The sequence below is a fragment of the Oceanibium sediminis genome, assembly GCF_003265325.1.
GTDB lineage: Bacteria > Pseudomonadota > Alphaproteobacteria > Rhodobacterales > Rhodobacteraceae > Halovulum > Halovulum sediminis.
On record NZ_QGNX01000010.1, the window covers coordinates 1 to 96,790 of the forward strand.

General features: G+C 65.8%; 86 protein-coding genes, 2 tRNA genes and 1 pseudogene. 50 read left to right on the forward strand and 39 right to left on the reverse strand.

Annotation, left to right across the window (positions count from 1 at the left end):
- Nucleotides 1-404 precede the first annotated feature (404 nt).
- A complete protein-coding gene (locus tag DJ029_RS18595; protein ID WP_112323998.1) occupies nucleotides 405-1,091 on the reverse strand; it encodes an HhH-GPD family protein in 687 nt (228 codons plus the stop codon).
- A gap of 196 nt (nucleotides 1,092-1,287) precedes the next feature.
- On the opposite strand from DJ029_RS18595, the gene DJ029_RS18600 reads away from it, so the two are divergent.
- Nucleotides 1,288-2,811 carry a DNA cytosine methyltransferase gene (locus DJ029_RS18600; RefSeq protein ID WP_112323999.1) on the forward strand — a complete coding sequence of 508 codons (1,524 nt, stop codon included), beginning with the start codon at nucleotides 1,288-1,290 and terminating at the stop codon, nucleotides 2,809-2,811.
- 13 nt (nucleotides 2,812-2,824) lie between these two features.
- Here DJ029_RS18600 and DJ029_RS18605 read toward each other — a convergent pair whose 3' ends face one another.
- The 8 genes from DJ029_RS18605 to hisA all read right to left on the reverse strand — a co-directional run bounded on the left by DJ029_RS18605 (nucleotide 2,825) and on the right by hisA (nucleotide 14,869).
- On the reverse strand, nucleotides 2,825-8,425 hold the full coding sequence (locus tag DJ029_RS18605; RefSeq protein WP_112324000.1) for an ATP-binding protein: 5,601 nt from the start codon (nucleotides 8,423-8,425) through the stop codon (nucleotides 2,825-2,827).
- A gap of 3 nt (nucleotides 8,426-8,428) precedes the next feature.
- Nucleotides 8,429-9,898, reverse strand: a complete 1,470-nt coding sequence (locus tag DJ029_RS18610) for a hypothetical protein (protein WP_112324001.1) — start codon at nucleotides 9,896-9,898, stop codon at nucleotides 8,429-8,431.
- 11 nt (nucleotides 9,899-9,909) lie between these two features.
- Nucleotides 9,910-11,922, reverse strand: coding sequence for a hypothetical protein (locus DJ029_RS21820; RefSeq protein WP_157966445.1), 2,013 nt, complete (start codon nucleotides 11,920-11,922; stop codon nucleotides 9,910-9,912).
- 446 nt (nucleotides 11,923-12,368) lie between these two features.
- Nucleotides 12,369-12,445 (reverse strand) — tRNA-Arg (locus DJ029_RS18625).
- A 59-nt stretch (nucleotides 12,446-12,504) separates the two neighbouring features.
- On the reverse strand, nucleotides 12,505-12,822 hold the full coding sequence (locus tag DJ029_RS18630) for a phosphoribosyl-ATP diphosphatase (RefSeq protein ID WP_112324004.1): 318 nt from the start codon (nucleotides 12,820-12,822) through the stop codon (nucleotides 12,505-12,507).
- Nucleotides 12,819-13,580, reverse strand: a complete 762-nt coding sequence (hisF, locus tag DJ029_RS18635; RefSeq protein ID WP_112324005.1) for an imidazole glycerol phosphate synthase subunit HisF — start codon at nucleotides 13,578-13,580, stop codon at nucleotides 12,819-12,821. The genes DJ029_RS18630 and hisF overlap by 4 nt, the downstream gene beginning before the upstream one ends.
- Nucleotides 13,581-13,640: 60 nt before the next feature.
- Nucleotides 13,641-14,003 carry a hypothetical protein gene (locus DJ029_RS18640; RefSeq protein WP_112324006.1) on the reverse strand — a complete coding sequence of 121 codons (363 nt, stop codon included), beginning with the start codon at nucleotides 14,001-14,003 and terminating at the stop codon, nucleotides 13,641-13,643.
- A gap of 143 nt (nucleotides 14,004-14,146) precedes the next feature.
- Nucleotides 14,147-14,869 carry a 1-(5-phosphoribosyl)-5-[(5-phosphoribosylamino)methylideneamino]imidazole-4-carboxamide isomerase gene (gene hisA, locus DJ029_RS18645; RefSeq protein ID WP_112324007.1) on the reverse strand — a complete coding sequence of 241 codons (723 nt, stop codon included), beginning with the start codon at nucleotides 14,867-14,869 and terminating at the stop codon, nucleotides 14,147-14,149.
- 128 nt (nucleotides 14,870-14,997) lie between these two features.
- Here hisA and DJ029_RS18650 point away from each other — a divergent pair, with 128 nt between their 5' ends.
- Nucleotides 14,998-15,384 (forward strand): DUF2147 domain-containing protein, encoded by a 387-nt coding sequence (locus tag DJ029_RS18650; RefSeq protein ID WP_112324008.1) that lies wholly within the window; start codon nucleotides 14,998-15,000, stop codon nucleotides 15,382-15,384.
- Between the two features lie 140 nt (nucleotides 15,385-15,524).
- Here the strand turns inward: DJ029_RS18650 and hisH are convergent, their stop codons facing one another.
- Nucleotides 15,525-16,163 carry an imidazole glycerol phosphate synthase subunit HisH gene (gene hisH, locus DJ029_RS18655; protein ID WP_112324009.1) on the reverse strand — a complete coding sequence of 213 codons (639 nt, stop codon included), beginning with the start codon at nucleotides 16,161-16,163 and terminating at the stop codon, nucleotides 15,525-15,527.
- Nucleotides 16,160-16,753, reverse strand: coding sequence for an imidazoleglycerol-phosphate dehydratase HisB (gene hisB, locus DJ029_RS18660; RefSeq protein ID WP_112324010.1), 594 nt, complete (start codon nucleotides 16,751-16,753; stop codon nucleotides 16,160-16,162). Before hisB ends, hisH begins: the two co-directional genes overlap by 4 nt.
- A gap of 78 nt (nucleotides 16,754-16,831) precedes the next feature.
- Between hisB and DJ029_RS18665 the strand changes: the two genes are divergently transcribed.
- The 8 genes from DJ029_RS18665 to DJ029_RS18700 all read left to right on the forward strand — a co-directional run bounded on the left by DJ029_RS18665 (nucleotide 16,832) and on the right by DJ029_RS18700 (nucleotide 25,440).
- Entirely contained in the window at nucleotides 16,832-17,368 is a 537-nt protein-coding gene (locus tag DJ029_RS18665; RefSeq protein WP_112324075.1) for a lipocalin family protein, read from the forward strand.
- A 53-nt stretch (nucleotides 17,369-17,421) separates the two neighbouring features.
- On the forward strand, nucleotides 17,422-18,585 hold the full coding sequence (locus tag DJ029_RS18670; protein WP_112324011.1) for an isovaleryl-CoA dehydrogenase: 1,164 nt from the start codon (nucleotides 17,422-17,424) through the stop codon (nucleotides 18,583-18,585).
- A 15-nt stretch (nucleotides 18,586-18,600) separates the two neighbouring features.
- The gene (locus DJ029_RS18675) at nucleotides 18,601-19,362 is read left to right on the forward strand and encodes a flavodoxin family protein (RefSeq protein WP_112324012.1); all 762 of its coding nucleotides are present in this window, start codon (nucleotides 18,601-18,603) and stop codon (nucleotides 19,360-19,362) included.
- A 29-nt stretch (nucleotides 19,363-19,391) separates the two neighbouring features.
- On the forward strand, nucleotides 19,392-20,195 hold the full coding sequence (locus DJ029_RS18680; RefSeq protein WP_157966446.1) for an EcsC family protein: 804 nt from the start codon (nucleotides 19,392-19,394) through the stop codon (nucleotides 20,193-20,195).
- 1 nt (nucleotide 20,196) lies between these two features.
- Entirely contained in the window at nucleotides 20,197-21,771 is a 1,575-nt protein-coding gene (locus DJ029_RS18685; RefSeq protein ID WP_112324014.1) for a carboxyl transferase domain-containing protein, read from the forward strand.
- Nucleotides 21,772-21,843: 72 nt separating this feature from the next.
- Complete coding sequence (locus DJ029_RS18690; RefSeq protein ID WP_112324015.1) at nucleotides 21,844-23,796, forward strand: acetyl/propionyl/methylcrotonyl-CoA carboxylase subunit alpha; 1,953 nt, start codon at nucleotides 21,844-21,846, stop codon at nucleotides 23,794-23,796.
- Complete coding sequence (locus DJ029_RS18695; protein ID WP_112324016.1) at nucleotides 23,789-24,655, forward strand: hydroxymethylglutaryl-CoA lyase; 867 nt, start codon at nucleotides 23,789-23,791, stop codon at nucleotides 24,653-24,655. Before DJ029_RS18690 ends, DJ029_RS18695 begins: the two co-directional genes overlap by 8 nt.
- Nucleotides 24,652-25,440, forward strand: a complete 789-nt coding sequence (locus DJ029_RS18700) for a crotonase/enoyl-CoA hydratase family protein (protein ID WP_112324017.1) — start codon at nucleotides 24,652-24,654, stop codon at nucleotides 25,438-25,440. The genes DJ029_RS18695 and DJ029_RS18700 overlap by 4 nt, the downstream gene beginning before the upstream one ends.
- Nucleotides 25,441-25,471: 31 nt before the next feature.
- Here DJ029_RS18700 and DJ029_RS18705 read toward each other — a convergent pair whose 3' ends face one another.
- From DJ029_RS18705 to DJ029_RS18725, 5 genes are all read right to left on the reverse strand, one after another.
- Nucleotides 25,472-25,849, reverse strand: a complete 378-nt coding sequence (locus DJ029_RS18705; RefSeq protein WP_112324018.1) for a DUF2237 family protein — start codon at nucleotides 25,847-25,849, stop codon at nucleotides 25,472-25,474.
- 16 nt (nucleotides 25,850-25,865) lie between these two features.
- Nucleotides 25,866-26,930, reverse strand: a complete 1,065-nt coding sequence (locus tag DJ029_RS18710) for a lipocalin-like domain-containing protein (RefSeq protein WP_198671194.1) — start codon at nucleotides 26,928-26,930, stop codon at nucleotides 25,866-25,868.
- A complete protein-coding gene (locus DJ029_RS18715) occupies nucleotides 26,920-29,319 on the reverse strand; it encodes an ABC transporter permease (RefSeq protein ID WP_112324019.1) in 2,400 nt (799 codons plus the stop codon). Before DJ029_RS18715 ends, DJ029_RS18710 begins: the two co-directional genes overlap by 11 nt.
- Complete coding sequence (locus DJ029_RS18720) at nucleotides 29,316-29,957, reverse strand: ABC transporter ATP-binding protein (protein ID WP_112324020.1); 642 nt, start codon at nucleotides 29,955-29,957, stop codon at nucleotides 29,316-29,318. The genes DJ029_RS18715 and DJ029_RS18720 overlap by 4 nt, the downstream gene beginning before the upstream one ends.
- Nucleotides 29,958-30,044: 87 nt before the next feature.
- Nucleotides 30,045-30,866 carry a cobalamin B12-binding domain-containing protein gene (locus DJ029_RS18725; protein WP_112324021.1) on the reverse strand — a complete coding sequence of 274 codons (822 nt, stop codon included), beginning with the start codon at nucleotides 30,864-30,866 and terminating at the stop codon, nucleotides 30,045-30,047.
- Between the two features lie 234 nt (nucleotides 30,867-31,100).
- Between DJ029_RS18725 and DJ029_RS18730 the strand changes: the two genes are divergently transcribed.
- A complete protein-coding gene (locus DJ029_RS18730; RefSeq protein ID WP_112324022.1) occupies nucleotides 31,101-36,545 on the forward strand; it encodes an alpha-2-macroglobulin family protein in 5,445 nt (1,814 codons plus the stop codon).
- Nucleotides 36,542-38,533 carry a penicillin-binding protein 1C gene (gene pbpC, locus DJ029_RS18735; protein ID WP_112324023.1) on the forward strand — a complete coding sequence of 664 codons (1,992 nt, stop codon included), beginning with the start codon at nucleotides 36,542-36,544 and terminating at the stop codon, nucleotides 38,531-38,533. The genes DJ029_RS18730 and pbpC overlap by 4 nt, the downstream gene beginning before the upstream one ends.
- 750 nt (nucleotides 38,534-39,283) lie before the next feature.
- On the opposite strand, the gene DJ029_RS18740 is transcribed toward pbpC, so the two are convergent.
- The 3 genes from DJ029_RS18740 to DJ029_RS18750 are packed head-to-tail and all read right to left on the reverse strand — an operon-like array spanning nucleotide 39,284 to nucleotide 41,148.
- A complete protein-coding gene (locus DJ029_RS18740) occupies nucleotides 39,284-39,874 on the reverse strand; it encodes a hypothetical protein (RefSeq protein ID WP_157966447.1) in 591 nt (196 codons plus the stop codon).
- A gap of 11 nt (nucleotides 39,875-39,885) precedes the next feature.
- Nucleotides 39,886-40,521, reverse strand: coding sequence for a GNAT family N-acetyltransferase (locus tag DJ029_RS18745; RefSeq protein WP_112324025.1), 636 nt, complete (start codon nucleotides 40,519-40,521; stop codon nucleotides 39,886-39,888).
- 36 nt (nucleotides 40,522-40,557) lie between these two features.
- Nucleotides 40,558-41,148 (reverse strand): hypothetical protein, encoded by a 591-nt coding sequence (locus DJ029_RS18750; protein WP_198671195.1) that lies wholly within the window; start codon nucleotides 41,146-41,148, stop codon nucleotides 40,558-40,560.
- Nucleotides 41,149-41,292: 144 nt separating this feature from the next.
- Here DJ029_RS18750 and DJ029_RS22530 point away from each other — a divergent pair.
- The 3 genes and pseudogenes from DJ029_RS22530 to DJ029_RS18760 form a co-directional block, all read left to right on the forward strand.
- Nucleotides 41,293-41,484, forward strand: a pseudogene (locus tag DJ029_RS22530) (helix-turn-helix domain-containing protein); the annotation flags it as partial.
- Nucleotides 41,485-41,505: 21 nt separating this feature from the next.
- Nucleotides 41,506-42,306, forward strand: coding sequence for a LysR substrate-binding domain-containing protein (locus DJ029_RS18755; protein ID WP_232823136.1), 801 nt, complete (start codon nucleotides 41,506-41,508; stop codon nucleotides 42,304-42,306).
- A gap of 9 nt (nucleotides 42,307-42,315) precedes the next feature.
- Nucleotides 42,316-43,539, forward strand: a complete 1,224-nt coding sequence (locus tag DJ029_RS18760) for a multidrug effflux MFS transporter (protein WP_112324028.1) — start codon at nucleotides 42,316-42,318, stop codon at nucleotides 43,537-43,539.
- On the opposite strand, the gene DJ029_RS18765 is transcribed toward DJ029_RS18760, so the two are convergent.
- The 6 genes from DJ029_RS18765 to DJ029_RS18790 form a co-directional block, all read right to left on the reverse strand.
- A complete protein-coding gene (locus DJ029_RS18765) occupies nucleotides 43,493-44,797 on the reverse strand; it encodes a branched-chain amino acid ABC transporter permease (protein ID WP_112324029.1) in 1,305 nt (434 codons plus the stop codon). The two genes, DJ029_RS18760 and DJ029_RS18765, sit on opposite strands and share 47 nt — an antisense overlap.
- Nucleotides 44,794-45,798, reverse strand: a complete 1,005-nt coding sequence (locus tag DJ029_RS18770; RefSeq protein WP_112324030.1) for a branched-chain amino acid ABC transporter permease — start codon at nucleotides 45,796-45,798, stop codon at nucleotides 44,794-44,796. The genes DJ029_RS18765 and DJ029_RS18770 overlap by 4 nt, the downstream gene beginning before the upstream one ends.
- Nucleotides 45,795-46,271 (reverse strand): hypothetical protein, encoded by a 477-nt coding sequence (locus tag DJ029_RS18775; protein WP_157966448.1) that lies wholly within the window; start codon nucleotides 46,269-46,271, stop codon nucleotides 45,795-45,797. Before DJ029_RS18775 ends, DJ029_RS18770 begins: the two co-directional genes overlap by 4 nt.
- The gene (locus DJ029_RS18780; protein ID WP_112324032.1) at nucleotides 46,264-46,974 is read right to left on the reverse strand and encodes an ABC transporter ATP-binding protein; all 711 of its coding nucleotides are present in this window, start codon (nucleotides 46,972-46,974) and stop codon (nucleotides 46,264-46,266) included. Before DJ029_RS18780 ends, DJ029_RS18775 begins: the two co-directional genes overlap by 8 nt.
- Nucleotides 46,974-47,753, reverse strand: a complete 780-nt coding sequence (locus DJ029_RS18785) for an ABC transporter ATP-binding protein (protein ID WP_112324033.1) — start codon at nucleotides 47,751-47,753, stop codon at nucleotides 46,974-46,976. The genes DJ029_RS18780 and DJ029_RS18785 overlap by 1 nt, the downstream gene beginning before the upstream one ends.
- Before the next feature lie 78 nt (nucleotides 47,754-47,831).
- The gene (locus DJ029_RS18790; protein WP_112324034.1) at nucleotides 47,832-49,022 is read right to left on the reverse strand and encodes an ABC transporter substrate-binding protein; all 1,191 of its coding nucleotides are present in this window, start codon (nucleotides 49,020-49,022) and stop codon (nucleotides 47,832-47,834) included.
- Nucleotides 49,023-49,222: 200 nt separating this feature from the next.
- On the opposite strand from DJ029_RS18790, the gene DJ029_RS18795 reads away from it, so the two are divergent.
- From DJ029_RS18795 to DJ029_RS18805, 3 genes are read left to right on the forward strand one after another with little or no spacing between them, the layout of a single operon-like run.
- Complete coding sequence (locus DJ029_RS18795) at nucleotides 49,223-49,918, forward strand: ABC transporter permease (RefSeq protein ID WP_112324035.1); 696 nt, start codon at nucleotides 49,223-49,225, stop codon at nucleotides 49,916-49,918.
- Nucleotides 49,915-50,619, forward strand: a complete 705-nt coding sequence (locus DJ029_RS18800; protein ID WP_112324036.1) for an ATP-binding cassette domain-containing protein — start codon at nucleotides 49,915-49,917, stop codon at nucleotides 50,617-50,619. The genes DJ029_RS18795 and DJ029_RS18800 overlap by 4 nt, the downstream gene beginning before the upstream one ends.
- Nucleotides 50,616-51,467 carry an ABC transporter substrate-binding protein gene (locus tag DJ029_RS18805; RefSeq protein ID WP_112324037.1) on the forward strand — a complete coding sequence of 284 codons (852 nt, stop codon included), beginning with the start codon at nucleotides 50,616-50,618 and terminating at the stop codon, nucleotides 51,465-51,467. The genes DJ029_RS18800 and DJ029_RS18805 overlap by 4 nt, the downstream gene beginning before the upstream one ends.
- Here the strand turns inward: DJ029_RS18805 and DJ029_RS18810 are convergent.
- Complete coding sequence (locus DJ029_RS18810; protein WP_157966449.1) at nucleotides 51,408-52,613, reverse strand: MFS transporter; 1,206 nt, start codon at nucleotides 52,611-52,613, stop codon at nucleotides 51,408-51,410. The two genes, DJ029_RS18805 and DJ029_RS18810, sit on opposite strands and share 60 nt — an antisense overlap.
- A 232-nt stretch (nucleotides 52,614-52,845) precedes the next feature.
- Between DJ029_RS18810 and DJ029_RS22535 the strand changes: the two genes are divergently transcribed.
- Nucleotides 52,846-53,004, forward strand: a complete 159-nt coding sequence (locus DJ029_RS22535) for a YjiS-like domain-containing protein (protein ID WP_368854696.1) — start codon at nucleotides 52,846-52,848, stop codon at nucleotides 53,002-53,004.
- Nucleotides 53,005-53,047: 43 nt separating this feature from the next.
- On the forward strand, nucleotides 53,048-53,269 hold the full coding sequence (locus DJ029_RS18815; RefSeq protein WP_112324039.1) for a DUF1127 domain-containing protein: 222 nt from the start codon (nucleotides 53,048-53,050) through the stop codon (nucleotides 53,267-53,269).
- 180 nt (nucleotides 53,270-53,449) lie between these two features.
- Here DJ029_RS18815 and DJ029_RS18820 read toward each other — a convergent pair whose 3' ends face one another.
- Entirely contained in the window at nucleotides 53,450-55,837 is a 2,388-nt protein-coding gene (locus DJ029_RS18820; RefSeq protein WP_112324040.1) for an ATP-dependent helicase, read from the reverse strand.
- Between the two features lie 159 nt (nucleotides 55,838-55,996).
- Between DJ029_RS18820 and DJ029_RS18825 the strand changes: the two genes are divergently transcribed.
- From DJ029_RS18825 to DJ029_RS18860, 8 genes are all read left to right on the forward strand, one after another.
- Complete coding sequence (locus tag DJ029_RS18825; RefSeq protein ID WP_112324041.1) at nucleotides 55,997-56,416, forward strand: VOC family protein; 420 nt, start codon at nucleotides 55,997-55,999, stop codon at nucleotides 56,414-56,416.
- A gap of 152 nt (nucleotides 56,417-56,568) precedes the next feature.
- Nucleotides 56,569-57,189 (forward strand): NAD(P)H-dependent oxidoreductase, encoded by a 621-nt coding sequence (locus DJ029_RS18830; RefSeq protein ID WP_112324042.1) that lies wholly within the window; start codon nucleotides 56,569-56,571, stop codon nucleotides 57,187-57,189.
- A gap of 3 nt (nucleotides 57,190-57,192) precedes the next feature.
- Nucleotides 57,193-59,112 carry a monovalent cation:proton antiporter-2 (CPA2) family protein gene (locus tag DJ029_RS18835; RefSeq protein WP_112324043.1) on the forward strand — a complete coding sequence of 640 codons (1,920 nt, stop codon included), beginning with the start codon at nucleotides 57,193-57,195 and terminating at the stop codon, nucleotides 59,110-59,112.
- A gap of 230 nt (nucleotides 59,113-59,342) precedes the next feature.
- Nucleotides 59,343-62,789 carry a pyruvate carboxylase gene (locus DJ029_RS18840; protein WP_112324044.1) on the forward strand — a complete coding sequence of 1,149 codons (3,447 nt, stop codon included), beginning with the start codon at nucleotides 59,343-59,345 and terminating at the stop codon, nucleotides 62,787-62,789.
- A 21-nt stretch (nucleotides 62,790-62,810) separates the two neighbouring features.
- On the forward strand, nucleotides 62,811-64,193 hold the full coding sequence (locus DJ029_RS18845; RefSeq protein WP_112324077.1) for an MFS transporter: 1,383 nt from the start codon (nucleotides 62,811-62,813) through the stop codon (nucleotides 64,191-64,193).
- A gap of 54 nt (nucleotides 64,194-64,247) precedes the next feature.
- Nucleotides 64,248-64,322, forward strand: a tRNA-Gly gene (locus tag DJ029_RS18850).
- 500 nt (nucleotides 64,323-64,822) lie between these two features.
- Nucleotides 64,823-65,545, forward strand: a complete 723-nt coding sequence (locus DJ029_RS18855; protein WP_112324045.1) for a GntR family transcriptional regulator — start codon at nucleotides 64,823-64,825, stop codon at nucleotides 65,543-65,545.
- Nucleotides 65,545-66,459, forward strand: coding sequence for an ornithine cyclodeaminase family protein (locus DJ029_RS18860; RefSeq protein WP_112324046.1), 915 nt, complete (start codon nucleotides 65,545-65,547; stop codon nucleotides 66,457-66,459). The genes DJ029_RS18855 and DJ029_RS18860 overlap by 1 nt, the downstream gene beginning before the upstream one ends.
- Before the next feature lies 1 nt (nucleotide 66,460).
- On the opposite strand, the gene DJ029_RS18865 is transcribed toward DJ029_RS18860, so the two are convergent.
- On the reverse strand, nucleotides 66,461-66,760 hold the full coding sequence (locus DJ029_RS18865) for a ferredoxin (RefSeq protein WP_112324047.1): 300 nt from the start codon (nucleotides 66,758-66,760) through the stop codon (nucleotides 66,461-66,463).
- Between the two features lie 231 nt (nucleotides 66,761-66,991).
- Between DJ029_RS18865 and DJ029_RS18870 the strand changes: the two genes are divergently transcribed.
- The 15 genes from DJ029_RS18870 (at nucleotide 66,992) to DJ029_RS18940 (ending at nucleotide 81,594) form a co-directional block, all read left to right on the forward strand.
- Nucleotides 66,992-67,729, forward strand: coding sequence for an iron-containing redox enzyme family protein (locus DJ029_RS18870; protein WP_112324048.1), 738 nt, complete (start codon nucleotides 66,992-66,994; stop codon nucleotides 67,727-67,729).
- A 69-nt stretch (nucleotides 67,730-67,798) separates the two neighbouring features.
- A complete protein-coding gene (locus DJ029_RS18875; protein WP_112324049.1) occupies nucleotides 67,799-68,113 on the forward strand; it encodes a 2Fe-2S iron-sulfur cluster-binding protein in 315 nt (104 codons plus the stop codon).
- Between the two features lie 139 nt (nucleotides 68,114-68,252).
- Entirely contained in the window at nucleotides 68,253-69,713 is a 1,461-nt protein-coding gene (locus DJ029_RS18880; RefSeq protein ID WP_112324050.1) for an aldehyde dehydrogenase family protein, read from the forward strand.
- Between the two features lie 10 nt (nucleotides 69,714-69,723).
- Nucleotides 69,724-70,203 carry a GlcG/HbpS family heme-binding protein gene (locus DJ029_RS18885; protein WP_112324051.1) on the forward strand — a complete coding sequence of 160 codons (480 nt, stop codon included), beginning with the start codon at nucleotides 69,724-69,726 and terminating at the stop codon, nucleotides 70,201-70,203.
- A gap of 8 nt (nucleotides 70,204-70,211) precedes the next feature.
- Complete coding sequence (locus DJ029_RS18890) at nucleotides 70,212-70,556, forward strand: 2Fe-2S iron-sulfur cluster-binding protein (RefSeq protein ID WP_232823137.1); 345 nt, start codon at nucleotides 70,212-70,214, stop codon at nucleotides 70,554-70,556.
- A 619-nt stretch (nucleotides 70,557-71,175) separates the two neighbouring features.
- Nucleotides 71,176-72,648: an ABC transporter substrate-binding protein gene (locus DJ029_RS18895; protein ID WP_198671197.1), complete on the forward strand. Its 1,473-nt coding sequence runs from the start codon at nucleotides 71,176-71,178 to the stop codon at nucleotides 72,646-72,648.
- 103 nt (nucleotides 72,649-72,751) lie between these two features.
- On the forward strand, nucleotides 72,752-73,672 hold the full coding sequence (locus DJ029_RS18900; protein ID WP_112324052.1) for an ABC transporter permease: 921 nt from the start codon (nucleotides 72,752-72,754) through the stop codon (nucleotides 73,670-73,672).
- A 4-nt stretch (nucleotides 73,673-73,676) separates the two neighbouring features.
- The gene (locus DJ029_RS18905) at nucleotides 73,677-74,702 is read left to right on the forward strand and encodes an ABC transporter permease (RefSeq protein WP_112324053.1); all 1,026 of its coding nucleotides are present in this window, start codon (nucleotides 73,677-73,679) and stop codon (nucleotides 74,700-74,702) included.
- Complete coding sequence (locus tag DJ029_RS18910; protein ID WP_112324054.1) at nucleotides 74,699-75,715, forward strand: ABC transporter ATP-binding protein; 1,017 nt, start codon at nucleotides 74,699-74,701, stop codon at nucleotides 75,713-75,715. Before DJ029_RS18905 ends, DJ029_RS18910 begins: the two co-directional genes overlap by 4 nt.
- Nucleotides 75,702-76,706 (forward strand): ABC transporter ATP-binding protein, encoded by a 1,005-nt coding sequence (locus tag DJ029_RS18915; RefSeq protein WP_232823138.1) that lies wholly within the window; start codon nucleotides 75,702-75,704, stop codon nucleotides 76,704-76,706. Before DJ029_RS18910 ends, DJ029_RS18915 begins: the two co-directional genes overlap by 14 nt.
- A 4-nt stretch (nucleotides 76,707-76,710) precedes the next feature.
- The gene (locus DJ029_RS18920; RefSeq protein WP_112324055.1) at nucleotides 76,711-77,655 is read left to right on the forward strand and encodes a dihydrodipicolinate synthase family protein; all 945 of its coding nucleotides are present in this window, start codon (nucleotides 76,711-76,713) and stop codon (nucleotides 77,653-77,655) included.
- Nucleotides 77,652-78,404 (forward strand): SDR family NAD(P)-dependent oxidoreductase, encoded by a 753-nt coding sequence (locus DJ029_RS18925; protein ID WP_112324056.1) that lies wholly within the window; start codon nucleotides 77,652-77,654, stop codon nucleotides 78,402-78,404. Before DJ029_RS18920 ends, DJ029_RS18925 begins: the two co-directional genes overlap by 4 nt.
- A 19-nt stretch (nucleotides 78,405-78,423) precedes the next feature.
- Entirely contained in the window at nucleotides 78,424-80,022 is a 1,599-nt protein-coding gene (locus DJ029_RS18930; protein ID WP_112324081.1) for a gamma-glutamyltransferase family protein, read from the forward strand.
- A gap of 20 nt (nucleotides 80,023-80,042) precedes the next feature.
- Nucleotides 80,043-80,360 carry a 2Fe-2S iron-sulfur cluster-binding protein gene (locus tag DJ029_RS18935; protein ID WP_112324057.1) on the forward strand — a complete coding sequence of 106 codons (318 nt, stop codon included), beginning with the start codon at nucleotides 80,043-80,045 and terminating at the stop codon, nucleotides 80,358-80,360.
- 4 nt (nucleotides 80,361-80,364) lie between these two features.
- Nucleotides 80,365-81,594: an NAD(P)/FAD-dependent oxidoreductase gene (locus DJ029_RS18940; RefSeq protein ID WP_112324058.1), complete on the forward strand. Its 1,230-nt coding sequence runs from the start codon at nucleotides 80,365-80,367 to the stop codon at nucleotides 81,592-81,594.
- A 10-nt stretch (nucleotides 81,595-81,604) separates the two neighbouring features.
- On the opposite strand, the gene DJ029_RS18945 is transcribed toward DJ029_RS18940, so the two are convergent.
- The 5 genes from DJ029_RS18945 to DJ029_RS18965 form a co-directional block, all read right to left on the reverse strand.
- Nucleotides 81,605-82,366, reverse strand: a complete 762-nt coding sequence (locus DJ029_RS18945) for an ABC transporter permease (RefSeq protein ID WP_112324059.1) — start codon at nucleotides 82,364-82,366, stop codon at nucleotides 81,605-81,607.
- A complete protein-coding gene (locus DJ029_RS18950; protein WP_112324060.1) occupies nucleotides 82,363-83,289 on the reverse strand; it encodes an ABC transporter ATP-binding protein in 927 nt (308 codons plus the stop codon). The genes DJ029_RS18945 and DJ029_RS18950 overlap by 4 nt, the downstream gene beginning before the upstream one ends.
- A 133-nt stretch (nucleotides 83,290-83,422) precedes the next feature.
- Nucleotides 83,423-85,309: an alpha-amylase family glycosyl hydrolase gene (locus DJ029_RS18955; RefSeq protein ID WP_112324061.1), complete on the reverse strand. Its 1,887-nt coding sequence runs from the start codon at nucleotides 85,307-85,309 to the stop codon at nucleotides 83,423-83,425.
- Between the two features lie 106 nt (nucleotides 85,310-85,415).
- Complete coding sequence (locus DJ029_RS18960; RefSeq protein WP_112324062.1) at nucleotides 85,416-86,972, reverse strand: trimethylamine methyltransferase family protein; 1,557 nt, start codon at nucleotides 86,970-86,972, stop codon at nucleotides 85,416-85,418.
- 55 nt (nucleotides 86,973-87,027) lie between these two features.
- The gene (locus DJ029_RS18965; protein WP_112324063.1) at nucleotides 87,028-87,747 is read right to left on the reverse strand and encodes an HAD family hydrolase; all 720 of its coding nucleotides are present in this window, start codon (nucleotides 87,745-87,747) and stop codon (nucleotides 87,028-87,030) included.
- Between the two features lie 105 nt (nucleotides 87,748-87,852).
- Here DJ029_RS18965 and DJ029_RS18970 point away from each other — a divergent pair, with 105 nt between their 5' ends.
- Nucleotides 87,853-88,239 carry an acyl-CoA thioesterase gene (locus tag DJ029_RS18970; RefSeq protein ID WP_232823139.1) on the forward strand — a complete coding sequence of 129 codons (387 nt, stop codon included), beginning with the start codon at nucleotides 87,853-87,855 and terminating at the stop codon, nucleotides 88,237-88,239.
- A gap of 7 nt (nucleotides 88,240-88,246) precedes the next feature.
- Here DJ029_RS18970 and DJ029_RS18975 read toward each other — a convergent pair whose 3' ends face one another.
- Nucleotides 88,247-88,534, reverse strand: coding sequence for a DUF3572 domain-containing protein (locus DJ029_RS18975; RefSeq protein ID WP_112324065.1), 288 nt, complete (start codon nucleotides 88,532-88,534; stop codon nucleotides 88,247-88,249).
- A gap of 143 nt (nucleotides 88,535-88,677) precedes the next feature.
- On the opposite strand from DJ029_RS18975, the gene DJ029_RS18980 reads away from it, so the two are divergent.
- Entirely contained in the window at nucleotides 88,678-90,150 is a 1,473-nt protein-coding gene (locus tag DJ029_RS18980; RefSeq protein WP_112324066.1) for a diguanylate cyclase, read from the forward strand.
- A gap of 99 nt (nucleotides 90,151-90,249) precedes the next feature.
- Here DJ029_RS18980 and DJ029_RS18985 read toward each other — a convergent pair whose 3' ends face one another.
- Genes DJ029_RS18985 through DJ029_RS18995 form a run of 3 tightly spaced genes read right to left on the reverse strand, consistent with a single transcriptional unit; the run spans nucleotide 90,250 to nucleotide 91,746 of the window.
- Nucleotides 90,250-90,762: a periplasmic heavy metal sensor gene (locus DJ029_RS18985; RefSeq protein WP_112324067.1), complete on the reverse strand. Its 513-nt coding sequence runs from the start codon at nucleotides 90,760-90,762 to the stop codon at nucleotides 90,250-90,252.
- On the reverse strand, nucleotides 90,759-91,163 hold the full coding sequence (locus DJ029_RS18990) for a hypothetical protein (RefSeq protein ID WP_112324068.1): 405 nt from the start codon (nucleotides 91,161-91,163) through the stop codon (nucleotides 90,759-90,761). Before DJ029_RS18990 ends, DJ029_RS18985 begins: the two co-directional genes overlap by 4 nt.
- 1 nt (nucleotide 91,164) lies before the next feature.
- Nucleotides 91,165-91,746: a sigma-70 family RNA polymerase sigma factor gene (locus DJ029_RS18995; protein ID WP_112324069.1), complete on the reverse strand. Its 582-nt coding sequence runs from the start codon at nucleotides 91,744-91,746 to the stop codon at nucleotides 91,165-91,167.
- Between the two features lie 253 nt (nucleotides 91,747-91,999).
- Between DJ029_RS18995 and DJ029_RS19000 the strand changes: the two genes are divergently transcribed.
- The 5 genes from DJ029_RS19000 (at nucleotide 92,000) to DJ029_RS19020 (ending at nucleotide 94,562) form a co-directional block, all read left to right on the forward strand.
- Nucleotides 92,000-92,404: a DUF983 domain-containing protein gene (locus DJ029_RS19000; protein WP_112324070.1), complete on the forward strand. Its 405-nt coding sequence runs from the start codon at nucleotides 92,000-92,002 to the stop codon at nucleotides 92,402-92,404.
- A 78-nt stretch (nucleotides 92,405-92,482) separates the two neighbouring features.
- Complete coding sequence (locus DJ029_RS19005; RefSeq protein ID WP_112324071.1) at nucleotides 92,483-93,157, forward strand: NUDIX hydrolase; 675 nt, start codon at nucleotides 92,483-92,485, stop codon at nucleotides 93,155-93,157.
- A 114-nt stretch (nucleotides 93,158-93,271) separates the two neighbouring features.
- Nucleotides 93,272-93,439 carry a 50S ribosomal protein L33 gene (rpmG, locus tag DJ029_RS19010; protein ID WP_008188192.1) on the forward strand — a complete coding sequence of 56 codons (168 nt, stop codon included), beginning with the start codon at nucleotides 93,272-93,274 and terminating at the stop codon, nucleotides 93,437-93,439.
- Nucleotides 93,440-93,529: 90 nt separating this feature from the next.
- Nucleotides 93,530-94,039, forward strand: a complete 510-nt coding sequence (locus DJ029_RS19015; RefSeq protein ID WP_112324072.1) for a GNAT family N-acetyltransferase — start codon at nucleotides 93,530-93,532, stop codon at nucleotides 94,037-94,039.
- A gap of 331 nt (nucleotides 94,040-94,370) precedes the next feature.
- A complete protein-coding gene (locus DJ029_RS19020; RefSeq protein ID WP_112324073.1) occupies nucleotides 94,371-94,562 on the forward strand; it encodes a hypothetical protein in 192 nt (63 codons plus the stop codon).
- 68 nt (nucleotides 94,563-94,630) lie between these two features.
- On the opposite strand, the gene DJ029_RS19025 is transcribed toward DJ029_RS19020, so the two are convergent.
- Entirely contained in the window at nucleotides 94,631-95,371 is a 741-nt protein-coding gene (locus tag DJ029_RS19025; protein WP_112324074.1) for a Bax inhibitor-1/YccA family protein, read from the reverse strand.
- A gap of 206 nt (nucleotides 95,372-95,577) precedes the next feature.
- Nucleotides 95,578-96,790: ABC transporter permease (locus DJ029_RS19030; RefSeq protein ID WP_308861198.1), on the reverse strand; the 1,213-nt coding region annotated here is incomplete at its 5' end.

Here is a 96,790-nt window from a genome sequence, read left to right on the forward strand (position 1 = left end):
CGCCAGCCGTGGTCTATTGGCAGAGAAATGATATCAACCAACCCGATCAGCAGGTGCAACGAGTAGCTTAATTTACGCCAGATCCTGTCCAACGGATGGGGAGTAGCTCAAACCTCGGCACGGGCAACATCAACGTCTGCAACGCGGGCGCCAGCATGCACTGGACGACCAGTCACGACGGTTTTTCGGCGCATAAAGAATATTAAATAGGTTCCTTGTGGCAAGTACCAAGGGAGTGCATAGCTTATTGCAAGCTTGCTTTATCTTATAACGAACTCTTGCGGCGCAGGAATTCAGAGCAAGCGCTGCGTCAATCCAGGACGGTGAACGAGCATTAAAGGTGCGCGTGCCCCGGATAAAACTGAGGTGCCACGCCTAGCATGAATAGGGGGCAGGGAGCGCCTTTACAGGTCCATGGGACGTCCCCTTGCCCAGTTGCAAGATGATCTCAATGGGCACTTTTCGCAGTATGGCTTTCTTGGCTTGCAGACTAAAGCAGCGTGATCCAGCACAGCCCAGTTCAACTCTTTCGGCGACGAACTCCTAGCCAACCAAGCGGCTGCGTCTTGAAGCCACGGATCGTAGCGAATGTCGGCCAGCACGCGTGGGCGCTCGTACCGCTCCAAGAAGCGGGCCATGTTGACATCCAGCAGTGGTTTCCTTTGCCCATGCTGGAAAAGGAGTATCGCGTTGGAGACGTATTGGCCCACGCCCGGGATTTTGGCATGTTCAGATGCCGCCGACGGAAAAATGCCGTTGCGGGCCGCCGCGTAGGCTGCCAGGCCCTGTAGGGAAATGGCCCGCCTTTGCCACAAGCCAACTGGCTTCAAGTATCGCTCGAGGTCGGAGCGCGGCGTTGCTGCAATCGCTGCCCAGCTGGGAAAACGCTCGAAGAACGGGTGGTAGATACCTGCGACCGTTTCGGCCCGGGTTCTCTGTAGGAGGACTTCAACGCAGATCTTGTGGTAAGTCGATGCTGCCTCACCTCGCCATGGGAGGATACGACCATGCACCTCGAACCAAGAAAGCAAACGTCCTCGCGCGCGGGAGAGGCGCACCTTTTCACTTTTCGAGAGCTGTCTCCCTAACATCACATGCCTCAATTCCCTTGAAAGTCTCGCCCTGGGCGCCTTTGCTCGGATATCAAGCACCAGTTTCGACCTTGCGCAGGTTCCGTCAACTTTTTGGCGGCGCCACCCCTTGTCGTTGACGGGCCTGGCGTGGTCGACTAGACCAGGATACCGCCTTGAGCAACCTAGGGCGACCTAGCCAACACCGGGACGACCCATGACCGCTTATACCTGCGTAGACTTATTCTGTGGCTGTGGGGGGCTCTCCCTTGGCCTTCGGTCGGCAGGCTACGATGTTAAGCTCTCGGTCGAGAAGTCCGACATGGCGGCGGAGACGTACTTTCACAACTTCATCGAAGCCTGTCCCGCGGATAGCGCCGCGGCGGCGGCCTGGCAGGAAAGGTACGCCAGCTTTACGAAGTCGGACCTCTCTTTGCAGGTGAGGTCGGGCCTCGTGGTCAATGAGCTTGGCAAGCTCATAGCACGAAAAGAGTTGATTGCCCCCCTCTGCGGCGAACAAGGCATTGACCTCGTGGCAGGCGGACCGCCCTGCCAAGGCTTCTCCATGGCCGGCCGACGGAACCCGAACGACGAGCGGAACAAGCTGCCGAACCAGTTTCTGGAATTCGTCGAAATCACCCGGCCCAAGGCGGTGATCATCGAGAACGTGTCCGGGATGCGCAGTCACTTCAACAAGCACAACGTCGCGTCCCCTTTCGAAGAACTCTGCAAGGCGCTGGCGAAGACCGGCCCTGGCTACGCCGTACAGCCGCTGCTGCTTAACGCGCGCCACTTTGGCGTCCCTCAAAACAGGCCGCGCCTGTTCGTCGTTGGCGTGCAAGAGGAAATCGCAAGGAGCCTCGGCATCCACACCGAGGAGTTCTGGAACTCGGCTTCGGACGGCTTCCCCTCGACGCACAGGCCCGCGCTCGCGCCCAGGCGAACGCATTTCCCGGCCGGTTCTGAAGGGCTAAACGCGGGCGGACAAGCCGAAAGGGTTGTCGGGGATGCGCTGGCAGAACACCGCGGCGATGATCAACCTTACGCGGCGAACGCCGAGTACGCGGCGGCGCTCCAGGAGCTGGCGCAATGGACCAAGAGTCAGAACTTAGACCCGAGCGCCAACCACAAGTTTCGCAAGCATAGCAAGTTGGTGCAGCGGCGTTTCGCCTTCTACCAGGTGGCTTCCAGGCTCGGTATCGATAAGCACGTGCTTGCCGTGCCGACGCGAGAGGATCTCACGGAGGTCCAGAAGCGGGAAGTGATCGCGAGCGCGTTCAAGGGTCTTAACGCCAATGGAAACCTGGTGGCGGAACACCCTGCCCTTGAGAGCCTCGAGATCTTCATAGACTTCGTTCGTGGCCACAAGACCAAGAAGCACAGCCAGCGCGCCCTCAAGCTGGACAACCCCGCACCGACGGTTGTCAGCTTGCCGGACGACTTTATCCACCCGAGGGAACACCGTGTCCCCACGGTACGCGAGCTTGCGCGCTTCCAGTCCTTCCCTGACAACTTCCAGTTCCGCTCGAAGGAGACGACGGGCGCCCATCGCCGCAAGGTCGAGGTGCCGCAATACACGCAGGTTGGAAACGCGGTGCCGCCGCTGCTTGCAAAAGCCCTAGGCGATCACTTGAAGGGAATCCTTGACGCCTACGCGGAGCAGAAACGCGAGCAACTCCCACGCGGAAATGCTCCTCGGGCCACGAAGAAAGCAGCCAAGGGGGCAGTCGCCGCAGAGTGAGCCGGAACGCGGCCTACCTTTGCAGGGAGAAGAAGGGCTGCCCCTTCATCAAGATCCCCTCATTGTAACCGTGCATGCAGCGATAGAATGCCCAATGGGTTTCCAGCTGCGTGACCTTCTCGACCATGCCGGCCACGTTAGAGCGGAAACCGATCCGTTCGAATTGTTGTTTCGTGGCATTGCGCACGTTGTGGACCACCCAGGTCGACAGGGCCTCTGCCCAGTTGTGCCCGCTGGTCTCGAAATGAGATAGGTACTGCGATGACAGGATCACGCCCATGCCAAACTCTCGCCCTTCGAGCATGAGTTTCATCAACACCTCGAAGTCACGGCCCATCGCGTGGTGCGCCTCGTCTATCAGGACAAACGAGTCGATCTGCCGCCGGCTCTTACCGTCTGCTCCTGCGAGGAACGGGGCTTTCACGCGCGTCTTCATGTAGTCGGTGTAGAGGTTATCCAGGAACATCGTTGCGACGATGTCGACGATGTCCTGCCCAGCGCCCGAGATGCCAGACAAGCTCAGAACCGTGTTTCGATCGAATATCTCGACGAACGACAGTGTCTTCGTGGGATCGCTTTCAAAGATCCTCAGGTCGGTCAGCATGCGCAACACCGATACCACGCTATCGTTCTTCCCCAGCTCCTTGTATTGCTCGAACACGACGTCGATTGTCGGGTACTCGCCCTCGGGAGCGGCGTCGTAAGCCTTCATTACGCTGTCGTAGAGGTCATTCCTTTGCACGACGCCAATGCGCGAAATGCGCCTCAGCAGGTCACAGAAGAAATTCGCTCGGCGCACGCGCTCCATTTGCAAACCGGTGTCGAGACGCTCCACGTCAATCGCGAAGAAGTTGATCGGAAGAGGCGCTTTCGCGGGATCGAGAACCTGCGCGCCCAGTGCCGACGGGTAGTCTCCCTCGGAGTAGTCACGCTTGTAATCGAACACGAAGACCTTCGGCGCCACGCCACGGTTAGATTTCGCCGCGTTGGCCACTTGGTAGACCAAGGACTTAAGGAACTGGGTTTTGCCAGTCCCAAGGTCCCCCACTACGCCGATATTCAGCTGGCTCAGGGCTGTTTCGCTAAGCTTAAGCTGAACCAGGCTCATTCGGCTTCCCTGAGCTTGGTGGCCCACCAGGACCTCCACGCCTTCGTCTTGTTCATGCGAGAAGGGCTGACCACCCCCGGACCGCGCCTGTGACATGCTGCCAGACTGGCTTTCCTCCACGGGAGACTTCACGGCGTTAGGTTCATCTTTCGGGCTTTGCGAACCGGTGCCCGACGTTGCTTCGGGGGCGGGCCTAATGGCACCTTGGGCTCGGTTCGCAGGTTCGAGATCGACCTGGGCTTCGCTGCTAGGCTCGGGCGGAGCGGCGGTTTCGCAGCTTGCACGTGCCGACACTGCCGTCGCGTCTGCCGAGTCAACGATTGCCGTGATCGCATCCTTTACCTGCCCTGCAATCGAACTGCTGAACGCGGCCGGTTCGACGAGAACCCCCCCGGGCTCTCGTCCTTCGGGAAGGAAGCCTTGGTACGGCAAACCATCATCGCTTTCGCCCCCGACTTGGAGCCAGAGCAGGGTGCCACGTTCCGCGTGCACCGCGACGTCCGAGGTTGCCAGTCCCGCCAGCAGGCGCGCCTCGAGCGCCGGGTCACTCGGCGCGCTCGCTGGGCGCAACGAGAAGGCTGCCTCGACCAGGCTTGCCAGCGCCGCCTTCACCGCGACGACAACCTGGGCGTCGGAAATGTTCTTCGCGCCTTGTTCTAGCACCTTGAAAGTACTGTCGAGTTGCTCGAACGGGTCGCTTAGTTTCTCGCGGGGTGGGAACGTCTTCCCACTCTTGGAGCGCATCTTAATCTCAACTGGGTGCAGGCGGAGGTGGCAACCACCTTCTTCGTCCATTCTCAAGCTGAGCAACAGTAGATCTGCGCGGCGTTGATCATCCGGAGTCCGGGCACCTTCGCCGAGGAGGTCAATGAGCGGGTAGACGGAGTCCATCGGCACGATGCATCGCACTTCGCGATCAGACACGGCTTCCTCCCACGTTGCCAGCCCTTGGAATGCCAAGTCAAAGCCAAGCGCGCCAAGGCTTTGCGTGTGTCCCATCGTCAAGAGAGACGAAAGGCCAACCCCGCGTACGCCAAGGTTAGCGATGACCTTCCGTACATCTTCATCTGCGTCAGCCATGCCGCAATCCCCGAGAACCTTCTTGATCTCGGACTTCAGCACTTCTGATGGCTTGGCCAATACGGTGTAAGGGTGCGTCGAAGAGATCGCGGAAATTGCGCTCTTCTGCGTTTGTCTAGCAAGGAAAGCAGGGCGCCATTCCCAGAGGGCGACATTTCCACGGACGTTGCTTAGCTGCGTGGAAAGGACAGCTGGGCTTAGGTTGCGATTTCCAGAGATTGTCCAGTTGGCGTGCGTACCCAGCAACTGTGCTGCTAGCTGCATTCTTGCCTCGACGTTCACCGTGCGGCGGCCCAGTTGCAGGCTTTCGAAACGCGTTAGGGCCGTGTCGAAGTTCTTCAATCCAATAAAGGATGTATCGGCAAGACCCACCGCGAAGGTCGAGACGCTATTGACGGCTTGGCTCAGTTGCCAGGAGCGGAAACGATTGACAGGCAAGGCTGGCCCAGCCGTTCCAACAGCGCTAGTCGGCTGGTCCACGGCATCCGTGCGGAGCGTTACGACACTATCCTCGATGAACTGAAGGTCCACTGCATGGGGTGCGCCCCCGGACTTAGCTGTCGTCCACTCGAACGAGGGGAGAGCTTCTCCACGCAGGTTTTCCGAACCTGCTTGCAAGCGCGTTAGAACATGGGCTGCACTGGGAGGCTTACCCCCCCTTGTCCCCGCATCGACGATGCGAACCCCCCCAGGAAGCGCATCGTCTCTCTGCGAAAGCAAGTTGGCGGCCGCCGCGATGATAGCATCATCTGTCTCGGCGAACCTTTTTCCTCCGCTTGGGGCAGCCAAGCCGATACGGAGCTGTTGCGACGCTGGGTAGATCCTAAGGTAGTCACGAAGCGCAGAGGAAACACCGCCCTGGTCGAGCCCGGACGGCGTTCCGAAAGGCAAGTCCGCGTCGAAAAGCTCGATGCTGTTGCTTGGAGCCCCGGTTTCGAACGGAATACCCGACAGCAAGCTCCAGCCTGCGAAAATTTCCCGCGGTCCAGCAGACAGCCCGGTCGAGATCCAACTTCCAGCTCCATTGGTAGACGGTCCCACCTCGGGGAACATTTCACCGTCCACGAAGCGCAGGAAGGTTCGGGATGCTTTCTTAAACACCGGGTGGGATTGAAGCTGGTGGCCTGCTTGCTGGGCGCTCCAGGCCCACGCCAGGCGTACCGGGTGTAGAGGCGAGAGCAAGACACCCCGGGGGTGCCCACGGGAAGTATCAAAGAGTAGTGCCGAGAACGGGTACGCAGCCCACGCCTGCCGGGATGTACTATCGGCGACCGCCAGCAAGTTCTCGAAAGCTGCCAAGTAGGTCTCGACGCGCCCCTGCTCCAGCTTTCTCAGGTCGAGCATGCTGGGCAGAGCGGCGACCGATTGCGGGCCGGAAGCGGCATCTTTCAAGCGAAGGTCAAGGAATGCCCGCCAAAACCCGTCAGCCGCGGCCGATTGCGAAACTTCGGCGGGATACTCTAGTGCCCGAGCTTCGTGGGCGTTGGTAAATGCCCCGAGGTCGGGGTCCCACTCCAGGGACGGGCGGACCCTTGATGCTCCGACCTCGACGAGACAACTGCCAAGGCAAGCCCTGGCGTTGCCATCCTGGCCATCAAGGATGACATTGTCACGCAGCCACTCTTCCAACACGAAGCGGGGATCGAGCGCCATTTCGTCAGAGAGGGCGTCATCCGGCGGTACGACGGGCTCACCTGAATACGCAGCCTGGAAAGGGTTGACTTGCCCCTTCTCGGATAGCGGAATCGTCACCGAGACCTGGATGCCTGCGACTTCGGCAATGGCATCATCCGGGACGTTTGCAATCTCGTAGGTCCGCAACCAGTCGCATGCCTCGACGCCGGTCGCCGGAAGTGCCGCACCGTTGGACCACGTTGGAGCCGCCGTTTGTCCGACCACGACGAGTTCTGCGGGCCGACCGTTATCGGAAAGCGTCAAGTCTCGGATCACGTCCGCTTCGGGAGACTCGACGAGGACGCCCCCTTCTGCGACTTCGAGGAACAAGTCACTTGGGAAACTCGGAGTGTACTCGCCGCCATTTGCCGCCTGCTCGATTGCTAGAACCGTCGTTATGGTTGGGTTAGGAGTGCAAAGCTTGAGCGAGATACTCTCGCGGAACTGCGTGTCTAGGTGAATGCGAGCGGGGACCACGTTGAGCGTGAATGGACGTTCCCGCCACTTCCCCCCCCTCCTGGCGATCTTGCGCCCAAGATCGAACTGTATTTCGAGCTTGCCGCCTAGCGACTTGCTCGAAATCACGGTGGCCTTGCACGCAGATGCAGGCTTGCAATCAAGGTCTACGGCAACGTCCTCGCCCTCGGCGCCTGCATGTACATCCAGGACAAGCTTAAAGGCCCCAATCGCCACGAGGCCGTCCGCCAGACGTACCCCGGGGGCGGGGGGCAATACGTGATCGACCCCGCGCCATTGAACGGCAGGTACAGGCAGCTCAGCATCGCCGGAAAGGCTGAAGAGCTCGTAGGTAATCTCGTCCTTCCCGGTCTTATCGAAAAATGCCTGCTCCGAGGTGCTTGCCCAGGCATGCAACCAAAGCGCTGGGTCATTATTCTGCCCATGGAAAGCCAAGGCGAGGATGGGGTGCCCCAGGGTTGTGCGGGTGGTTATGAACGTCCCCCACTCGATCTCGGCCAAAGGGTGGCCTCCTTCGATCCCGTCTTGTTCTTGGACTTCCAACAGCGAAAGCTCGATATCTTCAGGCTCTGACCAGCCCTGGTCGATGATCTTGGCGTAGGTCTCCGGCTTCCTGCTTGGGCCGAAACCCGGGGAGCCGCTTGGACTGGGAAGGCCAGCGCAGGCGAACGCGATCCTGCGCTCGCGGTTGGGGATATCCTTGGAAAAGGTCCAGCATGCTATGCCTAGTCGGTCGGCAAGCATGTCTAGGTGCAGCCAGTACGCCTCGGTCCAGCGTTTTTCGCCGTTACCAGCTTTCTCGTAAGACTGCGCCAAAAACGAAAATATCCATCCGAGGGCCTCGGCAAGCTTGTCTTTGTCCAGCGCACGAGCCTCGTTAGCATCCGACAACAGGTTTGCGACTTCTTCCGCCAAGGCAGGGGCGCGAACGATAGCTTCTTCGCCCGGCATGACCCCGCCGGGCAAGCCGCCGACAAGTACGTCCCGGAAGGTTTCCAGAGATTTCAGTTCCCTGACTTCCCCCTCGGTGGCGATGAGTAGCACACTCGCGGTAACGTCGGAGCCTTCTGGTGTGCGATAGGAAATCGCCTCGCCCAGAGAGACTTCACCGCTGGCCGAGCCCACGCGGACAGCTTTCCCCCCTAGATTCGAAAACTGGCCTGAAAGCTCGGTCTTGAAACTGACCGGAAGGGATCGCGGCAAGATGATCTTCGCAAGTCCCTTGTTTTTCGAGCATACGGCTGCAACGGCCCTCGCAAGTAGTTTGGTCGTCATGAATTAAAATCCTGGCATAATCTCGAGGGCATCATCGGCGTCATGGCTGCTCCTGGCGAGCCCGTATGACTCTAGTCGCGAAACGATGGTCCGCTGCGATGCATCGATCCCGAGGGCAGAAAGCGACGCACCTAGGTCCGTTAGGCGTGAAAGCTGGCCCGGACGCTCAGCCTGCAAGCTACTGACCGTCACGAGCCACTCTTGTCCCGGCTCTACCCAGGTGTATCGGCCTGCAGAGCGAAGCACGCCGTACAGGTCTTGCTCACCATCGCTGGCCCGCGACAGAAGCGAATACCGGATCATTTCCCAGGTATTGTTCGCTGGGCCGGCCTTCTTGGCAGCCAACGCACGCGCGACTTTCCCCTGCAAGTCGGGAACACCCCCGCGGGCAGCCCGCGCAGCGGCGAGCCAAGCCACTAGGCCATTCGGATCATCGTCGAACTCACACATGGCTGGAAAATCGAGGCCCTCGTCCGATACGAGATCGTGGATGAGTTTCATGCAGGCGCTGCCCGCACTGGCGAGCTGGGTGACAACTGGTCCGACATCAGCAGCGCTTCTTGGTACCTGGTCGTCCCAGCTGAAGAGGCGCTTACCGTCGTTCAAGAGTTGCCGCACCACGTCATCGGGGTCTTCGTCCGAGATGAGCGCCGCGCCAAGCCGACGGTACAAGTGCATCTCGAACATGTACCCACATGCAAGGCCAGTCCGCGCGACGCACGCCGCCCAATCGGTCCAGCGACGACGCGGCATGCTGTCGATCCAGCCGCTGTCGCAAAGCCGATCCCACGAGGTCGCCAACCACTTGAACGGGTTGCCCTCGAGGTTACTCAGCCAGGTCGGCGTTCTCAGGTCTTCTACGCGGTGGCTCGGCCCAAGTGAGCCGATGCTTAGAACGACGTCCGCCAGGTTGCTCGGCAAGACTTGGGCGTAGAACTCGTCGATCCAACCAGGCATCCCGCCGCCCTGGGCCTCGGTCATGGCACTGGCCCATTGACTGGCCATCGACGCCTTCCCTCCGCCAAGCGCGTACATCTGTTCGAGGATCAGTGCCAAGTTCGCGGGATTATTCTTGCCGGTAATACCCCGCAGGTCCTGCAACAGTGCAGTCTGGAGACCAAGCGGCGTAGCCGCGGTTCGCAGTGCCTTGTTGGAATAGGGTGCTTCCAACTCGAAGAGCAAGATATCGACGATCCGTTTCGCGTCCTCGTCGCTCCGCGCCTCCCGGATCCCCAGGATAAATGATCGCAGCTGGTCATGTTTGTCCGAGCTTTCAACGGGGAGAGTAAACTCGAAATCCTTTACCTTCTTGCTGCTGAGTTCTCGGTAAGCATACCCTGCGAAACCGGGCCGTCGTTCGCTGCGCTCACCGGAGGCCCGGTAAATTGACCATGCAAGCTCCGACATGAACAATTCTCGAAGCGGAGGGTACTCTGGGCGGTTCAGCCCCAAGAACGAAACGTCTTTTGCCATAAGTTCTAAACCTAACCCTTAACCAAGCCACGGCGATCACTGAATCCATACCGACTTCGGGACCCAGCCGACCGAATTTGTGTTGCCACCATTGCCGCCCGCAGGCGCTCAATGCGCGGTTCGATTACGAGCAAGCTATCGGTAAAGCCGTGCCCGCCTTGCCGGGCCATTGCCTCCCTCAGGAGGTGAAAATCCAGCGTCGTGAAAGCGGACGGGGTGCCCCCCGACTGTGATCGCAACGAGATGGCCAAGTCTAGCCTATCACCTGATGTCGTCATGCCGACCAAGACATCTTGTCGTGGGATCTCGATGCGCACCTTGTTCGCGCTGTTATCCCCTGCCGAGACGCGAGGCTGAAGAAACGTAAAATACGTCGTCCGGCCGTCGTCCCCAAGTGGGGCCAAGATATCGAGAACTGCATCTTCAAGGTCAGGGTTCATCCTGCGTCCGAGATGCGCGTCGATCCAAGTGTTTTGCCATTCAGAAACGATAGACACGTGCGCTGGCCACCCTGAAGCGAGCGCCTTGAGCCGATACAAGTACCGCCCGTACCAGGAAAGTACCCGGCTGCGATCCTTGAGGGTTAGGCTGTTTTCACCCGTCGCATTCACCGCATGCGAGACGATTTCCTCGATTCTGGCATCGAGCGGCGTCCAGTAGTATCGAACTAACTTGTCCGTTTCGGCAAGGCTTGCGCCCGGCAAGTGTCCATCCTTCAGGCCATTGATAGCCTCGTCGAGAAACGATGTCTCCACGCTCTCCCGGGGCCCAAAATGCTTTAACGGATCGGCGAATTGGATGGCCTTCAGGGCGTCGCTCGAGGTCTCGGGCCAGCCGAAATCACCTGCTTCATCGCCTTGTTTCCGTCGGCCCGCGTCGAACAGGAGCATGTGTGCGCGCAGGTTACCAAGTGCGATTGCAGAGCGCACTTGCTCCTGGGGATTCCCGTTCCGAACTCGATCCTGCTGTAGTTGAACATGCTTTTGGAGCTCGCCGAGCGCTTCGCTCGCCAGCGGCCCGATAATGGAATGAGAGGCAAGCGCCCAAAGCTCGCGGTAGGAAAAATGCGTACCAGAGAGGATCTCTGCTCCGCGCATGACGGAGCACCATCCCCTTGCGACCGAGGTATTGGAAAGTGAAAGCGTGTTTGAACGAACCGGGTCAAGGTTCTCGGCAGGCAGGTCGTTCAAGTACCCCGATGCGAGTTTTGATAGACAGCCTTCGAAGGCAGATTCTACCTCGCCGCGCTCCCTGTCTAGAAGCGGTGTGACCTTGGGCTGACAACTCGGAAGTGCTGCATCCGTTCTCGTGGCAGGCTCGCTCTCCGGCCACTCCTCTAGGAGCGATGCGTTATCCATGTAGACGAGATGCACAACAGCAACCAGATTCCCTGCTATCCTTATTCTGGCGAAGCCATAGTTTTCCGACGCATCTTCGCTTTCACCCGCTGTTTTTATCTCGGCGTTCCCAGTGGGAAGTGCAGGTAATTCTCCCTCGAGGAGCCAAGATATGATGGCAGAGGCAACCCTGTTGTTATCATTTTCGAGAGAATCCGGTTCCTGTCTTTCGCCGATCAGGACGCCCCTGTTTATGCAACCAAGGAAATGATCGCCTGCCTCAAGTGCATCTACGATGTCGCGCTGCAGCGCGAATTCTTGCTTGTCAGCTGGAGGGATCGTCGCGTCGTTCACGACCCTCAGGCCACGTCCATTCGGCAGGTCGAATGCGTAGCAACGTTGGGCAAAAGCACTTGGCTCATCCCGCGCCGTGCCGTTCACGCAGGCAACAACATCTGCCGCGAGCTTGGATTTCCCGTTACCAGCGCCTCCCACCAGGAAGACCATGTGCGCGGGACCCAAGTTGTCCGCGGCCGAACAGGCAATCATCATTGCCTGGCAGGCTTCAGCTGACATCGGCGACGATCGACCATCAGGCCACCGGCTCTGCAGCGCACCATTCAGCGGAGATACCGCTACGCCGAGACCGCCAAACGAACGCTCCAGAATCCACGTAGGGTAAATCATATCGTGCTCTTCAAATTTGTACCTAAGTTATGCGCTTCAAAGAAGCAGGCCGATGGGCGATTGTCCATGCACTATGCGAAACTTAAGACATCGAGCATGGCACGTTGCAAATTTCGAAAGGGAACGAATAGCCACCAACGGCAGCTCCCCCCTTTGGCTGCTGCGGCGCAGCGGCTCAGCACGCTTCGCGTCCGGGAGGGGCCGCTTGCCTCCTTTGAGGCAAGCCCTAACTCCTGCTTTGGGCTGTGGGCGGCCGTCCGCAGCCGCTGGCTCTGATGTCGGGTTTTGGCCAGAAGCGGCTCCGCGCTGCAAGACGATTTGTCTGTAGCGCTTGATGATTCCGAAATGCGCTGGGCACCGTCGCATCAATTTTCGCGATCTGCTTCCGAATTGCTTCCAAGCCGAATGCCGCTTCAGAAATAGTTTGCGTAAGTTGTTGATATATATGGCGCACCCGACAGGATTCGAACCTGTGACCTCTGCCTTCGGAGGGCAGCGCTCTATCCAGCTGAGCTACGGGTGCCTAGGCTGCTCTATATCGAAGCGTCCGGACGCTGTCCATGGGGCTTTGCGGCGGGTGGGTTACTTACCGCGCGCGGCCTTTTCGGCGTGGCCCGAGGTGCCCTCGCGCTTTTCTAGCTCGGCTTCGACCTCTTCCAGGGTGACCCCGGCGGCGGTCAGCAGGACCATCAGGTGATACAGCACGTCCGCCGCCTCGGCCCGCAGGCCGTCGCGGTCGCCACTGGCGGCGGCGACGATGGCTTCCACCGCTTCCTCGCCGAATTTCTCGGCTGCCTTGCCTGTGCCCCTGGCCAGCAGGCTGGCGGTGTAGGACGACGCCGGGTCCACACCGCGGCGCGCGGCGATGGTGGCGGCCAGGCGGGTCAGGGTCTCGCTCATGTCAGCCTCATCGGGATACCAGCGGCGGCCATGTGGGCCTTGGCCTCGCCAATGGTGTAGGTGCCGAAATGGAAGATCGACGCGGCCAGAACGGCGCTTGCGTGCCCCTCGGTCACGCCCTCGACCAGATGGTCCAGCGTGCCGACCCCGCCCGAAGCGATGACCGGGATGCGCAGCGCATCCGCCACGGCGCGGGTCAGGGGCAGGTTGAACCCCTGCTTGGTGCCGTCGCGATCCATCGAGGTCAGCAGGATTTCCCCCGCGCCGCGCGATTCCATTTCACGCGCGAAGTCCAGCGCGTCGATGCCGGTGGAGCGAGTGCCGCCGTGGGTGAAGATTTCCCACTTGCCGGGGGCGACGGTCTTCGCGTCGATCGCCACCACGATGCACTGGCTGCCGAATTTGTTCGCGGCATCCGCCACCACCTGCGGGTCGGCGACAGCGGCGGAGTTGAAGCTGACCTTGTCCGCCCCGGCCAGCAGCAGGTTGCGCACGTCAGCGCTGGTGCGCACACCGCCGCCGATGGTCAGCGGCATGAAGCACTGCTCGGCCGTGCGCCGCGCGACGTCATACATCGTGCCGCGGTTTTCCAGCGTCGCGGCGATGTCGAGGAAGCACAGCTCGTCCGCGCCCGCCGCGTCATAGGCCTTGGCCGCCTCCACCGGGTCGCCGGCGTCGATCAGGTTGACGAAATTGACGCCCTTGACGACACGGCCGTCTTTCACGTCAAGGCAGGGGATGACACGGGTTTTCAACATGGGGCGAGGCCTAGCCTTGTTTGCCCCTTTCGGCAAGATGCGCCGTGCGCCCGGTCCCCGTTACTGCCGCGCGGCGGTCTGTCGGTGGACCCAGGCGCGATAGGCGGCGTAGCCCTTGTCATGGGCCACGGCGCGGGTGGCGGCGTGCATGGTGACATAGCGTTCCGGCGTCACGCCGTTGAGGAACGACAGTTTCAGGCGCAGGTAGATGTCCCCGCAGGCGCGGGCCTCGCCCAGGCCCATCAGCTGGAGTTTCGCGCCCTCGCAACAGGCCAGGTGCGCGGCGTAGAGCCGCTCGCGGTACTGTTGCATCTGCTCCGTCTGCTCCCAATGGGGGCGTGGCCCGAAAAGCGCCGCTTCCGCCCCGCAGGGCAGAGGCGCCAGCCCTGCGCAAAGCGCCACGGCCAATACTGCGATACGCATCGCGATACCTCCTACACGCGTGATACAACCCTTGATCCTATCACGGATCGGGGTGGCGGAGGATGGCAATGGTCACTTTTGAGCCGCTTTTACATGCGACTATCGGGATGTGTGGGCGCGCCGGGACGGCCCCGGCGCGGCCTTCAGCTTTCCAGCAGCGCGATGGCGGCGGGCAGGTCCAGCTTGCCTTCGTAGATGGCCCGCCCCGAGATCGCCCCGTCGAGCGGCGCGCCGCTGGCCTTCAGCGCGGCCAGATCGTCAAGCGAGGACACCCCGCCAGAGGCGATGACCGGGATCGACACCGCTTGCGCCAGCGCGGCGGTGGCGGCGACGTTCGGGCCCTGCATCGCGCCGTCCCGCTCGATATCGGTGTAGATGATCGCGGCGACGCCCGCGTCCTCGAACTGTTTTGCCAGGTCGAGGGCGGTCACGTCGGTGGTTTCGGCCCAGCCTTCCACCGCGACCATGCCGTCGCGCGCATCGATGCCCACTGCGACCTTGCCGGGGAAGGCGGCGGCGGCTTTGCGCACGAGGTCGGGGTCGCGCACTGCGATGGTGCCGAGGATCACCCGCGCCAGGCCCTTGTCGAGCCAGGCTTCGATCCCGGCCATGTCCCTGATGCCGCCGCCCAGCTGCGCGGGGATCGAGGTGGCGGCCAGGATCGCCTCCACCGCCTCGGCGTTGCGCGGCGCACCGGCGAAGGCCCCGTCGAGATCGACGAGGTGCAGCCACTTGCACCCCGCATCCTGAAAGGTGCGGGCCTGCGCGGCGGGATCGTCCCCGAACACCGTGGCCTGCTCCATGTCCCCCTTGTAGAGGCGCACACACTGACCGCCCTTCAGGTCGATCGCGGGATAGAGGATCATGATTTACTCCTGCTTAATCGCCGCCGTGATAGCGAAGCCTGCGCCCGGGCGCAACGCGGCCCGGCGCTGGCGGTCCGGGGCGCCGGTGTCCAAGTGCGAGGCTCTTTGGCGTATGTTTGGAGGAGATCATGAAACGTGCCCTGATCGTGCTTCTGTCGCTGCTGCTTCCCGGCGCCGCCGCCGCGCAGGATGTCAGCGGCCTTTGGCGGACGGAGGCCGCAGCCCCCGGGGACGCGCTGCGGGTCCGGGTCGGGCCCTGCGGTTATGACACCGGCCTGATCTGTGGCGTGATCGAAGGGGCGGCGGGCAGCGATGATGCGCTTGTCGGCAAGCCGGTCCTGACAGGGATGATCGCGGCTGGACCCGGGCGCTGGATCGGCGGCCAGGTCTGGGTCCGCGACGAAGGCAGGACTTACCCTGCGCGCATGGTGCTGAGCGGTGACCGGCTGACGGTGGAGGGCTGCGTCGCCGTGTTCTGCAAGGGGCAGGCCTGGACCCGCGTGAAGGGCGGCTGACCTTGCGGAGGCGCTGGCGCGCCGTTCCTCTTTCCCCCCACGCCTGCCAGGCAGGCGCGGGGCCCGTGGCGCGACCGCCTGCCGCCGGAATGCAGGGGCAGGGCGTTGGGCGTGCTGCAGCGCCGGGTGCGGCCCCGTGCTCAGGGTTTCCAGGTCAGGAAGTTGGCGATCAGGCGCAGCCCTGTGGCCTGGCTCTTTTCCGGGTGGAACTGCGTGCCGAACATAGTGTCGCGCCCGATCGCGGCCGTGACGGGGCCGCCGTAATCGACCTCGGCCAGCAGGTGTGCCGGGTCCGTGGGGCGCACGTGGTAGGAGTGCACGAAATAGACGTGATCGCCCGGTGCGATCCCGGCCAGCACCGGGTGGTCGGCCACGCTCTGCAAATCGTTCCAGCCCATGTGCGGGATCTTCAGCGCCGGATCGTCCGGCGTGATCGCCACGCATTCGCCGGGGATCCAGCCAAAGCCTTGCGCATCCGCGCCATGCTCACGCCCGAGGCTGGTCATCAGCTGCTGGCCGACGCAGATGCCAAGGAAGGGCGTGCCTTCCGCGACGCGCTGTTCCAGCACCTCGACCATGCCGGGGATCGCGTCCAGCCCCGCGCGGCAGTCCGCGAACGCGCCGACGCCGGGCAGCACGATGCGATCCGCGCGGCGCACAGCCTCGGGGTCGCTGGTGACGACGACCGCGCCCGCGTCATGCTCCCGCGCCATGCGCTGGAAGCTCTTTTCCGCCGAATGCAGGTTGCCGCTTTCGTAATCGATGATGACGGTGGTCATTCGCTGAGCGTACCCTTGGTTGAGGGCACCGCATCCGCCTTGCGCGGGTCGGACTCAAGCGCGTCACGCAGGGCGCGGGCGACGGCCTTGAACGCCGCTTCGGCGATGTGGTGGCTGTTGATGCCGTCCAGGCGTTCCACGTGCAGGGTCATGCCGCTGTGGGTGGAAAAGCCCTGGAAGAATTCGCGCACCAGCTCGGTGTCGAACGTGCCGATCCGCTCTGCCGTGAAATCCACCTTCCACACCAGGTAGGGCCGCCCCGACAGGTCCAGCGCCGCGCGCACCAGCGTGTCGTCCATCGCCAGCAGGCACGAGCCATAGCGGCGGATGCCGCGCTTGTCGCCCATCGCCTCGGCCAGGGCGCGGCCAAGGGCGATGCCCACGTCCTCCACCGTGTGGTGATCGTCGATGTGCAGGTCGCCTTTCGCGCGCACGGTCATGTCGATCAGCGCGTGACGGGACAGCTGGTCCAGCATATGGTCGAAGAAGCCGATGCCGGTCTGGTTGTCGTAGACGCCGGTCCCGTCAAGGTCGATCGTGACCTCGATGCTGGTTTCGGCGGTGGAACGGGTGACGGTGGCTGTGCGCATCTGGAACTCCTCTGGGCGGCTTGCGTTATAGGGGGGCGGGGAAGCAGTGAAAAGACACCATCAATGAAGGAGCCGAAGATGTTGCGCCAAAGCCTGAGCCTCGGGGCGATCCTTGTCCTGGCCGCCTGCGGCATGAACGGGAACTACCGCGATACTTCCGTGCAGATGGACAGCGTCGCCGCGCTGGATATCGAGCGTTACACAGGCAAGTGGTACGAAATCGCGCGCTTCCCCAACGGGTTCGAGGAAGGCTGCGTCGGCGTCACCGCCGAGTATGCCAAGCGTGAGGATGGCCGGATCAGCGTGACCAACACCTGCCGCAAGGACACGCTGGATGGCCCGGTCGAGGTGGCCGAGGGCATCGCGCGCATCGCCTCCCCGGGCCAACTGAAGGTGAAGTTCGTGCAATGGCTGCCCTTCGCGGGGGACTACTGGGTGCTGGACGTGACCCCCGATTACTCCGTCGCCGTGGTGGGGGAGCCTTCGGGCGACTTCGGCTGGATCCTGGCGCGCACCCCGACGCTGGACGATGCGCAGTTGCAGGACGCGCTGTCCGTGCTGAAGGCGGACGGCTATGACACCAGCAAGCTGGTCTATCCTGAGCAACCCTCTTGATTTGGAAATGAACATGTGTTCACTTCCTCCCTGACGGTAAAGGAAACACGCCCATGTTCACCGCTTCCATGACTTTCGACTGTGGCGAGGATGTCGAGGCCCTGCGCGACATGGTCCAGCGCTGGGCGCAGGAGCGCGTCGCCCCCATCGCGGCAGAGGTTGACCGCAACAACCTGTTCCCCAACGACCTTTGGACGGAAATGGGCGCGCTGGGCCTGCTGGGCATCACCGTGCCCGAGGCGGACGGCGGCGCGGGCATGGGCTACCTCGCCCATACCGTCGCGGTGGAGGAGTTGGCCCGCGCCAGCGCCTCCGTCTCGCTGTCCTACGGGGCGCATTCGAACCTGTGCGTGAACCAGATCGCGCTGAACGGCACGGCAGAGCAGAAGGCGCGCTACCTGCCCAAGCTGATCTCGGGCGAGCACGTCGGCAGCCTCGCCATGTCCGAGGCGGGGGCGGGCTCGGACGTGGTGTCGATGAAGCTGCGCGCGGAAAAGCGCAACGACCGCTTCGTGCTGAACGGCTCGAAATACTGGATCACCAACTCCCCCGACGCCAGTGTGCTGGTCGTCTATGCCAAGACGGACCCGGACGCCGGGGCGCGCGGCATCACCGCCTTCCTGATCGAGCGGGAGATGAGCGGTTTCAGCGTCGGGCCGCATTTCGACAAGCTCGGCATGCGCGGCTCCAACACGGCCGAGATCACCTTCGAGGATGTCGAAGTGCCCTTCGACAACATCCTCGGCGCGGAAGGCAAGGGCGTGAACGTGTTGATGTCCGGGCTGGATTACGAACGGGTGGTGCTGTCGGGGATCGGGGTGGGGATCATGCACAGCATCCTCGACCACATCATGCCCTACATGCACGAGCGCAAGCAGTTCGGGCAAAGCGTCGGGAACTTCCAGCTGATGCAGGGCAAGATCGCGGACATCTACACCACGATGAACTCCGCCCGCGCCTATGTGTACGAGGTGGCCAAGGCCTGTGACCGGGGCCAGGTCACGCGCCAGGACGCGGCGGCCTGCGTGCTCTACGCCTCGGAAAAGGCGATGGAAATGGCGGTGCAGGGCGTGCAGGCCATGGGCGGCGCGGGCTACATGAACGACAGCCCCCTGAGCCGGATCATGCGCGACGCCAAGCTGATGGAGATCGGCGCGGGCACGTCCGAGATCCGCCGGATGCTGATCGGGCGCGAGCTGATGAAGGCAACGGGATAGGAAGGAGGGGACAGGATGACGCTCAACGACAGGCAGATCGCCCTGTGCGAGTCGAACACGACCGACTTCTCCGCCCTGCGCGCGGTTTTCGTGAACACCTCGCTGAAGAAACGGGCGGCAGACAGCCACACGCGGCGGCTGCTCGACGTTTCGGCGGGCATGATGGAGCGGAACGGCATCGCGGTCACGCATCTCCACATGCTCGACCACGCGATCCCGCCCGGCGTCTATCCGGACATGACCAACTACGGGTGGGACAGGGATGACTGGCCTACCGTCTGGGAAACTGTGAAGGCTGCCGATATCCTGGTCGTCGGCACGCCGCTGTGGCTCGGAGAGGAAAGCTCCGTCTGCCGTGTGCTGATCGAACGGCTCTACGGCATGTCGGGCATGCTGAATGACAAGGGGCAGTCGCTGTTCTACAACAAGGTGGGCGGCTGCGTGATCACCGGGAACGAGGATGGGATCAAGCACACCGCGATGACCATCCTCTACGCGCTGGGCCACCTCGGCTACACGATCCCGCCCCAGGCGGATTGCGGCTGGATCGGAGAGGCGGGGCCCGGCCCCTCCTATGGTGATCCGCAGGAGGATGGCCCGCCCGTGGGTTTCGACAACGACTTCACCCAGCGCAACACGACCATCATGACGTGGAACCTGATGCACATGGCAAAGCTGCTGAAGGACGCGGGCGGCCTGTCCAATCACGGCAACGATCGCGAGGCGTGGAAAGCCGGGTGCCGCTTTGATTTCGAAAACCCGGAACACCGGGCATGAGCGCGCCGCGCCAGCAGAAGGGCAGGCCGATGACCGACCCGAGTGACAACCCGCAGATCCGCGCCATCCTGGCCGAACAGGATGCTTTCCGCGCCGCGCCGCCCTCGCTGATCCCGCGCATGGCACGCTCCGTCTCGCGGCCCGTGGGGTTCCTGACCAACCGGCTGATTCCGGCGGAAATGGTCGAGGCGGCGCTGCTCAGTGCCGACTGGGCGGCGGGCGCGTCGATCCGCAAGGCCGCGATCACCCATGATTTCGCCGACCTCACCGCCTGTGAGGAGGCCGCAGCCGACATCCGCCGCTGGGCGCTGGGCTATGCCGTCACGGGCGGCGGCGCGGCGGGGGCCTTCGGGCTGCTCGGCCTTGCGGTCGACGTTCCGGCCACGATCACCTTGGCACTGCGCACCGTGCGCCTGACGGGGCTATGCTACGGTTTCGGAGCCGACAGCCGGGCGGAAAAGGTCTTCATCCTCGACGTGCTGGGGCTGGCTGGGGCGAACAGCCGGGACGAGCGTCAGCAGGCGATCGCGCGGCTGGCCCGCGAACAGGCCGACATGGCCCCGGACACCTGGACCAAGATCGTGCGCCTCTCCGGCCAATCGGCGGGCAGCCTGGCCGCGACGCGCCGGGTGGCGGCAACGCTGGGCGTGAACCTGTCCACGCGCAAGATGGCGCAGCTTGCGCCGGTGATCGGCGCGGCGGTCGGGGCCTCGGTCAACGCGGCGTTCCAGAACGACGTGGCGGCGGCGGCGCGCTTTGCCTATCGCAACCGCTGGCTGGCGGAAAACGAAGCGCTGATCGACGGGGAAATCCTGTCAGGGGACCCGGTCTGAGATGGAAAGTACGGCAGACAACCGCGCCGCGCATGAAGCGGCATTGGCAGAAGTCCGCGCCGCCGCGGACCACGCCGCCGCTGGCGGAGGCGAGGCGGCCCGCGCGCGCCATCTGAGCCGGGGCAAGATGCTGCCCCGCGACCGGGTAGCGGGATTGCTCGACCCCGGCAGCCCGTTCCTCGAAATCGGTGCGACCGCCGCGCATGGCATGTACGACGGTGCGGCCCCCGGTGCGGGGGTGATCGCGGGCATCGGTGAGGTGCACGGGCGCAAGGTCATGGTGGTCTGCAACGACGCCACCGTGAAGGGCGGCACCTATTACCCGATGACCGTCAAGAAGCACCTCCGCGCGCAGGAAATCGCCGCCGAAAACCATCTGCCCTGCATCTACCTGGTGGATTCGGGTGGGGCGAACCTGCCCAACCAGGACGAGGTGTTTCCCGACCGCGACCACTTCGGGCGGATCTTCTACAACCAGGCGAACATGAGTGCCGCGGGGATCGCGCAGATCGCCGTCGTCATGGGCTCCTGCACGGCCGGGGGGGCCTATGTGCCCGCGATGTCCGATGTCTCGATCATCGTGAAGGAACAGGGCACGATCTTCCTCGCCGGGCCGCCCCTGGTGAAGGCCGCGACGGGGGAGGAGGTCTCGGCCGAGGATCTCGGCGGGGGCGATGTGCACACCCGCCTTTCCGGTGTGGCCGACTACCTGGCCGAGGATGACGCCCATGCCCTGGCGCTGGCCCGACAGGCGGTTGCCGCGCTCAAGCCCCCGACGGCGGGGGCCCTCGCCCGGCAACGCGCGGAGGATCCGGGCGGCGACCCGGACGGGCTGCTGGACCTGGTGCCCGCGGACCTGCGCCAGCCCTATGACGTGACGGGGGTGATCACGCGCCTGGTCGATGGGGGGCGTTTCGATGCCTTCAAGGCGCGCTATGCCACGACGCTGGTCTGCGGTTTCGCGCGGATCGACGGCTGGCAGGTGGGGATCATCGCCAACAACGGGGTGCTGTTCTCGGAATCGGCCGAGAAGGGCGCGCATTTCATCCAGCTCTGTGCCCAGCGGGGCACGCCGATCGTGTTCTTGCAGAACATCACCGGCTTCATGGTGGGCCGCGCGGCGGAAGCCGGGGGGATCGCGCGCGCCGGGGCGAAGCTGGTGACGGCGGTGGCCACTGCCGCGGTGCCCAAGATCACTGTGCTGATCGGCGGCTCCTACGGGGCGGGGAACTACGGCATGGCGGGGCGGGCGTACCAGCCGCGCTTCCTGTGGACCTGGCCGACCAGCCGCATCTCCGTCATGGGGGGCGCGCAGGCGGCCGGTGTGCTGTCCACCGTCCGGCGCGAGGGGATCGAGCGCAAGGGCGGGGAATGGTCGGCCGAAGACGAGGCCGCGTTCCGCCAGCCCATCCTGAACCAGTTCGAGGAACAGTCGCATCCGCTTTACGCCAGCGCGCGGCTTTGGGACGACGGCGTCATCGACCCGCGCGACACCCGCCGGGTGCTGAGCCTGAGCCTGGCCGCCTGCGATGCCGCCCCGCTGGAGGAGACGCGGTTCGGCGTCTTCCGGATGTGAGGTGCGCGGGGCAGCGCCGGAGCCTCCGGCGGGGATATTTCTGGGACTTTGGATGGGGGCGGTGGTTGCGCGATGTTTGACAGAATCCTGATCGCCAACCGGGGTGAGATCGCTTGCCGGGTTATCCGTACCGCCCGGCGCATGGGCGTGGCCACGGTTGCGGTCTATTCCGATGCCGATGCGGGGGCGCTGCACGTGGAGCTGGCCGATGAGGCGGTGCGGATCGGGCCCGCTGCCGCAGCCGAGAGCTACCTGAGCGCCGACGCGATTATCGAGGCGGCCTGCGCGACGGGGGCCGAGGCGATCCACCCCGGTTATGGGTTCCTGTCCGAGAATCCGGGTTTTGTCGACGCTGTGTCGGCGGCCGGGCTGGTGTTCATCGGCCCTTCGGCCAAGGCGATCCGCGCGATGGGGCTGAAGGACCGGGCCAAGGCGCTGATGGTGGAGGCGGGCGTGCCCGTGGTGCCCGGCTATCACGGGGCGGACCAGGACGACGCGCTGCTTGCGGAAGAGGCGGCGCGCATCGGTTACCCGGTGCTCATCAAGGCGGTTGCCGGGGGCGGCGGTAAGGGGATGCGCCGGGTGGACCGGGTGGACGATTTTCCCGACGCGCTGCAGGGTGCGCGGGCAGAGGCGGCCGCCGCCTTTGGCAATGCCGATGTATTGATCGAGAAGTACATCCTCAGCCCGCGCCACATCGAGGTGCAGGTCTTTGGCGACGGCACTCGCGCCGTGCATCTGTATGAGCGGGACTGCTCGCTTCAGCGGCGCCACCAGAAGGTGATCGAGGAGGCCCCCGCGCCGGGCATGACCGAAGAGGTCCGCGCTGCCATGGGCGCGGCGGCGGTGCGCGCGGCTGAGGCGATCGGCTACAGTGGCGCGGGCACGGTGGAGTTCATCGCCGACGGCGCGGGGGATCTGCGCGCGGACGGCTTCTGGTTCATGGAAATGAACACCCGCCTGCAGGTCGAACACCCGGTGACGGAGGCGATCACCGGGCTCGACCTTGTCGAATGGCAGCTGCGGGTGGCCGCAGGGCAGGCGCTGCCCTGGACGCAGGAGGAGATCCCGCTCTCCGGCCATGCGGTGGAGGCGCGGATCTATGCCGAGGATGCGGAGAACGGTTTCCTGCCGGTGACCGGCACCCTCAGCCACGTGGATTTCCCCGGCTTCGCACGGGCCGACAGCGGGGTGCGCGCTGGCGATGCGATCTCGCCCTTCTATGACCCGATTATCGCCAAGCTGATCGTCCATGGCCCCGACCGGGACAGCGCCATCGCCGGTCTGCGCAAAGCGCTGGGCGCGACGCGGCTGGCGGGTTCGGTCACGAACCTCGGGTTCCTGCATCGCCTGCTCGGGGCGGAGGAATTCCGCGAGGGCCGCGTCGATACCGGGCTGATCGAGCGGGAGAGCGCGGCGCTGACCCTTGCGCCCACGCCTTCGGAGGAAACGCTGGCGCTGGCTACTGTCGCCGCGCTTGGCCTGGCACAAGGTGCGGGCGACGGCTTTGCCCTCTGGAGCCCGTTGCGCTGGACGCAATCATTGGAACACGCGGGCGAGACCGTTGAACGGCAGGTGGAGTGTATCGCGGGCGGCTTTCGTATCACCGGCGGGCCGGACCCGGTGGAGCTGACGGGCGTTGTGCCGGGCGAACCGCTCTGGCGCTATACCGTCGCGGGGCGTCGCCGCTCCGCCGTGCTGGCGCTGGCGGCGGACCGGGTCACGATCACCCAGGGCGGGGCGCCGCTGATCTTCCTGCGGTCCGACCCGCTGGCGCGAGTGGCCGGGCAGGGCGCGGGGGGCGATGCGATCCTCGCACCGATGCCGGGGCTTGTTTGCCGCGTGCTGAGCACGCCGGGCAAGGAGGTGCGGGAAGGGGACCTGCTCATGGTGTTGGAGGCGATGAAGATGGAGCACTCCCTGCGCGCGCCTCGCGACGGGGTTGTCGCCACGCTGCCCGTGGCCGAGGGTGCGCAGGTGCAATCGGGCGACACGCTGCTGACGCTGGAGCCGGACGATGACTGAGCGCGCGACCCTGTTCGAGGTCGGCCCCCGCGACGGCTTGCAGAACGAGCCGGGGCTGATCGCGACGGCCGACAAGATCCGCCTGGTCGACATGCTGGGCGACGCGGGCCTCACCCGGATCGAGGTGACCAGCTTCGTTTCCCCCGCCTGGGTACCCCAGATGGCCGATGCGGCTGAGGTGCTGGCCGGGATCGCCCGCCGCCCCGGCGTCAGCTACAGCGCGCTGACCCCGAACCTGAAGGGCTTTCAGCGGGCGGAGGCGGCGGGCGCGGACGCGGTGGCGGTCTTCGGCGCGGCCTCGGAAAGCTTCAGCCGGAAGAACATCAACTGCTCCATCGCCGAAAGCCTTGAACGCTTCGGCCCGGTGCTCGACGCCGCGCGGGCTGCCGGGGTGCCGGTGCGCGGCTATATCTCCTGCGTGACCGACTGCCCGTTCGAGGGGCATATCGCCCCCGCCGCCGTGGCGCAGGTGGCGCGCGAGTTGCTGGCCATGGGCTGTCACGAGATCTCGCTGGGCGACACCATCGGGCAGGGCACGCCGGGGCGGGTGGACGCCATGCTCTCCGCCGTGCTGGAGGAGGTGCCGGTCGAACGCCTCGCCGGGCATTTCCATGACACAAACGGCCGCGCGCTCGACAATATCGAGGTGGCGCTGGCGCGCGGGCTGCGCGTCTTCGACGCGGCGGCGGGCGGGCTTGGCGGCTGCCCATATGCGCCGGGCGCTGCCGGGAACGTGGCCAGCGAGGCGGTGGTCGCGCGGCTGCACGCGCTGGGGTATGACACCGGCGTGGACGAGGGGCGGCTGGCCTTGGCGGCGGACTTCGCGCGCGGGCTCAAGACCTCGGCAGAGGTGTCATGACGTACAACACGCTGGATCTGCACAGGGATGCGCGGGGCGTCGCGACGCTGACGCTGAACCGCCCCGACAAGCGCAACGCCATGTCCGCTGAAATGATCGCAGAGCTTGCGGACGCGGCGGCGGCCCTTGGCGCGGACAGGGCGGTGCGCGCCGTGGTCCTCAGCGGCGCTGGCAAGGCGTTCTGCGCGGGCGGGGACCTTGGTTGGATGCGCGACCAGTTCGACGCGGACCGGGCCGGGCGCATGGCGCAGGCGCGCGCGCTGGCGCATATGCTGCGCGACCTCAACACGCTGCCCAAGCCCCTGATCGGGCGGATCAACGGCACCGCCATGGGCGGCGGTCTGGGGCTGATGGCGGTCTGCGATGTCTGCGTCGTGGCTGAAGGCGGCTCCTTCGGCTTCACCGAAACCCGGCTGGGGCTGATCCCGGCCACCATCGCGCCCTACGTCCTTGCGCGCATGGGCGAGGGCGTGGCGCGGCGCGTGTTCATGTCGGCGCGGGTGTTCGGCGCCGAGGAACTGCCTACCCTCGGCCTTGCCCGGCGCGTGGTGGCGCCGGAGGCGCTGGATGACGCCGTCGCGGCAGAGGTTACCCCGTATCTTGCCGCCGCACCGGGCGCGGTGGCGGCCTCCAAGGCCTTGGCGCGCCGGCTTGGGCCGCGCATTGATGATGCGTTGATCGAGGAAACCATCGAGGGGCTGGCAGACACCTGGGAAGGCGCGGAAGCGAAGGACGGTATCGCCGCATTCTTCGACAAGCGCCCGCCGCCCTGGGCGGGGGGCTGAGAAGCTCGTCGTTGCGGGGGCGCCCAGGCGTTCAGCGACGGGCGGCGTGCGCCTGAAGGTCCTGCAGGCGGGTCACGCCCAAGGTGGCGTGATGCGTTGCCTCCAGCACCACATCCGGGGCGGCGCCCGCGTCAAAGGCCTCGACCCAGCGTTCCGCGCAAAGGCACCAGCGATCGCCCGGCTTCAACCCCTCGAAGCCGAACTCGGGGCGCGGCGTGGACAGATCATTCCCCCGCGCCGCCGAGAACGCGAGGAACTCGGCCGTCATCACCGCGCAGACCGTGTGCCGCCCATGGTCCGCCGGACCCGTGTTGCAGCATCCGTCGCGCCAGAAGCCGGTGATCGGCGCGACCGAGCACAGCCCCAGCGGGCCGCCCAGCACGTTCACGGGATCGAGTTTGCCATTCATACCCAGCCTCTTTCGTTCAGTAGCCCGTCATTTCAAGGTAGCCGACACCTTCGTGGGTGCCGGTGAACTCTATCGGTCCTTCCCAGTAGGGGAAAGCGACCTGCATGTAACTTTGCGCATTCAGCGGTGCGGTCGTCAGGTCGATCCCCTTGGCGGGCAGGGCGAGGCGCCAGCGCAGCGGGATCTCGCGGCCGGCGACGGTTTCGCGGTCAAGCTCGGTGAGGATTAGCGCCCCGTCCGCCAGCGGCTCGGGGCGGCCATCGGGATGGATGTAGGTGCCCGGCGTATAGGCGCCGCCGTCCGCATCGCGCAGGTTGTAGGCCATCAGCCGCGCCCCGTCCGGCAGGTTCAGCGCGAACCAGTCCCATCCGGTCTGGCTGCCGGTCAGCGGCTGGCTGGACCATTCGCGGTCAAGCCAGGCGGTGCCGGTGACAGGGATCGCGGCTCCATCCAGCGTGACCGAGCCTGTCAGGGTGTAGAAGGGCTGGCTGTAGTAGTGCGAGGCCTGGCCCTGCGGGGACTTCACGGAATACCCCTCGTTTCCCTGCAGCACCAGCGGCCCCTCGGCCCGCAGGGACAGGTCGTAGCCGAAGTCATCGGCGCGCGCGACAAGGCGCAGGTCGGAGAGGGGGTCCTGGCCCGTCGGCGCGGTGGAGCGCATGGACCAGTCGTTGATGAAGGCCTCGAAAGGGTCTTCGGTGACGCCGGCCTGACCGATGCCGCCCCGCGCGAAGGCTTCGGCAAAGCGGTGTTCGGTGACCGTGGTCACCGCCGCATGGCCCATCCAGGCCTGTCCGGCCGCCCAGCCGGTGCCGCGCGCCTCAGGGCTCAGCGCCTGGCGGAACAGCGTCCATTGCACGCCCATCGCGGAACCGTCGGCGGCTTGCAGGTTGGCGGTCACGTACCACCATTCGATGCGGAATCCGGGGTGCTGCGCATGATCGGCGGGAAAGGACAGCCGGCGCTCGGGGCGCACCTCGTCGAACCCCTTGGCCGAGGTGCCGAGGCCCCCGTAGCCCTGCGCCTGCGCCAAAGCGGCAGGAAGGATCAGCAGCAGCATGGCAAGGAACTTAGCGCGCATCGGAAAAGATCCTCAGCAGAACGGCGGGTGCGACGCGGCGCAGCCGCAGCGCGGGCAGGGCGGCCGCCAGCCCCGCGCTCAGCACCGCCAGGGCGAGCAGCGACAGCCATTGGCCGGGGAACAGCGCCTGGGGGATGCGCCAGCCGAAGGCCTCGACATTCACGACGGCAAGCAGGATCCAGGATACCAGCAGCCCCAAGGGGATCGCCAGGAATGCGGTGATCAGCGCCAGCATCAGCGCGCGCGCCAGTTCCAGCCGCGCCAGCCGCGCCCGCGTCAGCCCCATCGCCCAGAGCGGGGCGAGCTGGGGCAGCCGCATGTCCGCCAGCGTCAGCAGGCTGGTCAGCAGCGCCAGCCCCGCCACGGCGAAGGTCAGCACGTTCAGCGCCAGCGTCACGGTAAAGGTCCGCTCGAAGATCTGGCGCGAGAACGCCTTCAGCGCCGCCTGGTCCACCAGCTGCTCGGGGCCAAGCGCGAAGGACGCCTCAAGCGCTGCGCGCACGTCGTCCGGCGCGCCGGTGCGCACGGCAAAGCGCAGCCGTTCGGGCGACCAGTACCGGTTCAGCGTCGCTTCGGAGGTGATCGCCTGCCCGGTCGGGTTTCCGTAGTCGGGATAGATCCCCACTACCTCTGCCGAGACCATGCCCGCTGGCGCGAAACGGTCCCCCGGGCCCAGCGAAAAGCGGCGCGCGAACTGTTCGCTCAGCAGGATGCCCGAGCCGTCGGCGACGCGATCCCAGGCATCCGGCGCGGCGTTGAGCAGGGGCCAGCTATCGCGGTACATGGCGTTGTCGCGGATGCCGTAGAGCTCGTAGGGAAAGCCCTCGTGGGCCAGGTCCACGTGCTGGACCGGCAGCACCGCGTCCACGTCGGCGCGCGCCTGAAGCATGGATTCCATCGCGGCGGCCTGGGCCGCATCCTCGCCCCGCAGGTACAGGTCCGAGGCGAGGCGCTGGTCCAGCCAGCCAAGGAAGGTCAGCCGGAAGCTCGACACCATGGAGCCGACGCCGATGTTCACCGCCAGCGCCAGCAAGAGCGCCATCAGCGCCAGCGACAGCCCGCCCATTTGCGCGCGCGCCTCGGCTAGGAACCATTCCGAGAGCGGCCCCGTCGCGAAGCGGCGGGCTGCGCGCAGCGCAAGCGCCAGCAGCGTGGGCAGGATCAGCGCCGCCGCCATCAGCACCGCGCCCATCAACGCGAACCCGGCGACCAGGCCCTGCCCCCAGAGTGCGGTACCTAGCCCGCCGAGCGCCAGTAGCGCGGCAAGGACCGTTTGCACCCTGAACTGGCGGCGCTCCACCCCGTGCCAGGCCACGGGCTGCGCGGTGGCCAGCACCGGCATCCGAGACAGTTTCCACAGGCCCGACAGCGCGGCCACCAGCGTTCCGAACAGGGCCATCGCCCCGCCCGCCAGCCACCAGAGCGGAGACAGGCTCAGCGTGCCCGGCACCTCGGCCCCGTAGAGCCCGCGCAGGGTGGCGGTGACATCCTCGAGCAGGGCCGCCGCCAGCAGGTAGCCGAGCGCCATGCCCAGCGCCGCGCCGATGGCAGCCAGCACCAGCAACTCGGCCAGCACCGTCAGCATCAGTGCGCGGCGCGAGACGCCGATCGCCAGCAGCGTGCGCGCCATGGCACGACGCTGCTCGAAGGCCAGCCCGATGGTGGCGTGCACGATGAAAAGCCCCACGACGAAGGACAGCAGCCCGAAAGCCGTCAAATTCAAATGGAAACTGTCGGTCAGCCGGGCCAACTCTGGCTGCTCGGCGGGGGGGTGGCGGGTCAGACGCGCGCCCACGATCTGTTCCAGCGGCGCGAGGCCGGGCTTCTGGCTTTCGGCCAGGATCAACCGGTCGATGGCGCCGGGGCGGTTGGCAAGCTTCTGGACCAGCGCGATATCCCCGATCAAAAGCCCCTCGGGCAGGGTCGGGTCCACAAGCGGCGGGGGCAGGTCGCCGGGCAACAGGGCCGCGGTGCCCGGGTGGGCGATCAGTCGGTAGGGCGGGCTCAGGAACGATGCCAGCGATGCCTCCGTGCGGGCCGCGCCCGCGCCGGGGGCGGTTGGGGGCAGGGTGAAGACGTCGATCCCGAGCAGGCGCAGGCTGCGTCCGCCGGGAAGCCGCAGGCGATCCTCGATCACCGGGGAAACGCGCCAGCCCGCCCGGCGCAGCGCCGCGTAATTCGCCAGCGTCACGCCGCCGGGCGCGACCAGCGTGTCGAACCGGTCCCCGCCCAGCACCGCCGCCGCGTCGTCATAGGCCGCCCTTGCCTGCGCGTTCAGCGCCTGCACCCCGGACCACAGCGCCGTCGCCACGGCCAGCCCTGCGATCAGCGCGAGCAGCTGGAACGGCTTGCGCCGCCAGTGGCTGAGCAGAGTGGCGAGGATCGTCACGCGATGCGCCCCCCGCTCAGCGTCAGCACCCGGTCGAGCCTCGCCGCAAGCCGCGGCGAATGGGTGACGAGCACCAGCGCCATGCCTAGATCGCGCACCAGCTCCAGCGTCAGGTCCAGAACCCTGTCCGCCGTCGCCTCGTCCAGGTTGCCGGTCGGCTCGTCTGCCAGCAGAAGGGGCGGGCGCGCGGCCAGGGCGCGGGCGATGGCGACGCGCTGCTGCTGGCCGCCGGAAAGCTCCTCGGGGTAGCGCGCCTCGAGCCCGTCGAGGCCGAGCCGCGCGGTCAGCTCTGCCGCTGCTCGCGGATCGTGACGCCCGGCAAGCCGCGCCTGCAGCGCGATGTTCTGGGCCACGGTCAGGCTTTGCACCAGGTTGAACTGCTGGAACACCAGCCCCACCAGGTCGCGCCGCGCCGCCGCGCGCCCGGCGTCGTCCAGCGCCGTGATCTCGGCCCCGTTCAGGCTGATACGCCCGGAGTCCGGCGCATCGAGCCCGGCGATCAGGTGCAACAGCGTGCTCTTGCCCGAGCCCGATTCACCGACAAGCGCCAGGCTCCGGCCCGGCTCCAGGGTCAGGCTGACGCCGTTCAGGATGCTGAGCGCACCGTAGGATTTGTGCAGATCGTCGACACGCAGCATGCGCTTCAGGCCCCCTTGCTTCGTGTCACAGCTTAGGGCCTGCACCGGCGGGGCCAAGGGGGCTGTCGCCCGGCCGGGCGCGGCGGATCAGCGCTGGCGTCCGGACACCATCTCGTCCGCTTGCAGCGGCGCGGTGCGGATCGCCGCGAGGGCGGCGTCCACGTTCAACTCGGTGATCAGGGATGGCTGGCGCACTACTGCGCTGCCCCCGGCGATGGCGGCCAGGTCGGGATTGCGCGACGCCGCGCGCAGCTCTGCCACCAGCGCGCCCGCGCGCGGGGCGTGGTCCGCACGGCTGAGCGACACGCCCAGCACGTCGACGGGGCGGTTGCGCACGATATCGCGCAGTGTCGCGCGGTCGCTGTCGGGAACGTAGTGTACGTCCCACCCGGCGCGCTCGAAGAAGCGCGCGGCGGTGGCGGCGCCGAAGGTGTGTTCCGCCCCCGGCTCGGGGAAGATCAGGATCGAGCGGGTCCGCCCCGCCAGCAGCGGGCCCTTGTCCAAGTCGATCGCGATGAAATGCATCAGCCGCTGCAGGGTGCCGGTCGCGATGGTGACATCGACGAAGCTCAGGTTGTCGGTTTCCCATAAAGCGCCGAGCCGCTCGGCCGCCGTGGCCAGCAGGCCGAGTTGCAGATGCTCATAGGGGGTGCCGGCCTCATGCAGGGCGCGCAGCTCGGACTTCGCCTGGTCGATGCGCCCCTGCAACGCCATGGCGACCAGCGCATCCGCCTGGCCTTCGTGGTTGTTTCCACCGGTGCCGGTGGGAATGATCTGGGCCGGGTCGAGGGCAAGCGACGGGACGATCTTGCGTTCGAGTATTCTGCGAATGCGCAAGAGATGCCGCCGCGATTCCCCCGGTGCGCCGATTGTGGCGTCACGACCCGGTTGGTCGCTGAAATCAGGCACTTGGTATCCTTTGGACGCAAAGCTGGTCTTTCACCTGGATGAGAAATAGTTCGGGTCGGCGATAAGACAAAAATATTAACTTCGATGCGGCAAGCCGGGCGAACCCGAATGTGCACAAAGTCATCTCTCTTGAAGGGAATCGTCCCCGGCGGGATGCTATTCATGTTTCAATGACGCCGCGCCGATTCTGACCGCGCCCGCCAATACCGAAGACATAAGACCGGAGAGTCCCCCATGACCCGAACCATCCGCTCCCTGCTGATGATTGCCCTTTTCGCGCTGCCGGGCTCATCGCTGGCGCAACCCATTCCCGAGCGGCGGGCGGTGTTCGAGGACAACATCGACTTCTACGGGGGGGACCTCAGGGCGATCTTCGACACCACGCTGAAGGCCTGCGAGTCCGCCTGTGTCGGGGACAACGCCTGCGCGGCGCTGACCTACAACATCGGCGCGGCGGCATGTTTCCTGAAGACCGGGGTCGAGCGCCGCGATCCCTATGACGGCGCCCTATCCGCGCTGATCGTCGCGGCGGGGCCGGATACGCTGGCCCGCGCGGCAAGCCGTGCGGACGACCTGGCCTTCCTCGGCCAGCGCCGGCTTGACAGTGCGCGCGACCTTGCTGTCAGGGCCGGTCTGGACTACCGCGGCACGCTGGACGCGGAGGCGGCGCTTGCCGATGCCCGCCGCATCGCGGCCGACCGCCCGGCGGCGGCGCGGCAACTGGCGGGGCAGGCTGCGGCGAAGGCGGACCGCTCGGACATGTGGCTCGCCCTGTCGGAATACGCGCTGGCGATCCGGACCGACGATTTTTCCGAGCGTCGCCGCAACCGGGACGAGGCGGTGGACGCCGCCACCAATGCCTACCTGCGCGCGACGGGCGGGGCGGCACAGGTGCCCGCCCTGCTGCAACTGGCAAAGGCGCTTGAGACGGACGGCGACGGTCGCCTCGGCATTGATGCGCTGCGCCTGGCCCTGGACATCCAGCCGCGGGAGGAGGTTTCCGTCGCGCTGCAACGCCTGATCGGCCTTTACGGCTTCCGCATCACCGACACGCAGGTCGACAGCGACGCCGCCACGCCGCGCGTCTGTCTCAGCTTCTCCGAGCCGCTGGTGGTCGGCGCGGTGGATTACGCCAGCTTCGTGCAACTGCCGCAGGGCGATTTCGCCGTCACGGCAGAGGAGCAGCAGCTCTGCGTTGAAGGCATGGAACACGGCACCCACCTGGCCCTGACCCTGCGCGCCGGCCTGCCCGCGCGCAGCGGCGAGGTGCTGGAGCGCACCATCGAGCAGGACTTCTACGTGCGCGACCGCGCGCCCTCGGTCCGCTTTCCGGGGCGTGGCTACGTCCTGCCGCGCAGCGCCGCGGCGGCGATCCCCATTGTCAGCGTCAACGCAGCCGAGGTCGCGGTCGCGATCCACGCGGTGCCCGATGGCGGCCTGCGCGCCGCCCTGCGCGACAACCTGGTCGGCAGCCCCCTGTCGGGCTTTGACGAACGCACCCTGGCCTCGGATCTGGGCACCCCGGTCTGGACCGGCTCGGGCGACCTGCAAACCACGCTCAACAAGGACGTGACCACCGCGCTGCCGATTGGCGAGGCGGTGCGCGACTTCCAGCCCGGCGTCTACGTCATGACCGCCCGCCTGCCGGGAACCGAGGATTACGAGACCGCCGCGACCCAGTGGTTCATCGTGACCGACCTTGGCCTTTCCGCGCTCAGCGGGGCGGATGGCACCCATGCGTTCGTGCGCTCCCTCGGCGGGGCCGCGCCGCAGCAGGGGATCGAACTCTCGCTGGTCGCGCGCAACGGCGCGGCGCTGGGCACGGCCACGACCGACGCCACCGGCTACGCACGTTTCGCTGCCGGGCTGACCCGCGGGCAGGGGGGCAATGCGCCCGCGCTGCTGACCGCCCTTGGCCCGGACGGGGACTACGCCTTCCTCGACCTGACCGAAGCGGCGCTGGACCTGACCGACCGCGGGGTCGAGGGGCGCAACGCCCCGCCGCCCGTGGACGTGTACCTGACGACCGAGCGGGGCGCCTACCGCCCCGGTGAAACCGTCTTCGCCACCGTCCTGGCCCGTGACACCACCGCCGCCGCCATTCCCGGCCTGCCGCTGACCGCGATCACCCTGCGCCCCGATGGGGTCGAGCATGACCGCCAGCTTCTGGCGGACGCGGGCGCGGGCGGGCGCGCCATGGCGCTGACCCTGCCCGACACGGCGGCGCGCGGCACCTGGCGGCTGCGCATCCACGCTGACCCGGAAGCCCCCGCGCTGGCCAGCACCACCTACCTGGTCGAGGATTTCGTGCCCGAGCGGATCGACTATACCGCCACGCTGGCCGACACGGCCCTGCGGGTGGGCGCGACCACCGCGCTCGATATCGAGGCGCGCTACCTCTACGGCGCGCCGGGCGCGGACCTAACGATCAATGGCGATCTGCGCCTTGCCCCCACCAACACGCTGGAGGCGTTCCCCGGCTACAGCTTCGGCCCGGTCGATTACGTCGAACCGCTGTTCGACAGCCTCGCCTCCGGCCAGGTCACCGGCCCGGACGGCACCGCGCGGGTGCTGTTCACCCTCCCCGAACCTGAGGTGCAGGACCGCCCCTTCACCGCGCGGCTGACCCTGCGCCTGGCCGACAGTTCCGGCCGCCCGGTCGAACGCCGCCTGACCGCCGATGTCGCCCCCGCCGCGCCCCTGATCGGCGTGCGCCCGCTGTTTGACGACGCGGTGCCCGAAGGCGGCACCGCCGGGTTCGAGGTGATCTCCCTCGCGCCGGGGGGTGCCCGCGCCGCCATGGACGGGCTGCGCTGGGAAATCGCCCGCGTGCGCACCGATTACCAGTGGTACGAGGTGCAGGGCCGCTGGTCCTATGAACCCATCGTCACCCGCAGCCGCGTCGCCGATGGCACCCTGTCCACCCTTTCGGACGCGCCGGTGCGCATCGAAGCGCCTGTGGACTGGGGCCGCTACGAGCTGACCATCGCCGGAACCGAGGGCGGCTATGCCCGCACCACCTACGGCTTCAGCGCGGGCTGGTACGCCGCCGCTGCCGGAAGCGAAACGCCCGACCGGCTGGACGTCTCGCTCGATGCGGAAACCTACGCGCCGGGCGATACCGCCCGCCTGCGGCTGGAGCCGCGCAGCCCCGGTGAGATCCTGATCACCGTGCTGTCGGACAAGCTGATCTCCCGCCAGAGCGTGCAGGCCACGGACACGACCCCGATCGAGGTGGCGCTACCCGTGACGCCGGAATGGGGCTCGGGCGCCTATGTCGTCGCGACCCATATCCGCGCGCTCGACGCGGATGCGGGGCGCAACCCCTCGCGCGCCATCGGCACCGGCTGGATCGGCGTCGATCCCGGCCCGCGCCTGCTGGACGCCAGCATCACCTCCGCCCCCGAAGCGGCCCCGCGCAGCACGCACATGGCCGAAATCGCCGTCAGCGGCGCCACGCCCGGTGAACAGGTCTACGCCACGCTTGCGGCCGTGGACCTCGGCATCCTGAACCTGACCGGGTTCGACGTGCCCGACCCTGCCGATCACTACCACGGCCAGCGCCGCCTGGGCGTTGAGCTGCGCGACGTCTACGGTCGCCTGATCGACGGGCTTCAGGGCAGCCCGGGCCGCCTGCGCTCGGGCGGGGACGGGGGCAGTTCCGGCACCAAGGGCCCACCCCCGACCGAGGCGCTGATGGCGCAATTCTCCGGCGTGGTGACGGTGGATGAAAACGGCCGCGTGCAGGTGCCCATCGATCTGCCCGACTTCAACGGCACCGTGCGGCTGAACGCGATCGTCTGGTCCGAAACCGGCGTCGGCAACACCTCGCAGGAACTGCTGGTGCGCGATCCCATCGTGCTGTCGGCGAACCTGCCGCGCTTCCTCGCCCCCGGCGACAGCGCGACGCTGGAACTGGACCTCGCCCATGTCTCCGGCCCGGCGGGGGCGGTCAGCGTCAGCTATGGCGGCACCGACGCGCTGCCGCTGCCTGATGCGGCGGACAGCGTGACCCTTGCCGAAGGCGGGCGCGCGCGCGTCAGCGTGCCGCTGGCCGCGGGCGCCGTCTCCGACAACCGCCTGACCGTCACGCTCACCACGCCCGACGGGCGGGCGCTGCAAAAGTCGCTGAACGTGGCGATCCGCGCCAACGACCCGGAGGTGGCCCGCCAGTCCCGCCTGTCGCTGGCCGCGAACGGGGGCGAGCTGGTGCTGGACCGCCAGCTCTTCTCCGGGCTGGTGCCGGGCACCGGGCAGGTCATGCTCTCAGCCGGGTCGCTGGCGCGCTTCGACGTGCCGGGGCTTCTGGCCGCGCTGGATGCCTATCCCTACGGCTGTACCGAGCAGATCACCTCCCGCGCGTTGCCGCTGGTCTACTACGACCAGCTCGCGCGCGGGCTGGCGCTGGCGGGTGACAGTGTCGCCCCGCGCATCGACGAGGCCATCGAAACCGTGCTGTCGCGCCAGGGGCGCAACGGCGGCTTCGGCATGTGGTCGGCCTTCGGCGATGACCTGTGGCTGTCGTCCTACGTGACCGACTTCCTGTCGCGCGCCCGCGCGCAGGGGCATTCGGTGCCGGACCTGGCCTTCGCCTCGGCCCTCGATCACCTGCGCAACGGCGTCAACGCCGCCCCCGATTTCGAGGATGGGGGCGAGGATATCGCCTACGCCCTGATGGTGCTGGCCCGCGAAGGCCGCGCCAGCGTCGGGGACCTGCGCTACTACGCCGACCAGAAGAGCGAGGATTTCGCCACCCCGCTGGCGCTGGCCCAGCTTGGTACGGCGCTGGCGTCCTACGGCGATCCGGGGCGCGCGGACGCCATGTTCGCCGCCGCCGCCGACCGGTTGCGCTACGCGGCGGAGGATACGCGCGGCTGGCGGGCCGACTTCGGCTCCGACATCCGCGACCGCGCCGCGATCCTGACCCTGGCGGTGGAGGCAGGCTCCAACGCGATCGACCGTGCCGCCCTGTCCGAGGCGGTGGCCCGCGACGCGCTGCCTGGCCGTGGCCAGTCCACACAGGAACAGCTCTGGACCGTGCTGGCCGCCAACGCCCTTGGCGGGGCGGGCGCCCCGCCGGGCCTGATGCTGGACGGTGTTGCCCCCGCCGGCCCGCTGGCGGCGCGCTTCACCGGCGCGGACCTGTCCCGGCCCGTGACCCTGGCCAACGCGGGCCCTGCGGAGGTGCCCGTCGTCCTCAGCGTCTTCGGCACGCCGGAGGCGGGCGAACCCGCGGGCGGCAACGGTTACCGGATCGAGCGCACGCTCTTCACGCTGGAGGGGGCGCTGGCCGACCCGGCCGCACTGGCCCGCAACGACCGGATCGTGGTGATGCTGACGATCACGCCCGAACGCCCGTCCGAGGCGCGCCTGATGGTGGACGACCCGCTTCCCGCCGGGCTGGAGATCGAGAACCCCAACCTCGCCACCTCCGGCGATATCGCGGGGATCGACTGGCTGGACCTGCCCGACGTCGCCACCTTCACCGAGGCGCGGACCGACCGCTTCCTCGCCGCGGTGGACTGGTCGGGTGATCGCTCCTTCCGCCTGGCCTACGTGGCGCGCGCCATCTCTCCGGGCAGCTTCCACCATCCGGCGGCCAGCGTCGAGGACATGTACCGCCCCGCCTTCCGCGCCCGCACCGATGCCGCCCGGGTCGAGATCGGGCCGGTGCGGTGAAACGCTGGCTTGGCGGCGCGGCGCTTGCGCTCGTCCTCGGCGCTCTGGCGTTCGAGGGCTGGGTGCGCACCGCGCCGCTGCCGCCCCTTGGCAGCCCCACCTCGCAGGTGGTGGCGGACCGAGATGGCGTGCCGCTGCGCATCTTCCTTGCGCGGGATGACCGCTGGCGGCTGCCGGTCAGCCCGGCGCGGGTCGATCCCGGATACCTCGCGCAGCTGATCGCCTACGAGGACAAGCGCTTCTACAGCCATGCCGGGGTGGACCCGCTGGCGCTGCTGCGCGCGGCGCGGGACTCCGCGTTGGCGGGCCGGGTGGTGTCGGGGGGATCGACCCTGACCATGCAGACCGCGCGGCTGCTCGACGGCGGTGGCACGGGTCGGCTTTCGGGCAAGTTCCGCCAGATGCGCCTGGCGCTGGCTCTGGAACGGCGGCTGTCCAAGGCGGAAATCCTGCAGATCTACCTCACGCGCGCGCCCTTCGGGGGCAACCTGGAAGGGGTGCGCGCCGCCAGCTTCAGCTATTTCGGCAAGGACGCGCACCGCCTGTCCCCGGCGGAGGCGGCCCTGCTGGTCGCACTGCCCCAGGCCCCCGAAAGCCGCCGTCCCGACCGGTCCCCGGCGGCGGCGCGAAAGGCCCGCGACGCCGTGCTTGCGCGCAGCGCCGCCAGCGGCGCGCTCGCCCCCGATCTTCTGCCCCGCGCCCTGCGCGCCGATGTCCCGCGCCAGCGGATGCCGTTTCCCGCCCACGCCTGGCACGCCGCCGCCGCCGCCCACGCGATCGACCCGGACAGCCCGGTGCACCGGCTGGACCTCTCCGCCGGACCCCAGGTCGCGCTGGAATCCCGGCTCGAACGCCTCGCCCCGACGCTGCCGCCGGGCGCTTCGGCGGCGCTGATGGTGCGCGAGGTCGACACGGGCCGTATCGTCGCGCGCGTCGGCGCGGCGCTGCCGGGGCAGGGCACGCGCGGCGGCTTCATCGACATGACGCAGGTCCTGCGCTCGCCCGGATCGGCGCTGAAGCCCTTCATCTACGCGCTGGCCTTCGACGCCGGGATCGCGCATCCCGAAACCATCCTGTCGGACCGGCCGACGGATTTCGGCGGCTATGCGCCCCGCAACTTCGACGGCGGCTTCCTCGGCCCCGTTTCCGCGCGCGAGGCGTTGCAGCTGTCGCTCAACGTCCCGGCGGTCGCGGTGCTGGACCAGGTTGGCGCCAGCCGCCTGATGGCCTTCCTGCGCCAGAGCGGCGCACGCCCCGAAACGCCGGGCGGCGGCGCTCCGGGCCTGTCGGCGGCGCTGGGCGGGCTCGGCATCACGCTGGAAGATCTGACCGGCAGCTACACGGTGCTGGCCAGCGGCGGCGGACACCTGCTGTCCCCGGCGGCGGCCTGGTACGTCAGTGACATCCTGCGCGGCGCGCCCGCGCCAGAGTCCGGGCAGGGCGGGGCGATCGCCTTCAAGACCGGCACCTCCTACGGGCACCGGGACGGCTGGGCGCTGGGCTATGACGGGGCGCATGTCGTCGGCGTCTGGATCGGCCGCCCCGATGGCGGCGCGGTGCCCGGCCTGACCGGGCTGACACACGCCGCGCCGGTGCTTTTCCAGGCGATGGATCGCCTCGCGCCCGAGCGCGCGCCCCTGGCCGGCCCGCCGCCCGGCGCGCTGACCGTGGCGCTGGACGCGTTGCCGCGCCAGATGCAGCGGCTTGGCCCTGTGCAGGCCAGCGGCCAGCCGGAGGCGGAGACGTTCCGCATCGCCTATCCCCCCAGCGGGGCGCGGCTTTCCCTCGGCTCGGGCGGCATGCTGGTGGCCAAACTGGCCGAGGGGCGTCCGCCCTTCACCTGGATGATCGATGGCCGCGTGGTCGCCGCGGACCCCACAGCGCGCAGCTTTTCCTGGCCGATGGAAGAGCGCGGCTTCGTCACGATCACCGCGCTCGACCGGACAGGGGCCGCCGCGCGCACCACCATCGAGGTGCTGACGGACTGATCCGTGAACGCCCCTCGGCGTGCTGCAAAAACTATGTTCTGAAATGAGAAGCGCCGGATCCGCCCCCGTGGATCCGGCGCTAAATGTCACGCCGATACGGCCTGACGGTGTACTAAGAAGAACCTGGATAGACGAGGCAACGCAACACTAAGCCCCAAACGCAACGGTCCAGTCGGGTGTCCATTCGGCCAGCCTTGGCTGTGTGAATGTGCGACCCCTGTTCTTCAGGGCAAGTCAGCAGGCCCCCACCTGCTGTCCCACCCGCGGGGCCGTAATCATGCGACCCCTTTGTCTTGGTGTCCTCGCGGCCAGCGGCCTTGAGGACCACGCGCACGCGCTGACAAACAACACAGATCAGTCATGCGCGCGTTACTCGTTACACCCGACAGTGCGGACCGCTACGTGGCCCATACCGCCTGACCCTCGGTCCCGGTTCTGTGCGATCCGAACAGCAGGCTCCCCCAGAGAACACTGACCGGAAATGTGCACCCAAGTGACCGTGGGCAAGTTCATGTTAGCCTTGAAACACGCCATCGCGCTAGAATGTGCAAAAATGCATCGCGCCCCGGCTTGAATAATTGACCTTCATAAGGTCCGAAAAAGCTTTCGTATAAGTATAAATCAGATCACTTCTACAATCTGATTTTGAATGTGTATTCCCTATTTATAAAAAAATTTCAAAATTTTTGATAAATCATTTATATATTTGTCAAAATTGCAGATCGCGGATCTGCGCCCGCTTGGAGTACTTCACGTCGCCGCCTGCTGCTTTGTCGGGCCGTCCATCTGCTGAAAGCGGCAAATGGAAGCCGCCCATTCGGCGAATTGGATGTCCCGGTCCAGGTCGAAGTTTGCCACGAACCGGTGAACCGGAGCCGCCATTCCGCGCATGGTGCTGCATTTTTGCAGCGGATGCGCCGGCATGACGATGCGCATGGCCCGATCCGTGCCCATGCTTTGCCGCACTGTGGCGCCCATGGACGAATCATTTCGGGGCCCCACGGCATAGATTTCGCGGGCAGTGATCTTCGTGAAAACATTCAAAAATTCACGATTCTGAAAGGCTGAACCTTCGGGGTGATCGAACACGCTGTCAGTGACCTTCGGACGGCAATCCGGCAGCCAGACCCCGCGGGCGAAGCTGCCGTCTTTTCGCACCGCCCTGCAGAAGGCAAGCGGCATCTTCATCTTTCGCGCCAAGCGAACCGATTCCGTCACCGTGGTGACATCCACGTCGTCCAGCGGCTCTGCGTCGTTGAATCCGCGATAGGCACCGAAGACCACCACCAGCGGCATGGTGCGCCGGAAAACCCCTATGGCGGGGCGTACAATGATACTCAAGAATACACTCCCTATTCAGCGGCCATCGCGTAACCGGCATCGGCTTCGGCAGAGCGGTCGACAGACTGCTCCAGTACGCCCGGGCGATCCCAGTCGCCTTCGGGGCGGATCAGGGCGTAGGGACAACTTTCCAGCGTGATGGCGCCTTCGGGCAGTTCCCCCGTCAGGACCATCTCGGTGTACGAGTAGTCCGAGAACACCAGTGACCTGGCGTTTTCTTCCACACGAAATCCGAACAAACGGTAAAGGGGGATCAATTCGTCACGGGCGTGGCCGATGACCTTGGAGAATCCCTTGCGCTGGCAATGTTCGATGCCGGCCCGGATCATCTTGAAGGCGATCTTCGTCTTGCGGAAGTGGTGCCGCACGGCGACGCGCTCCATCTTGGCGAAACCGCCGAAGTAGCGCAGGCGCAGGCAGGCGACGGGCTCTCCGTTCACCCAGCCGATCATGTGGGTGGCGCAGAAATCGTTTCCGTCGAACTCCTCCTCGTAGGGGCAGTCCTGCTCCGCCATGTAGACGGCGGCGCGGATGGCGGTCACGCGCATCATGTCGTTGATGGTCTTGACCGTGGTTACTTCAAGTTTCGGTGGCGCTTTACGCGCTCCGTTAGCGGGATCGACGTTGAAATTCTGTCCGTCAGGCATATTCGTTCTCCAGGTGCTCTATGATTGGGTGGCCCTTTACGAGGAGTACCGTGTAACATCGAACAGCCCGCGTTTGCTGAGCCGCTCATACCGGAAAAGCAGTGGGGTGCGCGGGTCTTCCACCCGTCTGAATCCCACTGACTGCATGATCCTCTGGCCGGCTTCTGTTGAGCCGTTACCGTACAAGTCGAGATCGCGGTAATCCGGCCCGTTGAGCCGTTCCGCGATAAGCGGGATCGCGGCGACCGCGATCCCCGGGGCAAAGACACCCCATTTGTAGATTGCCGCGACCGGGTCGCCGGTGGCCGCCACGTGGCTGAGCCGGGGGTCCGGTGCATCGAAGGTGCCGGAATCCAGCGCGGCATGTCCTGCGGGCGAAAGCATCGCCATCGCGTAGAGTCCGACCAGATGGTTGTTGCGCCGGTCGTGGATAGACCAGATATTGTCATGGTGGCGCCGTCGGATGTTTTCGCAGGTCTCCAGGGTGGCCATGTGCTGCATGAATGCTGCGGCGATCCGGGGATAAATCGCGGCCAGTTCCTCGGCACTGCTGCGCGAAATCCTCACCCGCTTTGTGGCGACAATTGGATCGAGCGCGTCGAATTCTTTAGGAAAATGCTGCATCACTTTGCGATCACGACAAGAATTTGCCGCGAACTGGCCCCCGTTTGGTCTCTAACTCACTTTTAAGTAGAAAATGTATCGCTAAGCTGGCATCTTCGCAGGGCATAGAATCAGCATCGGGTCGCTGCGTATTTGCAGCGGACAGGCATGAAAAAGACAGTTTCAGACCCCTCGTGGGACGATCTCAAGATTTTTCTGGCTTGCGCCCGTGCGCTGAGCTTTCGAGCTGCTGCGAAAACGCTGGGGCTTACTTCCTCGACAGTTGTCCGCCGAATCAGTGCGTTAGAGGGTGAGCTTGGTTTCACGCTCTTCGACAGGCTGCCGAACGGGGTACAACTTACGCGCGAAGGCTCGCGTCTGGTGTCCAGCGCGAACCAGATCGAGCAGGGCGCGTTCGACTTCCAGCGCCGGATCGAGACGTTCGATTCGAAGAAGCGCGGCATCGTGCGCGTGTCCGCGACCGAGGGCCTTGGCACCTATTGGCTGATGCCCCGGCTGATCGATTTCCAGCGCGGCAACCCGATGATGGTGATCGACCTGAAGGCGACCGAGCAGACGGTGGACGTCAGCCGGATGGAAGCCGACGTCGCGATCCAGTTCGACGAGCCGACGAACCCCCACGTCATGCGCCGCCGCCTGTGCTCGCTGCACGTCTATCCTTTCGCGGCGCGCCAGTACCTCGACACTTACGGGATGCCGCAGACCAAGCAGGACATGCTGGATCACCGGCTGGTGGACCAGGTCGGCCCGCAGCTGGATGAGGGCGCCTGGCCCCGCTACCTCGGGATCGAGGATGTGGAAGGCGTCGTCGGCATTCGCACCAATTCCTCGGCGGCGCATTTTTCCGCCGTGCACGGGGGCGCGGGCATCGGCGGTCTGCCGACATTTGCCGCAGCCCTTTTCAAGGATCTCGAGCCCATCGACATTGGGATCCACCACCGTATCGACGTCTGGATGACCTATCATCCCGACGCCCGCCGCACCCCCCGTGTGGCGACCATGATCGACTGGCTCATCGGGACATTCGACGCCGCCAAGTATCCCTGGTTCAGGGACGAATTCATTCATCCAAGTGCATTCAATGATTTTGACAGCCGCCATTGGCAAGACCAACCCGCCCGTTTCGGGTTCTCGACGGATTATCTGCGCAATATCGGGTAAGGGGGCTGCATGACGGCAGGTTCCCGCCAACGCCCGGGACCGGCAGTACCCTACATTCTTGCGGCATGTACGGCGGTCAGCGTCCTTTCCACGGACCTGATCGTGCCGTCGATTCCCGATTTGCCGGAGGTATTCGACACCAGCGTGAAGCTTGCGCAGATGACGGTCAGCATCAACCTGGCCGCCTATGCGCTGGCGCAGCTCGTCCACGGGCCGCTGGCCGATGCCTTCGGGCGCAAGCGGCTGCTGGTCGGCTCTTTCGTGCTGTTCGCGGTGATCTCGGTCCTCTGCGCGCTTGCGCCGACGATGGAGTCGCTGCTGACCGGGCGCTTCGTGCAAGGGTTGCTGTCCAGCGTACCCTCGGTCGTGATCATCCTGATCATCCGTGAGCTCTATGACGAGAAGCGCGCCCTGAAGGTGATGGCGCTTTACGGCGCGACGCTGGGCCTTGCGCCCGCGATCGGGCCGCTGCTTGGCGGTTACCTGCATGTCTGGATCGGCTGGCAGGCGGGGTTCTGGCTGATCGCCATCATGGCGATCGCGGTGATGCTGGCCGTGGTGCGCATCGTCCCTGAAAGCCTGCCGGAAGCGAAGCCGCTGAACCTGGCCGGATCGCTGCGCGACTACGCGCAGCTGCTGGCGTTCCCGGGCTACCTTGGGGCAGCGATGGGCGTGTCGCTGCTGTTCGGGGCCTACTTCTCCTACATCACGGCGGCGCCGGTGATCTTCATCGACGTGCTGGGACTGCCGACGGAACGCTACGGCCTGTCCCACGTGGCGATCGTCGGGGCCTATATCATCGGCAACATCATCGCGACCCGGCTGAGCAACCGCTTCGCGCCCGGCCAACTCTTGCGCATCGCCTCCGTGGGCATGCTGGCGGCCATGGGCATTCTGCTGGGCGCGGTGCTTGGCGGGGCCTATTCCGTCGCCGTCATCCTGGCGGCCATGTCGCTCTACGGCGTGTTCCTCGCCTTCGTCCTGGCTGCCGGCCCGCTGGTGGTGCTGGAAGTGGCGACGGATGCGCCCCAAGGACCGGCCTCGGCCCTGCTCGGCTCGATCCAGCTCGGCATGGCGGCGCTTGGCGGCTACCTCTGCGCGCATTACTTCGATGGGCAAACCCCTAGGGCCATGGCCGTGGTGATGACCGGCATGGTCTGCCTTGGCGCGGTGCTGGTCTGGGCCGCTACCCGGCGCGGGCCCGTCGCTCCGGAACCAGTCCCCGCGGACTGAAGCGCAGCACGATCAGCAGGATCAGCCCCATCAGGAACAGCCGCAGGTGGGGCGCTGCCTCAAGCAAATGCCCGGCGATGGCCGAGTCGTCGGGCAGGCGATCCGTCACGATGCTCATCAGCCACAGCCCGGCCGGTTCCGCCTGCACCCAGAGGAACCAGATCACGAAGGCCCCAAGGACCGAGCCGGTGTTGTTCCCCGAGCCCCCGACGATCACCATCACCCAGATCAGGAAGGTATAGCGCAGCGGCTGGTAGGAGGTGGGCGTGAACTGCCCGTCCAGCGTTACCAGCATCGCCCCCGCGATCCCCACCACGGCCGAGCCGAGCACGAAGACCTGCAAATGCCGCGCGGTCACGTCCTTGCCCATCGCCTCGGCGGCGTCGCGGTTGTCGCGGATCGCCCGCATCATCCGCCCCCAGGGGGAACGCAGTGCGCGCTCGCTCAGCCAGTAAAGGACGATCAGCACGACCAGGAACAGCCCCGCGTAAAGCAACTTCACGAAGATCCCCGACAGCGCGCCGGGGTCCTGCCCCAGCCGCAGGGCGAGGTCGGCGAACCACTGGGTTTCCTGCAACTCCACTTCGTAGGGCACGGGGCGGGGCAGGCCGGTCACGTTCTTCACGCCGCGCGTCAGCCAGTCCTCGTTCTTGATGACGGCCAGCAGGATTTCCGAGATCCCCAGCGTCGCGATCGCAAGGTAGTCCGAGCGCAGACCAAGGCTGATCTTGCCCACCACCCAGGCGACCCCGGCCGCCAGCACGCCGCCCGCCGCCCAGCCCAGCACGATGGGCAGGCCCAGCCCGCCCAGGTAGCCCGTGGCTGCCGGATCGACGCTTTCGATGGCATCCACCGCCGGGTCATAGGCCATGCGTGTCACCGCGTATCCCGCGATGATCGCCAGCGTCACAGCCACCCGGCGGCGCGTGCCGCTCAGGTGGCGCACCAGCATCGCCACGACGAAGATCGTCGCGCCAAGCGCCAGCCCGGCCAGCGCGATGCCCGTGCCGCCGGCACGCCACGCTTCGCCCACCGGGGGCATGGAAAACAGCACCGCCGCCACACCGCCAAGGGCCGCGAAGCCCATGATCCCGACGTTGAAGATCCCCGCGTAGCCCCACTGGATGTTGACCCCCAGCGCCATGATCGCCGAGATCAGGCTGAGGTTCACGATGGCCAGCGCGACGTTCCAGCTCTGGAACATGCCCACGGCGACGAGCGCCAGCCCCATCAGGATGAAAAGCGGGAACGGTTTCATATCACTTTCCCCCGGAACAGGCCCGTCGGGCGTATCAGCAGCACCAGAACAAGGATCACGAAGCTGACCGCGAACTTGTAGTCCGTGGACAACAGTTGGAGTAGGCCGTCCGTCTCCCAGCCGAAGTAGCTGACGAACTTCTTGTAGGCATAGGTCACCGTCACCTCGGAAAAGGCGATGATGAAGCCCCCCGCGATGGCCCCGACGGGGTTGCCGATGCCCCCAACGATGGCCGAGGCGAAGATCGGCAGCAGCAGCTGGAAATAGGTGAAGGGCTTGAAGCTTTTGTCGAGGCCGTAAAGCGTGCCCGCGATGGTCGCCAGCGCCCCGGCGATGATCCAGGTGTAAAGGACCACGCGGTCGGGGTTGATGCCCGACAGCAGGGCCAGGTCCTCGTTGTCGGAATAGGCGCGCATCGCCTTGCCCATGCGCGAATGGTTCAGGAAGCGGAACAGCGCGATCACCACGATCACGGCGACGACGATGGTGATCGCCTGCGTCGTGCGAAACGCCAGCCCCTCGGCCAGGCCGGTCATTTCCTTGAAATCGCGGGCAGTGATGATGAACCGCTCGCCATCGGCAAACCGTTGGTCGTCAGGGCCGATGATCAGGCGGGTCAGCCCGTTGGTCATGAACATCACGCCCACGCTTGCGATGACGAAAACGACGGGCACCGCCCGTTGCTCGCGGTAGAAGCGATAGACCGTGCGATCAAAGACCAGGCACAGCGCCACCGCGCCAAGAATGCCGAAGGGCAGGGCCAGAAGGGCGGTCGGTAAGGGCCCCGCGCTGATCCCCATGGCCTGCATCCCCCATGTAATCAGGATCACGCACATCGCCCCGAAGGCCATGGTGTCGCCATGGGCGAAGTTCGAGAACCTGAGCACCGCGTAGATCAGCGTGATCCCCAAGGCGCCAAGGGCGAGCTGCGCGCCGTAGGCGAGGCCGGGCACGAAGACGAAGTTCGCGAACAGGACGAAGGCGTTCAGGATGTCAGTCATTGAAGGAACTCGTGTTGGTTTTCAATGGCGCCGCATGACTCAAGACAGGAAAGAGAAGTCCTGTAAAATCTATTGAAAGTTGGGGCTAATCCTAGTTTCGGCTCTTCCAGGTACCTCAACACCATATTTTTGTGCAGGTCAGATATTATTGTAACTGTAGCGAGGTCGAGTTCAGCAAAGCCAGTGTCCCATTCCTCTGACTTCACTCGGCAATGTCCGTAAAGAAGGAGTATGTCGTGCCCGAATTCGCGTATCTGCCTCCTATTGTAATCGTGAAGTGCCAAGTATGATTTCATACTCAGCTCAATGCTATGAGACATTAGGTTCATAATCGCCGGATCTGCCTGTAAATCGCCGACATCCGTTAATGGTATGCGTCCGCCTTCGGCCTTACGAGCCGCGTCAAAATATATGAATGCGAGGTCGGCGAGCGACTGGACCAATTCCATTTTCTTTTCAACATTCTCACCCACCAAGGAAACTCTTCCTCACCTCGGGGTCCGCCAGCAGCGCCTCGCCCGTATCGGTAAACCGGTTCTGCCCCTGCACCAGCACGAAGCCCCGGTCGGCGATGTTCAGCGCCTGCTTGGCGTTCTGCTCCACCATCAGGATCGCGATGCCCGTCGCCGCCACTTCGAGGATGCGGTCGAACAGCTCATCCATCACGATGGGGCTGACCCCGGCGGTCGGCTCGTCCAGCATCAGGACTTTCGGCTGGGTCATCAGTGCGCGGCCCACGGCCACCTGCTGGCGCTGCCCGCCGGAAAGCTCGCCCGCGGGCTGTTTCGCCTTTTCCCTCAGGATCGGGAACAGGTCATAGACCTGCGAGATGGTTTTCTCGAAATCATCCTCCCGAAGGAAAGCGCCCATCTCCAGGTTCTCGCGCACGCTCATCGAAGTGAAGACGTTCGAGGTCTGCGGCACGAAGCCCATACCCGCCGCCACCCGCGCCTGCGGGCTGAGCGCGGTGATGTCGCGCCCGTCCAGCATCACCCGGCCCTTGCGCAGGGGCAGCATGCCGAAGACCGCCTTCATCGCGGTGGATTTGCCCGCGCCGTTCGGGCCCACGATCACCGCGATCTGGCCCTGTTCCACGGAAATCGTGCAGTCATGCAGGATATCCGCGCTGCCATAGCCGCCGGTCATTGCTTCGCCGATCAGGAAAGGCTCTGTCATCACGCCGCCCCCGGCTTGTTCTTCAGGCCGGTGCCTAGGTACGCCTCGATCACCCGTTCGTCGGACTTCACCTCGTCGGCCGAGCCTTCGGCCAGCACCTGCCCCTCGGCCATCACGATCACCGGATCGCAGAGGCGGGAGATGAATTCCATGTCGTGTTCTATCATGCAGAACGTGTACCCCCGCTCCTCGTTCAGGCGCAGGATCGCGTCGCCGATGGTGTTCAGCAGCGTGCGGTTCACGCCCGCGCCGACCTCGTCCAGGAAGACGACCTTGGCGTCCACCATCATCGTGCGGCCCAGCTCCAGCAGCTTTTTCTGGCCCCCCGACAGGTTTCCGGCCAGTTCGTCCGCCACTTGCGGGATTTCGAGGAAGTCGATTACCTCTTCTGCCTTCTCGCGGACGGCGCGTTCCTCTTCGGCCACCTTGGCGCCCTTGAACCAGGCGTCCCACAACCGCTCGCCCGATTGGCGGGGTGGGACCATCATCAGGTTCTCGCGCACCGTGAGGGTGGAGAATTCGTGGGCGATCTGGAACGTGCGCAGCAGCCCGCGCCCGAACAGCTCATGCGGGGTCAGGCCGGTGATGTCCTCCCCATCCAAGTATACATGCCCAGACGTGGGGCGGTAGTGCCCCGCGATCACGTTGAACAACGTGGTCTTGCCTGCGCCGTTCGGCCCGATCAGTCCGGTAATGGAGCCGGTGGCGATCTCGAGCGATGCGCCGTCGACGGCGCGGATGCCGCCGAAATGCATGTGAAGATCGTCAACCCGGATCATACGCAAACCCTAGAACAGATACGGAAAACCCGGAAAGCAAAAAGCTTCCCGGGTCCATTTTTTAGGCAACTGCGGCAATCAGCGGAAGCGGACCGTTTCGTACTCGCCGTCCTTGACCACGTACTCGCGGTAGGTCCCGGCGGCTTCGCCCGGCCCGATCAACTCGACGTTGGTCGCACCGACGTAGTCCACGTCACCGCCATTGGCGAGGATTTCCAGCGCCTTGGCCAGTTCGCCGGGCAGGATCGGCTCGCCCGGCGCATTGGCGACGTCCAGCAGGTTCGCGGCAACCGCTTCCTTCGTGGCTTCGCCGCCGGCCTGCATCGCCAGCGCGATCAGCGCAGCCGCGTCATAGCTTTCGCGCGTGAAGGAGGTGGAGCCATCCACGCCCGCCGCCGCGACCACCTGGTCGAAGGCGTCAGCGCCTTCGCCTTGGCTCCAGGGAACGGTGCCCATGGTGCCGTTGAGGCCGCTGCCGAGGGTTTCGAGCAGGCTGTCGGCATACATGCCGTCGCCCAGCGCGAAGGTGTCGAAGGCGCCGCTGTCCAGCGCGGACTGGATCACGCCGACGCCGCCCTGGTCCGCGTAGCCGAGCACGACCAGAACCTCGCCGCCCGCGGCGGCCAGTGCGCCGACTTCGGCGGAATAGTCGCCCTTGCCGTCCTCATGCGCGGTGTTGATCGTGACTGTGCCGCCGTTCGCCTCGAAGTTGGAGATGAAGCTGTCGGACAGGCCCTTGCCGTAATCGTTGTTGGTGTAGGTGACGGCGACTTCCTCGATCCCGTTGTCGATCAGCGTCGCGGCCAGCACCTCGCCCTGGCGGGCGTCGGAGGGGGCGGTGCGGAAGAACAGGTCATTGTCGTCGATGCTGGTCAACGCGGGCGAGGTGGCCGAGGGCGACACCATCACGACGCCGTTCGGCACGGCCACGTTGTTCGCGACCGCGGTGGTCACGCCCGAACAATCCGCGCCCATGATCGCCACGACCCCGTCGGAGGAGATGAGCCGTTCCGCCGCCGCCGTGGCCGCCGCCGCGTCAATGCAGGTGCTGTCCGCGCGCACGGGCTCGATCACCTTGCCATCGAGGAACAAACCGGATTCCGAGACTTCGGTCATCGCCAGTTCTGCGCTGGCTGCCATATTCGGCGTCAGGGATTCGATCGGGCCGGTAAAGCCGAGGATCACGCCAACCTTGACCGCGTGGCCATCCGCAAAAGCCATGGTGCCCACAAGGGCGGAAGCGGCGGTCGCAAGAAGCAGTCTCTTCATCTGTAGTCTCCCAGTGTTGCGTATCCGGTCTATGCCCGTTTCGGACTTGGTCGCCTGGGGCGTCGACCGGAGGAATCATTGGGCAAACCATATCGGGTTGCACCCGCCTTGCAAGGGCCCTACGGTTTTCATGCGTCGCCCACCGGATCCGTGGATGCCCGGTCTGGGCGCTTTACTCAAAGTCAACATGGCGCCCCCGGATGGATACTCTTTCAGCAGCCTGGACACTTCTGCTGACGGCGGACGCGGAGCTGATGGGAATTATCGGCCTGTCGCTGCGCGTCAGCCTGACGGCGACGCTGATCGCGACGTTGATCGGCGCGCCGATCGGGGCCGCGCTGGCGATTTGGCGGTTTCCGGGGCGGCGGCTGGTGTTGCTGCTCGCCTCCACGCTGATGGCGTTGCCGCCCGTCGTGGCGGGGCTGTTCGTCTATCTTGCTCTGTCGCGCGCCGGACCCTTGGGCGAGCTTGGGCTTCTGTTCACGCCCGCGGCGATGATCGTGGCGCAGTCGATCCTGATCCTGCCGATCATCATCGCGCTGGTGCATGCGGCGATCCAGCCGATGCAGCGGGAATACGATGACATGCTCACCTCGGTCGCGGCGGGGCCGTGGCTCAGGGTGCGCACGCTGATGTGGGATGCGCGCTTCGTTCTGGTGACCGCCGTGCTGGCCGGGTTCGGCCGCGCCATCGCCGAGGTGGGCGCGGTGCTGATCGTGGGCGGCAACATCGCCGGTGTGACACGGGTGATGACGACGACCATCGCGCTTGAAACCTCCAAGGGGAACTTGGAGCTGGCGTTGGCGCTGGGGCTGATCCTGATGTTCATCGCCTTCGCGGTGAACGTCGTCATGCAGGGGCTGACCCGCTTCGGCCGCCAGTACGAGGTTGCATGAAAGCAGGTCTGGACATCCGCGACGCCACGCTGGAGGCCGGCGGCCAGCGGCTGCTCGGCCCGCTCACGCTTCAGGTGCAGGGGCCCGGCATCACCATGATCATGGGGCCGAACGGGGCGGGTAAAAGCCTGTTCCTGCGCCTGGCCCACGGGCTTGCCCGGCCGGAACGGGGGCAGGTGCTTTGGAACGATCAGCCGGCGCGCGGCACCATGGCAAGCCGGGGCTTCGTGTTCCAGAGCACGCCGGTCCTGCGCCGCTCGGTCGCCGCGAACGTCGGCTTTCCGCTTCAGGCGCAGGGTGTGCGCGGGGCAGATCGGCGCGCGCGTGTGGCGGACGCCCTGCGCGCAGCGCGGCTTGACGGACGGGCCGATCAGCCCGCCGCCCGCCTGTCCGGGGGCGAGCGGCAGCGCATGGCCCTGGCGCGCGCGCTGATCTGCGACCCGGTGGCGGTGCTGCTGGATGAGCCTTCGGCGAACCTCGACCCCGGCTCCACCGCCGCGCTGGAACAGTTGATCCGCGACAGCGCGTCCCGAGGGGTGCGGATCATGATGTCCACCCATGACATCGGGCAGGCGCGCCGGCTGGCCGACAGGGTCCTGTTCTTTTCCGAGGGGACCCTGGTGGAACAGGCCCCGGCCGCGGATTTCTTCGACGCGCCGCGCAGCGAAGCGGCCCGTCGCTACCTTGGGGGGCTGCTATGATAAGGAATATGTGCCTCGCGGCGGCCATATGGCTGGCCGCGATCCCGGCCGCCGCGGCGGAATTCATCACCGTCGCATCCACCACCTCGACCGAGAATTCGGGCCTTCTGTCCGAGATCCTGCCGAAATTTACCGAAAAGACCGGGATCGAGGTGCGCGTCGTCGCCGTCGGCACCGGGCAGGCGCTGCGCATCGCGCGCAACGGTGACGCGGATCTTCTGCTGGTTCACCACCGCCCGTCCGAGGATGCCTTCGTGGCCGAGGGCTACGGGTTGGAGCGGCGCGACGTGATGTACAACGACTTCGTGCTGATCGGCCCCGGCGACGACCCCGCCGGGATCTCCGGGGCGGGCGACGTGTCCGAGGCGCTGGTGCGGATCGCCGAGGCCGAAGCCCCTTTCCTGTCGCGCGGCGACGACAGCGGCACCCACAAGAAGGAACTGGAACTCTGGGCCGAGGCCGGGGTCACCCTGCCGGACGGGGGATGGTACCTTGAAACCGGCTCGGGCATGGGCGCGACGCTGAACATCGGCGTGGCGACCGGGGCCTACGTGCTGACCGACCGGGGAACATGGATCACCTTTGGCAACAAGCGCGACAACGAATTGCTGTTCTCGGGCGATCCGCGCCTGTTCAATCCCTACGGCGTCATCGTGGTCAATCCCGAGCGCTTTCCACACGCGAAGGTCGAGGCGGCGCAGGCACTGTCCGACTGGCTCGTCTCCGCTGAGGGGCAGGCGGCCATCGGCGCGTTCCAAATCGAGGGCTTGCAGGCCTTCTGCCCCAACTCACCTGAGAAAGCGGGGCGCCGTGAGCAGGAAGAAGAACGCTGCCCCGCCGACCGATAGAACCGCCGTGGGCAGGCCGACCAGGTCCGCCAGACTGCCGAGCAGCAGCGCGCCGAGCGCGGCGCTGCCGATCCCGGTCATGACCCAGAGGCTCATCACCCGGCCGCGGTAATCGTCGGGCAGCGTCGGCAGCAGGGCGGCCTGCATGGTGATCCCGATCACCGTGCCGGTCGCGCCAAGCGCTGCCGCCGCCGCGACCGTCAGCGGCCAGCTGTCGCCCAGGACCAGCACCGCCGAGACCGCCAGCCCGCAAAAGGCGGCGATGCGCGCGGCCAGCGGCACGGTCCCCGCGGGTTGGCGCGGCAGGATCACCGACAGACCTGCCGCGCACAGCGCCCCGAGCCCCGTGGCGGAGGTCAGGATCCCCAGTCCCGCCGGCCCCTGCTTGTAGATCCCGTCCGCGATCAGCGGCATCAGCTCCAGCAGGCCCCGCCCGACGACGGCATTGGCCGCCGTTATCGCCAGCACCGTGCGGATGAAGGGCGATTTTATCGCAAGGCCGAAGCCCGAAGCCAGCGCCGCGAACAGCCCCATATCCGGCGCGCCGCTGTACTGGCGCTCGCGCGGGTGCAGGAACGGCAGGATCAGTTGGTAGGGCAGCGACAGCGCGACGATGGCCCAAAGCCCGGTGCCGATGCCGAACTGCGCGATCAGCATACCGGCGATGGCCGGGCCGACACTGCGCGCGAGGTTGAAGTTGATCGCCGCCGCGCTCGAGACGGAGCCAATCGCCTCTCGCGGGACCAGCAGCGGCGCGAGGCTCATGCGGATCGGATGATGCGCCGAGGTGACGATGCCGATCGACATGGCAAAGCCCAGCAGCAAGGTGGTCGACATCCACCCCAGTCCGTAGCTGCCCGCCATCGCCACCGAGATGGTGAACATCGCGAATTGCGCCATAGCGGCGGCCCGGCGCACTTCTGCACGGTCCACCAGAGCCCCGAACAGCGGGCCGGTCAGCATCACCGGCGCAAAGTTCAGGAACGCGACCCAGCCGACGAAACTGGCGCTGCCCGACAGATCCCAGGCCAGCCAGGCCAGCGTCGTGCGCTGGATCCACAGCGCCTGAAGGGCAAAGGCGTTGCCGATGAAGTAAAGGCGGAACCCGGGCGAGTGGAATGCGGCGATGTTCTGGAGAATTTGCATCCTGTCGTGTGTTCCTTGCGGCCGATCCGGCCAAATGGGGCCCCCGGGGGGAGCGTTGCAGCCCATGCATACCGGCAATGCCGCAAGAGACGTTGTTCCTGCGCCGATCAGGAGTATGTGTGCACTGCACAATATGAAGCCTGGGCAAAAGCCCCAGAACGCCGTGAAAGACGATGACATGACGCAAGTAGCACAAGTCGGCAGGTTGCACAGCCTGATGATCGCGACCCGGATGACGGTCTCGGCAGGACTGACTGCTGTACAGCGGAAGGTCGCGGCCCACAGGACCGAGCGAGAGCTCGCGGCGTTGCCGGACGACATACTGAGAGACCTCGGCCTAGAGCGCGGTCGTCTCAGAACAGCGGCCAGGAAGGCTGCAAACCAACTCTGATGATGTGCGCACCCATGGACGGGGCGCCGAAAGGAAGACGAAAATGGCTTTTTTCACTGACACCACCACCACCACCGCAGGCAACGGCCTGTTCGCACGTATCGCCCGCGTTTTCGCACGGATTCAGCAGTCGCTGGCCGAAAGCCGTGAGTTCCGTCGCACCTACAATGAGCTGAACTCGCTCAGCGATCGTGAACTGGCCGACCTGGGCCTGAACCGCATGGACCTGAGCCGCGTCGCCCGCGACACGGTTTACGGCAACTGATAGCACTGATCGTTTCGGGAAATCCGGCGGCGTGTATGGCCGCAAGGCCCGGAAAGATAACGACAGATGCAGTAACGAGTATTAACCGGCAGGGTCCTCCCCCCTGCCGGTTTTTTTATGCGCGCAGGTGATTTTCCGTCGTGTTCAGGCGGGGGCTGACCGGGGGATCGAGCCCCGGACTCAGAACGGAATCGCGTCCGAGGGGCTGAGGTAGCTGGAGACGACGCGCTTGGTGCCGGACTTCTCGAAATCGACGGTCAGCTTGTCGCCTTCGATCTCCATCACTTCGCCGTAGCCGAATTTCTGGTGGAAGACCCGTTCGCCGACCGCAAAGGCGCTGACGGCTTCCGCGTCGATCACCATGTTGCGCGCTTCCGAGGGCGCGCGCGTCCCGCGCTGCCCGGTCCGTGCCTGCATCCGTTTCCAGCCGGGGGAGTTGTAGACGTCCGCGCGCGACACCTTTTCCTCCAGCTGCGAGCCGCGCATCACGCCCGGCATCTCCTGCGTGGCGGGGGCCGCGGCCCCGAAGCCGCCGCCGTACAGGCCGGGGGGCGTCAGCACCTCGACATGTTCGGCGGGAAGTTCGTCGATGAAGCGTGAGGGCAGGGCGGATTGCCACTGGTTGTAGATGCGCCGATTCGCGGCAAAGCTGATCGTGCAGTGCCGCTCGGCCCGGGTGATGCCGACATAGGCGAGACGCCGCTCTTCCTCCACGCCCTTCAGGCCGCTTTCGTCCATCGAGCGTTGCGAGGGGAACAGCCCATCCTCCCACCCCGGCAGGAAGACGGCGGGAAATTCCAGACCCTTGGCGGCGTGCAGCGTCATGATGGAGACCTTGGCGCCGGAATCCTCCTGCGCGTTGTCCATCACCAGGCTGACGTGTTCCAGGAAACCTTGCAGGTTCTCGAACTCGTCCAGCGCCTTGATCAGTTCCTTGAGGTTTTCCAGCCGGCCCGGCGCCTCGGTGGATTTGTCGTTCTTCCAGAACTCGGTGTAGCCGGATTCGTCCAGGATGATCTCGGCCAGTTCCACGTGGCTCAGGTCCTGCTGGCGGGCCTGGGCGGACCAGCGGTCGAAACTCTCGACCAGGCGGCGCAACTCCACCGCCGCCTTGCCCTTCATCGCCCCTTCGGCCAGCACGATTCGCGCGCCTTCCAGCATCGACACGCCATTCTGGCGCGCCGCCTGGTTGATGGTCTGCTGCGCCTTGTCGCCGATGCCGCGCTTGGGGGTGTTCACGATCCGCTCGAACGCCAGGTCGTCGTCGGGCGACAGGGTGACGCGGAAATAGGCCATGGCGTCGCGGATCTCCATCCGCTCGTAAAAGCGGGGGCCGCCGATCACGCGGTAGGGCAGGCCGATGGTCAGGAAACGATCCTCGAAAGCGCGCATCTGGTAGGACGCGCGCACCAGGATCGCCTGGTCGTCCAGGCTGAGCGGGGCATGGCCACGTGTGCCGGATTGATAGGCTTCGATCTCCTCCCCGATCCAGCGGGCTTCCTCCTCGCCGTCCCAATGGCCGATCAGGCGCAGCTTGTCGCCGCCTTCGGCATCGGTCCAGAGCGTCTTGCCCAAACGATCCTCGTTCGCGGCGATCACGCCAGAGGCGGCGGCCAGGATATGCGGGGTGGAGCGGTAGTTCTGTTCCAGGCGCACCACCTTCGCGCCGGGGAAGTCCTTTTCGAAGCGCAGGATGTTGCCCACCTCGGCCCCGCGCCAGCCATAGATGGACTGGTCGTCGTCCCCCACGCAGGCGATGTTCTTGTGCCCGCCCGCCAGAAGGCGCAGCCAGAGGTACTGGGCGACGTTGGTATCCTGGTACTCGTCGACAAGGATGTAGCGAAACCAGCGCTGGTACTTCTCCAGCACGTCGGGGTTGTCCTGGAAGATGCGCACCACGTGCAGCAGAAGGTCGCCGAAATCGACGGCGTTCAGGGTCTTCAGCCGTTCCTGGTACTGTTCGTAGAATTCCGTGCCGCGGTGGTTGTAGGCCCCGGCCTCGGACCCCGGCACCTTGTCTGGCGTCCAGGCGCGGTTTTTCCAGCGGTCGATCAGCCCGGCCAGCATCCGCGCGGGCCAGCGCTTGTCGTCCACGCCTTCGGCCCGGATCAGCTGCTTCAGCAGGCGGATCTGGTCGTCGGTGTCCAGTATGGTGAAGTTGGATCTCAGGCCCACCAGCTCCGCATGGCGGCGCAGCAGCTTGACGCAGATCGAGTGGAAGGTGCCGAGCCATGGCATCCCCTCGATCCGGCCGCCGACAAGGGTTCCGACCCTGTCCTTCATCTCGCGCGCAGCCTTGTTGGTGAAGGTCACGGCCAGGATTTCATTGGGCTGTGCGCGCCCGGTGTTCAGCAGATGCGCTATGCGCGCGGTCAGCGCGCGCGTCTTTCCGGTGCCCGCGCCCGCCAGCACCAGGACCGGGCCGTCAAGAGTTTCCACCGCGTCGCGCTGCGCGGGATTGAGCCCGTCCAGGTAGGGGGCCGGACGCGATGCCATGGCGCGGGCGGACAGCGATTGCTGCTCCCAGCCGCCAAAGGCGTCGCTTTCGTCACTGTCCCAGTCACTCATGGCGCAAGATGTAGCTGGATCGCGCGCGAAAGGAAAGTATGTTCGCTGGATGTTCCCGCCCTTTTTTGGGTCTTGACCTTAAGCGGGGTTGAGGTGGCAAGCTTCGCGTTTTCAAGCACCGGACCGGGCCACCGCCCGGCCCAGAAAGGGAATTTGACAATGACTGCAAGGATTGAACACGCCAACCTGACCGTTCCGGACCTGGATGCCGCCATTACCTTTTTGCAAACGCTCGAACCGGACTTCGAGGTGCTGCACGACAGCGGCCCGGGCGAGGAGTATCGCTGGGTGCACGTGGGCACGCCCGCCGGCTACATCGCGCTGGAGGAGCCCCATGAGCCCGGCAAGCCCGGGACCCGCGCGCGCTACGCCGATTACGGCGTCAATCACGTCGGCTTCGTGGTCGACGACGTGGACGCGGTCGCCGAACGCCTGCTGGCCGCGGGCTACGAGGAAGGCTTCCGCGCGGAACGCCACCCCTCGCGGATCCGGCGTTACTTCCTCGATTCAAACGGGTTCGAATGGGAGCTTGTGCAATACCTCGTCACCGCGCCGGAAGAGCGGTTCCGCTACGCCTGAGGCGCGCGGCGTCCACGATCGGGCCGGGGTGTAACAGGGGGCCGGGGGCGTTCGGGATCGGAAAATGACGAAAATACCCCCTCCCCGCGACAGGGGAGTTCCATATTGGCGATCCGCGCACTACCAAGGATGGCATAACAATCGGAGGTGCCATGGCGCGTATCGTCAACAAGGTCCTGATCCTGTCTGCCCACCCGGCCCCCCGCCGGTCCGAGGTGAATCGGCAGATGATACGGGTGGCGGAGTGGATCCCCGGCGTGACGCTGATTGACCTCTACGCGGAATACCCGACCTTCGACATCGATGTGGACGCCGAGCAGGCGCGGCTGGACGACCATGACATCGTGATCTTCCTGCACCCGATGTTCTGGTATTCGACCCCGGCCATCCTGAAGGAATGGCAGGACCTGGTGCTGGAATACGGCTACGCCTACGGCGAGGGGGGCACCAAGCTGCACGGCAAGACGTTCTTTTCCGCCCTGTCCACCGGCGGCGCCCAGGAAGCCTATTCGCCCGAGGGCTACAACCATTTCACCGTGCGCCAACTGCTGGCCCCGCTTGAGCAGACCGCCAACCTGTGCGGGATGCGCTACCTGCCGCCCTTCGTGCTGCACCGCGCCCGCTCGGCGAAAGAGCTCGGCACGCTGAGACCCCACTCCCACGCCTGGGAGGATCTGCTGGAAGCCCTGGTGCATGGCCGGGTCGACCTGGACGCGGCGACGGTGGGGGAAACGCTGAACCCGCTCGTCGAGCGCCTGCGCGCGGAGGTCTGAGCGATGGAAGGGTTCCTGTTCCAGGCGTTCATCTACCTCGTCGCGGCCGTGGTCGCGGTGCCGATCGCGAACCGGCTGGGCCTCGGCTCGGTGCTCGGCTACCTGATCGCGGGGATCGTCATCGGCCCGCTGTTTGGCGTGGTTGGGGCCGAGACGCAGGATTTGCAGCACTACGCCGAATTCGGCGTGGTCATGATGCTGTTCCTGATCGGGCTTGAGCTTGAGCCAAAGGCGCTCTGGGCAATGAGGCTCAGGCTACTTGGCCTTGGCGGGTTGCAGATCGGGCTGACGACGGCGCTGATCATGGCGGCGGGGATCACCTTTGGGCTGTATTGGTCGATCGCGCTGGCGGTGGGGTTGACCTTCGCGCTGTCCTCGACCGCGATCGTGATGCAGACACTTGGCGAAAAGGGGCTGACGCGCACTGACGGGGGGCGGGCCACGTTTTCCGTGCTGCTTGCGCAGGATATCGCGGTGATCCCGATGCTGGCGCTGATCCCGCTGCTGGCGGCGCCCGAGTTGATGAACGCGAACTGGGGCGGCGGGATCAGCGACATCCGCTTTGCCGCCAGCGCCGAAGGGTCCATCCTGGAGGGGCAGCCGGGCTGGATCGTGACGCTGGTCCTGCTCGGCTCGGTCGGGATTATCGTGGGGGGCGGGCATTACCTGACACGGCCCGTGTTCCGCTTCCTCGCGCTGGCGAAACTTCCGGAAATCTTCACCGCCGCAGCGCTTTTGCTGGTGATCGGCATCGCGCTGCTGATGACGCTGGTCGGCCTGTCGCCCGCGCTTGGCACCTTCCTTGCGGGGGTTGTCCTGGCGAACTCGGAATACCGGCACGAGCTGGAGGCGGATATCGAGCCGTTCAAGGGCCTGTTGCTGGGGCTGTTCTTCATCACGGTCGGTGCGGGAATCGATTTCGACATCCTGGCCGAGCAGGCGCTGCTGGTGATCGGGCTGACGCTGGGCATGATGCTGATCAAGGCGGCGGTGCTGTTCACCCTTGCCAAGCTGTTCCGCCTGCGCGGCTCGGCGGGCTGGCTGTTCACGCTGGGCCTGGCGCAGGCGGGCGAATTCGGCTTCGTGCTGCTCAGCTTTACCACCCAGAACGAGGTGATCCCCCGCGACCTGGGCCAGACGCTGCAACTGATGGTCACGATTTCCATGCTGCTGACCCCGGCGCTATTCATCTTCTACGAAAAGGTGCTGGCCACAAGGATCGACGGCGATGTGCCCGACGAGGACGAGATCGACGAAAGCGGGCCGGTGATCATCGCCGGGCTCGGCCGCTTCGGGCAGGTGGTGAACCGGATGCTGCTGTCCAACGGGCACAAGACGGTGGTTCTGGACAGCCACAACGAGCTGATCTCAGGCTTGCGGCATTTCGGGGTACGCGCGTTCTTTGGTGATCCGTCGCGCCCCGAGCTGCTGCTCGCGGCGGGGATCCGGGACGCGAAGGTGCTGGTCGTCGGGGTCGACGACCACGACAAGGCGGTCGAGATGGTGAAATACGTGACCCGCGAGCACCCCCATGTGCACGTTGTGGCGCGCGCCTATGACCGCGAGCACGTCTACAAGCTTTACGCCGCCGGGGCGCGCGACATCGTGCGCGAGACCTTCGACAGCTCGGTCCGGGCGGGGCGCTACGCGCTGCTGGCGCTGGGCCATCACCCGTTCGAGGCGGAGCGTGCGGCGAAGGCTTACGTCAAGTATGACCGCAACTCCCTGGCACAGCTGGCGCGCTTGTGGGACCCGGACCTGACCGTGATGGAGAACGAGGCCTATTCCGAGAAGGCGCGCGAGCTGAATGCCCGGGTCAACGCGATGATGATGGGCCAGGTCCGTGATGCGGATATCGGCAACGAACGTGCCTGGACGCCCCCCCCCAAGGGGGGCAAGCCGCGCGACACCCCGGCGGAGTGATCCAGCGGAGGGCGGGCAGGCCCGCCCACGCCTTTCGAGCCCGGCAGGCCGGGCGGGTGGCGCGCGTGGCGGCGATTGTGCGCCGCAATGTGCGTTGCGCCTTTCCCTCGGGGCCCGATGCCTCCGGCGGGGATATTTTGGGACTTTGGAGGGGCTGGTGGAATGCTGAATTGTATGTTGCAGTGCGGTAGGCTAGCTTTTGGCATCAACATGAATAACCGGGGCCGTCGATGACCAGCTTTTCAAAGATCCTTATCGCAAACCGTGGCGAGATCGCCATCCGCGTGATGCGCGCGGCGAACGAGATGGGCAAACGCACCGTCGCCGTGTTTGCCGAGGAGGACAAGCTCAGTCTGCACAGGTTCAAGGCGGACGAGGCCTATCGCATCGGTGAGGGGCTGGGCCCGGTCGCGGCCTACCTTTCGATCCCGGAGATCATTCGCGTGGCGAAGATGTCCGGGGCGGATGCGATTCACCCCGGTTATGGCCTGTTGAGCGAGAACCCGGAGCTGGTGGATGCCTGCGATGCGGCCGGGATCACCTTCATCGGCCCGCGCGCCGAGACGATGCGCGCGCTTGGCGACAAGGCGAGTGCGCGGCGCGTTGCGATGGAGGCCGGGGTGCCGGTGATTCCGGCGACAGAGGTTTTGCCCGACGACATGGACGTCGTGCGCCAGATGGCGGAGGAGGTGGGCTATCCCTTCATGCTGAAGGCCAGCTGGGGCGGCGGCGGTCGGGGTATGCGGCCGGTGATGGGCCCAGATGAGCTCGAGGACAAGGTGCTGGAGGGGCGGCGCGAAGCCGAGAACGCCTTCGGCAACGGCGAGGGTTACCTCGAGAAGATGATCCTGCGCGCCCGCCACGTCGAGGTGCAGATCCTGGGCGACAACTACGGCGGGATGTATCACCTGTGGGAGCGGGACTGCTCGGTCCAGCGGCGCAACCAGAAGGTGGTGGAGCGCGCGCCCGCGCCTTACCTCACGCAGGAGCAGCGCGACGAGCTGTGCGACCTGGGCCGCAGGATCTGCGCGCATGTGGGCTATCGCTGTGCGGGCACGGTCGAGTTCCTGATGGATATGGACACCAGCGCTTTCTATTTCATCGAGGTGAACCCCCGCGTGCAGGTCGAGCATACCGTGACCGAGGAGGTCACCGGGATCGACATCGTGCGCGCCCAGATCCTGCTGGCCGAGGGCAAGACCATTGCCGAGGCGACCGGCAAGGACAGCCAGGACGATGTCACGCTGAATGGTCATGCGTTACAGTGCCGGGTGACGACCGAAGACCCGCAGAACAACTTCATTCCCGACTACGGGCGCATCACCGCCTATCGCGGAGCGACCGGCATGGGGATCCGCCTGGACGGCGGCACGGCCTATTCCGGTGCAGTGATCACGCGCTACTACGACAGCCTGCTTGAGAAGGTCACCGCCTGGGCGCCGACGCCGGAGGCCGCGATCGCGCGGATGGACCGTGCGTTGCGCGAGTTCCGCATCCGCGGCGTGTCCACCAACATCGCCTTTGTCGAGAACCTGCTGAAGCACCCCACCTTCCTGAACAACACCTACACGACGAAGTTCATCGACACGACGCCGGAGCTGTTCGATTTCGCCGAGCGCCGCGACCGGGCCACGAAGATCCTGCGCTACATCGCCGACATTACTGTGAACGGTCACCCCGAGACCGCCGGTCGCCCGGAACCCAGCGTGCAGGCGTTCCGCCCCCGCGTGCCGGAGCTGCGCGCCCCGGCCCCCGCGTCGGGGACGAAGACCCTGCTGGACGAGAAGGGGCCGCAGGCCGTCGCCGACTGGATGCTGGCGCAGGAACGTGTCCTGCTGACCGACACCACCATGCGCGACGGTCATCAAAGCCTGCTGGCCACGCGGATGCGCAGCTATGACATGATCAAGATCGCGGATGCCTATGCGCATAACCTGCCGCAGCTGTTCAGCGTCGAATGCTGGGGCGGGGCGACCTTCGATGTGGCCTATCGCTTCCTGCAAGAATGCCCCTGGCAGCGGCTGCGCGATCTGCGCGCGAAGATGCCGAACATCCTGACGCAAATGCTTCTGCGGGCCTCCAACGGGGTGGGCTACACCAACTACCCCGACAACGTGGTCCAGAGATTCGTGCACCAGGCCGCGGAAAGCGGCGTGGACGTGTTCCGCGTGTTCGACAGCCTGAACTGGGTGGAAAACATGCGCGTCGCGATGGACGCGGTGCTGGAGACGGGCAAGATCTGCGAAGGCACGATCTGTTACACCGGCGATATCCTGAACCCCGACCGGGCGAAATACGACCTGAAATACTACGTCGAGATGGGCCAGGCGCTGAAGGGCGCGGGGGCGCATGTGTTGGGGCTGAAGGACATGGCGGGGCTGCTGAAGCCCGCCTCGGCCGAGATCCTGATCCGCACCTTGAAGGAGGAGGTCGGGCTGCCGATCCATTTCCACACCCATGACACGTCGGGCATCTCCGCGGCTACGGTACTGGCGGCGGCCCGTGCCGGGGCGGATGCGGTGGATGCGGCGATGGACGCGTTCTCGGGATGTACGTCGCAGCCCTGCCTCGGCTCCATCGTCGAGGCGTTGCGCCAGACCGACAAGGACACCGGGATCGATCCGGCGGTGGTGCGCGAAATCTCGGACTACTGGGAAGCGGTGCGGAAGAAATACGCCGCCTTCGAGTCGGGGCTGAACGCGCCGGCCTCCGAAGTCTACCTGCATGAAATGCCGGGCGGTCAGTTCACCAACCTCAAGGCGCAGGCGCGCTCGATGGGGCTGGACGAGAAGTGGCACGAGGTCGCGAAGACCTATGCCGAGGTGAACAAGATGTTCGGCGATATCGTCAAGGTGACCCCGAGTTCCAAGGTCGTGGGCGACATGGCGCTGATGATGGTCGCCCAGGGCCTGACCCGAGAAGAGGTGGAGGACCCGGACCGCGACGTCGCCTTCCCCGACTCGGTGGTCGAGATGATGCGCGGCCAGCTCGGGCAGCCCCCTGGCGGTTGGCCCAAGTCTATCCAGTCCAAGGTGTTGAAGGGCGAGACGCCCGAAACCGGGCGGCCCGGCGCGCATATGGCCCCGGTGGACCTGGAAGCGGCCCGCGCCGAGGCGTCCCAGAAGCTCGGCGGGATGGAGATCGATGACGAGGATCTCTGCGGCTACCTGATGTATCCCAAGGTCTTCACCGAATACATGGAGCGGCACCAGATCTATGGCCCGGTGCGCACGCTGCCGACGCCGGTGTTCTTCTACGGCATGATCCCGGGCGAGGAGATCAGCGTCGAGATCGACCCCGGCAAGACGCTGGAGATCCGCTTCCAGACCGTGGGCGAGACGAATGAAGAGGGCCAGGCCCGCGTTTTCTTCGAGCTGAACGGCCAGCCGCGCACGATCCGGGTGGCGAACCGCAAGGTCGTCGGCTCGACCGAAGCGCGGGCCAAGGCAGAGGCCGGGAACCCCGCGCATATCGGCGCGCCAATGCCGGGTGTCGTGGCGAGCATCGCGGCAACCCCCGGGCAGACCGTGGCGGAAGGAGACTTGCTGCTGACCATCGAAGCGATGAAGATGGAGACCGGCATCTACGCCGACCGCGCCGCGGTGGTGAAGGCGGTACACGTCAGCGCGGGGGCGCAGATCGACGCGAAGGACCTGCTCGTGGAATTCGAGGCATAAGCAATGCAGCCGGGGACACCCATGAAGGGACAGATCACGCAAATCGGCGCCCTTCTCGTGGGGTCCGCGGCGCTGTTGTTTGCCGGTGGCATCAACGCCCTGATCCTGCCGTTGCGCGGCACGATCGAGGGGTTTTCCGAACTGTCCCTCGGCCTGCTCGGAACGGGCTGGGCCGTGGGCTATGTCGCCGGGTGCCTCCAGGTGCCTCGTCTCGTGGCGCGGGTCGGCCACATCCGTGCGTTTTCTTCCATGTCGGCGCTCGCGGCGATCTCGATCCTGGCGTCGCTTTTGCTCTTGCATGCCCCGGCTTGGATCCTGTTGCGCGCTCTGGCGGGGTTCTGCTTCGCCGGGGCGGCGATGATCGTGGAAAGCTGGCTGAACGAGCGCACGGCGCCGCATCTGCGGGGCCGCGTGTTCGGCATCTACACGATGGTGAACCTGGCCGCGACGACGGCGGGGCAAATGCTGCTGACGCTGGGGGATCCGGCGGGCTACGTGTTCTTCGTGATGGCGGCGATCTTCTATTGCGTGGCGATTCTGCCAACCTCGATGACGGCGACGATCCAGCCCCAGCCGATGACGACCGCCAGCCTCGATCTCAGGACGCTGTGGCGAAACTCCCCGCTGGCGGTCTGCGCTGTGATGCTGGTGGGCGTGTCGAACTCCTCCTTCGGCACGCTGGGCGCGGTTTTCGGTGCCGAGATCGGCCTGGAGACCGGCACCATCGCGTTGTTCCTGAGTATCGCGGTGATCGCGGGTGCGGCCTTGCAGGTGCCGGTCGGCATGTTGTCGGACCAGGTGGACCGTCGGTTCGTGCTGCTCGGCCTCGCGGGGGTCGCAGCGCTGGTCGACCTGGTGTTCGTGCTGGTCGCCCCGACGAATCCGATGCAGGTTCTGTTGTTGGCCAGCGTGTTCGGGGCGGCGGTCTATGCCATGTATCCGGTGATCGTGGCGCATGCGAACGACCACGCGCCGGATAACTACTACCTGCGCACGAGCGGTGGCCTTCTGATGCTGTTCGGCGTCGGCTCCATCGTCGGCCCGCTGATGGCGGGCGGGCTGATGCAGACGGTCGGCCCGCGTGGCCTGTTCATGACGTCGCTGGTGGCACATGTGCTTCTGATCGCCTACGGCGTGTTCCGCCTTGGCAGCCGCGCGGCCCCGGCCACGGTGGACAAGGGCAACTTCCATGCGGCCCCGCTTGCCGCCGCGACCACGCCGCAGACGCTGGTCCTGAACCCGTCGGCGGACGAGGAACAGATCGATGACGAGCTCCGCGACGCGGAAGACGCGCTTCGGAATGCCGCCGCCGAGGAGGGGCAAGAGGGCGACGTCGAGGAGGGGCAAGAGGGCGACGTCGAGGCGCCTGAAGACGGGGAGAAAAAACCCGATCCCGAGGGATGATTTTGCGCTTGCAGCGCAGGGCAGAATCTCTATAACACGCTGCACGAACGGAGCGCGGGCGTAGCTCAGGGGTAGAGCATAACCTTGCCAAGGTTAGGGTCGTGAGTTCGAATCTCATCGCCCGCTCCAGTTCGAAACATCGCAAAAAGGCCGCCCTCCGGGGCGGCCTTTTGTCGTTTGCGCGGCCGCATGGGCCGGGGGCCAACAAGATCCGCCGTGACGCGAATATCGGTGCGATTCCAAAGGTGAAGCGTGTTCGGGCGCCGATTCGTCCCCAAGGAAGCCCGGGGCCTTGTCGCGCCGTGTCCCCTTGGACAGCGGGGCGGCCCGGGCCGGTGTCGACGATAGGTGGTGGGCGGTGACCCCCCTCACAGACGTCAGGATGATCGTCGCCGCCTGTAGCGGGCTGGCAGCCACCTTCCGCTCAGGCACGGCGCAGACGGCCCGCATCGCCCCGCCCGTGGCACGCCGTCACCGGCGCCGACTGGTCCGCAGGCTGTTCTGCCCTAGTTTCAGACGCGAAATGATTGTGCCGGGCTGGTCGCGGGCCGCTTGCATGCCCGGAATTGTTGGCTTAATTGCGCTTTTGTATATAATCGGCAAAAGACAACGTCGGAGAAGTGGAGCATATGGTAGCTGCATCTGGAAGTGCACGTGCCGAGGCGGGCAAGCCGCGACTTGGGGAATCCCATGCATCGCTCAACGAGCGGGTGCGAGATGCTATCAAGCAGGCCATCATTGCCGGGGAATACAAACCCGGGGACCGGCTGGTCGAGGGGCGGCTCGCCGATCGCTTCGGCGTCTCGCGGAACCCGGTCCGTGAAGCCCTGAAAACACTGGATACCGAAGGTATTGTCGAGATCATACCCCGCCGCGGCGCTTTTGTGACCGCGCTGGATGATGACGAGGTCCGGGAAATCGTGGAATTGCGGGCCGTCCTCGAAGGGATCGGCGCGCGCTTCGCCTCCCAACGCCTGAGCCCCGCGGCGGTCGAGGCGTTGCCCGAAATCCTGAAACAGGGAGAAGAGGCGCTGGCGAACAGGGACCTCGCCGCACTGACGGCGCTGAATGACAAGTTCCACAACGCCCTGGCAGAGGCCAGTTCCAACCGGTTCCTGACGGATTTTATCGGCACGCTGCGCGGCAAGACCCATTGGCTTTTCGCCGGCATCAGCCAGGAGCGCGCGCTGCGGTCTTGGGGCGAACATGCGGCGATCATGCGGGCCGTGATCGACGGTGACGCGGATATGGCGGAACTGCTTGCCAGCCGCCATGTCAGCAACGTGGGGCGGGATCTGCTCTCGGGGGAATTGTCCTCTGATGTCATCCCAGAGGAAGACGAAGACAATTAATGAAACTTGTAGAGAATGACGACGTCCGGGGTGTGGCTGGCCAGGTCGACCTTGTTGATACCCTTCGCAAAGCCTTTCTGGACAGCGCGACCGGCAAGACGGCCCTGCAACCGCGCCAGCGCATTTCATCCGACGCGCTGAAGCTTTCCACCATGGCGGCGATCCTGCCTGAATCCGGTGTCGCGGGGGCCAAGGTCTACACGACGCTGGCGGGGCGTTTTGCCTTCGTGATCTTGCTGTTCGATGCCAAGACGGGTGTGCCGCTGGCCTGCATGGAATCCGACGTCATCACCGAAGTGCGCACCGCCGCGGTGTCGACGATGGCGGCAATGGATTTCGGCCCCGAAAACCCCGAGGTGCTGACGGTCTTCGGGACCGGGCTTCAGGGGCGCTCGCATATCCTTGAAATGGCCGCGCGCCTTCCGCTTCGCGAAGTGCGGGTCGTCTCACGCGGGGATGCGGGTTGTTTCTGCGACGAGGTGAGTGCCGAGATCGGAGTGCCTGTCGCGCAGGTGACGCCCGAAACCGCCGTTCCCGGCGCGGATATCGTGGTCACGGCGACCCGCTCGCAGACGCCCTTGTTCGATGGGGACCAACTCGGGCCGAACGCTTTCGTGGCGGCTGTCGGCAGCACCCTGCCCACCGCGCGGGAGGTTGACGGCCGCACGATCGCACGCGCGTCGACGGTGCTGATCGAGGATCGGGATCAAAGCTTCGCGGAAGCCGGCGGCCTTATCCTGGCTGAGCAGGAAGGGGCCCTGGATCGAGGGAAAGTCATGACCATCGGTCAGGCTTTGACCGCACCCGGAAAGGTGCGGCCGTCTGGTGAGGGGATCGTGGTCTTCGAATCCGTCGGTATCGCGCTGGAAGATGTCGCGATCGCCGCGGCGATCTTCCGCGCGCTACCGTCCTAGCTCAGGCCACCTGTTCCAGCTTTGCGTCCAGGTCGGCGAAGCTGATCAGTTCCTCGATCTCGGCGCGCGCGGCGCTGACGTCGGGGAATTCGCCGAACAGCTTGTTCGGCACGGAATTCACGTACTTCGGTTCCTTCGCGTCGATGATCTTGATCCGCGCGGATTCGTCGACGACCTCGGCAATGGTGAATGTCGCCATTTCCCGCCCGTAGAACAGGTATCTCCACGATTCGAGTGTCTTGATGTTGCTGTCAGGCTCGGAGCTGTATTCCCCGGGCTTGTTGGCGAAGATGATGTACACGTTCGTTCCTCCGTTTGGGTTGGCCTTGTCGGCGCCCAGAATTGCATACAGCATACATGTCGCCAAGTGAAAATTTGACCAATACCCCATAAAAAGAAGCCTTTCCGGCCTATTGCAATTCAAGTGGTACTTAGTATACAGTTTTGGAAGTCTGGTGCGGAGTCAGCGCGATCGCGTCATCCGGACAGACACAAGAAACGAAGCTCAGTTGGCAAACACAGGGAGAAATCCATGCCTGAACTTATGGGGCGCGAGGAATTTCGCGCAGCGCTGGAAAAAGCCATTGCCGGCAACACGGCGAACAAGTCCGGATTCAGCAAGGCTTGGGCGACAGGTACGCTCTCGCGTGATCACCTGGCCCGCTGGGCCGAGAACCACTACCACTACGTTGGGCCCTTCGCGGACTACCTGTCCTACATCTACGCGAAATTCCCCGAGAACATGACCGACGCCAAGGACTTCATGCTTCAGAACATGTGGGAAGAGGAAATCGGTGGGGATCGTCACACCGACCTGCTGATCCGCTTCGCCGAGGCCTGCGGCACCAACCGTGAGCGCGTCGAGGATCCGGACAACATGTGCGCAACCACCCGCGCGCTTCAGTCCTGGTGCTACTCGGTCGCCATGCGCGAGGACCCGCTCGTCGCCGTTGCCGGCCTGGTTGTCGGGCTCGAAAGCCAGGTGCCGTCGATCTACCGCCGCCAGACGCCGATGCTGCGCGAGAAGTACGGCTTCACCGACGAGGAAGTGGAATTCTTCGACCTGCACATCGTCTCGGACGAGATCCACGGCGAGCGCGGCTACCAGATCGTGCTGACCTATGCCGACACGGTGGAAATGCAGCAGCGCTGCCTGAAGATCTGTGAAATCGGTGCGCAGATGCGCCTGATGTACACCGACGGCCTGCTGCGGGAATACGTGAAGCGCGATCTGTCGGACGAAGATCACGAGATGCTCGTCGCCGTCTGAGTCACCCCAATGCAAGACCACGCGCCCGGGAATGCGATTTCCGGGTGCGACTACCTCTGAGGAGGCGAAATGCCGACGGTCAAAATTCACAAGTTCAATGGCGATATCGAAGTCGGGGACGTCAACGAGAATACGAACCTGGTCGTGGCCGCCGGCATTCGACAGTTTCCCTTTCCCCACCTGCGCTACGGCTGCGGGATGGGGCAGTGCACCAAGTGCAAGTCCCGTATCCTGTCGGGGTCCGAGAACCTTCCGGAACCGAACTGGAAGGAAAAGAAACTGCTCGGCAGCGAACTGGACGAGGGCTTCCGCCTGATGTGCCAGATCTGGGTCACCCATGATGTCGAGTTGCGCCAGGAAAAGCCGAAACGGGACGATGGCTGACCCGGTTCACACCATGGAAACGCGCGACTGCTGCGGTGCTTGCGGCAGATGCGGAGAGGCGGGCGGAACGCACCGTTCGTGGGATTTTTTGGGTGAGGGGCCGGATGACGTCCGGCACTCGCCAGAAGGGCGGAATGACATGAAAGCTGACGCGGACAAACCCTATCGAAACCTGGTCAACGGCGCGTGGATCGATGCGTCTGACGGGGCGGTGATCGAAAACCGGAACCCGGCCGACACGAGCGATATTGTTTCGCGCCACGCCGCCGCGACGGCCGATGACGCGAAAGCCGCTGTCGATGCGGCCGCCGCCGCCTTTCCCGCCTGGCGCGACACGCCGATCGGAAAGCGGGCTGCGATCCTGGAGCGTGCGGCCGCGTATCTCGATGCGAATGCGGATCAGTTCGGGCATGAGCTGGCGCGCGAGGAGGGCAAGCTGCTCGCCCTTGGCGTGGGTGAGGTGAAGCGCGCCGCGCAGACCCTGCGATTCTATGCCATCGAGGGGCAGACCCTGACGGGCGAGACCTATCCCCAGGACGACCCGGCCATGCTGGTGTACTCGCACCGCGAGCCGCTCGGGGTCGCCACCGCGATCACGCCCTGGAACTTCCCCATCTCGATCCCGGCGCGCAAGATCGCCCCGGCGCTGATCACCGGCAACGCCGTGGTGTTCAAGCCCTCGTCCGAAGCGCCCCTGATCGCCCTGCGCCTTGTCGAGGCCTTTGTCGAGGCGGGGATCCCCGCAGGCGTGCTGAACCTGGTGATTGGTCCGTCCTCGGCAACCGGGCCCGCGATCACGGCTGATCCGCGTGTCAGAAGCGTCTCCTTCACCGGCTCCACCGGCGCGGGCGAGAAGATTCACCGCAGCCTGCCGATCACAACGCGCAGCCAGATGGAGCTTGGCGGAAAGAACCCGCTGATCGTTCTGGCTGACGCGGACCTGGATACGGCGGCGCAGCTTGCCGTGGCGGGCGGCTTTTCGCTGACCGGGCAGGCCTGTACCGGCACCTCTCGGGTGCTTGTCGAAAGCAGCGTGAAGGACGCCTTCATCGAAAAGCTGGCCGCGAAGGCCGCCGCGCTGAAGGTCGGAAACGGGCTGGATGACGGCACGAAAGTGGGGCCGCTCGCCTCGGCCGCGCAGCTGAAGAACGTGCTCGACTATATCGCAATCGGCAAGGGCGAGGCGACGCTTGTCGCTGGCGGCAACCAGCTGACCGGCGGGGCCTATGACAAGGGGTATTTCGTCGAGCCGACAGTTTTCGCCGACGTCTCTGCCGATGCGCGGATCGCCCAGGAAGAGATCTTCGGCCCGGTCATCTCGGTGATCGAAGTCGCGGACTACGACGAAGCGATCGCGGTCGCGAACGGCGTCCAGTACGGGCTGTCGGCGGCGCTGGTGACGAACGATTTCCGCTACATCCAGCGCTTCCCGCACGACGTGGAGGCGGGGACCGTCAAGGTGAACCGGACCACGACCGGCAACCTGGTCAATGCCCCCTTCGGCGGCGTCAAGATGTCGTCCACCGCCACGTTCCGCGAGTCAGGCCGCGCGGGGCTGGATTTCTTTACTCAAATCAAAACTGTCTACCTGGGACGCTGAGAGGACTATCATGAAACAAGGTTGGAAACTTGATCTCGCCGACGCGAAGCTGATGATCGAAGCCGCGAAGGCGAAATCCGAGGAAATCGGCGTTCTGGAAACCATCTGCGTCGTGGATGACGCCGGCTTTCCGCTGGCGATCGAGCGGATGGACGGTGCGCGTGTGACCGGGCCGCAGATCGCCTGGAATAAGGCGTTCACCGCGGCGGGGCACAAACGCTCGACGCATCTGTTCAACACGCCGCCGAACGGGCCCGCGCTGCCCAACAACGAGGCCTACGGCATCCAGTGGTCGTTCGAGGGCAAGTTCGCCATCTTCGTCGGCGGCTTCCCCGTTGTCGTCGATGACGAGATCGTGGGTGGTATCGGCCTGTCGGGCGGTAATGGCGAGCAGGACACCGCCGCGGGCGTCGCCGCCCTTCAGGCGCTGGCCGATCACTATTCCGCGCAGGGCCGCTCCGTGCTGGTCGCCGCGGACATCAAGAAGTAGTCGGCGCCGTGGACGATCAGGTAGATACGAAAATCCGCATCCGCTTCCTGACAAGCGGTGTGGATGACGTCGAAGTCCCGGCGGGCTCCAACCTGCTGCGCATGTCGATCCGCTACCAGGGGGGCTTGCCCTTCAAATGCGGCGGCGGCATGTGCGGCACCTGCTTTTGCAAGATCGAAGAGGGGGCCGAGAATACCGGCCCCCTGACCGGCAAGGAAAAGAAGATGCTGACCGACGAGGAGGTCGCCCAAGGGCACAGGCTTGGCTGCCAGACCTCGCTCAACGGCGATGTGGCGGTCAGTTGGATCCCCCTGGATCAGCGCGCCACGCCGGGCCGGAAGCCGCTGAAGTAAGGGTTTGCTCGACGGCTGGTTCGGGGCTGGCCAAGGCTGCCCCGGCCCGGCGGGATCGGCTGGGCCAGCTCACACATCTCGTGTGTGGCTGGCCGAAGGTCGCATCGCTCGCGAATCGCGACAATCCCCGAGGCCTGCCCGCAAGGTCGGGCGCGGGTCCGTGCGCCCCGCTCGGGGCGAGAATCGGCGCGGCGGCGCCGACCGCTTCCTAGGCGGATTACAGGACAACCATGACGGAATGGGTGCAGGCGGCGCCCGGTGACGCTGGGCGCAAGCAGGCCCATATCCATTCGGGGGCGATCCCGTCCCCGATTGACGGACCGGCGCAGGTGCTGAAAGTCTTTTAAAATAGTATACTAAATACAGAAATTGCTTTCTGCGGCAATCTGGCGCCGATCCGGTGTAACGCGCACATCAGGTACGTTCCAGTCGGAATTAACTGAGACACAGGGGAAAAATCCGATGATTCGTGATTTTCACATGTGCCAGTTCGTCGCACAGAATGCTTGACATCATGGTCCAACGTATACAAATCTGATCGCCGAGCGGGCGGCCCTTTGGCATGCGCGGTCCAAGGAAAAGCCCATGCAGGGCGTAAAACTCGATAGGGAGAAAAAAGATGATTTTTGGAAGGGCGGTTTTTGCCGCTGCTGTGTATGGCTTTGCAACGATGTTGCCCGCCCAGGCGCAGCAGGTGGTGATTGCAATCGGATCCGAGCCGACGACGCTTGATCCGCAATTGCGCGAAGACGGCGGTGAACGCGCCGTCACCGACAATATTTTTGAAACCCTGATGGTGCGTGACGCGACCGGCGCGCTGAAGCCCGGGCTGGCCGCAAGCGATCCGGTGCAGGTATCGGACTCCGTCTGGGAGATCACGCTGCGCGAAGGCATTTCCTTTCACAACGGAGAGCCCTTCAACGCCGATACCGTGGTGTATTCGATCGAGCGGATCATCGACCCCGAGTACAATTCCGAACAGGCCTCGTTCTTTTCCTCCATCGTTGGGGCTGACAAGATCGACGACCTGACCGTCAGTGTCGAAACGGAGGGGCCGGATCCGATCCTGCCCGCACGTCTTTACTGGATGAAGATGGTGCCGCCGGAGGCCGCCGAAGCAGAGGACTTCGCCGCCAACCCCGTGGGGACGGGCCCCTACAAGTTCGTCAGCTGGGATCGCGGCAACGAGATCGTTCTCGACGTCAACGCCGACTACTGGGGCGAAGCGCCCGAGATCAAGGACGTCACCTTCCGCTTCATCTCGGAATTCGGCACCCGCCTGTCCAGCCTTCTGTCCGGCGAAGTCGACCTGATCACCAACCTGCTGCCAGAGTTCGTAGCCCAGGTTCCGCAGGCCAAAAGCGTCAGCGGGCTGGAACTGCCCATCATCATCCTGGACGCGGATGAAGGGCCGACCGCGGACGTGCGTGTCCGCCAGGCGCTGAACCTGGCCGTGGACAAGGTCGCCCTGGCCGAGGCGCTGTACGCGGGCTACGCCGACGTGGCGCAGGGGCAGCTGATGGCGCCCTCGTTCTTCGGCTTCAATCCCGACGTTCCCGGCTATGGCTACGACCCCGAGCGGGCGCGCGAGCTGATCGCCGAGGCCGGCGCCGAGGGAATCGAGATCGAGCTTGTGGGCACCGCAGGGCGTTGGCTGAAGGACCGCGAAGTCGTGGAAGTCGTCGCTGAGTTCTGGTCCGAGATCGGTGTCGAGCCGAACGTGCGGATCTTCGAGTTCGGCGAATACCTGAACCGGTTGTTCGACCGGGAAACGCGCGCCGACGCCATCTTCGTTGTGAACTCCAACGAGATGCTGGACGCTGACCGCCCGCTGTCCGCCTACTATCACAAGGACGGTGTCGGTTCCTCGAACACCAACGCGGAAATGGCCGCCAACATCGACGCGGCGCGCAGCGAGACCGATGTCTCCAAGCGCGAGGCGCTCTACCACGATATCCTGCAAACCGCCTACGACGAGGCGTACTTCCTGTTCCTGCTCAACATCAACGACATCTACGGTACGTCCGAGCGTCTGGAGTGGGAACCCCGGGTCGACGCGAAGATCCTCATCTCCACGATGTCGGTGGACTGACTGGATAGATGAAGGGGGCCGCAGTGGCCCCCTTCACGCAGATTGAACGTGGAAGTGACAGCAGGCACGCGATGTGTGCGGCTGCAGCCTGAAGGAAAAATCGATGGGGCGAATTCTCCTGCTTAGGTCCTGGCACGGACTGATCGTAATCATGGGGGTGACGATCGTTGTCTTTGTCGTCACCCGAATGATCGGCGATCCGGTGGACATCATGTTGCCGCTGGAAGCCACCGCAGAGCAAAGAGCGGCCTTCGAGCACCAGCTCGGGCTCGACCGGCCAATACTTGTACAGTTTTTCGATTACGTCTGGTCCCTGGCCCAGTTCGACCTCGGCGACTCGCTCTGGCAGAACCGGCCGGCGCTGGAAATCATCCTCGAACGGCTGCCCCTGACGCTGTACCTCTGCTTCTCGGCGATCGCCGTCGCCGTCCTGGTCGCGGTGCCAATGGGCGTCATCGCCGCGCTGAAGCCCGGCGGCATCATCGACAAGATCACCGTCCTGCTCAGCCTTGGCGCGCTGTCCGTGCCGCAGTTCTGGTTGGGCCTTCTGTTCATCATGGTTTTCGCGGTGCAGCTCGGCTGGCTGCCGGCGGGTGGTGCGGCATCCTTCAAGCACCTGATCCTGCCCGCGCTGACGCTGGCCATCCCCACGATGACGCGGCTCGTCATGGTCGTGCGCTCGCAGATGATGGACGAGCTGAACGCCCAATACGTCAAGACCGCCGAGGCGAAGGGGATGCCCCTGTTCCGCATCGTCGGCCTGCACGCGATGCGCAACTGCGCCGTGCCCGTGATGACGCTGACCGCCTGGGAATTCATCCGGATCCTGTCCGGCTACACGGTGGTGGTGGAAACGGTGTTCGCGTGGCCCGGTCTGGGGCTGATTGCCCTGCAGGCCATCGAGCGCCAGGACCTGGTGCTGCTACAGGCCATCGTCTTCGTGATCGCCGTGATCGTCGTCGTTTTCAACCTTGCCGTGGACATCATCTACAAGGTGATCGACCCGCGTATCAAACTGGATTGAGCCCATGGAATACCCTTCAGATTCCACCCATCCCGACGGGGACGAGGCGCCAGACCTGAACGCGCCCCAGATCCAGGAGGAAGAAAAGACAAGCACCTTTGCCAAAGCGAAAGCCCTGCTGAGCGAGTTGTGGCACGACAAGCCCGGCTTCGTCGGCTTCGTGATCATCGTGGCGCTGGTGCTGATGGCCATCTTCGCGCCGCTGATCGCACCCTATGACCCGGCCGAGCAATCGCTGCGCGCGCGCCTCATCCCGCCGGTCTGGCAGGAACGCGGCACGTGGGAGCATGTGCTGGGCACCGATCACCTCGGGCGCGATATCCTAAGCAGGATCATCCACGGCTCCCGCATCTCGATGATCGTCGGGGTGGCGGTGGTCGCCCTTGCCGGCGGGTTCGGGATAACCATGGGTCTGATCGCCGGGTTCTTCGGGGGCCGGATTGATGCTGCGATCATGCGCTTCGTCGATACGATCATCGCCTTTCCGGGCCTGCTGCTGGCGCTTGTCATCCTGGCTGTCATCGGCCCGTCGATGACCACGGTCATCATCGTGCTCGCGCTGAACGGCTGGATGGTCTACGCGCGGATGACCCGCGGCATCGTCCTGTCGGTGCGCCAGATGCCCTATGTCGAGGCGGCCGAGATGGTGGGCGGGCGTTCGTTCCACGTGATCTTCCGCCACATCCTTCCGAACATGATGTCGCCCCTGCTGACGCTGGGCGTGCTGGAGTTTGCGCGGATCGTGCTTGCCGAGGCTGCGCTTTCCTTCCTGGGCCTCGGCATCCAGCCACCGGCGACGTCCTGGGGCCTCGATGTGGCGAACGGCAAGGATTACCTGTTCGTGGCATGGTGGCTCGTCACCATTCCGGGCTGTGCGATCGCGATCACCGTGCTTGCCATCAACCTGCTGGCGAACTGGGCGCGGGTGACTTCCGATCCGCAGGAGCGCGAGAAGCGGTTCGCAACCAGCGTCGCTGCAATGCGTCGCCGCAAGAAATCCAGTTCTCCAGCGATACAGGCGGCAGAATGACCCAGAAACTTCTCGAAATCGATAATCTCGAAGTTCATTTCACCACCCGGCGCGGGGTCGTGCGCGCGGTGCGCGGCGTGTCGCTGTCGGTGGGAAAGGGCGAAACGCTCGGCCTCGTGGGGGAAAGCGGGTCCGGCAAATCGGTCACGTCGCAGGCGGCCATGGGCCTTGTCCATATCCCCGGTGAGATCGTGGGCGGTGACATCCGCTGGAAGGGCCAGTCCCTGCTCGGGCCGGAAGGCCATCCGCTGTCGCGGCGCATCCGCGGGCGGGAAATGGCGATGATCTTTCAGGACGCGATGACCTCGCTCAACCCGCTCTTCACCTGCGGCCAGCAGATCACCGAGGTGCTGCGCTACCATCGCAAGATGAACAAGGCGCAGGCGCAGGCGCGCGCGTTGGAACTGTTCGAACTGGTCGGCATCAGCGCCCCGCTGGAGCGTTTGAACCAGTACCCGTTCGAAATGTCGGGCGGCATGCGCCAGCGTGGCATGATCGCGATGGCCCTGGCCTGTGAGCCGGAACTGCTTATCGCGGACGAGCCGACGACCGCGCTGGACGTGACGATCCAGGCGCAGATCCTCGAGCTGTTGCAGGATCTTCAGAAGCGGCTGGACCTGTCGATCATCATGATCACCCACGACCTTGGCGTCGTCGCGGGGCTCTGCGACCGGGTGGCGGTGATGTACGGCGGGCAGATCGTCGAGGAGGCGTCGGCGGACGAGATCTTCTCGCACCCCGCGCATCCCTACACGATGGGGCTGCTGCGCTCGACGCCCCGGATCGACGGAAAAGACGATCGGATGGTGTCTATCGCCGGGTCCCCGCCAGACCTGTTGCAGGCGCAGCAGGGCTGCGCCTTCGCAAGCCGCTGCCCGTCGCGGAAAGCCGAGTGCAGCAGGGACGTGCAACTCAAGGAAATGGCCAGCCGCCAGGTCGCCTGCCGGTTCCCCTTCTCGGGACCCTGGTCGAGAGATTTCAAAGAGAGGACGGATCACATTGGCACTCGCTGAGCAGATCGAACCCGCCGAACCGCTTGTTCGGGTCGAGGACCTGACGGTTCGCTTCCCGGGCGGACGCGCCGGGTTCTGGGGACAGACCGAACTGGAAGTCCACGCCATCGAACGCATGTCGTTCGAGATTTTCCCGGGCGAAACCCTGGGGCTGGTCGGGGAAAGCGGCTCGGGCAAGACCACGGCCGGGCGTGCTGTCCTCGGCCGGACCCCGGTCAAAAGCGGCCACATCTACTTTGATGGCCGCGACATCACCAATATCGAGGGCGACGCCCGGCGGCTTCTCAGCCGGGACATGCAGCTGATCTTCCAGGACCCCTATGCCAGCCTGAACCCCAGGATGCGCATCCTCGACCTGGTGGCGGAGCCGCTCATCGTGCACGGCCTCGTGCGCAACCGCGACGAGGCGGTGGACGAGGTCAAGGAACTGCTGCGCAAGGTGGGCCTTCCCGCGAACGCGTTCGAGCGGTTCCCGCACGCCTTTTCCGGCGGCCAGCGCCAGCGCGTCGTGATCGCCCGCGCGCTTGCGCTGAAACCACGCTTCATCGTGGCGGATGAACCGGTGTCCGCGTTGGATGTGTCCATCCGCGCGCAGGTGGTGAACCTTTTGCAGGATCTGCAACAGGAATTCGGGCTGACCTACCTGTTCATCGCCCATGACCTGAGCGTCGTGCAGCATGTCTCGGACCGGATCGCGATCATGTACGCGGGCAAGCTGTTCGAGATCGGGTCGGCGGATGCGATCTACAGCAACCCCAAGCATCCGTATACCGAGGCGCTTCTGTCCGCGGTTCCGGTGCCCGATCCGGTCATTCAGCGCAGCCAGAAGCGTATCGTCTTCGAAGGCGAGCCGCCGAGCCCGATCTACCCGCCGAAAGGGTGCCGCTTTGCGAAACGCTGCCCGCTGGCCACGGCGCAATGTGAAAACGAAGAACCGCCCCTGGCCGAGAAAGCCCCCGGCCAGTTCGCGGCCTGCTGGAACAGGAATTGATGACGTGCATGAACCAATAACGACAGGGTCATTCGTTGCCCTGATCACCCCGATGAACAGCGACTACTCGATCGATTTCGCAGGCTTTGCGGATCTCATGGCGTTTCAGCGCCAGCATGGCACCTCTGCCTTGCTGATCATGGGCTCCTCGGGCGAGGTGTCGATGCTGTCAGAGGCGGAACGCCACGCGGTGGTGCGCGAAACCGCGCGCCACAAGACGGCGGACATGCCGGTCTGGTACGGCTGCACCGGCCCCACGACCGAGACGACCATCGCCTACGTGCAGCAGGCCGCCGACGCGGGGGCGGATGGCGCCGTAATCGCCGCGCCGTCCTATATCTGCGGGGCGAACGACGATATCGTGCGCTTCTTCCTCGACGTGGCGGACGCCTCTCCGATCCCGGTCGGGATCTACAACAACCCGCCGCGGGTCAAGACGGACCTTGGCGTGGCCGATATCCTGCGGCTGGCCGAGCATCCGAAGATCGCGGTGCTGAAGGAAAGCACCTCGCGCGTGGGACAGGTGGCGCAGGTCTGCGCGGCGCGCCCGGACGTCAGCATCATGTGCTGCTGCTCGCCCAACCTCGGGCTTGTCGTGCCCACGATGAGCCTGGGCGGCCACGGGACGGCAAACATGACCGGCAACATCATTCCGGCGGAAATGGCCGAGATATCACGGCCATGGGGCGACAGGCCCGGCGCGGGACAGGCCTTCCGGGAGGCGTATTTGCGCAACCTGCCGATCCTGCATTTCGTGTACTCGGCGATCAATCCGGTTCCGGTGAAGACGCTGATGCAGGCTGTCGGGCTGCCCGCCGGCCCGCTGCGGCGGCCGTTGTCGCCGCTCAATCCCGCGGCCCTGTCAAACGGGCTGCGGATCCTGAAGGAACTCGGGCTCGACAAGTCCTATGAATATCGGCTCCCGGCGGAGGCTTTGGCTGCAGAATGACTGACAATCGCATTATTATCATCACCGGCGCCGGAAGCGGCATCGGGGCCGCAACTGTCGCGCGGCTGGCCGCGCCGGACACGTCCTTCCTGCTGTCCACCCGCAGCAACCGCGACGGGCTGGAAACCGTCGCCAACGCCGCGCGGTGCGCGGGCGCGCAGGTGCACACCTGGCTGGGCGACCTGTCCGAGGAAGGGGCGGCGTCCGAGCTTGTCTCGGTCGCGCGCGACACTTTCGGCGGGATCGATCAGATCGTCTCCAACGCCGGGAAGGCCAGCAAAAGCGCGTTTCGCGACCTGACCCGCGACGATGTGCTGGCCGCGATGTCGGTGAACACGCTGCCCATGGTGGAGCTGGTTACCGCGGCGATGGACGACCTGGTGCAATCGTCCTGGGGCCGCGTGGTGACGCTGTCGTCTTTCGTGACGCATGACTTCGGCATCAACGGGGTGCTGTTCCCCGCGACCTCCGCGTCGAAAGGCGCGGTGGAGGCGTTGACCCGCGCCCTGGCGTTCGAACTGGCGCAAAGCGGCGTGTCCGTGAACTGCGTTGCGCCGGGCTACACGCGCAAGGTCGGCGGGCACGCGGCGATCGGTGCGGAGGCCTGGAAAGCCGCCGCCGCCGCCACGCCCAACGGCAAGCTGGCCGAGCCCGAGGATATCGCCGCCACCATCGCTTTCCTGCTGTCGCGCGACGCGGGCCACATCACCGGGCAAGTTCTGCGTGTCGATGGCGGACTTTCACTGTGACTTCAGGGGTATCGAATTCATGAAGCGCCTTTCCACGGATCATCACTACCCCTCCCGCCGCTCGCCGCTGATGGCGGACAACGCGGTGGCCACGTCCCATCCGCTGGCCGCCCAGGCGGGCCTTTCCATGCTTGCGAAAGGGGGCAATGCCGTCGATGCGGCGCTCGCGGCCGCGGTCGTGCTGACGCTGGTCGAGCCGACCGGATGCGGCCTTGGCTCGGATGCTTTCGCGATCCTCTGGGATGGCAAGGAACTCCACGGGCTGAACGCCTCGGGGCGCTCGCCCGCGGCCTGGACGGCCGAGCGGTTCGCCGGATTGGACGATATGCCCGTTGCCGGCTGGGAAAGCGTGACCGTGCCGGGCGCCGTCTCAAGCTGGGTGGCGCTGTCCGAGCGGTTCGGCAAGCTGCCGTTCGCGGAGCTGTTCGAACCGGCGATCCGCTACGCGACGAAGGGGTTCGAGGTGACCCCGAAGATCGCCGAGCTCTGGGCCGTCGGCGCCAGGGCGCATCGTGGCCGCCCCGGTTTCGACGAGACCTTCCTGCGCGACGGCCGCCCGCCGCAGGCCGGTGAGCGTTTCGTTCAGCCCGATATGGCCGTCACCTTCGCCAAGATCGCCGAGAGCAAGGGCCGCGCCTTCTACGAAGGAGAGTTGGCCGAGCGGATCGTCGCGGAAGCTAAGAAGCACGGTGCGGCCCTGTCCCTCGACGACATGGCGTCGCACAGGTGTGATTGGTGCGGCACGATTTCCCGCGGTTTCGCGGGGGTCGAGCTGCACGAGATCCCGCCCAACGGGCAGGGCATCGCCGCGCTGATGGCGCTGGGGATCCTCGAACACACCAATATCCGGGACCTGGACGTGGATTCGGTCGAAGCCGCGCATTTGCAGATCGAAGCAATCAAGATGGGCTTCCGGGATTCCTGGCACTTCGTGGCCGACCTCGATTTCATGCCCTCGGTCGGCGTCAAGGACCTGCTGGACGACGCCTACCTCGCCCGGCGCGCGGCCGAAATCGACCCGGCGAAAGCAAAGGATTTCGGCGTCGGCGCGCCGAAGCTTGGCGGGACCGTCTATGTCTCGGCCGCGGATGAGGACGGGATGATGGTCTCGTTCATCCAGTCGAACTACAAGGGGTTCGGCTCTGGCGTGGCGATCCCCGGAACCGGGATCCACCTGCAGAACCGCGGCTATGGCTTCAGCCTCGATCCCCGCTCGCAGAACCATGTGGCGGGGCGCAAGCGGCCGTTTCACACGATCATTCCCGGCTTCATCATGGGCCCGGACGGCCCGCTTGCAAGCTTCGGCGTGATGGGCGGCCCGATGCAGGCGCAGGGGCACATGCAGATGACGCTGAGAACGCAGCTCTGGGGGCAGGACCCGCAGATGGCGGCGGATGCGCCGCGCTGGCGTGTCGTCGATGGGCTGAGCGTGGCCTGCGAAGAAACGATGGATCCCGCGATCACTGACGGGCTGCGCGCCCTCGGCCACGAGATCACCTTCGAATCCCCCGACAGTTCCTTCGGGTTCGGCGGGGCCCAGATCATTCAACGACTTCCCTCCGGCGGCTACATCGCCGGAACCGACCCGCGCAAGGATGGCGCGGCGGTGGGCTTCTGACAAAAGGACAGGCAGATATCGTGACCAAGATAGTATTCATCGAACCGGACGGCACGCAAAAGACGGTGGAGGCGCTTGAGGGCGCAAGCCTGATGCTGGCCGCGACCATGGGCGGTGTGGAGGGCATCGCCGCGGAATGCGGCGGCAATTGCGTCTGCGCGACCTGTCACTGCCTGGTGCTGGAAGGCCCGGTCGAGTCCCTGTCCGAGATGGGCGAGGACGAGAAGGACACGCTGGAGTTCTCCGCCGAGAAGATCTTCGAGAATTCCCGCCTGACCTGCCAGTTGGAGGCTTGCCCCGAAATGGACGGGCTGGTCTTCAAGGTCGTGGGTAAATAGGGCCATGGCCGGTATCGTCATCATAGGCGCGGGACACGCGGGCACACAGGCGGCGGCCAGCCTGCGCGAAGGGGGCTACGCCGGCGCGCTGACGCTGGTGTCGGCGGATCATGACCTGCCGTATCACAAGCCGCCCCTGTCCAAGTCGTTCATGAAAACCGCCGATACCCCGCTGCAACCGCTGCGTGGGCCAAGCTATTTCTCCGACAAGAACATCGACCTGAGGCTTGGTGAAACCGTCACCGCGGTGGATGCCGGGGCCAAGTCCGTCGCCTTCGCGGATGGGCAGACGCTGGCCTATGACAAGCTGGTCCTGGCGCTGGGAACCGTGGCGCGCCAGTTGGACGTTCCGGGGGCCAAGCTTGGGGGCGTGGTCTGTCTGCGCACAGCCGATGACGCGCGCCGGATGCGGGCGCGCCTTTCCGGAGTATCCTCGGCGGTGGTCATCGGGGGCGGGTTCATCGGGCTGGAAACCGCGGCGATGCTGAACGCCCGCGGCATTTCCGTCGTGGTGCTGGAGGCCGCGCCAGAGGTTCTGGGCCGCGCTGTCAGCGCGCAAACGGCCGCAACCGTGCGCGAGGGGCTTGTTGCCTCGGGCGTCACGGTGCACCGAGGCGCGACGCTTGAGCGGATCTCCGGACAGGGCGGGCAGGTGCAGGCCGTCGTGACCGGCGACGGGCAGAGCATTCCGGCTGACCTGGTCATCGTGGGGATCGGCGCGATCCCGGTGACGGACCTTGCGGAAACCGCCGGGCTTGCTGTGGAAAATGGCATCCTGGTCGATGGGGCGATGCGCACCAATGATCCCGATATCTTCGCCATCGGCGATTGCGTGTCTTTCCCGCAAGCGCAGATCGGGCAAAGGGTGCGGCTGGAATCGGTCCAGAACGCCACCGACCAGGCCCGCGCCGTTGCGCAGACCCTCAAGGGCAAGCCCGAGCCTTTCACGGCGCTGCCCTGGTTCTGGTCGGACATCGGCGAGATGAAGCTTCAGATCGCCGGGCTGAACCACGGCGCGACCCGGCAAATCGTCTGCTTGGGGGAAACAGGCGTGCGCGCCGTCTTCCACATGCGCGACGGCGCGCTGGCGGCGGTGGAAACGCTGAACGAACCGGGGATTCACATGCTGTCCCGGCGCTTGCTTGCCCTAGGGATCACGCCCGAGGAGGGGCAGATGACCGCGGGCGACCTGGCGGGGATGAAGCAGCTCTTGCGCGAGCGCGTCCCCGCCTGATCGGGGGCGCTCAGGACTTGATCTTGTAGCCCGTCTTGAAGATCCACCACGTGACCGTAAGGCAGGCGGCAAGGAAGAACAGGATCGCGATGAGCGAGACCATGACCGACACGTCCGACACCTCGTAAAAGCTCCAGCGGAAGCCGCTGATCAGGTAGAGGACGGGGTTGAAATAGGTCACGGCCTGCCAGGCCTCCGGCAGCATGGAGACGGAGTAGAAACTGCCCCCCAGGAACACCAGCGGCGTGATCACCAGAAGCGGCACCAGCTGCAACTGCTCGAAACTGCCCGAGACGATCCCGATGATGAAGCCGAGCAGCGCGAAGCTGATGCAGGTCAGCACGAGGAAGGCGACCATCCACACGGGATGGGCGATTTGCAGGTCGACGAAGAAGCCCGCCGTCAGCAGGATGATGACGCCGATCGCAAGCGCCTTCGTCGCGGCGGCGCCGACGTAGCCGATCACGATCTCCACGAAGCTGATTGGCGCGGACAGGAGTTCGTAGACCGTGCCGATGAACTTCGGGAAATAGATCCCGAAGCTGGCGTTGGACACCGATTGCGTCAGGATCGACAGCATCACCAGCCCCGGAACGATGAAGGCGCCGTAGCTGACCCCCTCGACGCTTTCGATCCGCCCGCCGATGGCCGAGCCGAAGACGACGAAATAGAGCACCGTGGAGATCACGGGCGAGATGATGCTCTGCGTCGGGGTGCGCAGGGTGCGGGCCATTTCATAGCGATAGATCGCCCAGATCGCGCGCATGTTCATGTCTTTTCCTTCACGAGTCCGACGAAGATATCTTCCAGCGAGCTTTGCCGCGTCTGCACGTCGCGGACCACGAGCCCGGCGGCGGACAGGTCCTGCAACAGCCGCGTGATGCCGGTGCGCCCGGCCTGCGTGTCATAGACGTAGCTCAGCGTCGTCCCGTCGTCCGAGCGGCTGAGGTTGTAGCCAGCCAGGCTTTCGGGCAGCGCGTCGATGGGGTCGTGCAGCTCGATCTCCATCTCTTTCGCGCCGAGGCGGGACATCAGGGTCGCCTTGTCCTCCACCAGCAAGATTTGCCCGCCGGAGATGACGCCGATGCGATCCGCGATCGCCTCCGCCTCCTCGATGTAGTGGGTGGTCAGGATGATCGTGACGCCGCTTTCGCGCAGTTCGTCGACGACGCGCCACATGTCCTTGCGCAACTCGACGTCGACGCCCGCTGTCGGCTCGTCCAGGAACAGCACGCTGGGCTCATGGCTCAGCGCCTTGGCGATCAGCACGCGGCGCTTCATGCCGCCGGACAGCGCCATGACCTTAGAGTTGCGCTTGTCCCAGAGCGACAGGGATTTCAGGATGCGCTCGATCAGGGCCGGGTCGGGTTTCTTGCCGAACAGGCCACGGGTGAAGGTGACGGTGTTGATCACCGTCTCGAACGGTTCCAGCATCACCTCCTGGGGGACCAGCCCGATCATGCTGCGCGCGGCGCGGTAGTCCGTCAGGATGTCATGCCCGCCGACGGTGACTGTGCCGGAACTGGGCGTGACGATGCCGCAGATGATCGAGATCAGCGTGGTCTTGCCCGCGCCGTTGGGCCCGAGCAGCGCAAGGATCTCGCCCTTTTCGATCTGAAGCGAAACGGCGTTCAGCGCGGGCGGGCCCTTGGCGTAGCTCTTGGTCAGGGATTTGATGTCGACAATGGGTGCCATGGAACGTCCGCCTTGAAATGTCGGGCGAGACTATTTCAGTGCGGAAGGAATGAGAACCGTCAATTCGGCTGCCCCGTGCGGGCGCATACGCCGTGCGTGGCGGCGTGTGTTTTTCCCGTTTCGCGGCGGACGCCTAGCCGATCCAGAGCGCGCCGTAGGCGGGCAGGGGGATCGTGCCGTCGCGCGGACTCAGGGCGCGGTCTGCAAGCAGGTCATGCCATGCCGTGACCCCTTCGCTGGCCAGCCAGTCCGTGCTGACGCCCTGGGCCTGTTCGGAAAAGTTGAACAGGCAGAGCACCGGCTCGCCCGGCGCGGCGCGGCGGAAGGCGAAGACGGCGCGGCCCGGCGCGTCGAGGATCTGGGTCGGGTGGCGCCCGTGCAACCGGCGCAGCGCGGCGCGGCGCGCCATGATCCGCGCTATGGCGGTGAAGATCCGCCCCTCGATGGTGGCCGGGTCCTTGCGGTTGTGCGCCTTGTTCCAATCCATGTCCGGGCGCTGCATCCGGCGGCTGTCGGTCGAGCCGTCGGGCAGCAGGTGATCGTGGTGGTTGTTCAGCAGGCCCAGCTCATCGCCCATGTAGATCAGCGGGATTCCCCCGAAGGCGGCGATCAGCGCATGGCCCATGACGATGCGCGCGATGGCGTCGTCGATCGCGCCGGCGTCGCCCGCCTCAAGCGCGCGCTCCAACCCCGAGAGTGAGGCGAGCGTGCCATTGTTGCGCTTGTCCCCGGTGGCCGGGTTGACCTGGAACAGCCCGCCGGTGGCGAAACTGCCGGGAAAGACGCCCTCGTAGAAGTCGGCCAGGAACTGGCGGTGCCGAAAGGCGTCCAGCCCGACGGCGTTCGCATCCTCGTCCGTGATCGCCCAGCCGATGTCGTCATGGCAGCGCAGGTAGGTGCCCCAGGTCGCGTTCGGGAAGTGATCGGGGAAATGCGTCGAAAGGACATGGCGCATCAGCCCGGTGTCCCGCGTGGCGAGCGAGGACCAGAACTGCACCATAAGGTTGTTGTGATAGGCAAGGTTCGACACCCGCCCGCTGTGGGTTCCCGTGCCGAGGTAATGCACCAGCTCGTCCGGCGCGACGATCGCCTCGGCCTTCAGCATGGTGCCCGGCGCGACGACCCGCGTGGCGGCGCGCAGCGCCTGCAGGATGTCATGGACCGGGGGCAGGTTCTGGCAGACCGTGCCCATCTGCTTCCACATGAAGGCCACCGCGTCGAGGCGCAAGATTTCCGCGCCTCGGTTCATCAGCGCGGTCATGATCCGGAAGATCTCAAGGAAGACCATGGGGTTGGACCAGTTCAGGTCCCACTGGAAGTGGTGGAAGGTGGTCCAGACCCATTTGCCCATCGCGGGATCGAAGGTGAAGCTGCCCGGCGCGTCGTCGGGAAACACCTCGACCAGGGTTTCCTCGTACTGGCGGGGCAGGGTGTCATCGTCGAAGACGTGGTACATCGCCTGCGCCGCGGTGTCGCCCGCGCGGGCGGCCGCGGCCCAGACGTGCTCGCGCGCGGTGTGGTTCAGCACCATGTCGAGGCAGACGCCGATCCCCGCGTCGCGCAGGGCGGTGGCCACATCCGCGAAGTCGTCCATCGTGCCGAGGCGTGGATCGATGGCGCCGTAGTCCTGCACCGCGTAGCCGCCGTCATTCGCGCCCTCGCGCGGTTTCAGGCAGGGCATGAAGTGGACATAGGTGACGCCCAGGTCCTTCAGGTAGTCCAGGTGATCGAGCACGCCGCGCAGGTTTCCCGCGAAGCGATCCACGTAGAACACGTATCCGACCTGCCGTGGTTCCTGGAACCAGCCGGGGTTCAGGTCTCGCGCAAGGTCCAGGGCGCGCAGCGGTGCGCTACGGGCCGCGTGGGCCTGTTCCATCGCGGCTTCGAGCGCCGGTTTGAACGCCGCCCAGCTGGGGTGGGTTCCGTAAAGGCGTTCCAGCGGCGGCCAGAGGTCGGGCGCGCCCCGCGCGCGGCGCAGGGCGAAGACATCGTCATCCGAAAGGCAGGCGCGGGCGCTCATCGCGAAGGTGTGCCAAATCGCGCGACGCCGTGCAAGGCGCAGCCGGTATGCCCGGCGCTGGACACGGCTTGCCGGAGGGACGCGTGTGCCAACCCCGGGCCCCGGCTCAGAAGTCCGTCGGCGCGCCGCCTTCGGATTTGCGCCGGGCCACGAAGCCCTGCAATTCCTCGCGCACCGCATCGTCCATCGGGGGCGGCGTATAGTCCGCGAGGATGGCTTTCCACGCGCGGTTCGCGCGCTCCGACGTCCAGACCGATCCATCCACCGCCCAGGCCTCGTAATTGCGCCAGTCGCTGAGGAAGGGCGCGTAAAAGGCCGTCTCGTAGCGCGCCTGGGTGTGATCGCAGCCAAAGAAGTGTCCGTTCGGCCCCACCTCGCGGATGGCGTCCAGGGCCAGCGACTCGGGTGAGGTGTCGGTGAGCACGGGATCGAAATAACGCTCGATCTGCTGGATCACCTCGCAGTCCATGACGAACTTCTCGTAGGATGCGATCAGCCCGCCCTCCAGCCAGCCGGCGGCGTGGTACACCATGTTCACGCCCGACTGGACAGCGGACCACAGCGAATTGGCGCTTTCCCACATGGCCTGGCCGTCGGGCACATTCGCCGCGCAGGCGTTGGAGGCGCGCAGCGGCAGGCCATAGAACCGCGCCATCTGCCCCGTCATCTGCGTCGCGCGCATGTATTCCGGCGTGCCGAAGGCTGGGGCGCCGGTTTTCATGTCCACGTTGGAGGTGAAGGTGCCCAGCACGCAGGGCGTACCCGGATTGATCACCTGCAGCAGCGCGATCGCGGCCAGCCCCTCGGCCAGCGACTGGACGACGGCGCCCGCCATGGTCACCGGCGCCATCGCCCCCGCAAGGGTGAACGGGGTGACCACCACCGGCTGCCCGCGCCGCGCGAAGCGCATGGCGCCGTCGAGCATCGGCCAGTCGTGTTTCAGCGGGCTGGAGGAGTTGATGTTGGTGTAAAGCCGGGGCTGGGAAAAGAACTCCGCCTCCGGCAGGCCAGAGGCGATGCGCGCCATTTCCAGTACGTCCTCGACCCGTTCGGAGCCAAGCGAATAGGCGTGCACCACCTTGTCCGTCAGGGTCAGCTTCTCGTAAAGGCAGTCGAGATGGCGGATGGAGGCGTGCACGTCCACCGGCTCCACCGGGTAGCCGCCCGCCACGTGGATGCAGTTGAAATACTGGGTCAGCTTCAACAGGTCGGTGAAGCTTTCCATGTCGCCAACCCGCCGCCCCCTGTCCAGGTCCATGACATTCGGCGGGGAGGAGACGTTGACGAAAGCCATGTGCCGCCCGCCGAGCGTGACGGCCCGCTCTGGGTTGCGCGGCGTGATGGTGAACTGCGCCGGGGCTTTGGCGATCATCTCCATCACCCAGGCGCGGTCCATGCGCACGTTGAACCCGTCGCTTGCCACGGTGCAGCCGGCCTTGCGCAGGATCTCCTTCGCCTCGGCGTTCAGGAATTCGATGCCGATATCCTCGAGGATCGTCGTCGCCGCGTCGTGGACCGCTTGGACCCCCGAGTCGTCCAGCGGCTCTGTCGGGCGGTCGGTGTTCAGTGGAACGCGGAACGGCAATTGCTCGATCGCCGGTCCCCCGGCGCGCCGGGTGTTACCCGCGCGCCCCCCGGTGCGGCGGCTTTTCCTGTCCGACATGTGCTTTCCCCCGGCGATCCGTCAGGACCACTGAAGCGGCAGCACCCCCGGCTGGCTAGACCGTTTGCGACATCGCCGTCGCATTGCGCCGCTGAAGCCAGTCCGGCAGATCGGCGATACTGGGCAGAACCGCCTCGGCATGGGGGGCCAGGTCGTCGTTGCTGGCATAGCCGGTCAGCACCGCCAGCGCGGGCATGCCCGCGGCGGCGGCGGCGTGCAGGTCATGGGTGCTGTCCCCGATCATCAAGACCTGCGCGGGGCGCAGGCCGCAATGTTTCGCGAAGGCCAGCAGCATGTGCGGCGCGGGTTTCGCGCCATGGCCGCTGTCGTATCCGGCGATGAAGTCGAACTGCGACGCGATGCCGTTCCGGTCCAGGTGCGCGCGCGCCGGGCCTTCGCCATCGTTTGTGGCGACGCCCAGCCGGTATCCCAGCCCGCGCAGGCCGCCCAGCAGGTCCGCCAGCGGCGTCACGGGCACCTGCGGCACTTCCGCCGTCTCTTCCCGGATGCGGTCCATCAGCGCCTCACGCTCAAGTTCGGGCAGCACGTCGAGCACCGTATCCACCCAGTCCTCGATCGAGCCGGCGATGAACGGGCTGCCGGGCAGATGCGCGTCCTGCTCCAGGTCGAATCGGATCGCCTCGGCCAGTTCCTGTACGCGCCCGCTCGGCCCGCCGAGGGTGCGCACGAAGCGCCCGGTCCAGGCGCCCCATGTGGCGCGGAAGTCGAACAGGGTTCCGTCCTTGTCGAACAGGAGTGCGGCGATAGTGTCCACTTTTCAGCCCTCTGATGGCGATATAGGCTCGCGACGTCCCGAACCAGAAGGTCACATATGCCCCGCCCCAGAACGTCTCGTGATGACTACGTGCATTTTCGGACAATGACCACCCGCTGGCGGGATAACGACGTCTACGGTCACATGAACAACGCCGTGTACTACGAGTATGTGGACGCCTGCGTGAACGGCTGGATCATCGCCTCGGGCGCGCTGGAGGTGCCGCACGGTCCGGTGATCGGGCTGGTGGTCGAGACGGGCTGCGTCTTTCACGCCGCGCTGGGCTTCCCCGCGCCGCTGGACGCGGGGCTGGCAGTGGCGCATGTCGGCACGTCCTCGGTCCGCTACCAGGTGGGCCTGTTCGCGCCCGACGCGCCAACGCCCGCGGCGGAGGCGCATTTCGTGCATGTCTACGTCGATTCGGGCACCCGTCGCCCGGTGCCGCTGCCCGCGGATTTCCGCGCCGCGCTCGGGCGGTTGCAGGTCGCCTGAGCCGGGCTCAGGTCCAGCTCGGCAGATCGCCCCCCGGCAGGGCGGCGCGCGCAAGGGCCACGTGCTCGGGGCGGTGGGAGGTTTCCTCGGCAAAGCTCAGAACCGCCGAATCATCGCTCAGAAGGTGGTCCAGGACGAAGCCCAGGAAGTCCGGTTCCTGCGCCCGGGCGCGCAGTCCGGCAAGGTCCGCGCCGCTGGCGCCAAGAAACCCCGAGGCGCGTTCGGAATCGCTCGCGATCCAGTTCAGCGCGTCCAGGGCAAGGGCTGCAGCCGCTTCGGAAGAGAGGGGGGACATCGGCATTTCCTTCCAGGCGCGCCGGATCCGCGTGGCGGCAATGGTTTCTTAATCGATGTGTCGGAACCTGCGTGAAACGGTCCTATCGCAAGGATCCAATTGCGGCAACCCGCACGCAAGCGGGACCTGGAGGGCGGCACAGGATGACAGGCCATATCATCGTCATAGACCCCGTCGTGGGGAACCGTATTCTTTTGCGCGGGCGACTGCTGAGCGCGTATTACAGCGTCGAGGCGTTCGATCGCCCCGAATCCCTGCTTGAAGGGGATCGGGTCGCGCGGGCGGACCTGATCTTCGTGGCGGACGGGGCCGCAGCGCGGCGTATGCTGTGCCTGCTGCGCGGCGATCCGGCGACGGCGCATATCCCGGTGATCCTGACCGGCCAGCGCGCCGGTCCCGGCGCGCCCGCGCGGCCCGTGGTGCCGCTGCACGCGGACGACCAGTCCCCCTGGGACGCGGGGGGCGACGACGTTCTTGAAGCGCCGATGACCGATCCGGCGCTGTTTGCGCGCCTCAAGATGCTGATCGCGCTGAAACGGCTGGAGGATGACGTGCGCGCGGTCGATCCCGCGTTCGCCGACCTGCCGCCGTTTCCCGAACGAACGGACGCCGAATCGCGCCGACAGGGCCAGGTGGTGCTGCTGTTCGATCCCGGTGCCGAGCCGGGGACCCTGGTCACGCAGGATTGCCTGTCAGGGCTGAAGGGGCGCAGCTGCATCCAGGTGGATGTCGAGGACCAGGTGCAGCCGCGGGTGCTTGATTGCCCGGATACGGCCGTCATCCTGTGGATCCATGACGCGGGCCAGGCCGGGGCGGGGTTGCGGGTGCTCGCACAGCTGCGCGCCGACCCGCTGACGCGGCTGACGCCGATCATCGCCATGGTGCCCGCGGGCGACACCCGCCTTGGCGCGCAGGCGATGGAGCTGGGCGCCTGCGATGCGATCACCGCGGATCAGCCCGCGGATGTGCTTGCGAACCGCCTGCGCGCGGCAGAGCGGCGCATGGCGCGCGCGGCCACCCTGCGCGCGGCGCTTGTCGGCGGCATGCGCCTTGCGCTGACCGACCCGATGACGGGGCTGCACAACCGCCGCCATGTGCTGGCGGCGGGCCCGCAACTGATGCGCCGCAGCCTGCGCGCGGGAAAGTCCTTCGCGGTGATCATGCTCGATATCGATCATTTCAAGACCGTGAACGACACCCATGGCCACAGCGGCGGCGATCACGTCCTGAAGGTTGCCGCGCGGCGGATAAAGCAGGCCGTGCGCCCGAACGATATCGTCTCGCGTTTCGGGGGGGAGGAGTTCCTGATCGCACTTCCCGACACCACCGGCCCGGACGCGATCCATGTGGCCGAGCGGGTGCGCCGCGCGATGGCGGAACGCCCCATCAGCCTTGGCGGGAAGCGTGGGCCCGTGCCCCTTACGATCAGCGCGGGGGTGGCGGAAGTCTCCGGGCCCGAGGAAGCGGCGTGTTTCGACGAACTCGTGGAACGGGCCGACAGCGCGCTTTACGGCTGCAAGGGTGAGGGGCGCAACCGCGTCCACCTGGCATCCGCCCCACTGAACGGCGCCCCTGTCCCGGGTTCCGCGGCCTTTCCCACCCAGCGCCCCGCCTGAGATGCTTCTCGCCCCGATTCGCTGACCCGCCGGGGCCTTTGGGATCGGGTTGCAGACCCGTATGACCCCGCCGGGGCGGAGTTCGGGGCCGCCTGTCGATCAGTCGCTTGCGCTGCGGGACGGGTGCGGGCCGCCGTCCGCCCGCCGCCTGCTCAGCGATTCCTCCAGCCTGTCGGCGAAGGCGCGGCGGGCTTCGGGGGGCATCTCTGCGATGCGGGCCACCAGGATTTCACGGCTGACCGCGCTGAAGGACTGCCACCGGTCGGCCTGCGCGCTCAGGATGCGCTCCACCGCCTCGGCCGAGAATGGCTCGGCGCGCAGGGCCTGCAGGAACGCCGCGCGGCTGTTGCGCAGATCGGTCCGCGCCGCGCGAATCTCGGCCCGGTGGCCATGCCAGGCGTTGCGCAGCGCTTCGCGCTCCGCCGCGGGCATGGCGCGGGAGATATTGCGAAACCCGTCGATCGGCAGGTTGAACGCACGATCGCCCGACGGGGGCGCGCCGCGCAGCAAATGCCCGGCGACAACGCCCGCGACAGCAAGGTTCAGCGCCAGCGACAGAACCAGCAGAAGCTTCGCCCAGCGTGGCAGACGGGGCGCGTCCGGCGCGCTCATGAGCCGAGCTCCGCTTCGAATTGCGCCAGCGGATCATCGAATATCCCGTCGGAGACCTCGGCCGACATCGTCGCGCCGCTCTCGGCAATCTCGAACATCCCGCTTTGGGTGGAAATCAGCCCGCCGGGGTCGAAGAAACCAAGGCTCAGCCCGGCCATCGCCGCCCCGCCGAAGGCGACCCCGGCCTGCCAGCCGCCAAGCTGCGCGGCGATCCGCGAAAGCAGGCCAGCCCGTTCGGCGACGGGCCCTGGCGCTACTGGCATGGCCCGCAGTGCCTGCGCGGTCAGGCGTTGCTCGAACCCGTCCGGCAGGGGCGGCGGGGTGTTGCGAAGGGCCGCGAAACCTGCGTCGAGCAGGGCGTCCTCAGGGTTGCTGGGCGAAGGAGCGGGGTTTCTGGTCATGTCAGGCGTCCTTTACGCTCAGATGCGGGGCGGCGGGGGCCAGCGCTGCCTTCAGCGCGCGCCTTCCCCGTGACAACAGGCTTTCGACAGCCTCGACAGAGATGTCCATCACCTCGGCGATCTCGGGATTGCTGCGTTCTTCCAGGTGGCGCAGCGTGATCGCCACGCGCTGCCGGTCGGGAAGGGTTTCCAGCGCCGCTTCCAGCGCCGCTGCGCGTTGGCGGGTGTGCAGCCGCTCCGCGACCGAGGGGCTCTCGTCCGCCGGGTCATGCCCCTCGGGCAGGGGGCCGGGGCGCACACGGCGCAGCCGGTCGGTGCACAGGTTGGTCGCCACGCGGTACAGCCACGTCGAAATCAGCGCTTCTCCCGCCCGCCAGTCCGGGGCGATCTTCCAAAGCCGCATCATCGCCTCCTGTGCGATCTCTTCCGCCTCGGCATCATTGTTCAGCAGCCGCCGGGCCAGGCGGAAAACCGGCGGCCCATGCGTGCGGGCCAACTGGCGCGCCGCTTCGGCATCTCCGGCGGCATAGGCCGCCAGCAGCGCAGCATCGGCCTGCCGCTCAGAGGGGTCTGACGCCATCATGTCCCGTACAACATCATGTCCCGTACAACCGTGCCGACCCTTCCCGTGGCCCGAAAGCCCTTTCCTGCCACGCCCGCCGATGCCCGAGGCATGATGACATCAGCAGACGCAGCCCCCATCATACGCGTCCCCGGGCCATATCCGTCGCAGCGAATGGCGGAAATGTTGCGACATCCCGCCACGGGGGCAGCTTGTCTCAGCGCAAATGGCGATGCGCGTGCCTATCTTCCGCGTATAGATAAGCAGGATTCCCATGACTCACACCGCCGAAAGCCAAGAGCATTTGATTGAAACCGAAGGCCGGGACACGAAGGAGGCGACGCTGCGCGGCTGGCGCCGCAGGTGCCCCTCCTGCGGGTCGGGTCCCCTGATGGACAGCTACCTGCACGTACGCGACACCTGTGCCGTCTGCGACGAGGAGCTGCATCATCACCGCGCCGACGATGGCCCTGCCTGGGCCGCCATCGTGATCGTGGGCCATGTCATGGCCCCGCTGATGCTGACCGTGTACACCGCCTATCGCCCGGAGGCCTGGGTGATGGCGGTCGGCACCTGCACCCTGGCGACCGTGATGTCCCTCTATCTTCTGCCGCGTCTGAAGGGCGCGTTCGTGGGGTTCCAGTGGGCCCGGCGGATGCACGGTTTCGGTGAGAGCTGAGGTTTTCGCCCTGCGCTCCCCCCTGTCACCGGGCCATCCCCGGACAGGGCGCGCGCCGGGCCTGCTGGACTTGCTGCCATGAGCCCCCAATCCGCGCCCGAAGTTCGGGACGCGAGCACGGTCATCTTGTTGCGGGAAATGGCCGAAGGTCCGCATGTCCTGATGGGGCAGCGCGGCTCCAAGGCAGTTTTCATGCCGGACAAATACGTCTTTCCGGGCGGCCGCGTCGACCCCGAGGATCATGACATCCCCCTCGGCACGCCCCTGCCGGCGGAGCTGGAAGCGCGGATGAACGCCAGCAGCCCGCGCATCGCGGAAGCGCTCGCCGTCGCCGCCGTGCGCGAGCTTTGGGAGGAGACAGGCCTGCGCCTCGGTGTGCCCGGCGCCCCGCCCGCCGTGGTGCCCGATTCCTGGGGCGGCTTTCTGGACGCGGGCTTGTTGCCCCACGCCGGGGCGCTTCAGATGATGTTCCGCGCGGTGACGCCCGTGGGCCGTCCGCGGCGCTTCGATGCGCGGTTCTTCATGGTTCGCGCGGATGAGGTCACCGGCGACCTCGATGACTTCTCCGCCGCCGACGACGAGTTACGCCACCTTCACTGGCTGCCGCTGGCACAGGCGCGCCAGCTGGATCTGCCCTTCATCACCCGCGTCGTTCTGTCCGAACTCGCGGCCCGTCTGCGCGCCCCCGACGTACCGCGAGCAGTGCCGTTTTTCGATCATTCCACCGGCTCGGCGCGTTTCCTGTCGCTTTAACGCCGTCCAATGCCCCTTGCGCTGGATCAGCGGGTTGACACGACGCGCTGGGCGTGTAGAAACCGGGCTTCAGTTTTACCCCTGCCACCGGCCTCCCGGTGAGGAGATGACAGCATGGCGAAGCCAACCACGATCAAGATCCGGCTGAATTCGACAGCCGACACCGGCCACTTCTACGTGACCAAGAAGAATGCCCGTACCATGACCGAAAAGATGGTCGTGAAGAAATACGACCCGGTTGTGCGCAAGCACGTCGACTACAAGGAAGGCAAGATCAAGTAAGATCTGCCACTTGGAACGGACCGGGGCTGTGCAGGTGACTGCGCAGCCCTTTTTCGTTCGGGCTTGTTGAACGCCGTTGGAGGAAACGCGATGCCGGACCTCACGCTCCACGTTCGCCCAGGCCGGCGCGAGGATGTGCCGGGCGTGGATGCGCTTCTGGCCCGGTCCTACCCGCAGCTTCTGAAGGCCGATTACCCGCCATCGATTCTGGTGACGGCAGTGCCCCAGATCGCGCGAGCACAGCCTGCACTCGTCAGTTGCGGCACCTACTACGTCGCCGTGACCGAGAGTGGCCGCGTGCTGTCCGCCGGGGGCTGGACGCGGCGCGCCCCTGCGGGGGGCCGTGCAAGCGCCGTGCAGGGCAGCATCCGGCATTTCGCGACCGACCCCGACTACCTGCGCAGGGGCCTTGCCACCACCCTGATGGAGCGCTGCCTGCGCGACGCGCGCGAGGCGGGGCTGGAGTGGATGGAGTGCCTTTCCACCCGCACGGCGGTGCCCTTCTATGCCCGGCAGGGATTCGACGCGGTTGCCGAGGTCTCGGTCGAACTGGCCGCCGGAATCACCTTCCCCGCGATACGCATGACGCGCGCGCTGTAACCGAGGCCCGCTCTGCGCGAAGCGCCGGGGCGACTGTGCCCGGCGCGTTCCAGGGTAGGGGTTGAGGACACCGGGCCGCGAATCGCCGTTATGCCGAGTCGCGCAATCGCCAGGGTCAACGCCGGGAAGACTCCCCAATCCGCGCGATGAGAAGCCGGCTTTCCCCACCGGCGGGTTGCGCAAGTCGTTCCGTGGGGCGGCGCTTTTCACGGTAGCGCCGGTGCTTTTCACGGGGCTTTGACGGCGCGCTCACCGGGATTTCGCAGGCGACATGCCATCCTGGCTTCATCGATACGGACCCCGGTCCGCCAAACGCCAAAAGGAGAATGCCATGTCCGCCATCGAAACATTCACCCGCCGCTTGGTCGCGCTTCCGCAGATCACGCTGACGGGACTCGTGCAGATGCTCCTCGCCGCGGATGCCCGCTACCGTGAGCGCTGCCATACATCCCGCCTGCAGCCCCATTTGCTGGACGACGCTGGGCTTTCGCGCACGTTGGATGGCAGCTTGACGCGCCGATAAATCGCGGGGCACAAAAGAAAAGGGCCGGCGCGCGGCCAGCCCTTTCCGGTGGTTCGGATCCGTTCAGATCACTCGCGATTGCCGAGGAACTGAAGCAGGAACATGAACATGTTGATGAAGTTGAGGTAGAGGCTCAGCGCGCCCATCACGGCGGCTTTGCCCAGCCACTCGGTTGCACCGGCGGCAGACATCTGCAGGTACTCGTTCTTCAGACGCTGCGTGTCATAGGCGGTCAGGCCGGCAAAGATCAGCAGACCCAGCACCGACACCGCAAAATGGATCGCGGGCGAGCCGAGGAAGATGTTGATGATCGACGCGACGATCAGGCCCACGACGCCCATGATCAGGAACGACCCCCAGGCGGAGATGTCTTTCTTGGTCGTGTAGCCCCACAGGCTGAGGCTGGCGAAGGCGATCGCCGTGACGAAGAACGTCTGCACGATCGAGATCGACGTGAACGCCTGGAAGATCCAGGAAATCGACAAGCCCATCACCGCCGAAAAGGCGTAGAAGAAGAACTGGGCAGCCGCAGTGGACATCCGGTTGATCATGCCGCCAAGGGCGAACACCATGATCAGCGGCGCGAACATCACGATCCATCCAAGGATGTTGGGTTGCAGTGTGGCAGGGTCACGCAGAAGCGAGAACAGGGCAGGAGACGTGCCGACAGCCCAGGAAACGGCGCCGGTGACAACCATTGCCACGGACATCAGCCCGTAGACCTTGTTCATGTGAGCGCGCAGGCCAGCATCTATCTCCGCAGTGCGGACACCTGCTGCCGTACGCCGGACAGATTGAAACTCGGCCATGAATACCCTCCATAAGTGTAGCCGTAAGCCAGACGCAATTCGCCCGGCTGGTATGTGTGATATTGGCAGGTCGCCCCCGTAATTCAAGGGGTATGGGGGCGGGTGGCGGCGATTTATGACCAAAACGCTCATAATTGGGTGAGTTGCATTGACGCAAGCTGTGGTTGTGGCGCGCGGCGGCGCGAAAAGCGCCCGCGTGCCCGGGCCTAGTCCCGGGCGCGCAGCACTTGCGCGGGCCGCACCGTCAGCGGCCGCCAGGCGAAGGCGAGCCCCGCCAGCAACGATGCCAGCGCCCCGCCACCCACGATTGCAACAGCCGAAACCGGCTCGAAGCGGAAGGTGCTGTCCATCACGAAGGTCATCACCCCCCAGCCCGCCAGGCCGCCCGCGACGATGGCCACGGCCCCCGCCGACGCGCCGAGGATCGCCGAGCGAAGCGCGAAACTGGCCAGGATCCGCCCCCGCGTCGCGCCCAGTGTCTTCAGCACCGCGGATTCGAAGACCCGCCGCCGCTCACCCGCCGCCGCCGCGCCGATCAGCACGATGAAGCCGGTCAGCAGTGTCGCCGCCGCCCCGTAGCGGGTTGCGGCGGACAGGCCGTTCAGCGCCTCGGTCACGCGCTCGATCGCGTCGCGCACCCGGATCGCGGTGATGTTGGGATACAGGTCCGCAAGGCGGCGCAGCAGCGGCGCTTCGGCGGACTCCGTCGCATAGACGGTGGCGATATGGGTATGCGGCGCGCCGGCCAGCGCGCCGGGGTTCAGGATCATCAGGAAGTTGATGCCCATGTCGCGGAACTCCACCACGCGCAGGTTCGCCACTTCCGCCGTCAGGTCGCGGCCCAGGATGTTCACGGTCACCTTGTCGCCCACGCCGATGCCCAATTCCAGCGCCTCTTCCTCGGCGAAGCTCATCAGGGGCGGGCCGCTGTAATCTTCGGGCCACCAGGCGCCTTGGGTGATCGCCGCCCCCTCGGGCGGGGCATTTCCGTAGGAGACCCCCCGGTCGCCCTGCAACGTCCAGTGAGAGCTGCGCTCTGTGTTCGCGCGCACCCAGGCGCGGGCGGGTTGATCGTTGATGCGGGTGATGATGCCGCGCAGCATGGGCGCGGTTTCGATGCCGGAGACGCCCTCGGTGCCGGTGCCTTCCTCGAGGAAGCCGGGCAGCTGGTCGTTCTGGATATCGACGAAGAAGTAGGCGGGCGCGATGTCGGGCAGATCCTGCGCGATGGCGCTGCGCAGGTTGCTGTCGATCTGCCCGATGGTGGCCAGCACCGTCAGCCCGAGCCCAAGGGACAGCGTGACCGACACCGCCTCGCCCCCCGGTCCGCCGACCGCGCCAAGCGCTAGCCTGAGCGCCGGGCGGCCGCGCATCGCCCGGCTGCGCGCCAGCCGCCGCGCCAGCCAGCGCGTGCCCCGC

Excerpts from the sequence above, each read along its gene's own strand:
- hisB (WP_112324010.1), bottom strand. The coding sequence starts at position 16,753 with ATGCGCACAGCCACCGTCACCCGTTCCACCGCCGAAACCAGCATCGAG.
- hisA (WP_112324007.1), bottom strand. The coding sequence starts at position 14,869 with ATGATCCTCTATCCCGCGATCGACCTGAAGGGCGGTCAGTGTGTGCGC.
- DJ029_RS18940 (WP_112324058.1), top strand. The coding sequence starts at position 80,365 with ATGGCCGGTATCGTCATCATAGGCGCGGGACACGCGGGCACACAGGCG.
- DJ029_RS18995 (WP_112324069.1), bottom strand. The coding sequence starts at position 91,746 with ATGATGGCGTCAGACCCCTCTGAGCGGCAGGCCGATGCTGCGCTGCTG.
- DJ029_RS18925 (WP_112324056.1), top strand. The coding sequence starts at position 77,652 with ATGACTGACAATCGCATTATTATCATCACCGGCGCCGGAAGCGGCATC.
- DJ029_RS18845 (WP_112324077.1), top strand. The coding sequence starts at position 62,811 with ATGAAGGGACAGATCACGCAAATCGGCGCCCTTCTCGTGGGGTCCGCG.
- DJ029_RS18685 (WP_112324014.1), top strand. The coding sequence starts at position 20,197 with ATGGAAAGTACGGCAGACAACCGCGCCGCGCATGAAGCGGCATTGGCA.
- DJ029_RS18810 (WP_157966449.1), bottom strand. The coding sequence starts at position 52,613 with ATGCAAATTCTCCAGAACATCGCCGCATTCCACTCGCCCGGGTTCCGC.
- DJ029_RS18690 (WP_112324015.1), top strand. The coding sequence starts at position 21,844 with ATGTTTGACAGAATCCTGATCGCCAACCGGGGTGAGATCGCTTGCCGG.
- DJ029_RS18665 (WP_112324075.1), top strand. The coding sequence starts at position 16,832 with ATGTTGCGCCAAAGCCTGAGCCTCGGGGCGATCCTTGTCCTGGCCGCC.
- hisF (WP_112324005.1), bottom strand. The coding sequence starts at position 13,580 with ATGTTGAAAACCCGTGTCATCCCCTGCCTTGACGTGAAAGACGGCCGT.
- DJ029_RS18875 (WP_112324049.1), top strand. The coding sequence starts at position 67,799 with ATGCCGACGGTCAAAATTCACAAGTTCAATGGCGATATCGAAGTCGGG.
- DJ029_RS18785 (WP_112324033.1), bottom strand. The coding sequence starts at position 47,753 with ATGATCCGGGTTGACGATCTTCACATGCATTTCGGCGGCATCCGCGCC.
- DJ029_RS18835 (WP_112324043.1), top strand. The coding sequence starts at position 57,193 with ATGGAAGGGTTCCTGTTCCAGGCGTTCATCTACCTCGTCGCGGCCGTG.
- DJ029_RS18885 (WP_112324051.1), top strand. The coding sequence starts at position 69,724 with ATGAAACAAGGTTGGAAACTTGATCTCGCCGACGCGAAGCTGATGATC.
- DJ029_RS18820 (WP_112324040.1), bottom strand. The coding sequence starts at position 55,837 with ATGAGTGACTGGGACAGTGACGAAAGCGACGCCTTTGGCGGCTGGGAG.
- DJ029_RS18610 (WP_112324001.1), bottom strand. The coding sequence starts at position 9,898 with ATGGCAAAAGACGTTTCGTTCTTGGGGCTGAACCGCCCAGAGTACCCT.
- DJ029_RS18675 (WP_112324012.1), top strand. The coding sequence starts at position 18,601 with ATGACGCTCAACGACAGGCAGATCGCCCTGTGCGAGTCGAACACGACC.
- DJ029_RS18825 (WP_112324041.1), top strand. The coding sequence starts at position 55,997 with ATGACTGCAAGGATTGAACACGCCAACCTGACCGTTCCGGACCTGGAT.
- DJ029_RS18745 (WP_112324025.1), bottom strand. The coding sequence starts at position 40,521 with ATGCCTGACGGACAGAATTTCAACGTCGATCCCGCTAACGGAGCGCGT.
- DJ029_RS18770 (WP_112324030.1), bottom strand. The coding sequence starts at position 45,798 with ATGACTGACATCCTGAACGCCTTCGTCCTGTTCGCGAACTTCGTCTTC.
- DJ029_RS18780 (WP_112324032.1), bottom strand. The coding sequence starts at position 46,974 with ATGACAGAGCCTTTCCTGATCGGCGAAGCAATGACCGGCGGCTATGGC.
- DJ029_RS18605 (WP_112324000.1), bottom strand. The coding sequence starts at position 8,425 with ATGACGACCAAACTACTTGCGAGGGCCGTTGCAGCCGTATGCTCGAAA.
- DJ029_RS18945 (WP_112324059.1), bottom strand. The coding sequence starts at position 82,366 with ATGAACATGCGCGCGATCTGGGCGATCTATCGCTATGAAATGGCCCGC.
- rpmG (WP_008188192.1), top strand. The coding sequence starts at position 93,272 with ATGGCGAAGCCAACCACGATCAAGATCCGGCTGAATTCGACAGCCGAC.
- DJ029_RS18765 (WP_112324029.1), bottom strand. The coding sequence starts at position 44,797 with ATGAAACCGTTCCCGCTTTTCATCCTGATGGGGCTGGCGCTCGTCGCC.
- DJ029_RS18680 (WP_157966446.1), top strand. The coding sequence starts at position 19,392 with ATGACCGACCCGAGTGACAACCCGCAGATCCGCGCCATCCTGGCCGAA.
- DJ029_RS22535 (WP_368854696.1), top strand. The coding sequence starts at position 52,846 with ATGACGGTCTCGGCAGGACTGACTGCTGTACAGCGGAAGGTCGCGGCC.
- DJ029_RS18640 (WP_112324006.1), bottom strand. The coding sequence starts at position 14,003 with ATGCGTATCGCAGTATTGGCCGTGGCGCTTTGCGCAGGGCTGGCGCCT.
- DJ029_RS18855 (WP_112324045.1), top strand. The coding sequence starts at position 64,823 with ATGGTAGCTGCATCTGGAAGTGCACGTGCCGAGGCGGGCAAGCCGCGA.
- DJ029_RS18840 (WP_112324044.1), top strand. The coding sequence starts at position 59,343 with ATGACCAGCTTTTCAAAGATCCTTATCGCAAACCGTGGCGAGATCGCC.
- DJ029_RS18955 (WP_112324061.1), bottom strand. The coding sequence starts at position 85,309 with ATGAGCGCCCGCGCCTGCCTTTCGGATGACGATGTCTTCGCCCTGCGC.
- DJ029_RS18650 (WP_112324008.1), top strand. The coding sequence starts at position 14,998 with ATGAAACGTGCCCTGATCGTGCTTCTGTCGCTGCTGCTTCCCGGCGCC.
- DJ029_RS19025 (WP_112324074.1), bottom strand. The coding sequence starts at position 95,371 with ATGGCCGAGTTTCAATCTGTCCGGCGTACGGCAGCAGGTGTCCGCACT.
- DJ029_RS18705 (WP_112324018.1), bottom strand. The coding sequence starts at position 25,849 with ATGAATGGCAAACTCGATCCCGTGAACGTGCTGGGCGGCCCGCTGGGG.
- DJ029_RS18805 (WP_112324037.1), top strand. The coding sequence starts at position 50,616 with ATGATAAGGAATATGTGCCTCGCGGCGGCCATATGGCTGGCCGCGATC.
- DJ029_RS19015 (WP_112324072.1), top strand. The coding sequence starts at position 93,530 with ATGCCGGACCTCACGCTCCACGTTCGCCCAGGCCGGCGCGAGGATGTG.
- DJ029_RS18800 (WP_112324036.1), top strand. The coding sequence starts at position 49,915 with ATGAAAGCAGGTCTGGACATCCGCGACGCCACGCTGGAGGCCGGCGGC.
- DJ029_RS18905 (WP_112324053.1), top strand. The coding sequence starts at position 73,677 with ATGGAATACCCTTCAGATTCCACCCATCCCGACGGGGACGAGGCGCCA.
- DJ029_RS18710 (WP_198671194.1), bottom strand. The coding sequence starts at position 26,930 with ATGCGCGCTAAGTTCCTTGCCATGCTGCTGCTGATCCTTCCTGCCGCT.
- DJ029_RS19020 (WP_112324073.1), top strand. The coding sequence starts at position 94,371 with ATGTCCGCCATCGAAACATTCACCCGCCGCTTGGTCGCGCTTCCGCAG.
- DJ029_RS19000 (WP_112324070.1), top strand. The coding sequence starts at position 92,000 with ATGACTCACACCGCCGAAAGCCAAGAGCATTTGATTGAAACCGAAGGC.
- DJ029_RS18600 (WP_112323999.1), top strand. The coding sequence starts at position 1,288 with ATGACCGCTTATACCTGCGTAGACTTATTCTGTGGCTGTGGGGGGCTC.
- DJ029_RS18910 (WP_112324054.1), top strand. The coding sequence starts at position 74,699 with ATGACCCAGAAACTTCTCGAAATCGATAATCTCGAAGTTCATTTCACC.
- DJ029_RS18730 (WP_112324022.1), top strand. The coding sequence starts at position 31,101 with ATGACCCGAACCATCCGCTCCCTGCTGATGATTGCCCTTTTCGCGCTG.
- DJ029_RS18900 (WP_112324052.1), top strand. The coding sequence starts at position 72,752 with ATGGGGCGAATTCTCCTGCTTAGGTCCTGGCACGGACTGATCGTAATC.
- DJ029_RS18595 (WP_112323998.1), bottom strand. The coding sequence starts at position 1,091 with ATGTTAGGGAGACAGCTCTCGAAAAGTGAAAAGGTGCGCCTCTCCCGC.
- DJ029_RS18980 (WP_112324066.1), top strand. The coding sequence starts at position 88,678 with ATGACAGGCCATATCATCGTCATAGACCCCGTCGTGGGGAACCGTATT.
- hisH (WP_112324009.1), bottom strand. The coding sequence starts at position 16,163 with ATGACCACCGTCATCATCGATTACGAAAGCGGCAACCTGCATTCGGCG.
- DJ029_RS18860 (WP_112324046.1), top strand. The coding sequence starts at position 65,545 with ATGAAACTTGTAGAGAATGACGACGTCCGGGGTGTGGCTGGCCAGGTC.
- DJ029_RS18960 (WP_112324062.1), bottom strand. The coding sequence starts at position 86,972 with ATGTCGGACAGGAAAAGCCGCCGCACCGGGGGGCGCGCGGGTAACACC.
- DJ029_RS18790 (WP_112324034.1), bottom strand. The coding sequence starts at position 49,022 with ATGAAGAGACTGCTTCTTGCGACCGCCGCTTCCGCCCTTGTGGGCACC.
- DJ029_RS18795 (WP_112324035.1), top strand. The coding sequence starts at position 49,223 with ATGGATACTCTTTCAGCAGCCTGGACACTTCTGCTGACGGCGGACGCG.
- DJ029_RS18695 (WP_112324016.1), top strand. The coding sequence starts at position 23,789 with ATGACTGAGCGCGCGACCCTGTTCGAGGTCGGCCCCCGCGACGGCTTG.
- DJ029_RS18950 (WP_112324060.1), bottom strand. The coding sequence starts at position 83,289 with ATGGCACCCATTGTCGACATCAAATCCCTGACCAAGAGCTACGCCAAG.
- DJ029_RS21820 (WP_157966445.1), bottom strand. The coding sequence starts at position 11,922 with ATGATTTACCCTACGTGGATTCTGGAGCGTTCGTTTGGCGGTCTCGGC.
- DJ029_RS18870 (WP_112324048.1), top strand. The coding sequence starts at position 66,992 with ATGCCTGAACTTATGGGGCGCGAGGAATTTCGCGCAGCGCTGGAAAAA.
- DJ029_RS18970 (WP_232823139.1), top strand. The coding sequence starts at position 87,853 with ATGACCACCCGCTGGCGGGATAACGACGTCTACGGTCACATGAACAAC.
- DJ029_RS18895 (WP_198671197.1), top strand. The coding sequence starts at position 71,176 with ATGATTTTTGGAAGGGCGGTTTTTGCCGCTGCTGTGTATGGCTTTGCA.
- DJ029_RS18975 (WP_112324065.1), bottom strand. The coding sequence starts at position 88,534 with ATGTCCCCCCTCTCTTCCGAAGCGGCTGCAGCCCTTGCCCTGGACGCG.
- DJ029_RS19005 (WP_112324071.1), top strand. The coding sequence starts at position 92,483 with ATGAGCCCCCAATCCGCGCCCGAAGTTCGGGACGCGAGCACGGTCATC.
- DJ029_RS18930 (WP_112324081.1), top strand. The coding sequence starts at position 78,424 with ATGAAGCGCCTTTCCACGGATCATCACTACCCCTCCCGCCGCTCGCCG.
- DJ029_RS18985 (WP_112324067.1), bottom strand. The coding sequence starts at position 90,762 with ATGAGCGCGCCGGACGCGCCCCGTCTGCCACGCTGGGCGAAGCTTCTG.
- DJ029_RS18830 (WP_112324042.1), top strand. The coding sequence starts at position 56,569 with ATGGCGCGTATCGTCAACAAGGTCCTGATCCTGTCTGCCCACCCGGCC.
- DJ029_RS18630 (WP_112324004.1), bottom strand. The coding sequence starts at position 12,822 with ATGAGCGAGACCCTGACCCGCCTGGCCGCCACCATCGCCGCGCGCCGC.
- DJ029_RS18760 (WP_112324028.1), top strand. The coding sequence starts at position 42,316 with ATGACGGCAGGTTCCCGCCAACGCCCGGGACCGGCAGTACCCTACATT.
- DJ029_RS18815 (WP_112324039.1), top strand. The coding sequence starts at position 53,048 with ATGGCTTTTTTCACTGACACCACCACCACCACCGCAGGCAACGGCCTG.
- DJ029_RS18700 (WP_112324017.1), top strand. The coding sequence starts at position 24,652 with ATGACGTACAACACGCTGGATCTGCACAGGGATGCGCGGGGCGTCGCG.
- DJ029_RS18880 (WP_112324050.1), top strand. The coding sequence starts at position 68,253 with ATGAAAGCTGACGCGGACAAACCCTATCGAAACCTGGTCAACGGCGCG.
- DJ029_RS18670 (WP_112324011.1), top strand. The coding sequence starts at position 17,422 with ATGTTCACCGCTTCCATGACTTTCGACTGTGGCGAGGATGTCGAGGCC.
- DJ029_RS18990 (WP_112324068.1), bottom strand. The coding sequence starts at position 91,163 with ATGACCAGAAACCCCGCTCCTTCGCCCAGCAACCCTGAGGACGCCCTG.
- DJ029_RS18720 (WP_112324020.1), bottom strand. The coding sequence starts at position 29,957 with ATGCTGCGTGTCGACGATCTGCACAAATCCTACGGTGCGCTCAGCATC.